We start from the raw sequence: 115,343 nt of genomic DNA on the forward strand, positions 1-115,343 counted from the left end.
CAACCGCCTGTTACTGGCACGTCTGTTCAGTAAACCTGCCAACCTGCTGGTGATGGACGAACCCACCAACGACCTGGATGTTGAAACACTGGAACTGCTGGAATCCCTGCTGGTGGAATTTACCGGCACGGTGTTGCTGGTTAGTCACGACCGGGCGTTTCTGGATAATGTGGTGTCCAGCAGTCTGGTGTTCCAGCCGGGTGGTAAAATACGGGAGTATGTCGGGGGCTTTGATGACTGGCTGCGTCAGGGAGGAGCCATTAACCAGCTGGTGGCAGAACCCATGGAGAAAAAAGCCGAAAAGCCCGTTGCCAAAGCTGAAGCGGTGAAAGCTGATAAGCCCCAGCAGAAAAAGCTGAGTTATAAGCTGCAACGTGAGTTGGACGCCCTTCCAGGTGAGATCGAAACTCTGGAACAGACGCTGGAAGCGCTTGAAGCTGAAATAGCAGAACCGGATTTCTATACCGGCGATTCCCAGAAGGTTCAGGAAACATTACTGAAGCTGGAACAAATCAACGCTGATATTGAAACGAAAATGGAGCGTTGGGAAGAGCTGGAAGCTATGTAAGGACGGTCCGGTAAGGGCTGCTGGTTCAGACAAAAAAATCCCCGGATGGCCGTTTGCCTCCGGGGATTTTTTTACCAATCGCGGGGTAGCCTGTCAGGAATCTTAATCAGCCATTTGTCAACGTTAGAGCCGCCATAGGCGTATTTTACAATTGGAAGAAGCTGGGCATTGATGTTTTTAAGGTCTTTTCGCAGTTTGTGGATGTGTTTTTTGTCTGAATCGGGTGACAGACCTTTCAACTGGTTCAGAAGCGAGCCTAGGTCATTGTTTCTGGTCTGTAGATTTTCCAGAGCCTTTCTGGCTCTGCGCTGGGATTTAAGCAATGCCCTGGTGTTCGGTTTGGTCTGAATGTCTTTTCCCAGAGCCTCCAGATCCTTTTCAATGAGAGTCTTCAGCCTCCGGGCGGCCCGCTCAAATTGCTGGCTTGTTTTTATCGGTAACAATCGTGTTCTTGCCGGCAAATCGGGGGCATTGGTTTCAGTGGCAGGCTCATACAGCGGGTTGGTTGTTTCTAATTCAGCTTCTCTGAGATCTTCAATGGAAGCGTATAACGGATTGTCAGTGATCTCACTGATGAGGTAAGGGGCTTCATGGTCAGAGTGCTCAATCTCAGAGTGGTCATTGTCAACAGGTGGTGGCACAGGCACTGGAGGTTTTGGTGTCGCATAATGCGGCGAGCCATCAGCCTCGGCTGGTGAGGATTTTGGAACTTGATAAACCGGGTGCGACTTCGGGGCTTGATAAACTGGATGCGGTTTCGGAACTTGATAAACCGGGTGCGACTTCGGGGCTTGATAAACTGGATGCGGTTTCGGAACTTGATAAACCGGGTGCGACTTCGGGGCTTGATAAACTGAATGCGGTTTTGGAACTTGATAAACCGGGTGCGACTTCGGGGTTGAATAAAATGGCTGCAGAGGATTTTTTTCTGGTGACATGGGGAGTGCAGTGTCGCCAGAAGCCTGATCAGACTGGGCAATCAGCGTTGCCTTTAGTCCACTGGCTCTCTCTTTCTGTATGGTGCCAGTGTCTGCTTTGAGCTCCAGCTCCACGTTCTCTAACTTTAATTGATGGTCAGCTGGAGGAATATAAGATACCTCAGGATTAAACCTTACACTGTGTTCGGAGTAAAAGGGTTTAATTCGGGCGACAAAGGGCAGGTGAGGACCATTGAATCCTCCGTGCTTCAGTATGGGTCGCCTGGCTGGGGGGACATTAGAAGGCTTTGGTGGGACAGGGGGCTTGATTTTAGGTTCTACATTTTTACGCTTAGTGACCTTTTTGTTGGCCAGAGATGTGCTTTCAGAAGTGGCTGGGTGCTTTTCTCTGCTGACAGAAGGGGCTTGTTGCTCAAACTTCCTGATCATTTTGCCAACATGGTTGCCTTCTTTACTTTCTTCTGGCTGTGGTGAGTGCTTGTCTTTTGAGAGTGGCTGATTGCCGCTTTTGTCTGTTCTACCAATACTGCTCATCGTTCCCTGCCCAGAATGATCTTCGATACAGTCAATTGTATGAAATGAGAAGAGTGGCAGGTGTTTGTCAGGTAGTCAGGAGCAAAACCGGGGAAGGCTGCCCGAAAACTGACGGCGGGCAACCTGTTGAGTCAGTGGTTTGTGTTAGTGATGGTTGTTCTTCTTTCCGACACGAACTGCCAGCACGTCACAGCAGGCTCCATGCAAAATGCTGGTGGAAGTTGAGCCCAGAATCAGTGCCAGGCCGTGACGGCCGTGGCTGCCAACGACAATCAGGTCAACATCGCTTTCCTCGGCGATGCGGTGAACTTCCCGTTCCGGACGACCATAAACCACGTGCTGTTCACCTTTATCCAGATGAATACTTTCAGCCAGGCTGGATATGCGGTCCCGTGCCTGCTGGGTGATTTCGTCCTGCAAGGTGGTCAGGTCAAGGGGAATATCACTGCCATAGGCAACACTGAGTGGTTCAACAACATGGACCAGGGTCAGGCGAGCACTGTTGGTTTCTGCAAGGAACCTGGCTTTCTCCAGAACGTCGTCTGCCTCGTCGGACAGATCAATGGCGACCAGGATGTGTTTGTAGAGGCTCATGGGCAGTTTTCCTCTTGAGAGTGAGCTTTTTGTCTTTGCAGTCATAATAGCCGTGGAGGTTTTAGTTTATTGTGCCTCAGATCATTGTCCAATGTTAAATGTCCAATGCTAAAACCAGCTTAAATACGCAGAATGGCGTTAAACATCCATCAAGCGGGCATCAAACGACGACTTGAACACGGCTTGCTGGACAAAGTGTAACAGGATGTTTCCATAAAAATTCAAACAACTGTATGATTCTGGTGATTGATGATGCTTCCTGTTGGGTTTCCCGTCAGGCAATAACAATAAACAATAACGATCTACTTTCACTGGAGAGCACTCAATGATCTATCAGGGAAAAGCATTTAAGGTGCTGGAATACAGCGATGGCATCGCTGAATTAAGGTTTGACCTGGAAGGAGAGTCGGTCAACAAGTTTAACCAGCTGGCCCTGGAGGATCTTGGTCTGGCGTTGACCGCCATAGAACAGGATTCAGCGATAAAGGGGCTGATTCTCAGCAGCGGCAAAGAGGTGTTTATCGTTGGCGCGGACATTACCGAATTTGTCGCCAACTTCCGGCTGGATGATGACACCCTGTTCGGGCTGGTTATGGAGGTAAACCGGCTGTTCAATCGCCTTGAAGACCTTGATATCCCAACGGTGGCTGCCATCAATGGCACAGCACTGGGTGGCGGTTTTGAGGTCAGTCTGACGACCGACTACCGGGTACTGTCGACGAAGGGGAGCGTTGGTTTGCCGGAAGTGAAGCTGGGCATCTTTCCAGGCTGGGGTGGAACCGTACGCCTGCCCAGGCTGACCGGAGCTGACAATGCGATCGAGTGGATTTGTACGGGCAAAACCTGGAAACCTGAAGATGCCCTTAAAATCGGTGCGGTTGATGCTGTTGTGGAGCCGGAAAAATTGATAGAAGCGGCTGCCACACTGTTGCAGCGCTGTATCGCCGGAGAACTGGACTATCGGGGGCGTAAGCAGGAGAAACACGAACCGCTGAAGCTGCCGCCGATGGAAGCCATGATGGTGTTTGAAACCGCCAAGCCGTTTATTGCCCAGAAAGCCGGCCCTCACATGCCAGCGCCGGTTACAGCGGTCAAGACCATTCAGAAACACGCTACCCTGCCAAGGGACAAGGCGCTGGAAGCCGAAGCGAAAAACTTTGTGAAGATGGCAAAAACGCCGGTTGCTGAAGCGCTGGTGGGACTGTTCCTGAGTGACCAGTTCCTTAAGAAACAGGCTAAAGAGTGGATACAGCAGTCTGGTTCCGTTGAAAAAACAGCGGTGCTGGGTGCGGGCATTATGGGCGGTGGTATCGCCTTTCAGTCTGCCCTGAAGAAAACCCCGATCCTGATGAAAGATATCAATCAACAGGGCATTGACCTGGGGCTGAAAGAAGCGGGCAAGCTGCTGTCCAAACGGGTGGCGAAAGGTAAGCTGGACAGCGCCGGAATGGGTGAAGTACTGAACCGTATTATGCCAACTCTGTCTTATGGTGATTTTGGTGGCGTTGATGTGGTGGTTGAAGCCGTTCTGGAAAAAGAGTCAGTTAAAAAGGCGGTGCTGTCTGAAGTGGAAGGGCAGGTCAGGGACGATGCGGTATTGTCCAGCAATACTTCAACTATTTCCATAACTGAGTTGGCTAAAGCCCTGAAAAGGCCGGAAAATTTCTGTGGTATGCACTTCTTCAATCCGGTACACATGATGCCGCTGGTGGAAGTGATACGTGGTGAAAAAACCAGCGATGAAACGGTTGCCACTGTCGTCAATTATGCCCACAAAATGGGCAAGACCCCCATTGTTGTGAATGACTGCCCGGGCTTTATGGTCAACAGGGTGCTGTTCCCGTACTTTGGTGGCTTCACTCAACTGGTTCAGGACGGCGCTGATTTTCGCAAAATTGACAAGGTGATGGAGCATTTCGGTATGCCGATGGGGCCGGCCTATCTGTTGGATGTTGTGGGTATTGATACGGCTCAGCACGCTCAGAAAGTGATGGCAGACGGTTACCCTGATCGCATGAAAACCGATGCAAAAACTGCACTGAACGTGATGTTCGAGCAGGAACGGTTCGGACAGAAAAACGGTAAAGGTTTCTATATCTACGAGCCGGACAAGAAAGGCAAACCGAAGAAACAGGTGGATGAGCGAACGTTTGAGCTGCTGAAATCGGTGGTGGCCGAACCGAAGGAGTTTTCAGAAGAAGAGATTATTGCCCGGATGATGATACCCCTGGGGCTGGAAACCGTCCGTACGCTCGAAGAAGGCATTGTGCAATCGGCGATTGAAGCGGATATGGCGCTGGTGATGGGTATTGGCTTCCCGGTCTTCCGGGGCGGCATTCTCAAGTATATCGACGCCATGGGTGTTGATCAGTTTGTTAAGCTGGCGGATCAGTACGCATACCTTGGCCCATTGTATCAGGCCACGGATGGTCTCAGGCAGATGGCGGCAGACGGCGGACGTTTTTACAACGTCTGAATCGATCGGACTGGTCAGGATTCGCAATAGTCAGATAAGGAGAATAATGTAATGAGTCTTAATCCGAGAGATGCCGTCATTGTCGATTTCGGCCGAACTCCCATGGGGCGTTCCAAGGGCGGTATGTATCGTAATGTACGGGCAGAAACCCTGTCGGCGGCGTTGATTGAAGGTGTTCTCAAACGCAATGAAAAAGTGAACCCGGCTGAGGTGGAAGATGTGCTGTGGGGCTGTGTTAACCAGACCCTTGAGCAGGGCTGGAATATTGGCAGAATGGCGTCACTGATGACCTCTATTCCCCATACCTCAGCGGCGCAGACTATCAACAGGCTGTGTGGTTCCTCTATGTCGGCACTACACAGTGCGGTTCAGGCAATACAGACGAATAATGGTGATGTGTTTGTTGTGGGCGGTGTCGAACACATGGGGCATATTGGCATGATGCACGGTGTTGACCCGAACCCAAAACTCTCCAAATACGGTGCCAAAGCCTCCGGCATGATGGGGCTGACCGCTGAAATGCTGGGCATGATGCACAGCATCAGTCGCAAGGCTCAGGATGAGTTTGGTGTTCGCTCCCATCAGCGCGCCTGGGCAGCGACTCAGGAAGGTCGTTTCAAGGATGAGGTCATCCCTATGGAAGGCCATGATGCCGATGGTAACCTGGGGCTGTTCACCATTGATGAAACCATCCGGCCGGACACCACCCTGGAAGGTCTGGCAGCTCTGAAACCCGCATTTAACCCGGCCAGCGGGACGGTAACCGCAGGCACTTCATCACAGATTACCGACGGGGCTTCATGCATGATTGTGATGTCGGCGGAGAGAGCGAAAGACCTCGGCATTGAGCCAATGGCAAAAGTCCGGGCGATGGGGGTTGCCGGTGTTGATCCGGCCATTATGGGGTACGGGCCAGTCCCCAGTACTCAGAAGGCGCTTAAGCGGGCAGGGCTGACCATAGACGATATTGACTATCTGGAGTTGAACGAGGCTTTTGCAGCCCAGGCGCTGCCTGTTCTGAAAGACCTTAAAGTGCTGGACAAGATGGACGAAATGGTCAATCTCCATGGTGGAGCAATAGCCCTGGGGCATCCATTTGGCTGCTCGGGTGCCAGGATATCAGGTACTCTGCTGAATGTGATGAAGCAGAATGACGGCACTCTGGGTGTCGCCACCATGTGTGTTGGGCTTGGTCAGGGCATTACAACCGTATTTGAGCGCGTTTAACCCTGCTGTTAAAGCCACAGAAACACTTAAATTAACCGTTGAAGAAGGCTGGGTAAAAAGCAGTTGCTTGATCCGGCCTTTCGTCATTATGAGGCGTGATGGATCGGAGTTACTTTTAAAATATCCAATCATATTAGAGGTTGTTAAGGTAAATCCAAATAGTGTCTTTACCTTAACAACCTGTTAATCAGGAGAGGAGGTTTAAGGGGGTGCAATTAAAAGTGTTCTATCCAGTGGCTTTCCAGTACTTATTCCAGTCACCATTAGCCCTTAAAGTTCTAAGGTTCAACATATCGTGAGCATGCTCTGGTTTCCACCATGCTCCGGGAAGTTTCAACCGGGTTTGAACAACAGAACGATTGGAGCTCTCTATTTCACCTGAACCGATAGGCAAATTGGCAGCTTCTGCCGCCTGATAATCAAATTGTCCGGGACGATTCCTGATATAGCGATGACACTCTTCCGATTTGTTGGCTTCCTTTCCAACCTTACCGTTACGATAAGGCTCAAGCTCTGCCAGAACTCTCTCTGACTCACCTGCTTTCATTCTTGTTTTTTGTTCATCAGTCCATTTTTTACGGGCTTTTTCATCTTTTCCAATGCACTCTTTAGCAGCATCTGCGATGTACTCACAAAGGTGATAGTAATCCACCAGAAAACTTCCCTGAGATGCGAATACGCGGTCTGCCTGGCTGGCAATCCACTTAGCCCCATCACTTACACAATGAATAGATGACTGCCGATTCAAACCTTGCTCAATAGCGCAACTCAACCACTGATCGCCTGCTTCACCGGGCTCTCCCATAACTACACGATGTCGCTTATCGCAACTTCCTTGTTCATAAACCAAGCAAAGCTTGGCCTCTTGCCAGTCAACTTTTCTGGCCTTGCGCTTGTCGCCTTCAGCTTCTTCATCAAAAAGAACCACTGGAATCATGCTGCCGTCCATTTCACCAATCAGCTGCTTGCCTTCTCCTACACATTCCTGACAATTTTTCAGGGAAGCTTTAGATTGCTCACTCATGCAGCGGGCGTGACCCAGGGTAATGGCTCGTACTGATGACTCAGGTACGATAACGCCATAATGCTCTTCCATTTTCTGTGAAGCTGTTGCAAAAGAACTGTCTGATGCAAAATCCACCAATCGCCGTTGTAACGGTAAAGAGTAGTCACGACAGTGGATATGGGCATTCTCGGAAAAAGGGCGTATACGATGCCCTGCAACGGTCAAGCATCGCTCACAGAGACGAACTTTGCCGTAAGTGGTCATCCAGTGGAGGTCTTTTTTTTAGTATTTGATTCAGAGTGAAGATCGTGGGCCTCTTCAAACTTTTGCTTCTCTTTATGGGCTCCCCAGTCCGTCAGAAGCTCATTCCCCAGTTCTTTAAGGTTTTCAATGACAGCTTCCTCTGCTTCATCAGCCCGGTCAAGATGACCGGACTTGGCTTCTACCAGACTGATCAATTCAGATACTCTTTTTTCAAGCTCTGGATGGGCAGCAAGTTTTTCCGCAAGGGTTTTGGAAGTAGACATGGAACGCATCGGGTGAAAAATGAACTCTTAGCATTATGGCCAAGTTCTGGGAAATTGCTGACCGGGGAACACTTTTAATTGCACCCGGTTTAAGGAGGAGGGTTGCAATTTTGCTGCGGATTGATACAGAGTAAAAAAGAGTGCCTGATCGAGCTTTTCTTAATGAGCTGTGCAGGTCGCCAGAATGCGCTTCTGGCAGTATGATGAGCCAGCTTAATTGGGATTACTGTATTGGAATTCACTGAATAACGGTTTTTTTTCAGAAAAAACAGTCAGGTACGTATGAGCTGGAACAGACAGGTCCGGAAAAAAAATTAGCACTCAAGGTATGGTTTCCCTTGACCGATTATTTCCTTGACCTTATATATTGAAGCAATTTTTAATTCCCGGCCTTTCTTGTTTCAGCATGAGTCTGCGTTAAAACGTGAGAAACATGAAGTGGACAGGTGGTTTGTGGGGTCATCAAATACGTTACCAGTGTACTTTGCAGGACTCACGCCGCTGTCAGACAGCTGAAACAATGGAGCAGATAACAGGATGTGTAAGGTAGCATGGGTAAGTCTCTAGTTATCGTCGAATCGCCAGCCAAGGCGAAGACCATCAACAAATACCTGGGCAAAGACTTTGTCGTGAAGTCGTCTGTTGGTCATATTCGTGACCTGCCTACGGCTGGTGGTGCCAAAAAGCCTGTTGACCCGAAAGCCCGTGCCAGGGCAGCAGCAGAAACCCGCAAGTTGTCTCCCGAGCAGAAGGTGCTTCACAAGAAGCGCAAAGCTAAAGAGCAGCTGATTGAACGTATGGGTATCGACCCGGAAAAAGGCTGGGAGGCTCGTTACGAGATCCTGCCCGGTAAAGAGAAAGTGGTCGATGAGTTACGTCGTCTGGCTGAAAATGCTGACACCATCTATCTCGCAACCGACTTGGACAGAGAAGGGGAAGCCATTGCCTGGCACCTGCAGGAAGCCATTGGTGGTGATACCAGCCGCTATCGCCGGGTCGTATTCAACGAGATTACCAAAAATGCCATCCAGGAGGCTTTTCAGGAGCCTGGAGCCCTGAACACAGATCGTGTGAATGCCCAGCAGGCACGTCGCTTTCTGGATCGTGTTGTAGGTTATATGGTGTCTCCGCTGCTGTGGGCGAAAATTGCCCGTGGACTGTCTGCAGGCAGGGTTCAGTCCGTAGCGGTGCGATTGATTGTTGAGCGTGAGCGTGAAGTCCGCAGCTTTGTCCCGGAAGAGTACTGGGAGGTTTTCTCTGACCTGAATGCAGGTAAAGACACTATCCGTTTTCAGGTAGTGAAAGACAATGGCAAGTCCTTTCGTCCTCAGAGCAAGGCAGAAACAGACAAGGTACTGGCACGACTGCAGAATGCCGGTTATCAGCTGACTGAACGGGAAGATAAACCCACTCGCAGCAAGCCTTCTGCCCCGTTCATTACCTCAACCCTGCAGCAGGCGGCGAGTACCCGTCTGGGATTCAGTGTCAAGAAAACCATGACACTGGCTCAGCGACTGTATGAAGCGGGTCACATTACCTATATGCGTACTGACTCCACCAACCTGAGTAAGGAAGCCGTGGAGAGTGCCAGAGACTTTATCCTGTCCAATCATGGTGACCGTTACCTGCCGGACTCACCCAATATTTATTCCAGTAAGGATGGCGCTCAGGAAGCCCACGAGGCGATCCGCCCGTCCAATGTGAAAGCTGAGCCTGGCTCATTGTCAGGGCTGGAAAAGGACGCTGAACGGTTGTATGACCTGATCTGGCGTCAGTTTCTGGCTTGTCAGATGGTACCGGCTGAATACCTGAGTACTACGTTAACCGTTCTGACTGAAGGGCTGGAGTTACGAGCTAAAGGCCGTACCCTGAAGTTTGATGGTTATACCAAAGTGATGAAGGCTATTTCCAAAAAAGGCGATGACCTTATTCTGCCCAAGCTGGATAAAGGCACTGCCCTGGCACTGGAAGCGCTTGATCCGAGACAGCTGTTTACCCGACCACCGGCACGTTTCAGCGAAGCGGCACTGGTTAAAGAGCTGGAAAAGCAGGGTATTGGCCGCCCATCGACCTACGCATCCATTATTTCCACGATTCAGGACCGGGGCTATGTATCCCTGAAGAATCGTCGTTTCTATGCGGAAAAAATGGGCGACATTGTGACCGATCGTCTGGTCGAGAGCTTCACCGAGCTGATGGATTACAACTTTACCGCACACATGGAGACCGATCTGGATGTGGTTGCAGAAGGGGGTAAAGACTGGAAAGGGCTGTTGAATGAGTTCTATGCAGGATTCAGTCAGAAGCTTGAGCATGCCGAAATGGAAGCAGGCGGTATGCGCAGCAACGATCCGTCGCCAACGGACATTGCCTGCCCTGAGTGTGGCCGGGATATGATGATCCGTACCGCAAGTACCGGCGTCTTCCTTGGCTGTTCCGGTTACTCCCTGCCTCCGAAAGAGCGCTGTAAAAGCACTATCAACCTGGTGCCGGGTGAAGAAGTTCAGGATGCTGATGATGAAAATGCAGAGGTTAACGCCCTGCGTGCCATGCACCGTTGTCCAAAATGCTCCACAGCGATGGAAAGCTACCTGATTGATGAGCAGCGTAAACTGCATGTTTGTGGTAATAACCCGGACTGCGATGGTTATGAGGTCGAGAAAGGTCAGTTCAAGATAAAAGGCTATGATGGCCCGATACTTGAGTGTGACAAGTGTGGCTCTGAGATGCAGCTCAAGAGCGGGCGCTTTGGTAAGTATTTTGGTTGCACCAACTCTGAGTGCAAAAACACCCGCAAGTTACTGAAAAGTGGTGAGGCGGCACCGCCCAAGATGGACCCGGTGCCTATGCCTGAGCTGAAGTGTGTCAAGGTCGAAGATCATTACATCCTGCGTGACGGGGCGTCCGGTCTGTTTCTGGCTGCCAGCCAGTTCCCCAAGAACCGTGAAACGCGTGCGCCGCTGGTGAGTGAACTGATACCACATCAGGCTGAGATTGATCCTAAATACCACTATCTGCTGGATGCGCCGCGTCAGGATTCGGAAGGAAATCCGGCTGTTATCCGCTATAGCCGTAAGACCAAACAACAGTACGTGATGTCAGAAACGGCTGGAAAGGCAACGGGCTGGAGCGCTACCTTCGAAGAAGGTAAGTGGATTGAGAAGCAAACTAAAAAGCGTGCCGCTAAAAAAACCTGAATGTCCTGACCTTACAAAGCCTCCGGCGCAAATGACGACGGAGGCTTTTTTCTTCAGATGCCATACATTAACGCATTGATTTGTGTAAACAGGGATTAATCATGTCGGACTGGTCTGCTAACACCAATAAAAGATTACACTTTGCCCGTATCCAACTCAATGCCTGGGAGTCAGCTGGGCATCAGGAAGCCCCCGCTTTCAGGGAAGGCTTTATACTGCAGCTGCAACTGGCCTGGCGATCATTGCTGGCTGAAATCCTGGAGTCCTATCGAGTTTCGTGTGAGGTGGCGCCATCGTTTACTGAAGCCCTGTCGCTGATCAGGGAGAAGGGCGAAGTCGCTTCTGAGTTTACACAGTTGGAAGCCCTCTTAGATAACAGCTGGTTAAAACAGCTGGAAGTATACTGGCAGGGTCTTTTTATTCCTTATCAGTATGAAGGGTTGCCACAGGGCGATGGCTTGATTCAGTTGGTCACTCAGGAAGAAGAGGGTGAAAACGCCAGCCTGACTGTAGACGGTGGAAAGGATTGTTTGAAGCGATTTAAAGAGCTGGTGGGGCATTTCCGGAATTTCAACCTTGAATGGTAGTAAACACTCTTTAGCAGATGTTTATTGATGTCAGTCAAAAAGGAAAACGTATTTAAAATACCTCGACATGAAACCGGTTACATTTCTGTTGCAACTCCGATATAGTGAAATCCGGGAATGAGAAACAACCAAGACGAGGCCATTCAGATGACAAAAATTATGCTGTGCTGTTCAGCTGGTATGTCTACCAGCATGTTGGTTAAAAAAATGCGAGAGGCTGCCGCTGAGCTGAACCAGGACATTGAAATTGATGCGTATGGAGCAGGTCAGTTTGATGAAATGGTTAAGGAGTTTGACGTGGTTCTACTAGGGCCACAGGTCAAGTATATGCTCAATGACCTTAAGAGCCGTGCTTCAGCTTACAATGTTCCTGTAGAAGCCATCACACCACTGGACTATGGAACAATGAATGGCTCTAAGGTTTTGCAGTATGCATTGTCGCTGACAGCCTGAGAGGATAAAGCCCGGACCCCTCTCCTGTCTTATGGTTCGGGCTTTATTTAGTAGAGTTTGATCTGTCTCTCATTATTAATTTATCTTCCTGTCACCAACTTGAATTTTTCGTTTTTATGATTCAGTCTGTTGCCTCGGTAAATACGGAGTGAATCTTTATGTCTGCACCGCCTTTGGAAATTGTTGAACTCAGGACGGGAGAAATCGTACTGCGTCGTAGTGACGATCCAGATGCCGAACCGCTGCTGACCCTGAAGTTTTCTGACGAAGCTCACAGTTGCCTGCTGGAAGACTATCTGCAGGTGGCTAAAGCGATGTTTGATGCCGGGATGCTGGAGCTGGCAGCGGTTACCAGTCCACACCGGAATGAAGATGACACCTGCGAACACCGGGTACTGCACTGACCCGCATTTTCCTCGCAAGCTTTCAGGCCGCATCCCTGCTTCTGATGGTCAGGCAGTTACACTGTCCGCTGCGGGCAGCATCTTCGAGTTTGGAAAGCTCTTCCTGATCCATCTGGTTTATCCAGCTGATCACGGTATGGCTGGTGCCACAGGCAAGAGCCTGGTAAGTGAGATCCAGTGGCTGCTTGCGGCTGGCGCGGTTGAGTACCCTGACATTGCAGCTGCTGATACCCTCTGACTTTAGCCACTTAATGGTTTGGGTAGGGTTGTTGTCAGACAGGATCAGGGTGAGCCAGCGCTGTTCTTCTTCGTTGGCCAGCTTGGACAGGACTGGGGATAGAAACAGCCCTGACTGCCAGGCAGGGCCGGACAGAATCAATTCATTCACTCTGGGTTTATCTGATCCCCTTGAACGGGATGTAACTGTGTGCGTTCGCATAACCTTCCTCCTCCACGAATGTCATCAGTGCCTGATTACACCGACACTCAAGCCTTCAATGGCAAACAGGTCCTGAGTCAAATCGACGACAATGGTTTCAAACTCTTCGTTTTCGGGGTGCAGCAGTACGGTGTTCTTTTTTTTCTCAAACCGTTTAACGGTGACTTCATCGTCAATGCGTGCCACAACTACCTGACCATTACGCACGTCAGTTGTCTTGTGAACCGCCAGCAGGTCGCCATCAAGAATGCCGATGTCTTTCATGCTCATGCCTTTAACACGCAGCAGAAAGTCAGCTCTGGGGGTAAAAAAGTCGCCTTTGAGTTGCAGGTGGTCTTCAATATGTTCCTGCGCCAGAATCGGACTACCAGCAGCCACCTGACCAACCACCGGAAGGCCGTCAGTATTGGCAGCATCAGGAATACGGATGCCACGGGACGCTCCGGGGGTCATCTCAATAGCGCCTTTGCGCGCCAGGGCTCTCAGGTGTTCTTCAGCAGCATTAGGGGAGCGGAAGCCGAACGTTTTGGCAATTTCAGCCCGTGTTGGTGGAAAACCGGTACTTTCGATATGGGATTTGATGAGTTCCAGTATTTCAGACTGTCGTTTGGTGAGCTTGATCATGATGGTTAATCTGTTTTTATATACAGTGACTGTAATTATATACAGTAATTCTGCTGTTTCAAGCTGTATATCACTGATCGTATCTGTTTCGGCCTATTTTCTTGACAGCGATTCTGTTTAAAACGAAAGTATTAAACAGCTGTTTGAAACTCGGAGAGTACAGGCATGGGACAGGGATATACGGTTACAAAAATTCTTGATGCGGCGGAAGCGCTCTTCGCTGAACATGGCTTTGCGGAAACTTCGCTAAGATCGATTACGGGCAAGGCCGGGGTTAACCTTGCGGCAGTCAATTATCACTTTGGGTCAAAGAAAGCCCTGATTCAGGCAGTGTTTGCCCGTTACCTGGACCCATTTGCAGCCAACCTGCAGAACAGTCTGGATGCCCTTAAGGATGAGCCACCTGAACTGGAGGCTGTGCTTAACCTGCTGGTTGACCAGATCATAGCGGTCCAGCCGCGACACGATGATGACCTGTCAACCTTTATGAAGCTGTTAGGGCTTGCCTACAGTCAGAACCAGGGACACCTTAAACACTATCTGACAGAAGCTTATGGCAAAGCTTTTCACCGTTATTATCTGTTACTGAAAAGCGCCTGCCCGACATTACCGCCTGCGGATATGTTCTGGCGCACCTACTTTATCCTGGGTTCTGCTGTTTTCACCATGTCCGGTGTGGAAACTCTTCAGGCTATTGCCAAACGCGATTTCGCGATAGAAGATTCTATGGTGACGATCCTGCGGCGCATGGTACCGTTTATGGCGGCAGGTCTGCGAGCGCACTCTTGATTTCGCGCACCGGATTTCGCTCACCTGATTGATAGTCTGGTTATGCCGATAACCGGATAGTGTTAATAAAAGGCTGAATGATTGTGCATATAACGGTTCATATTCCCAGTCAGGAACTGATTCTTAGTCAGGACGATGGTCAGCGTATTCATTACCCTGTGTCTACAGCCAGTAAAGGTACAGGCCAGCAGGAAGGCAGCTGGCAAACCCCCCTGGGCCGGCATGTGATTCGTGCCAAAATCGGGAGTGGCCTGCCAGAACACGCCGTATTTGAAAGTCGTCGTTTTACCGGGGAAGTGTATTCTGAGGCGTTAAAGGCAAAGTATCCGGGTCGTAAAGACTGGATACTGTCCCGTATTATGTGGTTAAGTGGACTGGAGCCGGGTTTTAATCGCCTGGGAAATGTCGATACCATGCGACGCTACATCTATATTCATGGTTCGCCGGATACTGCTGAAATGGGTAAGCCCGGCTCCAGAGGGTGTATAAGAATGCATGGAGCCGACATTATCGACCTGTATGACCGGATTCCTGCAGGTACGACGATTGATATTCTTGAGGATTAGTGTGGACTTTCCACAGAGCTATCTATGAGCTATCCAGGGGGCTATTAATGAGGCTATCAATGAAACAAGGTGTTCTGATCGTTGATCTGCCGGGAACTGAACTGACCAGTGCCGACCGGGATTTTCTGGCACATACCGGTATTGCCGGAGTGTTGCTGTTTGCACGAAACTATTCCAGCCGTGACCAGTTACAGGCCCTGGTTCAGGATATACGACAGGTACGTTCCGACCTGATTATCATGGTGGATCATGAAGGTGGTCGGGTGCAGCGATTTAAGGACGGGTTTGTGCGCTTGCCGGCAGCCGGGCAGCTGTCGCGTTACTATCAAAGAGATCCTCAGGGCGCTTTGAAGCTGGCCAGAGATACCGGCTGGCTGATGGCGTCGGAACTACTGGCCATGGATGTCGATCTGAGTCTGGCTCCTGTGCTGGATCTTGATCTGGGTAAAACCGATATTGTCGGGGATCGTGCATTTGGTTCGGAACCTGAACAGGTCATTCAGCTGACAACCGCCTGGATTGAAGGAGTCAGGGAAGCTGGAATGGCCTGCGTGATAAAACACTTTCCGGGGCATGGCAATGTTGACGGGGATTCTCATCTGATTCTGCCCGAAGATAATCGTTCTTTTGATGAGATTTCTGCCAGCGATATGCTACCTTTCAGGGAAATCATAGGGCAGGGTGCTGATGCGGTGATGCCTGCCCATATTGTGTTTTCTGAAGTCGACGATCAGCCTGCCGGATTTTCCCGTCGCTGGTTGCAGGACATTCTGAGAGATCAGCTGGGTTTTTCAGGTGTCGTTATCAGTGATTGTCTGACGATGGAAGGGGCAGCCTCTGCCGGGAGCTTCCTGAATCGTGTTGAACAGGCTCTGACGGCAGGTTGTGACCTGCTTATTCTCAGCAGCAGGATTGGAGCCATGGAAGTGTTGCCCGAACTGGCACGGTTAAGCCGCCAGCACTCGGATATTTCAACGCTTAAGGCTTCTGTCGCCGTGGACTATGAGGAATTGATTGCTTCTGAGCGGTACCTCTCCTGCAAGGATCGAATTGATTATCTGCGTCAGCGTTATGGCTGATTAAGAACGGACTGATACTGTTATCCGGAATGTGCGTAATCAGGACTATTTTCCGAGGGGGCGTTTGCACCGTTGATGGTGCGAAAGGCTGTGTCGCTATACCAGTGTGCCTTCAAAGCTTCCATAGGTAGCCTCAGTTACAGTGGTTAATGGGGGAGGGGAAGCCGGAGAAAAGCATTTTAAAACTTCTGACTGGTAAGAGGAGCCCATGACCGTTACGGTTACAGACTCAGGGAAAAATGACTGGTCACTTGTTACTCTTACCGGAAAAGGGTAAGTGTTCGAGTCGGTATCAATGACCCCAATACTAGCATTAACTCCCCAGGGCAGAGTCAGGTTTGCAGTTAGGTATTGATCAAAAGGGTTGCGGATAACATAGCCTACAGCTTCACTTTTAAATCGGATCTGGAATGGAATATTAGGAGGACGGCGTAACATTAGCTCTACCTGTATTTGTACCTTCAGAAAAGGAACATCATACTGCTGCATTTGACAAGTACCAATGATAAAAAACTGACTGAAACCGATAGTCGTTTGACCGTCAGGGTTGCGGGTAGCTTGTGAATGTCAGTCTGTCCTTATAATTAAGGTCATTCCGGTATTTAAGCCTGAACCGCTTATGCCGATAGCTCAGGCATGAATATTCTTATTGTTGAAGATGCCAAAGACCAGCGTCTGATGCTGTCAGTGGTGTTACGCAAGAAAGGTCACCAGGTACTCGAAGCGGCAGACGGCAAAGAGGCTCTGGCGATATTGCAGCAGGATAAAACGGTCAGGATTGTGATCAGTGACTGGATGATGCCGGAAATGGATGGCATTGACCTGTTGAAAGCTATCCGTGGCAGTGAGATTGAACATTACACCTACTTTATTCTGCTAACGGGCAAAACGGAACGGGAAGCCGTTGTCGAAGGTATGAACTGCGGTGCGGATGATTTCCTCACCAAGCCTGTGAATTTCGAGGAGCTGGATGCGCGGCTTAATGCCGGTCTGCGGATTATTCAGCTGGAAAGCACCCTGGAAGAGCGAAACCGGCAGATTTCCAGGGCGATTGAAATTATAGAAAAAGATCTTGAATCCGCTGCCGCCACTCAGGCCGGATTACTCTGTCAGCCAGCCACTATTCAGCACGTCAGCTTTAACTGGTTTTTCCAGCCCAGTCGTATTCTGGGTGGGGATATGTTTGGTTATCAGGCACTGGATGGCGAGCATGTCAGCTTTTATCAGCTTGATGTGGCAGGGCATGGTATACCGTCGGCACTGTTCAGCTTTACCCTGAATAATATTATGTCTGAAACCTCAGACAGAGGCGGCATTGTTAAAGACTTTATGGATAAGTCGCCGTTCTATAAGGTTCGCCCTGTAGAAAGAGTACTGGTCAGTCTGAACCGGCGATTTCAGGCTACTGCGGAGTCGATGCTCTATTTCACCATTGCCTATGGGCTGATTAACAGTCGTACCGGACAGGTGCAGATATCACAGGCAGGGCATCCGCCCCCGTTATGGTTACAGATTTCACAATCCAGGGTTGAACCCGTATCCGGAGGGGGGGTTCCGATTGGCATGATGCCGGATATGGAGTATGAATCGACCAGCATCCAGTTGCAGCCCGGTGACCGTCTGTTCCTTTATTCTGATGGTATAACGGAGTGTGAGAACGGCAGTGGCGAACAGTTTGGACAGGATCGTCTGCTGACGTGTCTGAAGGACAGTTTTTCTGATAATCTGGAACAAGCCGTTAAACGGGTCGAACAGCAGGTCAGAGACTGGAATCAAGGCGAAACATTTGAAGACGATGTCACTTTCCTGATTCTGGAATGGAAACCTTGAATAGCCTGGGAGGAAACCATGGCATTTGAAACACGTGAAGAGGGCGTTTTTACAGTGGTTCTGGTCGACGAGAGTCGGCTGGATGCTTCGATTGCTGAGTCATTCAAAGTGTTCCTGTTTGACCAGATTGATTCGGGGAAGGAGAAAATAGTAGTAGATCTGTCCCAGGTTCGATTCATGGATAGCAGCGGTCTTGGCTCTCTTGTCGCCGGGCTGAAGAAAACAGCCGGTTCCGGTTTATTTGCGCTGGCTTCTGCCCAGCCTGCGGTTAAAGACCTTTTCGACCTGACGTCTATGGATAAGCTGTTCTCATTGCATGATAGTGTTGCGGATGCTGTCCAGGGGGACTGAGTATGCCTGATTCCAACCAGCTGCTGAGATTACAGATCGACAGCCAGCTTTCTAATACGACCCTGGTGGCAATGGCAGTAAGAGGCGTATGTGCCATGACGACTTTGTCACCCGTAGAAATTAACCGCCTGGAGTTGTGTCTGGTAGAAATTGTCAATAATGCCATTGAACATGCCTATGGCAATGAGGCAGGGCATCCTGTGGAGATTTGTGTCGGGCTGGAGAAAACCAGCATGAGCATATCGGTCAGCGACTGGGGAACCTCTATTCCCAGTGATGTCATCGATAGCCAGGAGCCAGAAGAGATTAACCCCGATCATCCTGAAACCTGGTTGTGCAGCGGTCGGGGGCTGCATATTGTCAACAAGCTGATGGATGATGTCTCCTATGAGACAGAAGAGGGCAAGAACAGCTTTATTATGAGCAAAGCCCTCAGACACTAACCGCCCTCAGTTTTCAGGGGGTGGTTCTGTTTTTTCGCATCCTCTGTTCCTGTTTTTCCAGCTCAAGCTTCTGTTGTTCAATCTGTTGCTGGATCTGCTGTTGTTGCAGTTGTTGAATCTGTTGCTGCTGTAGTTGATTGAGTTGTTCCTGCTGCATTTTCAATTGTTCCTCCTGAAACGCAGCCGGATCCCTGAAGTCCGGTATTTGCTGACGAGGCTTATCGCAACGTTTGTCGACCGTTAATCCTGCCAGATAGTTGTAGCGCTGACGGAAGGCATCAATCTCAATCTGTTCTGCCTGGCTGAGATCCATAAAGAACCATGGTACTAAAAAGAAAGCACCTGCTACGCCAAGAGCAACATTTTTTCCGGTTTTGTCGGTTTTGGGTACCAGTCTTGATATTTCCAACTCGATAAACCTTAATTCGCTTTCCAGGGCTGCACAGGAACGATTTTCATCGCCATACTGGCGAATCGTCACAGGGTGTGCGGTTCGACCTGCGCAGCCAGACAGTGTGGCTGAAACAAATAGAATGCACAGGCCAAAGATAATGGTTTTGTTGTGGACTGACATAAAGCTCTTGAATTAATTGTTAGCTGAACAAGGATAGTACATATACTATTTATTGCTCACTACTTATCGCTCACTATGAGATTTGGCTTTCTGTCAAAGCTATTCTTTGTTCCGTAGTCAATCAAAACTGAAAAGCCTCGCAATTTCCTCAGCTTTCGCCATGCCTCCGTGGTAGTCAGGGTTTACAGCTAAACGAAGTCGGGATGGACCGAGCGCAACTCGCGGGAACCATATTGCCTGTTGCGGATTCGGAAACTGATCAGACCATACACATCCTACAACGTCTGAATCAAAAATTGGGTGGGTAAATCTTACGTTACATGAGCGCAGCTGGTGCGACTCCAGATACCTGTAAGATCTCGGCATATTTGGCTGCTCTTCTAATATGCCGCCGTAGTCCATGGCATCGATAAGGTAAACAAATATCCTTGGGCATTGACTTTGAACTATTGTATAACCAGCCGCTATTGCACTCAGGCTGGTCAAAACACCTCCTGATATCGAGCCCCGACCCTGACTTTGAGACTGTCCAACATTAAAAGGCGACTCTATTTGAAAGCCTTTTCGAAAAAGATCATAAGGGAGACCGATGTCCGCTTTAAAAACATAACCAGAAAAGTAGCTTTTTATCCCCATTGACTGACTGCTGCGAGCGGTTATGAACCTGAAAGTGAGCTTTCGGCACCTGACTTACGCATAGACGCGCTCTCATTTGAACTCCTCAAACAGGCTTAGCACAAATTGTAGTTAATAACGGGTCTGTTGAGCTGACTTTTTGAGCGATCAAATAATACCAGTTCCACCCGCAGAACATGAATTGCGTAGCCATTCTGGACCCTATACGGGGGCATATTTTCTGACTCGTTGTTCAGGTGCTTTCGTGCGAAAAATATGAATTTTTTTCTTCAGTGCTAATGAGGGAACAGTCTGGCCGATAAATACCAGACCTGCCCCCTGATCTACTTGCTGGAGATATTGATGAAAAAACTGTTGCTAGTTTCCCTGTTAGCCTTGCCCGTCAGTCTTGTTGCCAAACCATCAAAAGATGAAACCGTCCGGACAGGCTCAAAGCCATTAATCAACTCGTCGATTCAGTACGGCATGATGGCCAGTGCTTACCTGAGCAGCCCGGTGGGTATGGTGGTAGAAGGTTATCGCTATCAGTTGCGGAGTCTTTACCTTGCCTACCTGGAGAAAAAGATTCAGGAGCCGGGTAATACTGTGAGTACCATCAATGAACAGCTGCTGTCTGAGTGGATGATGCGGTTGGGGCGTGAAAACGTCGCCCCGGATGTTCTGGTCAAGGTGAAAGCGGATCTTGAAGATAAAATTCGGGACTGGTCAGCTAAACGCATGGCGGGTCGTCTGAGTGACTTTGGTTCCTCACAGGAAGCGTTGCAAACCATTAAAGAGCGTATTGTTGCCTGTGGTGCCAATATACGCCTTTCGTCCAGTAATGAAGACAAGCGGCAGGCGTGTCATGGTATAGAACAGGTAACCCGTAATATTAACGAGGTGCCGGAATCACCTGAAGACCTGTCAGTTAAAATGCAGAAGCTGATTTACCCTTATATAGACCATCTGGCGCAGTTGAAACAGCTTGAATACTATCAGGCGTTCAGGGAAGCCCGTCAGCAGTTCAGGGTCATGGTCAGCAACATGATTGAGCAGGGCTACTCTGCCCAACAACTGGCTGAGCTGCTGGATTTTGCCGGGGTTGATTACCCGATTGTTTACGACAACCTGTTTACCTTTGCATTGCGTAATCGAGATGAAAACGTGGACAGCCCTGCCGAAGTAGTGGTGCATTAAAATTTTGACTGGAGCAGGCGTTGTAAAAGGGTATTCCTAATCAGTAGAATACCCTTTTATTTTATTGAGCTGTAATTTATGGCATTGAAAGCCACTATCTTCAAAGCGGAAGTGCAGATTGCTGATCTTGACCGTCACTATTATCAGACACACAACCTGACCATTGCCCGCCACCCTTCCGAGACCGATGAGCGTATGATGATTCGTCTGCTGGCTTTTGCCCTGCATGCTGATGAGCATCTGTCGTTTACTAAAGGGCTCAGTACTGAGGATGAGCCGGATATCTGGTTAAAAAATTACAGCGAAGAGATTGAACTCTGGATTGATCTTGGACAGCCCGATGAAAAGCGTATTCGCAAAGCCTGTGGCCGGGCACAGAGCGTGGTGCTCTACAACTATGGCGGCAATACCAGCGATATGTGGTGGCAGGTTAACCGTGATAAATTCAGCCGGTTTGAAAATTTGCGGATTTTTAATCTGAACCAGGAGCAGACTCAGCTGCTGGCAGAATTTTCCCAGAGATCCATGCAGCTGAATATGACCATTCAGGAAGGACACGTACTGCTCAGTGACGGTGAGTGCAGCCTTGATCTGGTGCTTGAGCAGCGCATGTAGATACTTTTTACCCCGGATTACCCCGGATTACCCCGGATTACCCCGGATTAAAGATTATTACGCAATCCCATGGCTTCCGGATGAGGCGCCAGGTAGTACTGGTTCTGTATATACTCGCTGCCGTGGACTTCAACAAAATGTTTTAACACGGTTAGTGGCACAATAAGCGGAATGCTGCCGGTGCGATAATTCTCGATCTGTTTCAGCAGTTGCTGTTTGTCAGCACTGCTGATGGATTTCTTCAGATAACCGAGAATATGCAGAAGCACATTGGTATGGGACTTACGGTTCACCCTCTTTTTCATCAACGTCATAAACTGTTCAAAATAGTCCTCAGACATCTTCTCAAGAGGAATCGTTTTACCTTTCGCAACCAGCTGGCCCAGCACAACATACGCCTGCTGGTCATGAGCCATTAACTGGTATTTGTAGCGAGCGTGAAAATCTCCCACCTTCTTATAAGTCAGGTCTGTCAGAACATCCTGATGCCAGTGATGATACGCAATCACACGATTGATAAAGTTTTCCCGCAAGACGGGGTCGTGCAGACGGCCTTCTTCCTCAATGGGCAGTAAAGGTCTGGCTTCCATCAGGGCTCTGGCAAACATACCCGCTTCACTTCTGCCCAGGGGAGAGCCGTTCTCATGGTAGACCTTGACGCGTTCCATACCGCAGCTGGGTGATTTCTGCATAAGGATGTAGCCACTGATGCCATCAAGCTCAGCCGCTTTCTGCCTGCCATAGTCATAGAGCTGATCCGTGACGTCTAATGTGGGGTCGTCGGTGCCTTTGACGCGATAGTGGTCCATATCGCCTACCAGGCGGATGGGTTTTCGGGGGATGGGCAGGCCAATGCCGACTTCCGGGCAGACTGGCACAAAATCAAAATATTGAGATAAAAGGTTCGTGCAGTAGGATGATTTTTTATGGTCGCCGTTATAACGGACTTTTTGTCCCATCAGACAGGCACTGATGCCAAGGCTGATCTCTTTTTTATATTCCGGAAGTGAGACAATAGCCATAAACGGGTCCCCCTGTATTAATCATCAGATTCAGTGTAATCGACGCTGGAGGAATAGAGAAACAAATAATGTTGATTGTGCGCCTGCAGGCAGACGCACGTACTTTTAGAAACAATTGGTAGGGCGGGGCAGACCTGCGATCAGAGCCGCCAGTTTCGCAGGGCTTTCAGGAAACAGTTGCATCAGGTAAAGGCTGTTGCCTTTCTCCTTCCCAAGATGCGTGGCAATGTATTTAACAAAGGGACGCTGGCTGGGGGCGTGTTCAAATTCGGCATAGAACTGGCGCAACAGGTGGATAACCTGCCAGTGTTCATCCGTCAGGACGACGTTATGGTTGGCCGCCAGCTGATGGGCAACCGTTTCGTTCCAGTGGGTAAGGTCGGCCAGATAGCCGTCTTTATCAAGAATCAGGTCAGTCATTCGCTAAAAGGTTCAGGGTTAGTGCCAGCCCAGGACTTTATCGTGAGCTTCAGTCAGTTCAACAAATCCGTCGTAGTCTACCGCAGTAATATTCAGGTCGTCGCGGTTGCTGACTCCCCGGGCCAGGACATCGGCTTCCAGTACGTAGACAGGAATGTCCAGAATCACCTCCCTCAGAACATCACTGGCTTCGAACAGAGCGTATACTGCGTCTTCAATAAGCAGTATGGCGTCGCCCAATAATAAAGAGCGCAGGCATAATTCCAGCGCCTGACCGGTTTTGTTAACAGTATGCAGGGTAGACATCAGAAGTTTAACACCTTGTCATGTTGGGTGATAAAAGGAGCCAGCGCGCCTTCTTCCAGTAATGTAAAACCGTCAACCAGCTGGTCTTCCGTAATGCCGCGCTCCTGTAAAGACTCTGAATCAACAAAGATGGTTTCAATACCGTACATGGGCAAGGCTTTCAGCATCGCAGCCAGGCTCTTTCGGGATAGTTGCTCAGGTGACTGGTTGTCGAGCAGCTGGTAGACCGCATCACCCATAAGCAGCAGGGAGGTATCCAGGTCATAAGAGGCTGATACCAGTGCTGCATCCAGAGCCTCGCGGGCATTTTGTCCATGGTAAGGCGCGCGTGTGGAGATAATGCAAACAGATGGATTCATGGTTCACCTTAACTGCCAAAGGTTATAAAACGGTCGGCTTCCAGACCGGCATCAATTAACTGACCAAGACCGGATAGCTGGTGGACGTCTGACAGATTGTGTGCCGGGCGTTCATAACGCTCGGCTTCGCTGGCATCAATAATGCCTCTGCGCAGGGCTGCTGCTATACAGACAACACTGTCGAGCCGGTTTTCCTGAATAAACGATTCCCACTCTGCCGGCAAGTGTTGTTCATCCTGTGGGGGAGAGGCCAGTGTCGTTGCTGTGTGAACACCATCCTGATAAAAGAACAGTCGATGAATGGAATGCCCTTTGGCGATCACAGCTTTGGCAAACTGAAGGGCGGTTTGTCCAGCCTGGCTGGTGGCCGGGGCTCCGTAAATTGCCAGAGCGTATTTCATAATAGAGTTCCTGAAGAACTTTGTGCACATAAAAAAAGCCCTGTCATGGACAGGGCCAGCGGATTAACTCAGTTAACCGTTTAGTCGTCTGCAACACCCAGCAGATGCAGCAAGGCGGTGAACAGATTATAGATATTCAGGTACAGGGAAACCGTTGCCCGAATATAGTTGGTTTCGCCACCATGAATGATACGGCTGGTATCAAACAGAATAAGGCCTGACATCAGCACGACAATACCGGCAGACAGTGCCAGCTGACCGCCGGGAATGCTGAAGAACATCATGGCGATGCTGGCCACCAGGGCAACTACCAGGCCGACCATCAGGAAACCACCCATGAAAGAGAAATCTTTACGGGTTGTCAGTACATAGGCAGACAGTGCAAAGAAAACAATGGCTGTACCGCCCAGAGCCTGCATAACCAGGGAGGGACCATTACTCAGGGCCAGATAATAGTTGAGCAGTGGGCCAAGCGATGCGCCCATAACACCGGTGAAGGCAAAAATGGCGATGATGCCGTTGGCGGACTCTGCGGTTTTATGAACCACGAACAGCAGGCCAAAGCCAACCAGGGTTAAAATCAGCGAGGTCATGTGGCCAATATTCATGGCCATGGCGATACCGGCTGTGACGGCGCTGAACAGCAGCGTCATGCCCAGTAACATATAAGTATTACGAAGGACTTTATTAATTTCGATACCCGTACCCGACTGGGCAACGGCCGAAGCGAGGGTAACTGGCTTGCGTTCCATATCATTGTTCTCCACATTGGGGATATAAAGCAGTATACCAAAGCCTGAGACTGGGGCTATAGCTTTGAAACTGTGATAATTTGTAAAAATGTGACTGATCAATCATTGTTCATCGGCCTGTAATTATTCCTGCCCGGCCTTACCGTTAATATATTCTTTGATATCAAGGGTTTGACAGCAAAAGGATTTAAGGTAATATTGCTCTCGTTGCTGCGGAGGGATGGCTGAGCGGTTGAAAGCACCGGTCTTGAAAACCGGCGTAGGTTAATAGCCTACCCAGGGTTCGAATCCCTGTCCCTCCGCCATATTTTACAGGCAGCATGCAAAACAATATTGTTTTCTTTACAGTATTGTTCTCTGCGGAGGGATGGCTGAGCGGTTGAAAGCACTGGTCTTGAAAACCAGCGTGGGTTAATAGCCCACCCAGGGTTCGAATCCCTGTCCCTCCGCCACTTTATTTTAAAAGTCTCAGTAATATTGCTTTTTATAGCAGTGTTATTCCCTGCGGAGGGATGACTGAGTGGTTGAAAGTACCGGTCTTGAAAACCGGCGTAGGTTAATAGCCTACCCAGGGTTCGAATCCCTGTCCCTCCGCCATTTTCTCTATTACCAGTATCCACTTCTTCAGCTGCCTTCAGTGTCCGGGCTGCATTCCACCAACGTCTCCCCTGTTCTTTAGCCGCATTGCGTTGGAAAGTCATAACCACTGGTGAAGACGACATCGATATCCGGTGTATTTGCGGCTATATCTTCGTCAAGAATATGGGTTCCCTCATTGACCAGTGCCAGAACACAGCGTTTTACAAAAAAAGAAAATTTGATTCCCCTCCCTCGAATTCAAAATTGAGACTCTTAAGCTCAATGCGAAAAGCAGAGTGCATTCAACAGCAAAAGAACCTTGGTTACAAGAATCTGAACTTTACTCTTGGCGTACCGATGCTAACTGGAAAAAGTCTGTCAGAGAGGTTGAGTCTGCATTAGTCATTGATAATGTGGTGGGGCGCTGTTCAGTTAAGCAGTTGATAAACCCAGTGGCCTGCAATTTTTTCATTGAACTCAACAATGCCCGTTAACAGCTCCGCCTGATCATTTTCTATCAGTGCCATTAAGCAGGGGCGCTTTGCACAGGGTGAACTCACCAAAGCGATGATTAACAGCGTCCAGTGTCGCCAGCAGCTGGTCTTTGCGGGAATGGTCTTCACTGAACAGTTCGCTCTGGCTGTCTTTGAGTCGGGGGGCCAGGGCTCCGATATGAACCAGGTGTGCGCCACGACCATCCCAGTAAACATCCAGAAAAAAAACAGCCAGAGCCATAATCTGGTCACCATCCGCCGTTGGGTGGAGGCTTTGCAGCTTGCGATGAATCCAGCCCCGGTGGGTATTAATACCAATCGCACAAAATAACCATTCGATAACCGCCCAGCTCCGAAAGCAGAGGCTGGCTATTCGACCAGTCTCTGCAACCAGCTTATTCCAAGAGTCGCAACAGGCATCGACAATACTTTCATAGCTTTCAAAGCACCTGTTGGACAAATCGTGTTCGCGTAACCACTCCCACAGTTGCTCTGCGCTGTTCAGCTCCGGTGAATAGGGTGGTAGGTGAATCAATGTCAGGTTTGAGTATTCTGGTAGCTCTTTTGCCACATGATACCCAGCTCTATCAATGATCACGACCGCATGCCTTCCAGCAGGTGTCGCTCTTGAAATTTCTTTCAAATGTAGCCCTATGCACTGGCTATTAACATTGGGCAAAACCAGTGCAACGCCCCTATCTCTTGCTGGACAGACGGCACCGCCCAGTCGTAGCAATAGCCGCTGTTAATTTCTGCTAAAGGTATACGCCATATCTGGCATATCTGCCGGGTCACTCCATGAAAGACCATCCTGGCCACCGTTCTGAAAAGGTTGTTGATGTTTTTTTATCAATGTCATCAGGCCTGACTCTGGTGTGTTATGATCCACCTTTTCTGACCTTTTGGTCAACTCAATCGTAACAGTGCGGCTGGGTATGGACGTCCGGGCACGTGGTGGCAGAGCAGGCTGGGTGCCCGGATATTGATTGACTACCGTGGGCTGGTTAATCCTCTGACCCGGAGGGTGACGGATTCTGATGTCTGTCAGACAGTAAGAGCCCTACATTCTCTCTGTCTTGGTAATGGGTCATTCCCAGCCATTGATCGTCAGAATGGTAAACCTGCACCACCTTCTCTCTGGTATCAATCGCCTTTTGCACAATGTCAGGCAACAGAAGTTCTTCCTTGTTTGCACCGGCCAGATTTTGTTTCTGACGCGTTAAAAATGTCACAAATTCTTCTTCTATCAGTGCAAAAATATCCGGTTGTAACCCCCAGACGTTCATGGAAACCGGTTGCTCATCAGAAAAAGCGGCGGCGGGCTGACCGGCAGGATTCCCTTCTATTCCTCCGTGTTCCTGCTGTTTCAGGTTAAAATGCTCTTCCACCCTGACCAGCTGGTGGTCTTCATTAATGCGGCAGATACCACGATTAACACTGCCATTGTCGGAAAGGGTTTTATGAAGCGGGTAGGTGACCATTGCCCAGTTTTTACCGGCTGGCAAGGCCTTCATTATTTCAGTAAACACATTGGAACCATAATAATCATCAGCATTCAGCACCATAAATGAACCCTTTACAACCTTTCTGGCAGCCCATACCGCATGGGCGGTTCCCCAGGGACGGGTTCGCTCTGGCAACTCATCTAACTGGAAGCCGGGAGGAAGATCATCCAGTGTCTGATAGGCGATTTGAACGTCAATACCGTCTGGCAGTTTGGAAATGATGTTATCCTGTACATCCTGTTCCAGTTCTTCGCGGATAATCAGCACCACTTTTTTAATACCTGCCGCAGCGGCATCCCTTATAGTGACCTCCGGTAGAGTCTTGTTGATATAGGGCAGAATATCCAACTGTTTAGGGAACCCGTATCGGGACCCTTTCCCGGCCGCCATGATCACCAGTGTTGGAGGTGGCAGGGGGGTAACTTTCTGACCAGCAGCATTTGTCCTCTCATTTTGAGGGTCTTTCACCCCTTCGGTAGTCGCATCGTTGTTCTGTGAAGTGTCTGAGGTTGGTGTTGTATCACTGTTTAACTCAGAGCCATCCTGCGACGGTTGGTCAGAAGATGCAGTCGTCGAAACCTGTTTGTCACTGGCCTGATTGGGAACGCTGATAACACCCGGAATATGGCCTTTGTATGCCTGAAAAAACTGATTCACCAAAAGCTGTTCCATCAATACGGCAGGGGCAGGAATACCAACGAACTCCCCTTCAACATCGAGAAGCAGTCGATGCAGCCATAAATACACATGATTCAGCGCCAGGTAGTGGCTACTTCCGGCAATGTCCTGATCCGAGCGCCACAGCCACAGCGTATTACGGATTCGTTGCAGCAGCAGCTCGTGAAATTGTGGGTTTTGCAACCGGGCTTCCACCCACTGAATATCTTCAGGGCTCAGTACAATCTGTTCACCATTAACCCTGACAACAACAGCCACTTCAGAATCCTGACCGTGAGGTACTGCAAACATCATCAGGTTATCGCCAGACAACTTATCGCCAGACAAGACTGGATTCCCTCTCATACCCCCTTTTTTGGGTTTGCCAGGAAAATCGAACGGATCATGGTTGCCGCCATAATGATTAATCAGTTCAGTGTTACTGCCTGCGCCAGTCTCTGGCCACTCCAGCACCATGGGAATCAGCTCTGGCTTTTGCTCAGGCAAGAGGCCAGACAGCAGCTTTTTTGAGCCTGGTTTCAGGGGAGGTTGACGAACACCTTTATCTGAAAGCGCATACAGGCAGTTTTCTTTCATCGAACGGGGAACTTCGAATATGGCGCTCCCCCGACGAATGCCCAATGCCCGACGTTGCCCGTCAGGCAATGTTTGCCATTCCAGTTCGCTCGTGCTTTTTACCAGCCTCACTGTTGGGTTTGAACATTGATAGAATTGCTGTCCTTTGAACCAACTGACATAAACCAATGTATTATTCGGGTTATTGGTTAAATCATGAAGGTTAGAGAAGTTTTTTATCGGTTGAATAGAGGGCGGGAGACGTGTGTTATCTGCCCGGGCATGTGTCAGACAAGATAAGAGAACAATAAGGCAACCCACCAGAAGTCTGACTCCGAACTTACCTGAAGTAGCAAAGAGAACAACGGGGTTAGCACATAGATCACAGTATCGGTTATTCATTTTATGCAGTCGGTCTGAGTATTCGAACCATCAAGCATAGTTCAACCGTCAGGCCGCAGGCTCTGTCAGCAAGCGGCCATTGTGATGGGTAGTGTTAAAGATCCGTTTCCAAATGTCCCAGAAATCTGGAGTGCCAATCTTTCAGCAACTCGCCGAGGGTCAGACGATCTGCTTCGGACAGAGTAAGTTCTAACGCTAACGAAATGAGATCAGGAGCCCTTCTGTCTCCAATATGTGATAATTGCTGAGTCAGCTGATAAAGCATCCACAGCAGCTGCTTAGAAGGGGGAACATCAAGCCTGTCACTCGCCGTCGTAAAAGGAAATAACGTCCTGTTCTGAATAGTGCGATTGGATACCTCTATGATATGCCGGCCAAACAAGGCGACATCCGATGCAGTAGGAAGCAGAGTCGTCAGCATATTACTGAGCTCGACCCACCCCCCTGTTGATCTCAGCATTGAAGATATGATTGGGCTGAATTCGCTGTTGTTGGAAGAATCCTGAGATTCTGCGGCCCGGTTTTTTTTAGATGGCTTATTACCTGATTTAGTGGGTAAAAGCAGATGCTTAACACGAGACATTAACTTTTTCTTTTGCCGCTTGTCGATGTCATTTTTTTTCCCGGTTAATTCTCTGATTATTTCGTCAGCTTTCTTAGTGGTGTAATGGACAGGTCCGGTAGCCGATGATGCGCTGTCTTCTACATCACACAGAGTATTTAAATTTAAGCATCCGTAAGAGTGGGCCTGAGAAATGCCAGGCCTTGGAGTGACGACGGCTGCTCGTCTGGGTAACTTTGCCGAGCCTGGTGCTGTGGTACTGCCCTGTCTGACTTGATGACGCAGGTCAGGAATGGAGCGATACTTTGGCTCAAGACGAAACAGATGGCTGAAACGAGCCATCACTTCAGGTGCCACCCGACTGTGGTACAAAACTTCAAAATTTGTATCGGAAGCCACGCTGAAAGCATACAGAAAAGGTGAAGCAAAGAAGTGTGAGTCCAGGAGGAAACTGTCCACTTCATCACGGGTCATTGCTGTTACAGCCTGCCTTGCACTCTGTGCCGGGGCTGACAGAAAACCACGATCACTCAAGGCAAAGATAAAATATCCTGACAACGACTCAAAGGAAGAATCACTGACGGATAGCTGATCCAGAATTCTCGCGGCATCTTCAAGCATTCGCGGGTTTCTTCTGGTCAGTTGCCATAATCGAAACAACATCTCCTGAAATGTCATCGATGCTTGGAAAGTCTGATAATCACCATTCTTATTATTGCTATTTTTCTTATTATTTTTATCCTCGTCACCCTCATCGCCACCGCTACCGCTACCACTACCACTCGCGCTACTTGAGTACCCGGCGTTAGCACTGCCCTGGCTGGCTCGCCTCGAAGATCCGGCAGGTGCTTGCGAAGCACCTGCTTCTCTGGCAGATTTACGGGGTGAATGTCCAGTGCCATTGCCATTGCCTGGTACCGACTTGGGATGCAGTCCGGAACGGTTGCTGACGATGGATGTGCTGCAGGGCGCACCGTCGATCATCAAAATACCCGATAACCTCACGTCTGCAGACAAGGTATCCAAAGGCGTATGACAGCTTTGCCCTGCCTCAATACCCACTCCCCGCAGGTTTAGCGCAAGGTTTGACACCTCTGATTTTTCAGATAAACGTACCAGAATATTGGCTGCAAACGGGTCATTTATCTGAATAACAGGCATTGCCCCTGTGTCTGAACCAACAGCACCGAGTCGATTAGCGACCAGCTGGCTGACCTGGTTTTCGGACGGACCATCCTGTTTCTCCGGGGCTGCTGGAATTACACTGAATCCCAGAGCTTTTACCGAATTCCCCGCCAGAACCTCCTGCCCGGCTTCAGCAACAACACCGAAAAGTTTCTGGCCCTGCTTAAGCATCAGTGGTTCATTGATCAGATAAGTTCCGGGAAAAAGAGATATCTGACAGTATTCAGGTGTCGCCTGCAGAAGACTGACCAGATCCACATCACCGGAAGGGCTCACTTCAATCTGACACGCGTCACTGCTATCAGTACTCGTTTCGCTAAAACCTGTCCCGCCGGGTAATACCTGCGACCAGAGCCATGCGGGAATTTCAAACCAGGGAGAGAGCGTTACTTTTTTAACAGCAGATGTCTGTGGCAATTTTACAGACGGCGACATTGGCAGGTTTAAATCACCGGCAGGATTTGGAAGATGCATCCCGTGTTGGTGGGATAAAAAACGGGTCTCACCCGTTACGGCAGAACCGGAACAATAACCGGAGTATCCGGCAGTGAGGGCTCCCCAGGACACCACAGCTTTTATTAACCGAAGCAAAGGCATTAACCGAAGCAAAAACGTTCTTCTGCCGGGAAGGTAAGCATTAGTCATTCTTATACGTATCCAAACGATTTATTGATAGTCGAGTTATTGATAGTCGAGTTATTGATAGTCGAGTTATTGATTTGAGTAATCGACAGTCGAGTGTAGTCAACGTTTGGAATAAAGTTGGCTTTTTATTGAAACCGCACAACGGCATGGATGCAGAGGCCCGGGCGACAGAAAATATCAATCGGATGGAAAGGGTCAGGATTGGTTGACGTTGAGTATTCATAGGATGCCTTCTGAGCAGCAATACGTTGTGCTTTGAGGGTAATGATCCGCTCTGATTCAGCACGGCGTTCTCGTTTTACGCGGTACTCCACCTTAATTTTGGCGAAATCAAAATGATTACCGGTATGCGTCAGGTTCAGCCAGGAAGCAACCATTTCTAATGCCCGGACAAACCCGCAATCATGAATCTTCATGATCATGCTGTACCCATCCCCAGCTTCACAGCCCCGGCAGAAATAAAGCCCGTTAGCATGATCTTTATACTCATACCTGTCGTTGCCGCCACAGTGCGGACAGCTCATGCCTTTTTTAGTGGGAGTGGTTTCTTTCGGTGACAGGCCGTAAATTGATTGAAGTATCTCACCCCATTTGCCATAGGCCGCAGCGTCTACGATATCTTTTTCGATTCTCATAACGACCACCCATTCTCGGAGATTGAAGAGGCAATGAGTGGCGGTATCAGAAAATCAGGGATTGAAGAGCACGTGTTTGAGTACGTTGGGACTTTAAACGACGGTGGGTTTAACAAATAACGACGGGCAGGTGTGTGTTTTTTGCCAACAAATAACAGGCACAAAAAAAGCAGCTGTCTAAGCTGCTGATTTTTAATGTTTTTCTGGTCGGAGCGAGAGGATTTGAACCTCCGACCCCCACAACCCCATTGTGGTGCGCTACCAGGCTGCGCTACGCTCCGAACCTTTGCTATACAGCATGCAAAACTGCCGTCAGCGGGCTGTATATTACCTTTCCGGCTGTTAATTGCAAGCCTTATGACGGCCATTTGCCTTGGCGCAGTAATCACGTAGGATAAGCACAATCTCTGAACACTGTAACCAAGGATGCATTATGCGAACATTGCTGAACCAGAAATTGTTGAACCGTTTACTGCCGTATTCAATGGCCCTGACCATGGCTTTCATGGCCAATGGGGTGGCGGCCAGTTCATCTGAACCATCAGTGGACAAAAACAAAGATGAAGTTGTACGGGTTCAGATGGAAACCAGTAAAGGGAATATTGTTATCCAGCTGGATGAGAAACGTGCACCCGTAACGGTCAAAAATTTTCTGGGTTATGTTGAAGATGGCTTCTACGACAATCTGATTTTCCATCGTGTCATCAATGGCTTTATGATTCAGGGCGGTGGCATGGACAAAACTATGAGCCAGAAGCCAACCAAATCCCCCATATACAATGAATCATCCAATGGTCTTGGTAACAGGCGTGGTACCATTGCCATGGCCAGAACTTCTGCACCACACAGTGCGACTTCGCAGTTTTTCATCAACCTGGAAGACAATAATAGTTTGAACTATCGTACAGGCCAGCCTGGCTATACCGTTTTTGGTGAAGTGGTTGAAGGGATGGACGCAGTTGATGCTATTGCTAAAGTAAGAACCGGTCGTAAAGCCGGACATGCTGATGTGCCAGTAGAGCCCGTTGTAATTGTAAAAGCTCAACGGGTTCAAACCCCGGTACAATAAAACTCCGGTAAAAAAATGTCGGGAGCGGGAAATGTAGTTTTCTCGCTCTTTTGAATAAGAAAAAACTGTCTTGGAGTCTCGCCCCAAAATTTTTTATACTCCTGCCTGCTTAAAAATAAATGTCCTAATTATGAGAAATCCCATGTTTCGATGTGTGAAACATATCATCTATTTGTGCCTGTTTATTGCCCTTTCAGGCTGTGATCAGCAGAAAAATATTCAGATGTCTGCCTTTGATCTTGTTGATCAGCAGAAAATGATGACACTGGTGAATGATCATGACTGGGTGCTGGTCGATGTGCGCTCCAGTGACTGGTTCAATGGCTGGCCGTCAGATAATACCGGGGTAGGTGGCCATATTCCCGGAGCCCGTAACTTTGACCTTAACTGGTTGCTGAATGAGCGCGATGAGTTAAACAAGCTGACTGAAAGGCTGTTCCAGAGCAAGGGGATGCGCAAAGCGCCGGGTATTGTGATCTATGGCTCCGATCAGTATGAGGCACAGGTGCTGGCCGACTGGCTGGTGGCTGAACAGGGGTTTGAAAATTCAGACATCCGTATTTTCCCTTTCGGTTTTTCAGGCTGGCTCAAATTCGGTGGTGATGTTGAAACCATGCCATCCTATACCCGTCTGGTGCCGCCTGTCTGGCTTGATAAACAGCTACAGAAGCCTCAGCCGCCAGTGATTCTTGATGTCTCCTACGGTGCAGGCATTCGATATCGCCTGACCCATATTCCGCAGGCTGTTCATGTTGATACCTCATGGATTGAATCCAAACCTCTGTGGAATGTGATTCCTGACAATGAACTTCAGCAGACGTTAAAGCGTCTTGGCATCTCTCAGGATAAACAGGTTGTCGTTTATAGCGAAGATATGACCGCTGCTGCAAGAATGGTTAGCGTACTGGATGCTATGGGTGTCGGAGATGTACGACTTCTTAACGGTGGATTTAAAGCCTGGGTTGAACAGGGTTATATTGTCCAGTCCGGTTGGGTTACACCTGAGCCAGTCGAAATATTTGGAACTGCGGCTTTCAGTGATGTGTGGGTGGATACGGAAAGAGTCAAAGCAATTTTGAACGATGACTCTGAACACCTGATCAGCGTTCGTTCATGGCGCGAGTTTACGGGGAAAAACAGCGGATACAGCTATATCAACGCTAAAGGGCGTATTCCCGGTGCTGTATGGGGGCATTCCGGAACAGACCCCTACAGTATGCAGGATTATATTAATCCGGATGGTACCTTAAGAGAGATTCGGGATATTGCCACTTACTGGCAGCAGCTCTCTCCAACAGAAGACACCGTTATGGCATTTTACTGTGGCACTGGCTGGAGAGCCAGTTTGTCCTGGTTTGCAGCCCGTTTGCTGGGGTATGAAAACGCCAGAATATACGATGGTGGCTGGATGGAATGGAGCAGTGACTCCCGTCGCCCAAGGGAAGCAGGTTAAGCGGTGAAGGACTTATTGAAGCAGCGGTTAAACCGTCTGGCACAGCGCAATCATCGAGAGTTGATGGTGATCAGTGGCGAACAGGAATGGTGCCTGCGCACGGTTAACGCATTGCTGTCGTGCCTGCACGAAGAACATGGACTCTGGCTGGGCGAAGGTGCGCCAGACGCTGTTCCTGCTATTCAGGCTGGCAAAGCGTCCAGTTGGTTAGGTCGAGAGCGGCAGTTTGTAGTGTTTAATGCCTGGTCCGGGTTTGATGTTGATGCCTTTGGTGCCATCAGTGGCGTCGTTAAAGGTGGTGGCGTAATGTTTCTGCTGGCTCCTGTTCTGGATCAGTGGAGCCTGCTGGAAGACCCGGAGCATCGTCGTATAACTGTCTATCCGGAAAATGAGAACCGGGTAACGGGAAGATATATCCAGCGTTTGGCCAAACTGCTGGATAAATCCGAACACTGCAGCCTGATTCAGCAGAATAAAGAACCGGTCTGGCAGGCATTACCCAGCCTTAATATTGAAACAGAAACGCGGGATGATAGCGGTTATTGCCAGACACCGGAGCAGGCACTGGCAGTCGAAGCCATCAAAAAGGTGGTGACAGGTCATCGTCGTCGCCCATTGGTGCTGACGGCAGATCGTGGACGTGGCAAAAGCGCGGCTCTGGGTATTGCTGCCGCGCAGTTACTAATTCATGGATTAAGCCGGATTGTGGTTACAGGACCTTCGCTGGCATCGACCGAACAGGTGTTTCATCATGCTGCTGGATGCCTTGGAAGTGACAGCTTTTCCAGGGGTACGTTTTCAAGAGGAAAAGTGCAGTGGCAGGATAAGTCAGTTCAGTTTATGGCACCTGACGAGATAGTTGGCAACCCCGTTGACTGCGACCTGATGCTGGTGGATGAAGCGGCAGCCTTGCCAGTTCCATTGCTGGAGTCCTTGCTAAGACAACAGTCGCGTATTGTTTTTTCTTCGACAATCCACGGTTATGAAGGTACCGGGCGCGGTTTTGCCATACGCTTTCGTAAAAAACTGGATGCAATCACCCCACAATGGCGAGCTTTGCATATAAAGCAGGCGATTCGCTGGGCAGACCATGACCCGCTGGAGCAACTGATTTTTTCCAGCCTGTTACTGGATGCCAGGCCAGCCGAAGACCATCAGGTTGAAGGAGCCACGTCTGAACAGTGTGAGTGGGTTCGCTTTGACCGTGACCAGTTAATGCACGATGAGCCAATGGTGACTCAGGTGTTTGGGTTGCTGGTACTGGCTCATTATCGTACCCGGCCGTTTGACTTACGACATTTTTTAGATGGCCCGAATATAGAAGTATATGGCCTTCTGTATCAGGGTCATCTGGCAGGAACGGTTCTGGCAGCAAGAGAAGGAGCAATTGACGCGTCTTTGCAGGAACCGGTCTGGCTTGGGCAGCGGCGTGTACGTGGGCATTTGATTCCCCAGTCATTGAGCAATCATGCCGGGATTCCGGAAGCGATCAGACAGAAAGGATTACGAATCCTGAGGGTTGCTGTTCATCCGGCAGTCCATAGAAATGGACTGGGAGCCGATATGCTGAACCGTCTGGCGCAGTCTGCCCGTGACAAAGGGTTTGATTATCTGGGAACCAGTTTTGGTGCCACCTCTGGCTTGCTGAGTTTCTGGCAGAACAGCGGTTACCTGCCGGTACGAACCGGTTTGCAGAGAGAAGCTGCCAGTGGTTGTTATTCGCTGATGATGCTGCAGGCTCTTTCGAAGGCGGGCAGTGAACTGCTGGCGGAAGCACGTTCCCGCTTTTACGACAACCTTCTGCTGCAGCTGCCTGAAAGTCTTAAAGTAATGGACACTGAACTGGTCAGGCAATTATTCAATGGTGCCGGTGACTACAGTTCAGCCGAGCTGTCTGAGCGGGACTGGCAGGATATAGCCTCATTCAGTCACGGGCAGCGTCTGTTTGAAAGCTGCCTGCCTGCTATTCGGAAACTATTGTTAAAAGGGCTGGTTTGCTCTGATCGCTGCTCTAATAGTTACTCTAATAGCCATGAGCAAGCTTTGCAGGTGTTGACGATGAAAGTGTTGCAGCAGCAGAGTTGGAGTAGTCTGGCACAGTACGAGGGGCTTGCCGGTAAAAAGCAGGTTCTGGCCCGTTTACGAAGTTGTGTCGGACAGCTGGAAACCGCTTTGAAACACTGATTTCAGCTGCCGTTCTTTGTATCCGGAACTGATCGTTTACTGGCGACTGAAGAACTACTACTGTCGTATGTCTGATGGATGCGATAGGTAATGGCACAGACATCATTGGGCAGGGATTTAAGAATGGCGTTTACGCCGCCAGCGTTACGGGTCCAGGTAAAGTCTCCCTGTTCCCGGATGACATTCCATTCCGGGTTCTGTTCTTTAAAGGTCGTGCAGCTGTTTTTAAAGGTGGTATTTACGACACTGTACGCCAGACAGCTACGACCAAACTTTATAAAGGTGGTGTTTTTCCAGACGCTGTCCTTGTCATTGCCCCAGGTGGCCATGACATTAAAACTGCGGTCATTAAAATAGCCCGTAGAAGCCACACCATTGCCAATTCTTCTCATATCACTGAACTCGGTTTCAATGGCTGTATCACAGCGATTGAAACCAGCCTTATGGGCCAGGTTCAGTAAATCAGAAGCTGTGGCAGGTGGCGCTGTGATAAACAGGGGAAGGGTGGAAAACAGCAAGCCGATCAAACCTGTCCTTGGCATCGGTGTGTCCTCTGTCTTTTTCGTCAGCGTATCAAGTCAATAAAAAAGCTTCAATGAAGCGGATAGAAAATTCCTGTTGTGTAGCTGTTGTGGCAGAGGTATCAATTATCATATAGTTCGTTCAGACAATAAGATTCATGTATCAGGAGTTATTCAATGAATCGCTTTACCGTATTCGGTCGCCCTGGCTGTGGTTTCTGTGTTCGTGCCAAACAGTTGCTGGAAGATAAACAGCTGCCTTTCCGTTATATTGACATTCATGCTGAGGGGATTAGCAAGGCTGATCTGGAAAAAACCGTTGGAAAGCCGGTTGAAACCGTTCCGCAGATTTTTCATGGTCAGAAGTATATTGGCGGTTGTACCGACCTGGAAGCGTACCTGAGAGATGAGCTGGTTGATGCCTGAAGGGCGTTAAATCCCTTCAGTTTCAGGCGTAGCGATAAATACGCGACACAGGATTGTCACTGATCCGCACCAGTCGCGCATCGCTGCGTTGTAAACGCTCCTGTCGTGTCATCGAGTCAAACGGTTTGATAGGTTTGAAGTCCGGCAGGGGTTGACCTTTCTCCAGCTGTACAAAGACCGGGATGGGCGTATTAATCTGACCCGGAAACTGTTTTTTCGATTCCGGATTCATTTGGCGCTGTGCTTCAATCGTGTCTGACCATTTCAAATTTGCCCGCAGGTGAGGTGCCAGCAAGCGTTTAATCACCACAATTTCCGACCCGGGCAACTGCTCCAGCAATGTGATATCGCGTTCAATGGCAGCGGATGCCATATATTTCTTACGCAGGTGCTCGATGGCTTCTGCCGATGTTAAGCGAACCGTACCACTGTGATTAGCAGCCCAGCTGAAACTGATGCGTCTGGGTGGCTGTTGAAACAGCTTCAGTTGCCGGTAACTCTGCACAAAATGAATATGCTGAATTTGCAGCCCTCCCAGCACCCCGTCCCTTAGCTGGTCAGATGTCTCTTCAATGGCTGCAATATCATCGCCGTAGAGCTTGCGGTATTCCCCCATCGCTGCCTTGAACCGGTCTTTTGCCTGGTTCAGTTGCTGCCCCTGAGCAAGCGATCTGGCTGAGATGCCAATAACGCCGGGAAGACGTGCCGTTTCCTGTTTATTCTGTTCCGATCTGTAGGTCAGGCGTGTAGTGACGCTGGCAGCCAGCGTCCGGTCGTCGTTCAGAGCGTCAGTGTCGTCTTCCTGCATGACCCAGGCGGGCAGGTCGTGATCATTTAACACGGCTTCCCGGAACTGACGATTGATATCAACCAGTTCTATAAGGGTATCTCTGACCGCCATCCTGGCTGCTGTTTTTCTACTCATGGTGCCAGCCTTTCAATGCTCCACCGGGTGTCGTTTGTACGGGTATACTGAAAGCGGTCATGCAGGCGATTTGGTCGTCCCTGCCAGAACTCAACCGTTTGCGGCACCACCCGGTAACCGCCCCAGAAATCGGGCAGGGGTACTTTTCCTTCTTTGAACTTGCGCTTCATTTCATCCAGCTTCTGTTCCAGCAGTTTGCGACCGGTAATGACTGAACTCTGATGGGAAACCCAGGCACCCAGCTGGCTGCCGTGGGGGCGGCTGGTGAAATACTTCAGGGATTCAGCCTTGGATATTTTTTCTGCTGTTCCCTTAATAATGACCTGACGTTCGAGGGTGACCCAGGGAAACATCAGGGCAACGTGAGGGTTTTCGGCAATTTCCCGGGACTTGTTGCTGGAGTAATTGGTAAAAAAAACGAATCCGGACTGATCGAAGTATTTCAATAGGACGGTTCGCAGGCTGGGTACACCGTCTGCGGTGGCGGTGGCAATGCTCATGGCGTTGGGTTCCGGCAACTGTGCTTCCTGCGCCTGCTGAAACCACAGGGTGAACTGTTCCACCGGATCACTACTCAGGTCTTCTTTGATCAGGCCCGCCTGAGTGTAATTCTCGCGAAGGTTACTGATATCCATGTTCGTACTTCTGTGAGGATTTTGTGGGATTGTATGGATGGAATTGTATAACAGGTGTCGGATACAATAAATGTTCTGTCTGTGCCGCCCTTACTTACCTTTCCCAGTAAGTCTCTTCCAGAGAGTCTTCACGCTCAGGCAAAGCCCGTGAAAGGCGTGGAGAACTCTGTGCCAGCACTTCATAGCTGACCCGGTTAGCATATTTGCAGACCTGGGAGAACGACGAATAGGTCAGCCATGGTCGTTCATGCTTTCCAGAGGTCGGCAGCACCTCACGGTGGAAATGGTTGGCGGCAATATCATGAATCACTGCCGATAAGGCGCCATCTCCGGCACCGTTGGTGTTCCTGATTTTTTCCGGGCCACCCATATAAGGGCTGATATGGGAGTAAATTTTCATCGGTTTATCACAATCCATACGACGCAGAGGACGGCTGAATTCGAAGCGATTGAAATCACTGATTCCGGCAGAACGGATAGGGTTGTCGGTTTCCCGCGCCATAGCCGTTTCTGTATAGCCGCACAGATAAAGCCCTTCAGGGCCTGCAGTCAGTAACGTCATATCGGCAAGATCCAGAATGGCTTCGCAGGCCAGCAACGGGTCGGTTTGTCCCGTCAGTGCCTGAGCTTCTTCCTCATTCATAGCCACCAGGGTGACATGGTCACGAATAAACTGTTTCAAAGGTTCGCGGATATTCTCTACCAGCATGCTGGTACCCAGGGTCAGCACCACAGGTATGTCATGGTCGCTGGCAGCTTTGGCGGCTTTGTGAGTAGCATGATAAATCGGCAGACTGTCGTCGCCCAGGGTATAGGCACACAGTACCAGGGCTGAACTGCCGGCAATCACCTGTTCCGGAATGAACGCGTGACTCAGGTCGTTCATTGAACCGGGACTGATGCCAAAGGTACGCTCACCATCCGGCGTAATCAGCGTGTAACAACGCCCGATGGCACCTTCTACCGGTTGCAGAAAGGTCATATCCACTTTGCTGCTGGTATTGCACAGATACCCGTAGGCATAGTCGCCAACCCTGATATTCTGGCTCATGACCCCAAACTGAACAGAACGGTCGTCGGCAAGAATTGAGTAGTTATGCAGGGTATTGCCAATGGTGCCACCTGCATACTGGTTATCAATGGTGCCGGACTGTTGCAGGAAACTGTACAGGCGGTTGGCGGTGTCATTATCGATCAATTGCGAGGCTGCTTTGGTCAGGCCAAAGTCAGCCAGGATCGCGTCGTCTACATGGGCATAGATGTCGACCATGTTCTGGTCGATGCCACAGATGTAGGTATTAACATGTCCGAAAGTGGTACTTTCACGATCAAAGCGATTGTCGGCGTTGACAGGGAAATAGTGCTTGATTTTACGACGGCCGGGAAACTTCATAACGGCGGGATAAAACAACTGTAAAGAAGAGGGCGCGGATTATTCATTAAAAGTTGTACAAATTCCAGCCATTTTTGCCAAAGAGAGGCAATATTGGGAAATTTTTTATGCGCTTTTTTATGAGCAATGGTCGACAGTATAATAATAACAACCCAGCAACAGGGAATAGCCCAATGAAAGCATCAGACCTGTTTGTTCAGTGCCTGGAAGAAGAAGGTATCGAATACATCTTTGGTGTACCGGGTGAAGAGAATGCCGACTTTGTCATGTCGCTGAACCAGTCCGGCAAAATCCGGTTCATCCTGACCCGTCATGAGCAGGGCGCTGCTTTTATGGCGGAGGTTTATGGTCGCCTGACCGGACATACGGCAGGCTGCCTTGGAACCCTCGGTCCGGGCGCAACCAACCTGCTGACCGGCGTGGGTAACGGTAATATGGACCTTGCGCCTATGCTGGTTCTGGCAGGGCAGGGGTCATCGAAACGGTTACACAAAGAATCTCATCAGATTATGGATGCTGTCAGCATGTTTCGGCCAGTCACCAAATGGGCGGAGACCATACGACACCCAGATAATATTCCGGAAATGGTGCGCAAGGCGGTCAGACTGGCTCGTTCCGAAAAGCCCGGTGCGGTTTTTCTGGAACTGTGCGAAGACATTGCCACTCTGGAGTCCGATGCCCGGCCACTGTCAGTGCGGCGTTACCCCCGCCCAATGCCTGAGCCTGAAAGCCTTGAGCAGGCCTGCGCTATGATTCGCAAGGCGAAACGGCCAGTGATTATTGCCGGTAACGGTGTGATTCGCATGAATGCTTCAGACAGCCTGCGTCGTCTGGCGGAACTGACCGGCATTGGTGTGATCAGCACCTTTATGGCGAAGGGCTGTGTGGATGTCGATGCGGATTATTGCCTGTATACCATTGGGTTGGGGCGTAAGGACCTTGTGGCTTGTGCAGTGGATGCTGCTGATCTGGTGATTACCCTGGGGTATGATCTGGTGGAGTACCACCCACATCTCTGGAACCCTGCCGCAGACAAGTCCATTCTGCACCTCGACTCAACACCCGCTGAAATTGATGCCTGTTATCACCCGGAACTGGAATTGATTGGTGATATTGGTCATTCGCTGGATGCCATTGCCGGCCGCCTGTCGGAAGGTTCGCTGCCCCGGTTTGACCTGAAACAGCAACAGGCGGTACGCCGGGATATGACCGCCGACCTGGAGGCGCATAAAGCCGACGATACCGAAGGATTTATCCGTCCCCAGAAAGCGCTGTGGGATGTTCGACAGGTGTTGCCTGCCGATGGTCTTCTGCTGTCGGATGTCGGCGCCCACAAAATGTGGATTGCCCGTCATTATCACTGCCATGAACCCAACACCTGCCTGGTACCCAATGGGTTCTGCTCCATGGGTTTTGCCTTACCCGGTGCCATTGCTGCCAGCCTGATCCATCCAGGGCGGCAAGTACTGGCGATCTGTGGCGATGGTGGCTTTATGATGAATGTACAGGAAATGGAAACGGCGCGCCGTTATGACTGCAACCTGACGGTGATGGTCTGGGAAGACAAAGAGTATGGTTTGATTGCCTGGAAGCAGACCGATCATTTTGGTGACCATACGCCGTTGAGTTTTGGCAATCCGGACTGGATGAAACTGGCAGAGAGTTTTGGCTGGCAGGGACACTCGGTTGAAAACAGTCGTGACCTCCAACAGACATTGATAACTGCCCTGAATGAAGAAGGCCCAAGCCTGGTCGTAATCCCCATTGATTACCGGGAAAACCTGATTCTCAGTGCCAGGCTGGGCGAAATAGCCTGTCCGATTTAACGCCGTTTTAAGTAATGGAGAACAACAATAATAATGGATGCTTTACCTTTACTGATTCCCGGAGCCGAACCTCCGGCAGGCACGCTGAATGTCTATAACCCGTTTGACCTGTCGGAGGTTGGCAGACTGGAAACAGGCGACAGTCGCCATGTGGAGCAGGCTCTGACCACGGCCTATGGCCTGTTTCGCAACCGGGACAGATGGTTGACCCTGGACCAGCGTATAGACATTTTCAGTCGTCTGTTACATCGCATTTCCCGCCATCAGGAAGATCTCGCACGACAGGCGGCTGCAGAAGGTGGCAAGCCGCTGGTGGACTCACGAATTGAAATCAGCCGCGCCATGGATGGCATCAAACTGTGTATCGACTGTATGCGTGGCGAAAGTGGCTCAATGCCTGTGGTTAACAGCACTGCTGCAACCCGCCATCATCTGGCATTCACCACGGCAGAACCGGTCGGTGTGGTGGTGGCGGTCAGTGCCTTTAACCATCCTTTCAACTTGATTGTTCATCAGATTGGACCTGCCCTGGCAGCGGGCTGCCCGGTTATTGTTAAACCGGCAGATGATACGCCTCTCTCCTGCTGGCATCTGGCAAAACTGTTCCATGAATCGGGCTTACCACCGGAGTGGCTGCAGGTGATGATACCTGAGAGCCTGGCGGTGGCTGAGCATCTGGTAACCGCCAGGCGGGTAGGGTTCTTTTCCTTTATTGGCAGTGCCAGAGTGGGCTGGACATTGCGTTCAAAACTGGCGGCAGGTACCCGCTGTGCTCTGGAACATGGTGGGGCGGCCCCGGTGATTGTTGCGGAAGATGCGGATATGGATCGGGCGGTTCGCTCTCTTGCCAAAGGTGGGTTTTACCATGCAGGACAGGTCTGTGTTTCCAGTCAGCGGGTGTATGTGCATCAATCCATCAGTCAGGCTTTTCTGCGGGGGTTGAAAAAAGCGGCGGATGATCTGGCGGTTGGCGACCCTCTGTTGGAGTCCACGGATATCGGGCCACTGATCCGGCCGGCAGAAGTTGACCGGGTGGAAGCATGGGTTAACGAAGCCCGTGCAGGTGGTGGAACAGTTGTTTGTGGTGGCCAGCGGGTCGGGCAGACCGGTTATGCGCCCACGATTATTCATAACCCGCCTGAGGATGTCAGAGTGAGCGAGCAGGAGGTCTTTGGCCCTGTCGTCTGTATCTACGATTACGAGGAGCTGGATCATGCCATTGAACGGGCTAATCGTTTGCCGTTTGCCTTTCAGGCGGCGGTGTTCTCTGATCATCAGCCAACGATTCTGCGCGCCTATAAGCGTCTGGATGCTTCAGCGGTCATGGTGAACCAGCATACAGCCTTCCGCAGCGATGGCATGCCGTTTGCCGGTTTGAAGCAGTCAGGTCTGGGCGTGGGCGGTATCCACCATAGCTTCAGGGAGTTGCAGGTGGAAAAAATGATGGTGGTTCACAGCCCGGAACTTTAAGTGGGCTAATGCCCGTCAGGGGTTTCACATTATTCTGACAATGACTATTGAGTTCTGGTAAATCTCGTGTAAACCCCTGTTATCCATACCTGTTTTCAGACCGATGTGCTGGCAGAATATATTTTGAACGTTTCATTATTTCAAATAAGCAGCTAGCTTGATCTGGCAGCGAAGTCTGTGCTGGAAATTTCGTCATTACTTTCAGTATTGATACAGGCATAATCAGAACAGGCTTCATAACCTTTTGATCAGGTATGGAAAAAATTTATGACAAGAAAGTACGTGTCTCTGGTATCCGCGCTGGCAGCCGGAACGTTGGCAGCCGTGCTGACAGGTGGATGTACAGTGACCACTGAACGAGATACAACGGAAGTGACCAGATTACAAGCGGATACATTAAAAGCAGCAAGTGAACAATCAGCCGTAGTGGTTAAAAGCTTGGCAGATAACCGGGATTATCGCTACGTTGTTATGGAAAACGGGATCAGGGCATTGCTGATTTCGGACCCTGACACAGACAAATCTGCCGCTGCGGTCGATGTGAATGTCGGCAGCTATCAGGACCCGGATAACCGGCTGGGGCTGGCGCATTTTCTAGAACACATGCTGTTTATGGGGAATGAGAAATACCCGGAGGTGGATGGCTATTTTGAATTCATCCGCGCCAATGGTGGCAGTGCCAACGCCTACACCGCAGATGTTCGTACCAATTATTATTTTGATATAAACAATGACCAACTGAGATCGGCCCTGGATCAGCTGGCCCAGTTTTTTGTGTCTCCGACCCTTGATCCGGCTTATGTGGACCGGGAGCGAAACGCCGTAGATTCTGAGTATCGTCTGCATGCCCGGGAAGATGGCTGGCGTCTGTTTATGGCACAGAATGCCACTTCAAATCCGGAACACCCAAAGAGCCGCTTTACCATTGGTGACCTGGACACCCTGAATAACGACGATGGTAAGTCACTGTGGCAGGATTTGAAGACCTTTCATGATACCTACTATGTCGCTCCCAATATGGGGGTAGTGGTTTATGGTCGTGAACCCACCGAAAAGCTTGAAGCCTGGTTGAAAGAGTCCTTCGCCGATGTGCCAGACGGTGGTGGCGTCAAGCCGGACACCCATATCGGTGTGCCGCCTTATGACACTGACCAGCTCGGCGTTCGCATCAACCTTGTTCCGCTGAAAGAAACCAGGGTACTGTCCCTGAGTTTCCCGATGGAAACTCTGCACCCGTTTTATCATAAAAAGCCCATGGGTTACCTGGCCCGTGTTGTTGGCTATGAAGGTGAGGGCAGTCTGCACAGTCTGTTGAAAGAGCAGGGGCTGATTGACTCTCTTGCTGCTTACCCCAACGATGTACCGGGTGAGTTTGGTGGATTCAATGTTCGTATGGAGCTGACCCCGCAAGGGCTTAATCAGGTGGATGACATTACTGCGGTGGTGTTTGACTACCTGGACCTGATTCGCCGGGAAGGCATTAAGGAATGGTTGTACGACGAAACCCGTCAGATCGCGGACCTGGGCTTTCGTTATCAGGAAGGTCGAAGCCCTCAGCAGACGGCCACCAGTCTGGCGTCACGTATTCACTATCTGCCAGCGTCCGACCTGTTGAATTCAACGTACCTTTACGACGATTTTGACCCGGAACTGATCGAGCGTCTGATGGCCAACCTGACTCCGGAAAATGTTCGTCAGACGGTGATTGCTCAGGGGCTACCAACGGATCAGGTTGAACCTTATTTCGACACTCACTACAGCATCAGACCGCTGTCGGATAAGCTGCTTAAGCGCCTGAATAATCCAGAGGTTCATCAAGAGCTGACCATTCCGGCTCCGAACCAGTTTATCGCTACAGACCTGGAACTGCGCACCAGTGATAAAGCTGACGAACCCACACAAATTATCAGTGAGAAAGGTCTGGATGTCTGGAGCATGACCGACAGCAGTTTTCAGGTGCCAAGGGCTTCGGTACGCCTGAAAATTTCTACGGCTAAGGCGTCAGAAACCGCAAAGGATCAGGTGCTGTTGCAGCTGTATCGAACACTTCTGTCGCGCAGCCTGAATGAATACGGTTATCCTGCCAAGGAAGCGGGCCTGAACTATGGGATGAGTACCAGCCGTGAAGGCTTAACGATTGCCCTGTCCGGTTATCAGGACAAACAGGCGTACCTGCTGGAAACCATTCTGAAGGGGATGGATCAGTTCAGCCCGGTGCAGGCGGAATTTGAACAGGAACGCAACCGACTGATACGCAATCTCAGAAACAAGGCATTTGTCGCGCCTTACCGTCTGGGTATGGATCGGGTGAGCCAGCTGCTGTATCCAAAGTATCGCAGCGATGAAGAAATGCTCTCCGCTGCTGAAGCGGTGTCGTTTGCTGACCTGAAACGGTATGCCAGTGACTTTTACAACTCCGTACATATCAGCATGCTGATTTACGGCAACCACTCTCGCAGTGAAGCCGTGAAACTGGGGCATCTGGTGGAGTCTTATGTCCTGAACAACAGTAACCGTGGTGAGCGTTATGATCAGCCGTTTAATGTCCTGAAAGACGCGCGCCTGCGTGAAGCGGTGGACTTTGATCATAATGATGCCCTGTACATTAAATACGTACAGTTTGATACCACAGAAAATCGTGAGCGGGCGAAATTCTCATTGTTGGGTCGTTTGCTGGCAACACCGTTCTTTAATCAACTGCGGACAGAGCAACAGCTGGGGTACATTGTCACGGCGTCTGCCCGTCCGGTAGAGCGTCATCCTGGACTGGTATTTATTGTGCAGTCCCCCGTACTGGGACCAGAAGGTATTGAGCAGCGGGTGGATGAGTTTCTGGTGGGACAGGTTGAACGTCTGGGCAAACTGACCGACGCCGAGCTGGAAGATTATCGCCAGGGGCTGATTGTAGATTTGACCAAACGTGACACAAACCCTGACGAACGTGCTGGTCGTTTCTGGCAAAGCCTTGACGGTCGTGAAGCGGACTTCAACTATCAGCTGGATATTGCTGAGGCAGTGAAAACCATCAAGGTTGAGGATATCCGGCAGGCGATGGCTGAACTGTTGAAACAGCAGGGCCAGATTGTGATCACTTCACAGGGGCAGCAGAAAGACAGCTGATATTATTTTTTTAACTGATCACCGGGCTGGCGCTGATGCCAGTCTGGTTCCATAGTAAGTGGATGGTAATGAGATAGTTCGGTTTACCTCTGGAGGGGGAGTGTCAATGAGCGAAAAGGTTGAGTTTCAGGAGCTTGATACCGCTAGTGGTCACCGGATCGGGGTGGCCACCCTGAATGCACAGAAGAGCCTGAATGCGCTTGATCAGGGGATGATCAATGAACTGCTTCAGCAACTGCTGAGCTGGCACAATGACGAGGAGGTTGTCTGTGTCTTTTTGCAGGGAGCAGGTGACCGGGCTTTTTGTGCCGGTGGTGATGTCAGGGCGATTCGTGAGTCAGCCCTGAGCGATGACAAGGACTCTGTTCAGGCTTTCTTTGAACAGGAATACCGGCTTGACCACCTGATTCATGTCTATAACAAACCGGTTATCTGCTGGGGGCATGGCTTTGTAATGGGAGGCGGGGTTGGCCTGATGGCTGGAGCAGACTTCCGGGTGGTCACGGATACGACCGTGATCGCTATGCCGGAAATAACGGTTGGTCTGTATCCGGATGTCGGTGCTTCCTGGCTGCTGGGCCGTATGCCAGCAAAAACGGGCCTGTTTGCTGCCCTGACCGCCTGCCAGTTAAACCCGGCGGACGCCATGTATCTCGGCCTGGGCAACCGTTTTATTGATCACGCGTTTCGTCATAATGTGCTGGATTCTTTGCAACAGGCTGACTGGCAGAAGGATGCCTACCAGGTCACTTATAGCGTGATTCAGGACTACGCTGATCAGAGTGCTGGCTGGCTGCCATACTCCAAGATTCGGGAACACAGGGATCTGATCAAGAAAATGATGGGCAAGCCGTCGCTGGCTGACATAATGCATGCTCTTGAAACTCTGGAAACCAGTGATGAATGGCTGAATACAGCCCGTCAGACAGCTTTGAATGGCTCTCCTTTGTCCATTACCCTGTCTTATGAACAGCTTCGGCGTACACGCCATTTTTCCCTTAAAGAAGCCTTTCAGAGTGAATTAACCCTTTCTGTGAATACCGTTATCCAGGGCGATTTCTGTGAAGGTGTCCGGGCGTTGCTGGTGGATAAAGACAGACAACCGAACTGGCAGTACGGCACTTTGGGAGATATTTCTGCACAAACCATTGATGCCTTCTTTGCTCCCTGCTGGACGTCTCATCCTTTAGCTGATCTGTAGCCAAAGCAACAGGGCTTCAGGTACACAAAGCCTGAAGCCTGTTCTGCTGGACTGTCAGTGCTTCTGAACCACCTCCAGAATTTTTTCTGCCACCTGATGCTCACAACCAAAATCATTCCAGTCCATGGTGATAAGGGGCGTGTTCATGGACGCGCAGATCTGTGGCAGGATGGCTTCGTGATAGTTATGGATATCACGGATGTATTCAAAAGGTGTTCCATCTTCTGCCTCACGGGCGCGGTATTGAAGACGCTCATGGGCTTTTTCCGGCGTAGTATGCAGATAGACCACGGCACTGATACGTGGGTACTCTTTCAGACGCTTCTGAATTTCACAGTAATGCAGCATAAACTCAGTGTCTGGCTGGTCCATGCTGAGAAAGTTTGCCTGGGTAAAGATCAGGTCAGAGTACAGGGAACGCTCAATCAGATAATTGCGATGAGTGGGCAGGCTTTCAACAATTTCTGCCCGGCGCTGGGTAATGTACGACTGAAACCGAATACGATTTCCCGGGGCTTTTGGATTTTTAGTGAATTCACCCAGCAGGCGGGCAAATTCCGGGTCTTCAGCCGGTTCCTGAATGGGGTCCCAGTCCAGCGCTTCAGCCAGTTTCGGTAGCAGGGTTGATTTACCGGCTGCGATATTGGCTTCTACTGCAACAAAATGATTGGTCTGTGTCATCCGGGAACCTGGTTTGGTTGTCATATAATCAGGGCGCGAACGATAGAAAATTGTCGACAGTGGTTCAATAAGTATTCAGACCAGTCATTAAGCCTGTTTTGACTATTGTACGAACAGGTTCAGGTTATATTCCGGGAATGCCAATGGGTCCCGGCAGGTCAGGAACCATACAGCACCCTGTCAGAGTGAGTACGATGACGGACAGAATCAGGTATTTCATGGCAGGCCTAAATGGTCAGTGGTTTGATGTTATACCAATTCCGCCTTCTAAATATGATCATGAGCAAGTCATTTTGAGCCGCTGGGCAATACCCTGAAGGGCATAAAGGCGGAATGACGAGTAATAGCGAGCTATTGCGAGGAATTCCAACGAAGATCCAGCGACTCAAAATGGCTGCGCAATTCATGTTTAGAAGGTGGATTTGGTATTAACGTCGGCTGAAGAAAAATTTCCGCCAGCATGCATCCGGCACTGCCTCCACCATAGGTCTCTATGGTAGGGATATCAAAGACCAGAAGCTGATCACTGAAACTGTTCAGCACTCTCAGCTGTTCATCATTCAGGGACTGGAACGCGGTTCTGGATAACACGGTAATGGCTTTGCCCCGGTCATTTTCCAGTTGCAACAGATTACCGGCAAATTTTCTGGTCTGATCAGGCGTGATATCGATGACTGTTTTGTCAGACAGTGCCTGCCAGACCTGTTGTCGATGTTCCTTCTCACTGATGCACTCACTGCACAGGACGGCAAAATCGGCACCAATACTCAGCATCATGCTGGTGTGGTAAACAGGCTGATCGTAAAAAACCGTCCTGAAAGCAAGCAGTTTATAACCCTGCCGGTCTGCAAACTCCTGTAGCAATGTCTGGTTGGTACGAGGAGATAGCGCAGCAAAAATAATCTTTTTGTCACGATCCAGAACCATACTGCTGGCCCCGTCCAGCGACTGGCTGGCGGTCATATTTTTCAGAACCTCATCATTATACTGGCTGGAAATAGCTTGCTGGTTTAATGCCTTTTGCAAAGCTGTGATACGAGATTTCTTTTTCCGCTGATTGGCCAGCATCGGAAAGAGGGTAATGAGTGTATTACCTGCCGAACCACACTGGACGTTCTCAGGGCAGGGAGCTGGAAACGAGATAAACCAGTTGTTGGGAAACACCGAGTCGGGGGTGTCGGGGGCATGATAGGCCGGTAGCTCAATGACGTGTATATGATGGTTGTGTAATTGTTGTTTAACGGCTGTGTATTCCTGAAGGGTTTTTTTTGGCACATTGACTGATCTTTCTGGTTTTACTTTTCGTAAAACCGGGGACGTGAATGGTTTACTGTCAGCCGCAAAGTGGTTGGGAGGGACCATAACAACATAGGACGTCAGTTGATCAGCAGGGTAGCTAAGTGGTAGAAACATGGTGGAGAGGATAAATAAACCAAAAAGATAGATCTGTTTCATTTTTAATGGCTCTGATCATCACAACTATCAGGAGGTTACAAGGCAAGATAGACGTATTCATATTAATGGTCTCAGGTTTTTTATTCCTATTCTCAGTGAGTTATGAGTAACAGAGTAGCTATTTTTCTGTGTTTGTATTCGCTCTTTATCAGGTAAGAGGAAGAAATTTCGAAGGCTTTGAATATTCAGAACAGGCTTTATCCGCTCATAGTCTGCGGTTTCTGCTGTATCTGATAAGCTAACGTTTAATTGTAATTATTCTCATTTACGTATAACCTTAGCTCTCGTTTTTTCTTTTCTCTGGTCGCCAATAATTCCACTCATAACTGACCAGAATGTTCAGCTAATGGCACTTTGCCAGATGTTTTGCGGTTGCCTATTTCTTCTGTCGATGATCGCAGTAATGGAGATTTAAATGACATCGATCCTTGGTGAGCTTCAGGTCGGGGATTCCGGTCAGGTTACAGCTTTTCGGAATGCGGGAGCAGCTTATCGTCGCAAACTGTTAGCGATGGGCTTAACGCCGGGTGTCCAGTTTACGGTTTGTCGTGTCGCACCTCTGGGGGACCCTATTCAACTTCAGGTTCGGGGCTTCCAGCTCAGTGTTCGCCGTGATGAGGCGGCAGTGGTTGAGGTAAGCCGGATATGAGTGACCATGTTTTTGCCATCGTGGGCAACCCCAACTGCGGTAAAACCACGGTTTATAATGCCCTGACAGGTGCCAGACAGCGGGTTGGTAACTGGCCTGGTGTGACCGTAGAACGCCGAAGTGGTTATTACCAGCATCAGGGACTGGATATTGAAGTGGTTGACCTGCCCGGCACCTACTGTCTGGATGTGGTCGATGATCAGGTGTCCATGGATGAGCGGATAGCCCGGGACTTTGTTCTGGAGCGTAATGCAGAGCTGGTTCTTAATGTTATTGATGCCTCCAATATTGAACGCAATCTCTACCTGACGACTCAGCTGCTTGATATGGGGCTGCCGGTGGTGGTGGTCCTGAATATGATGGATGTCGCTGCAGACAAGGGTATGGTGATTGACCCGGAAGCATTGTCCAGCACTCTGGGCTGCCCTGTATTGACCATGGTGGCCAGCAGAAACGAAGGGGTTACTGACCTCAAAGACCGGTTGAATGAGTATTTCAGGACAACCCTGCCCGTTGCGCAGCCACTCTCTCTTGGCAGAGACATTGAAACGGCTGTTAACCAGCTGGAAATCGCTGCCACTGAGCATCTGAACGATAAAACGGTAGCACGCTGGTACGCCATCAAACTGCTGGAAGATGAAACCAGTGGATTACCCGGTTTGTCGGAATCAGCGAAACCCGGGTTGTTCGAAGAGTTGTTGAATCAGGGACGCAGCCTGCGCGACACCCTGGAACAGGAGCAGGGGGCAGAAGTTGACATTCTCGTGGCTAATGGGCGTTACGATACCATTGGCAACATGATGAAGAAGGTGATCAAACAGCGTGGAGTGTTGAATCATCAGCTGAGTGAACGCATAGACCGGGTGGTTCTGAACCGGTTCTTTGGGTTGCCGGTCTTCTTCGGCGTGATGTACCTTATGTTCATGTTCTCTGTGAACTTTGGCAGCGCATTCATTGATTTCTTTGATATTTTTGTGGGTACCATCATGGTCGATGGTGTTACTCATTTGCTGGAGGGCATGAGTGCGCCGGGCTGGGTGATCGCCCTGCTGGCCGAAGGGGTGGGTGGCGGTATACAGACCGTAGCAACCTTTATTCCGGTCATCGCCGCACTGTTCCTGTTTTTATCCGTGCTGGAAGACTCGGGTTACATGGCAAGGGCTGCCTTTGTCATGGATCGGATGATGCGTTTTCTGGGCTTACCCGGAAAAGCCTTTGTTCCCATGCTGGTTGGTTTTGGCTGTAATGTCCCGGCCATCATGGCAACACGAACTCTGGATAACCAGAAAGACCGTCTGCTGACCATTGCCATGGCACCGTTTATGTCCTGCGGCGCCCGGCTTCCAGTCTATGCGCTGTTTGCAGCGGCGTTTTTCCCGGCAACGGGTCAGAATGTGGTGTTTATCCTCTATCTGGTGGGAATTCTGGCGGCGGTGGTGACCGGACTGATTCTGAAGAACAGCCTGCTCGGTGGTGAAACAGCACCCTTTGTACTGGAATTGCCTAACTATCACCTGCCATCCCTGAAACAGGTGCTGCTGCGTACCTGGGATCGCCTGAAAACCTTTATCCTGAACGCGGGTAAAGCGATTGTGATGGTTGTGGTGGTTCTGAATACTCTGAATTCTCTGGGTACAGATGGCAGCTTTGGTCATCAGGATTCAGGCTCGTCGATGCTCAGTCATATTGGTCAGACAATTACACCTGCCTTTAAGCCCATGGGTGTCGAGGAAGAGAACTGGCCGGCAGCAGTAGGCATTTTCACGGGTATGCTGGCAAAAGAAGCACTGGTTGGTACCCTGAATGCGATGTATACCTCTATCGCTGCTGATATGAATGAGGATGAAGCCGGAGAAGAATCCTTTGACCTGATGGGCGGTATCACAGAAGCCTTTGCCTCAATTCCTGAAAATCTGGCCGGTTTGACCGGGGCATTCTCTGATCCTCTGGGTATAGAAGTTGGTGACCTGAACGATCTGGAAAGTGTTGCACAAGAGCAGGAAGTCCACATGAGTACATTTGCGGTCATGCGCACTCTGTTCCCCAGTGAGGCGGCGGTGATTGCCTATCTGCTGTTTATTCTGCTTTACACTCCTTGTGTCGCGGCGCTGGGCGCTATTTACCGGGAAGCCGGCACAGGCTGGACGCTGTTTGTTGCTGGCTGGACCTTCTTTGCCGGGTACACTGTTGCCACACTGTACTACCAGCTCTCATTACTGGCCGTTCAGCCAATGGTGACATTAGGCTGGGTGGCTGCCCTGTCAGCGATCATGGCTATCATTTTTGTTGTTATGCGTCGGGCAGGACGTAGAGGTCATGATCACCAGCTGGTGGCAGGGCAGAGTGTGGAAGCTACAAGGAATGCTCATGCTCATAGCCCTTCGTGATTATCTCAGTGACCAGGGAATCGTTTCCCTGGCTGACCTGAGCCAGCGGTTTAATGTCAGCCCTGATGCCATGCGTGGCATGCTGTCTCACTGGATACGCAAAGGTAAACTGATGCGAGAACAGTCGGGTTGCAGTAAAGGCTGTGTCAGCTGTTCACCTGAACAGCTGGAGATGTATCGCTGGCTGGAGACCGGGACCGACAGTATTCCTCTGTGTCAGCTGAATTGACCACTTTGTTCTGATAAATACCTTTCCTGTATACGAACACGGACGTTCGGTACAAATCATTCGCCTGAATTTCTCTTATGCTTTCCCAGCCCGGCAGTCTGAACGTGTGACTGATGACCGTACAGTGACCAGACAGTTGACGCTTTAAATAACCATCCATCTGCTTCATGGCACCTGGAAACAGATAGCAGGTCACCAGTCCGGCGTCTTTCAGTTCAGTGGTAAAAAAATTCTGCTTCAGTACCCTTACATTGGCTTTATGGACAGTTAATATTCTCGCTACCAGGTAGGGAATCGTTGATTGCTCATAACCTGTGATGGAGTGGTTCGGGTATCGTCTGCTCAGCATCAACAAAAGGCTTCCCCAGCCACAACCAAGCTCATAAATTCTGCCGTTTACGGATTCGGGTAACAGCGGTTCCATTGCCCGCCGGACTTTACGACTGGTTGGAGTGGGCGTAATGCCCAGCCTTAAAGACCAGAAAACAATCGAGGAGGTTATGGCAAACGCCAGTCCGGTCAGCAGCCAGATGATCCAGTCAGTCATTGAGTGTCCAGATAAAACAGTTTGCCCCGGACACTGCGGCGAAAGTCCGATGGGTTCAGTTGATAGTGTTGCTTAAATTGTCGGCTGAAGTAGTCCGGGTCATTAAAGCCGGATTGCAGGGCAATTTCAGTAATCGACAGATCGGTGGCCTTTAGCAACTCAGCACAATGGTTCAGGCGCAGCTGTTGCAGATAGTGAAAGGGAGACATGCCTGTCGCCTCACGAAAGCGACGGTTCAGGGTGCGCTGGGTCAGGCCGGTGACAGCCAGCAGTTGCTGACTATCAATGTCATCCTGGATATGCTGCCGCAGCCAGTCCTGCAGGTTAACAATGATTTCATCCCCGTGGCTGGTGGTGTGGTCGTCAGCGTAATGAGTCTGTTCAAAAGGACGGCGGATTTCGTGAGAAAACTGCTGGGCCACCCGGTTGGCAACATCACGTCCCATGGCGCGTTTGATAATATGCACCATCAGGTCTGCCACCGAATTAACACTGCCTGCACAGTAAATACGTCCAGCACGGGTAATCAGGTGGTGGGGTTTAAACAGAACTTCCGGGTAATGTTTTCGTAACCTGTTGAGATAATACCAGTGGGTCGTTGCAGGCTGGTGATCCAGCAGCCCGCTTTCTGCCATCAGCGCTACCCCGGTACCTGCAACACAGAAGGTAGCGCCATGGCTGTATTGTTCCCTGATCCAGTCAATGGTTTCCCGCGAGCGCCTGACTATCGGCATGGGGTTGCGCCACAGTGCTGGCAACAGTATCAGGTCAGCCTTTGAGGAGGATGACAGGTCCATCGAAGGTGTCAGCAGAATGTTGCCATGGGACAGCACCGGAGTACCGTTGTGACTGCATAACTGTACGTCGATAGACGTTTTTTTCTGTTCCATCCGGCTGTACATGGTGGCTGCTGCCAGCATCTCCATAGGGAGACTGATGCTGGTGGTGAGCATGTGCTCCAGCAGAGGAACCCTGACACGTTGTAACCTGAGTGAATCTGAAACCATTACGGATGAGCTTTACTGGAAGAATGGCTAAATTGTCGGATGATTTGGCTGATTTGTCCAGATGATATGCTGACAGTACCATTACACTAAAGCGACATAATCAAAGTACTGTTTCCAGCGTATCTTCCGTTCATCCAGGAGCCGGAAACAGGTGTCAGCATTCAAGGTGTCAGGAGTTTGTGAGTGTCCAGATTACCCGTTATCGTTGCCCAGGGTGGCGTCAGTCCGGCAGGACGAAGCTCCGGTTTTCATGGTTATCGACGTCTGGTGGTTGACCGGCTGGGAGCCGTTGAGCGTCAGCAGACCCTGAACGCCATCGCCCGTCTGCGTAGGCTGGATAATACTGCAACCGAGCAGGACATTCTTTCCGGTACCCTGATTCGTCAGCTCGAAGATAACCTGTTTGATGCCGACAACCTCTACCTGCACAATGCCCTGAATGTTCAGGAAGGTTCTGAACTGATCCTGCCAGTCCGTCGTCTGCCAGCTTTACCCGGGGGCTGGGTGGCAGAGCCTCTGGCTGATGGCAAACACGTTCGTGTCCGGGTCTCGGCGGCGCATAAAATGATGTTGCCGGGCAGCAGGGTTTCACCGGTCAAGGCAGCCGGACAACTGCCGTCTGGATTCCAGCCGGAGAAACTGTACCAGTCCCGCCATCATCCCCGTTCACTGGCTATGACCGTATTCGGTGCTTCTGATGCAGTGCTGTCCTCAGGACTCGACTGGGCAGGGCTGAAAGGCTTGCTGGCACCGGAAGAGATGGCGGTGTATTCCGGCAGCGCCATGAGTCAGCTGGATTATAACGGCAACGGTGGCATGATGCAGGCGCGCCTGCTGGGCAAGCGTGTGACGTCCAAACAGTGTCCGCTGGGCTTTTCAGAAATGTCAGCGGACTTTATCAACGCCTATATTCTTGGCTCCCTGGGAGCCACCGGTACCAGCATGGGCGCCTGTGCCACCATGCTGTATAACCTGCAGCTGGCAGTTAATGATATTCGCAGTGGACGCCGCCGTCTGGTGGTGGTTGGCAATAGTGAAGCGCCGGTTACGCCGGAAATTATGGACGGTTATACCACTATGGGCGCTCTGGCGACGGATGCAGACCTCAGGGGACTGGATCAACTGATGGACAGTGAAGACCCGGACTGGCGTCGTGCCTGTCGACCGTTTGCCGATAATGCGGGCTTTACCATTGCCGAGTCTTCCCAGTTTCTGATTTTGATGGATGATGAACTGGCTATGGAGGCCGGCGCAGAAGTTCTGGGCGCTGTGGCGGATGTTTTTGTGAATGCGGATGGCTACAAAAAATCCATCTCCGCTCCGGGAGCCGGTAACTATCTGACCGTTGCCAGGGCGGCTGCTCTGGGTCGATCCATTCTGGGCGAAGAGCCCCTCCGTCAGCGCAGTTATGTTCAGGCGCATGGCACCGGTACACCCCAGAACCGCGTGACCGAATCGCATATTCTCAATGAGACGGCAAAAGTCTTTGGCATTGACCAGTGGGCGGTGTCTGCTGTGAAAAGCTATGTTGGGCATTCCATCGGTGTGGCCGGTGGCGATCAGATGATGTCAACCCTTGGGGTATGGGATCAGGGTATGATTCCGGGTATTCGCACCATCAACCATCTGGCGGAAGATGTTCACGCTTCACACCTGAATATTCTTACCGACCATCTTGATACTGGTGTCAACGGCATGGATATGACACTGGTGAACGCTAAAGGGTTCGGTGGAAACAATGCCACTGCCCTGGTACTGAGCCCGAACGTGGCCCGGTCGATGTTGCAGAAAAAGCATGGTGAAAAAGCGGCGGCTGCATGGGAACAACGCCAGGAAAGTACCCGGGAACGTCAGCAGGAATACGAAGATCAACATCAGCAGGGAACCATGACGCCGATCTACCAGTTTGGTGAAGGCGTCCTGAATGGCAGCGAGCTGGACTATACGGATCAGAAACTGTCGGTACCCGGCTATGGTCGTGCGACAAACCTGAATCTGGAAAACCCATACTGGTAAACCAGAAAACCCCCGTTACCAGTCTGGTGACGGGGGTATCCCTCTTTTCTTTCCCGCCTTTCCTGTTTTTCTAAGTCCTTTGTAAAAGCAACCGCCTTCAGTTGATTTTATTGGTGACTCAAGCCATTCTCATCGAGTCATGTATCGTTGCATAGATGCTGCGACATTCAAGGTGTAGCAGGTGTTTTGGTGGACAGAAGGAGAATCACATGCTCATGAATCGTCTGGGGTTAGCCCTGGTTTTAGTGGGGGCAGTAGGTATACAGCCGCTGGCTGCCCGGGCCGATGCCGGGCGCGTGGATATCAACAACGCCGTTCAGTCCAGTCTGACGCTGTATTCTGACAAGGCATTTGTTCGTCACTCACTGTCTGCCCTGCCTTCTGAACAGGGCAGCCTGCAAGTGTCTGGGCTACCCCGGGAATGGGACCATGACAGCCTTGAACTGAGGTATCAGGAGAGTGCCGGCTCAGTGGCACCGGCTCAGCTGATCTGGCAGCCGGAAGGTTTAGACCGGGATGTGATTTACCGGGGAATGGTTGGAAAGTCGGTAGAATTGCTGGGCGGTGGCCTGAATGTTCCGGTACAGGGTACGATGCTGTCTTACCATTCGGGTCTGGCACTGGTTCAGGGAACCAATGGACGACAGTATCTTGTAGACTGGAGCGACCCGCAGGGCATACGGGTTGCTGGCCGTGATGCTATGGTCGCTGATAACCAGCTGGTTTCAGGTATTACCGCATCGTTTACACCCGAACAGGTTAAACAGCTTCAGGCTGATAATCTGCAACTGTCTTATGTGACACCATCAGTACGTTATAGCAGTCATTATCGTATGACGGTCAATGACTCTGATAATGCCCGGCTGGAACTGAGCGCACTGCTGAATAATTACAGCGACACCAGCTTCACCCGGGCGGATATACGACTGGTTTCCGGTGACACCGGAAGACGCGCTGCCTATGCCCGCAGCAGGCAGGTGATGATGGAGGCCGCACCGGCTGCCATGGATTCAGCCGGTGAAAGAGTGGGGGAAATGCTGGTGCAGAAACTGCCGGAAGGCACCCGGCTGCCGGCGCGCTCCAGTCAGCAGCTCAGCCTGTTGCGTAAGGATGCGCTGAAGGTAGAAAAACTGTATGCACTGGATGTTTACGGACGTTCTTTCAGTGGTCGCAATAAAGTGGCTGAAAGACCTCGGCTGACTTATCGTTTCAAGGCGGAAACCGACCTGCCTGCTGCACCGGTGAAACTGTTTGAGGAAACCACTGATGGTGCGGTCATCATAGCCGGTGAAAGCTGGTTGACGCAGACGACATCCGGCGACTATGCCCATTTGACCATGGGAGAAGCTCTGGCCGTCAGGGTTGAGCGTAACCTGAAAAGCTCCCAGCAGCAGGAAAAGGACCTGAAGAACCAGTGGCAGGCTGTGATTCGCAATGATCAGGATGTCGAAGTCACGCTCACGCTGATGGAGCGTGATTCGGGATTGCTGAAAATCAGTGATGTAAAAGGTGCCACCCTGGAAGGTGCGCGTACTCTTACCGTTAAAGTGCCTGCCAAAAGCTCTCATGAGATCAGTTATCAGGCGACTTACAGGCTTTGAAATGTTTGGTTGCTGAACAACTCTTACCCGTTAATGGCAGGCACCCGTCTGCCATTTGACAGACCGGTCCGGAATTATGATCTGGATCGTGTTTATTTTTGCCAGCCCTGCGTTATGATCCGATTTCCAGAAATAATTATTCCAATTGGATAAGCAGAATCATGAAAGCAGAAACTATTGCTTTGCACGCAGGTTACGACGGTGATCCAGCGACCAACGCGGCGACCACCCCCATCTATCAGACCATTTCCTATACCTTTGACGATACTCAACACGGTGCAGACCTGTTCGATCTGAAAGTGGCAGGCAATATTTATTCCCGCATAATGAATCCGACGAATGCGGTGCTGGAAGCTCGAATGGCGGCTCTGGAAGGTGGTATTGGTGCTTTAGCCGTTGGTTCAGGCATGGTGGCTATTACCTATGCGTTACAAACACTGACGGAAGTTGGGGCGAATATAGTTTCTACCAGCCAGCTGTATGGGGGGACCTATAATCTGTTTGCCCATACCCTGCCAAAACAGGGGGTCGAAGTGCGCTTTGCTTCACACGATGACTATACGGCGCTGGAAGCCCATATTGATAAAAATACCCGGGCGATGTTCTGTGAATCCATTGGTAACCCGGCAGGCAATATTGTTGATATTGCCAGACTGGCTGAGATCGCCCACAGACATGGTGTACCGCTGATTGTTGATAATACTGTTGCCACCCCGATCCTTTGTCGCCCCATAGAACATGGTGCTGACATTGTCGTGCATTCACTGACTAAATATGTGGGAGGGCATGGTACAACCCTGGGAGGAGTGATTGTTGACAGCGGTAAGTTTGACTGGAAAGGCAACAAAGAACGCTTCCCTGTTTTAAATGAGCCTGACCCCTCCTATCACGGTGTTGTGTATACCGAAGCCTTGGGAGACGCAGCTTATATTGGTCGCGCCCGGGTTGTACCACTGCGTAATACGGGCGGGGCGCTGTCTGCCCAGAGTGCTTTTCAGCTGATGCAAGGGTTGGAAACGCTGGCGCTAAGGATGGAACGTCATTGCCAGAATGCAGAAAAAGTTGCTGCCTACCTGAACGATCACCCATCGGTAAACTGGGTGAATTATGCGGCTCTGCCAGACAGTCCCTACCAGTTAAGGGCTGATAAAATCACAGGCGGCAAAGCTTCAGGTATTCTGAGTTTTGGTATCAAGGGCGGCAAGCAGGCCGGAGCGAAGTTTATTGATGCTCTGCAAATGATTTTACGTCTGGTGAATATTGGCGATGCCAAGTCGTTAGCCTGCCACCCTGCCACGACAACTCATCGGCAGTTGAATCCTCAGGAGCTTGAGGCTGCCGGGGTTTCCGAAGATATGATCAGATTATCCATTGGCATTGAACATATTGACGATATCCTTGCTGATATTGAGCAGGCACTGGTGGTAAGTCAGGGCTGATTGATTGGGTAGCTCAAAATAAACAGCCATAGCCCCTGAATATTTGTGGCACAATAGCTTCCTCTGACGCATGGGGGGCTTTTTGTGGCTGTTTATTTATCATCAGGTAGCAAGGTTTAAATGCCAAAGTTTAAGTCTATTGTCGTTTTAACAGGTGCAGGTATTTCGGCGGAATCAGGTATTCGTACTTTCCGTGCCAGTGATGGCCTGTGGGAAGATCATCCGGTTGAAGAAGTCGCCACGCCTGAGGGCTACTACCGCAATCCGGCACTGGTACAGACTTTTTATAACCAGCGCCGTCAGCAGCTGAGTGAAGTTGAAGCTAATCAGGCTCATCTGGCCCTGGCTGATTTTGAGAAAACGTTTGGTGGTGAATTTCTTCTGGTGACCCAGAATGTAGACGACCTCCATGAACGCGCGGGCAGTCGCCACCTGATTCATCTGCATGGAGAGCTGTATAAAGTTCGGTGTCAGGATACCGAACAGGTTTTTGAGTGGAAACAGGATGTAACGCTGGAAACGGAATGCCCCTGTTGTGGCAAGCCCGGCAACCTGCGCCCACATATTGTCTGGTTTGGCGAAATGCCTCTGGAGATGGAACGGATTTACGATGCGCTGTCACGGTGTGACCTGTTTATCTCAATTGGTACTTCCGGAAACGTCTATCCGGCTGCCGGTTTCTGTCAGGAGGCATTGGCGGCTGGCGCTCATACGGTAGAACTGAACCTTGAGCCCAGTGAAACCCGTGATGCGTTTCTGGAAGCTGTGCATGGGCCTGCCACCCGGGTTGTCCCGCAGTATTTGTCCGAGCTCTTCTGAAAAACAAGCTATTAAACTTCAGTTTTAAAGCGTAAACCGGTCTGCTGTTCTATCCTGATGACCTTTATGAATTCTGAAAATTATTCAGGAACTTGTTTAGGAACTCATTGTGGAGCTCGTTTTGGAACTCGTTTTGGATATAGCGGTTTGCGATCGCTGATTACCCGTTTCAGGTCTGAGATTGAAGTCTATGGTACTCAGCCTGTACCGGCCAGTCTGCGGCAAGCCGGCAGTTATGACCTGTTTGTGATAATGGCCAATTTTCTGGTCAATCCCGCCTCTATCTACTCTGCGGCTCTTGGTGTAGCCGGGGGCTTATCGTTTATTACTGTGGTTGTTACCCAGGTGGTTGCCCTGTTTGTTGCCATGGTCGTTTTGCTGGTGATGGCGCGAATGGGAGTGGATTATGGTTTGACGGGACAAATGGCCTGTCGCACAGCCCTGGGTGTCCGGGGAGGGCGCTGGCTGACTTCACCATTAAGGGCGGTGTGTTCGGTTTACTGGTTTGCTTTTCAGACTCTGGTAAGCAGTCTGGCGCTGACGGCCATCTCGTCAGAGTACTTTGGTATTATTATTCCACTGACAACGGTGGCTTTGCTTTTTGCTGTTTTGCAGGTATCGGTGGCGTTGGTGGGCTATCGCTGGTTGCAGGGGGTGTTTGGCAGGGCTTTACCGCTTAAGGTTCTGTGTCTGGTGGTCATTGTTGCTTTGCTCTGGAAACAGCCTGCCGCTGGTAATAACTGGTTTCACCTGCCGGCTGACAATGACTGGCTGCTGGTGATGCTCTGGTTTAATGCGGTTGTTGGCAGCATGCTCACAAATGTCACAGACTCAGCCGATCTGGTTCGTTATGTTAAGAACCGGCGCAGTTTATGGGCAGGAGCGATGTCCGGTGCGTTATGCGGCGTAGTATTAGGCGCAGGGCTGGGTGCCTGGCTGATGATGGTGGTAGGCGGAAGCGCTGACGATCTTTATCACAATGTTTTGCGTGCTGAGCCCGGTCTGTTGATGGTTGTTGCCATTGTTGTCCTGATCGTGATGGATAACTGGACGATTAATATCATCAATCTGTATACCGGTGGTTTATCGCTGAGTCATACACTGGAGCCCGTGAGTCGTTTTACCTGCACGCTGCTGGTCAGTCTTCCTGCTATCTGGCTGTCTGGCATGCCCGGGGTGATTCACAATTATCTGCAGACAATGGAGAAAGCCGGGGTCTTTTTTGCTGCGATTGCCGGGGTGCTGCTGGTGGATTATTTCATCAGGAAATGGCAGTTAAACGTTAATGCCCTGTATCAGGTTAATGGGGAATACTGGTATCAATACGGTTTTCGAATCAGCGCACTGACCATTATTGCTCTTGCGTCACTGGTCGGGTTTTCGGTGCCGGAGAGCTGGCCGCTGCCCATTATTGTCCTTCTGATATCGGCAGCTGGTTATCGTTTAATTCAGCATTGTGAAGCACGAAGTAGTTTAGTGATAAAGGAGTGATTTATATTCTAATTAGTTATTAACAAATAATAATATATTCCTTCAATTTATATGTAGCTGCGATATGATGACCTGGCTTTATAAAAGTCATTATCAACGACTATGGGCTAATAAAATGGCTAAGGTTTTCGCAGATAACTCCCTGTCTATTGGCAATACACCGCTGGTTCGGTTGAATCGTATTGCGGGTGATCATGAAGTTTATGTAAAAATTGAATCACGCAATCCCGCTAACAGCGTCAAGTGTCGTATTGGTGCCAGTATGATATGGGAAGCGGAATCCTCCGGTAAACTGCGTGAAGGCATGGAGCTGGTTGAACCCACCAGTGGTAATACCGGTATCGCCCTGGCCTTTGTTGCGTCTGCCAAAGGCATTCCTTTAACCCTGACCATGCCATCGTCCATGAGTCTGGAGCGTCGGAAAGTGATTAAGGCACTTGGTGCCAGAATTGTTCTGACTGAACCGGCTAAGGGGATGGCAGGTGCCGTGGCAAAGGCTAAGGAAATCGCAGACTCTGACCCTGAAAAATACCTGCTGCTGCAACAGTTTGAAAACCCGGCCAATCCAAAGATCCACGAAGAAACCACTGGTCCGGAAATCTGGAAAGATACCGATGGTGAGATTGATATCCTTGTTGCAGGTGTTGGCACTGGTGGCACGATTACCGGGGTATCGCGTTACCTCAAGGAAATCCGGGGTAAGAATATTACTTCGGTGGCCGTAGAACCAACGGCATCGCCAGTTATTACCCAGACGCTGACTGGTCAGGATGTTAAGCCTGCCCCTCATAAGATTCAGGGTATTGGTGCTGGATTTATTCCCGGTAATCTGGATTTGTCGCTGGTGGATCAGGTTGAGCAGGTCAGTAATGAAGATGCCATTGCCATGGCGCTCAGGCTGATGCGTGAAGAAGGTATTCTGGCCGGTATCTCCGGTGGTGCTGCGGTGGCGGCTGCCCTGAAGGTAGCTGAGGAACCGGTTCATAAAGGTAAGAAGGTGGTTGTGATACTGCCGGACTCCGGAGAACGTTATTTGTCGACCGCTCTTTTTGAAGGGGAGTTCGACGAACAGGATCTGGTTCAGTAGATAGTCAACCCTGCCCGGCCTTACTGATACTCACTCAGAAAACTCATAGGTTTTCCCACTTTACCGGAATCTGCAATGTAAAGTGGGAACCTTCTCCGACCTGACTCTTTACCGAAATACTACCGCCCATCAGTTCGACCAGTTGCCTGCAGATGGTAAGCCCAAGTCCACTGCTGTGTGCTTCTCTGTCGGCGTACTTTTCTTCCTGGCCAAAGGCATTGAACACGTCTTTAAGGTTGTCTTCAGCAATGCCTGCGCCAGTGTCTTTCACTTCCAGCAGCAGATTACCAGTACTATATTCCATTTGAGCTGAGAGTGTAATGGTTCCCTCGTCGGTAAACCGGAAAGCGTTACCCAGCAGGTTGATAATGATCTGGCGAAGCCTTTGAATGTCTGCGGTGAGTGTTTCCGGCGTTCCCATTTCGATTTCAACGATCAGCTCCAGATCTTTGTCGAGAGCTTCTGTCAGGAACACTTTTTTACACTGTTCTAACAGTTCCGGCAGTTGAAAGGTTGAGTTTTGCAGAGAGAGATTGCCTGACTCCAGTCTGGAGTAGTCTATGACATCGTTAACGATAGCCATAAGAGCATGGCCTGACTGGGTGATGACCTCGAGCCAATTTTTTTGATCATCGGGCAGGGGCTCCATATTCAAAATTTCAGAAGTTACAATGATGCCATTCAGGGGGGTTCGTATCTCTCGGCTAACTTTGGAGATTAACAGCGTTTTCTGCCGGTTAGCTGAGTCAACTTCGGCTTTTTGCAGCATTAAATCGTTGTGGGTTGTTTGCAGAGTCTCCAGACTGGATTGCAATTCCATCTGGTTTTTCAGGAAGGATGCAAGAATACGGTTATATTGCTGTGTAATGCCTGCAAGCTCTGAAAAGGGGTCACTCTCAAGTGGATGAAAGTTGCCACTATGAGACTGCTGCTCAAGGTCGTGGATAATCTCAGACAATTCCGTGATGGCACCATGCTCGCTGATATTCAGTCCAATTCTTTCACTTTCCGCACTGACCCTGAGTGGATACCAGCGGTTTATGAGTTTGAGAAGCATAAAACTGACGCCAAACGCCCAGGCAACAACAGTGGTAGCCCCCAGCAACTGGACGCCAAACTGTGTTATGAAATCATTTCCGGTATTCAGTATCTCAGGGTCGCCAAGCAGGGCAACCGAGAGGCTTCCCCAGACGCCGGCCCCGAGGTGCACTGGAATTGTGGCTATGACATCATCAATCTTGCGTTGTTCCAGATAAACCGTAAACCCACAGCAAATCAGGCCTGAAATGGTACCAATAAGGACAGCTTCAGCGGGTTGCATGGCATGGGCTCCGGCGGTGATTCCCACCAGCCCGGCCAGAATGCCATTGGATATCTGGGGGATATCCGCTTTATGATAAAACACCGAACACCAGATCAGGCTCGCCAGCCCGCCAGCACAGGCTGATACAAACGTATTGATCATGACCAGGCTCAGCAGGTCATCCATTTTCAGGAGACTGCCCATATTGAAACCAAACCAGCCCAGCCAGAGCAACATAACACCAAGCAGGCTCATAGCCTGGTTTTGCCCTCTGAATACCTTGTAACTCTGGTCGTGGAAACCATTTCTTGGGCCAATAATCAGTACTGCTGCCAGAGCGACAGCGCCACCCAGTGCATGAACCTGGACAGAGCCGGCAAAGTCAACAAACCCAAGTTCTGACAGCCACCCCCGGGGGGTTCCAAAAACGCCACCCCAGACCCATTGGCCGGAGATCGGATAGATGAATGTCACAATGACCAGACTAATGATCATGTAGCCAGTCAGGCCACAACGCTCCGCTACCGCCCCGGACACAATGGTAGCGGCGGTAGCGGCAAAGAGTGTCTGAAATAACAGAAACAGGTAAGGATAATGAGGGTCATTTGGGTGGGCATTGTGGCTGAAATCTGAAAACCAGCCGTACTGGATGGTAAAGCCGATAGCGAAATAGAACAGAGTCACCAGAATCAGATCAATCAGGTTTTTGGCTGCTACGTTGACCGTATTCTTACTGCGTACGGCACCTGCTTCAAGACATAAAAAACCGGCTTGCATCAGTAGTACCAGCAGAATGCAGAGCGTCATAAACAGGGTATTTTCGGTTCCGTAGGGCATGTACTGTGTTTCCGGTAATGAGTCTGGTAAAACAGTACAGTCATTTATCTGCTTTCTTTTTTGAATTTAGCAGTTGGCACCAGTAGTTTTCGGTCTGATACTGAATTTTTCGTCCATGGCTGTTTTATTCTGTTTCAGCATTCCTTCATTTATTCCTTTCCGCGCTGTTCAGCAGGGCATAGAATACGTTGATTGTTGCCAGTTACTCTTTTAATTAAACTGCCATGAGTGAAACATTGCACTGACATGGTAAAAGTCACAAGGAGTTGAGTTATGGGGTTTGAAATCACTGCTATTGCGTTTGTGCTGCTGATAGCGGTACTCATTGCAACCGGCGTCAGGATGGTTCCCCAGGGTTATAACTACACGGTGGAACGGTTTGGAAAATACACGAAAACGCTCCCGCCAGGTCTGCATGTTATTGTGCCGGTGATCGACAGTGTCGGTAAGAAGATAAATATGATGGAGCAGGTTCTCGATATTGCCCCGCAGGAAGTGATTTCATCGGACAACGCCCAGGTGACGACGGATGCGGTGTGCTTCTTTCAGGTGCAGGATGCGGTGAGAGCGTCTTATGAGGTTAATGACCTTCCGAGGGCCATGCAGAATCTGGTGATGACGAACATTCGTGCAGTGCTTGGATCGATGGAGCTGGACGAAATGCTGTCTAACCGGGATCGCATTAACGGGCAGTTGCTGGCTAAAGTCGATGAAGCCACTGACCCCTGGGGTTTGAAAGTAACCCGTATAGAATTACGTGATATTGCTCCCCCACACGATCTGGTAGAAGCCATGGCCCGGCAGATGAAGGCGGAACGAGACAAGCGCGCCCAGATTCTTGACGCTGAAGGTGCCAGAGAAGCGGCTATTAAAGTAGCAGAAGGCCAAAAGCAGGCTCAGATCCTGCAGGCGGAAGGTGAACTGGAAGCGGCCAAGCGGGAGGCTGAAGCCCGGGAGCGGCTGGCTGAAGCGGAAGCCAGGGCGACTGAGGCGGTGTCGCAGGCGATAGCCAGTGGTGACCAGCGGGCGATTAATTACTTTGTTGCCCAGAAGTATGTTGAGGCTCTGAAAGAAGTTGGGGCAGCTGATAATAGTAAACTGATCATGATGCCACTTGAGGCCAGTAGCGTGATTGGTTCTCTGGCAGGAATCAAGGAATTGCTCAGTGAAGTATCGGGTAATAAGCCGTCCTGAACGGCTGGTTTTCATTAACAGGTTAACGACATTATCATGATGGAATTTCTGTCGGCTATACAACCCTGGCACTGGTTGATTGTAGGTTTTTTGTTCCTGGGGCTGGAAGCCCTTGGAACCGGTGGTTTTTTGTTAGGTACAGCACTGGCCGGGGTGTTGCTGGCTGCGTTGTTGTGGCTTTTTCCTGGCCTGAGCTGGAGCTGGCAACTGGTGTGGTTTGGTCTGAGCAGTCTGGTATTTACGGTGGCGTACTGGAAGCTGTTTCGTCGCGTGAATGAGCGATCTGACAATCAACAGCTTAATAATCGTGCAGTTCAGCTGGTCGGAAGAGTGGTAGAAGTCTCTGAGCCCCTGACCCATGGTCAGGGCAGGGTGCAGATTGGTGACACTCTCTGGAAAGTGAAGGCCAGTGAAACGATTGAAGCCGGTACGCAAGTCGTTGTCGTTGGGGCGGATGGTATGACTTTGTTGGTAGAGCGTCACAGTCAATCCTGAAGTCCGGATTACTATGTACCGGTCAGATCTGCGGCTTGCCCGTTTATTAATGGCAGCAGGCTGCAGTCCGTTTTGAAAAGCAGAGTTGCAGCCCCCTGTTTAAGGGCTTTTTACTGGCTATAATCCTGTATTGGCACGTAGTTCTTCCAGATACTCTTTCCACCATTTCGGTATAAGCCGCCAGCGTATTTTCTGTGTTATCGTTTCAAAATCCAGTCTGGCAAAAATCAGTATTCTGGATTGCGATACGACCAGTAGCCACTGGTCATCTTCATTGAACTCCAGTTGACCTGGTTCGACGAGAGCCCCCAGTCCATCCTCTTTCCTGAGTGACTGATGAAGCTTCCAGTGTTGCGTATCAGGCCGGGGCCTTAGAAGCCTCAGACTGTGCATGCCCTTTTCTGTAACACCCAGTAATCCGGAGTGGTGAGCGAACTGCACATCAGAAGGTGCAAACTGATTACCACTCAGGACCGATTGATCAATGCTCTGTATTAAAGTGCACCAGGCGCTGTAGCACTGATGAATTTCCAATGGCTGGTTTGAATGATAAGGCGCAATCGCGATAAATTCGCCATTGGCTGTCATAGCCAGTTTTCCGGCAATAATGCCTGGTTGCAGCTGGTTAACGGGTACGAGCTGACCAGAGTATGAGTTGAAATAAAACCTGTCCAGCGGGTGTTGAGTAAGATGATGGCGGTTGATGATTACGTAACTGGCCGCAGGTGTTCTGGTAACGGCAATTCCGTGAGGTGCCTGAGCATAGTTATTTTGTGTTATACACCCTACACGGGTTTGGCTGGTAACGTTGTTCAATCTCCCGTTGTTTTTGTCAAATTTCCAGGCTGTCAGCCATGCTGGTTCGCTGGAATCTATTGATGCACAGCTTTCCTCATCGCCTGATTGTTCCCAATTCTCCGTGGTTCCCATTGTAAAAAGATGCGTAACTCCCTGACTGAAGGCTGTGATGCATAGTCTGTAGACGTTATCAGAATGATCGGCTTTAGTTTGTATGGAGCTGGGTGAAAGATGCCCCAGGTCTCCAGGGGGGAAAATCCGGGTGGAGTATAAATCCACTTTCTGTTTGGCGGCATCTATGCCTGCAATCCAGTGCTGGTCTGGAGACAGTGCAAATGCACAGTATCCAGTGGGCATACGCAGGTTGTGACTGCTGTACCATTCCCAGTTACCCTTCTTATCGGTCAAAAGAATTTTTGTAAGGTTGCCAGTTTTAAAGCTAACGATGATTTCAGAAGATACACTGAATGTCGCACTGGCAATCATTGGTGCTGGTTTGCCAGTAAAATCTGTCGCTTTGGAAAAATCCATGTGTGTCTGGTAATAGAACGTGTCAGGGTCTGGTGGGTATAAAGTTTTCCATTGAGCGGGACTGAGACCTGTGCCACTCAGAGTTGAGAGGGTTACCCGTTGGTGCTGTCGGTCAAATCCTTTTAGAGAAATGCCCTTATCCGATCCGTCAGAAGGATTACCATAATAAGTGAATTCAGTACCTGAACTTTTCGGAGAAAAAATCAGCTCCAGATAATGGCAGCGTGATTCAGAAAAACTCAGGATTGAGGGATCTTTCCGAAAACGAAAACCTTCAGGAGGAGTACTCAGAAGTAAAGTGTCTTCAGAGTTATCGCTGCAGAGCATTGTTGTTATCTCTTTTTCAGCCCCGACCGGAACATGGCCAAAATCGATATGCGGGTCAAATTCGAACGTTGCCTGAACAAATACATTAAAAAAAACGCCGTTTAGTACGATTAAAGCGCGTATAAGCCTTTGCATGGCTCCAGCCCCTGGGCAGTCAGAATGCTAAAAGTAGCAGAGTGTCAGTGGTTGCCTGTAAAAGTCTGTTCAATGGCACCAAACAGGGATTGCCCATCCGGAGTGGTAATTTCTATTCGAACCCTGTCTCCGGGTTTTAAATAGGGGGTTTGAGGTTGTCCGCTGGTGATGATTTCCAGCATTCGTTGTTCGACCAGGCAGCATGAACCGGTGCTTTTATCTTTGTTGGACACAGTGCCTGAACCAATAATGGTACCTCGTCCAAGTGGTCGGGTTTTTGCGGCGTGGGCAATCAGTTCATGAAAGTTGAAGGTCATATCCACTGCACAGTCAGGGTGCCCAAACGGCTGGTCATTCAGGTAGACCTGCATGGGCAGACTGAGTTTGCCTTCTTGCCAGTAATTCCCCAGTTCATCCGGGGTAACAGCAACCGGGCCAAAACTGCTGGGGGGTTTGCTCTGGACAAAACCGAAGCCTTTGCCAAGTTCTTCCGGAATCAGGTTGCGCAGTGATATGTCGTTACAGAGTGTCACCAGCATAATATGCTGGTGAGCGTTGTCCGCGCTGCAACCCATGGGGACATCGTTGGTAATGATGGCCAGCTCTGCTTCAAAATCAACGCCCCAGTCCGGGTTGGCAGTGATGGTATCACAGGGACCTAACAGACTGTCGGAAACACCCTGATACATCAGCGGATTGGTCCAGAAGCTATCAGGCATGGAGACCCCGCGGGCTTTTCTTGCCAGTTCCACATGGTTGACGTAGGCGCTGCCATCAAGCCACTGAGTCGCTCTTGGCAGGGGGGCGCTGCAACGAGTGGGATCAAAACGTGCAGCGTTGTCAGCCTGACCATCGGCATTGATACACTGGTAGCGGTTCTGCAGACCAGGCAGAAGTATTTCCCAGTTATCCAGACAGTTTCGCAGTGAACAGGCAATATCGGGTATGGGGACAGCCCGCTCCAGATCTCTGGATACCATGTACAATTCACCATCACGACCAGATTTATAGCTGGCAAATTTCATTTTTTCGTCCTGTCAGTCTTTATCGGTTGAGGCTGGGCTTTTCCATGAGTCGGCATAGGCCCTGATATCAACCTGTTCTGCCTGTCTGGACAGTGACAGCGGTCGACGCGTGTCTATCATGACCGCCACTTCGTTGGTGAAAGTGTGCGGATCTTCCATGCTTTTTTTCAGAGCTTTGGGATGTGGCCCGTGAGGAAAGCCACAGGGGTGAAAGGTCACCATACCGGCATCTATATGGTCACGGCTGAAGAAATTGCCCTGGTGGTAGAAGATGACTTCATCAAAGTCATCATTGTTATGGAAAAAGGGTACTTTAAGGGCGTTGGGGTCTGTTTCAATAGGACGCGGACAGAAAGTACAGACAACAAACCCCTGTCCGACAAATGTTGTATGTACCGAAGGTGGCAAATGATATCGATGGCTGGTGAGCGGCCTTATATCCCGCCAGTTCAGCCTGACCACGGTATTGGTACCGTGCCAGCCTACTGCGTCAAGAGGGTTGAATGGGTATGTGAGGGTTGAGATAGCATCAAGCCGTTTGATGCGAATCTGCCATTCGTTTTCATCCTGCTGAGCCTTGAACTGGTTGTTGATTTCAGGATGATCCAGTACGGCAGGGTCGTAAACAGCGTTGTATCCGGCTACGCCCTTGTCTGGCAGACGATAACAACCATCTTTGTTTTCCACCATCAGCATAACAATGGGTACTGACGTTTCAATACGCCATGCTGTCCCCCTGGGTATAACCAGATAGTCGCCTTCTGTAATAGACAGGTGTCCATAGTCGCAGAAAAACTCGCCCTGACCTTCGTGAATGAACAGCAGCTCATCACCATCGCTGTTGCGCACCAGATTTTGCATAGATAGTGACAGCCGCCAGAAGCGAATGGCCGTATCCTGGTTATAAAGGAAGGGTGAGACAGACCAGGGGCATTCCTGTGTACTGTCCAGCTGGGTCAGGTCCAGGGCATGGGGGCGCAGCGGGCCTTCAAAATGGCTCCAGGCTGTGGGTGGGTGACGGTGATGCATCTGGGTAACCGGACCGTAAAAGCCCTCGCGGCCAAGCTCTCGTTCATAAGTCCCTTCTGGAAGGTCGCAGTGCGCCTGCCGGGAACATTGACCTTCCCGCAGTGGCAGTTGTATCCATGGTTTATGGCTCATTGATGCGCTCCGGTTGCTGTCTGTAACGGTGAGAGGTGCATAAGTCTTGTTACTGTTCTTTTTTTATTCCGGGTTCTGGCTGTCTCTTGCCGGTGCTTTTGCAAGATTGTTGCTTATGAGATATAGACGATAGTGTTATGCTTGTCATGATTTAATAGCTTAAAACGATGGATGAATGTGGTAAAGCTACTTAAGACAACGCTGTTCTATTTGAACCAGCAATTGTTCAGGTTAACCTGGCTTTCCATTGTGGTGCTGCTGTGCGCACTGTATTTTGGCAGCTGGTTTTTAATGGAACTCTCTGGTGAGAAGGGACTGACACAACCCGGAGTCTGGTTTTATTATTTCGTGACGACAGCGACCACCATTGGCTACGGTGATTTAAGCCCTCAAACCACGGGTGGGCGAATGGTGGCTGCTTTTTTCATGATGCCGGGGGCAGTGGTTGTTTTTGCCGCATTTCTTGGCAAAATGTCGACTAAATTTGTCGATCTCTGGAGGAAAGGCATGCAGGGGAAAGGCGACTTTTCCATGTTCGATGACCATATTGTCATACTTGGCTGGCATCCCGAACATACACCACAGATGGTCAACCTGATTTATGGTGACACCCGAAGGATTGCTCGCAAGGTCGTGTTATGTGCAACCGATGAAATTGAAAACCCGTTTCCGGATTCCGTTCATTTTGTTCGCGGTGAAAATCTGCACAGTGAAGATCTGCTCAAACGTTCAGGTATCCGGGAAGCGTCCCGGATTATTATTTACCGGGGCAATGATGATAAAACGCTGGCATCCTGTCTGACTGTGGTGGCAACAGGAACAAAAGCCCATATTGTTGCCTGGTTTGACACTCTGGGTATGGCTGATCTCCTTAAATCGCACTGTCCCCAGGTTGAGTGCCACTCGGACATTTCTATGGAAATGCTGGTACGTTCCGCACAGGATCCGGGTTCTTCCCGTATTCAGGAGCAGTTATTGTCAACGCTTCAGGGGCCTACCCAGTTTTCTATTGTTGTGCCGGAAGGTTTTGGGGCTGTGAGCTTCTCCAGGCTGATGAACTTTTTTAAGACAGAATATGAAGCTATGATTCTGGGGGTTGCTGAGAAGATAACAGGCGATAATCTGCGATTGAATCCGGACAGTAATTATCAGGTGAGGGATAAGCACGTCATTTACTACATGGCTTCCGAGCGAATTCATACCCAGGATGTTAACTGGGAACAGTGTCAATAGGTCTCCGGGGTTCTGGTTATTGACTGGAACCTGTTTTTCTCCCGTCGTTCTGATGGAAAGCCTGAATATTGAAGCCAGCTCTTAAACGCTGTTAGTTTTCAGGGTTTTACATCTTTAATTTATCCAATCATATTCATGGCTTATTAAACTAATTAAAAACCTCCGAATTCGTTATTTGTTAGTCATTCCAACAAGCCTGTCAGTGTTTTAACCAGGGAGCATGGTAAAGTCCCTGATTAATTAGTGAACGCATTTAAGTTGATTAGGGGGGAATAAGCTATGTGTAATTCAGTAAATCGATCTGGTTTTAATGGTTTTACAGCACATACAAACAGGGAAGTTCCAGCCAGAAATATAAAAGAGGCTTTGGATTTGACAAGCAAATTAATGGGTGAGAGTCCATTAAATAAAAGCTCCAGATCTAACAGACCACAGGGAAAACCTCTCAGTGAACGAAAAGTTCAGGAAAGTATAGGGAAAAGGATTTTAAAAGGACTTGGTAAAGGACTAGCGAAGGTTGGCGGGCTGGCCTTCTGGGTGATCGTTAGATTGCCAGGTGCATTGGTTTGTTGCTTGTGTCATTAAAGCTGAAAACTTCAGGTATCATATTTCAGTTTTTTTGATCGGAGGTTTTTTGAACCACTATAGAATTTTGTTAAATGGATAGTTTTGATGAGTGTATCAGAAATGTAATATTGTCACGTTAGTATACGCACCTTCAGGCATATGCCAGTAAACATAGGTGCATTATGAAGCGTACAGTCCTGTCATTATGTATTCTCACTGCCTTGGCAGGTTGTGAGAGCGAAACGGTTTACATAGAAGCTCCTGCCGAAACGCCTCCCGCTGATGGTGATTTTGATTATGAATACGCCTCCGGGGAAGTCGCACATGCAACACTGATTGCAGCCCTGGACTTTGATAAAGAAGCCTACGGTGAAAAAATCAATCCCCAGAACGTTGGTAGAAAGTTTCCTGCTTCCATCGAATTTAATCAGGACCAGCTTGTTTGGGAAAGTAGCGGTGAAGTTTTAAACTTAAAAAATTATGAAAGACTAACGTTTAACAGTTTAAATCTTGCCGAAAAGAGAACGATATCCTTCCGGGTTTATTTTAACGAAGAACAATCTGGTCAATTAAGCAGCATCATGGATGGAGAGCACTGGGGGGTTCGTTCCCGGGAGCCGTTTGTTGTGTTAAACGCTGATGATCAAATTGAAGTCTGGCGAAAATATGAAGGCTCTGCATGGGAAGGTGATGACGAGCCAAGACATATCCTGACAACAGAGAAAATCGAACGAGGCAAATGGTTTACTTTCACCTTTGCCGGTGACGATCAGGAGACACGGATTTATTTCGATGGCAATCTGGTCGGACAGGGGCCGGCAATTGCTGCTGCAACGAATAAACTGGCGTTTGGCGCTGCACTGTTGTCCCGGTCTCACCAGGATTTAATACCTTCTGCCAGAATGAAGGTTGATGACATAAAAATTTTCAGAGGCCCGCTGCCAGTAGATTATATCCGTTCATTAACGAACCCTGATCCGGAAGAAAGGCCACTACTTCCGCCCGGTTCACCAGTCCCGACAGATACGATCAAGAATGTCGACTATGAACAGGTTGTGCTGACCTGGCAACATAACAATTTGTTCAAGACCCGGGATGTCGAATATACCGTGTTCCTGTCGACTGACAGCAAGATGAACAGCGTTGATATTGAGTGGCGGACACTGAATACCCACTTTACAGCCGGTGCATTAAAACCTGACACCGATTACTTCTGGCGCATTGACTCATACGATGGGTCAACCCGCGTCAGGGGACCGGTCTGGTCTTTCAGAACATCCAACCCGGTTGATAAAAGTCTGTTGCCGGAACAGCTCAATGTTATGGCTTATAACATCTGGCATGCCGGAGCGGATGCTGACCCATTGATGGGACAGGACTACCTGTTTGAACAAATTCAATCCAATAATATTGATATTCTGCTGATGGTTGAATCTTATGGTTATCAGCAGGCATTAGCGAATAAGCTGGGCTTCTATATGCATACTGGAGGCAGCAATGATAATTTATCCATTTTGAGTCGCTATCCGATTATTCAGCCTCTGGGAACGTGCAGTTTTGGATTTTGTGGTGCCAGAATAGAGCTGCCTGAAAACCGACAACTGGATGCGTATGCCATCTGGCTCAGCAGTATAAACGACGGAGCTATGATTCCGGCTATTCCATCCTACACAAATGATGACCTGGTTCAGTTGGATACTCCGCGCGCCAATACGATGGAAAGCTATCTTGAGACCATCGAAACATTAAGCGATAGCCAGAAGCGGCCCATTATTATGGGAGGCGACTTAAACACTTCGTCGCACCTGGACTACACCGATGAAACGAACTACTACAACCGGGGACAGGTTAACTGGCCGACCAGTCTGGTTATTGAACAGTTCGGGTATACCGATACACTGAGGCAGGTTTATCCGTTTGCGTTAGATATGGAGTGTATTACCTGGAGCCCGTTTTTCAAAAATAACTATGGGCGTTCCCGTATCGACATGGTTTTTAACAAGGGTGCGCAGCTAAACTCTGTAGACGCCGGTTGCCTGCTGGACAATTCCCACCCGGTGTTACATCCAGCGGATCATGGTGCGGCGTGGACTACTTTGAAAGTCGATAAAGCCCTGTGGGATGAATCCCTGTCGTTAATTGACGACTTTGACAGAGACCGGAAGGCCTCAGAAAGCTTCTCATTCATGCGTATTGAAGGCGATAAGCTCTGGTCTGATGAAGGGTTTAATGATGGTGGTGCCGATGGAATCACTGAAATTCTGGAGGGAGGTATTCTCAGAATGACCAATTCCTCTTCCGGCGACCAGAATGCACTGATGGCAGGCGGCCTTCCTTCGGAAGATAATGGCTGGACCATGGAGTTCAGGGTTCAGGTGACCGACCCGGGTAGCTCGACTGCGGTATGGCAGGCCATTACCCGCTCCAGCACCTATGATCAGAGAATATTTATTGGTGCTAATGGCATTGGTGAAAGTGCGAACAACGGCTCGTCGATCAAGTACCCGGTTAACTTTGCCAGTGATTTCAGGGTTGTCCGTATTGCTTATGACCCGTTAATAAAGGCAGCAAGGCTGTGGGTAGACGGAGATATTGTCGCTAAAAATATTGAATCAAATGACGGGTACTTCAATATGCTTGGTTTTGGCAATTCGTCATCCAATATTTCCAGTGGTCAAATCCTTATTGACTATGTACGTATTGAAGACGGCTATCATGCGCCCACAAACCAACTGATGCAGTCAGCTAAATAGTCTAATTTTGTCTTTTAACCAGCGGCCTGTATATCAGGCCGCAATGCTATATTATCTGGAACAGATCATGAGGTGGCGTGTATTATTGATCATTGGAAAATGATCAATGGATAATGACAGTTCAATGAAGTCCAACCTGATTACCCGCGCCGGTAAAGAAGCCCTGCAAAAAGAACTCGACTGGCTGTGGAAAGTAAAGAGACCACAGGTAACCCAGGCTGTTTCCGAAGCGGCGGCACTGGGGGATCGCTCAGAAAATGCAGAATACAAAGAAGGCAAACGCGAACTAAGAAGCATAGATCGTCGGCTTCGCTTCCTGACCAAAAGACTTGAAACGGTTAAAGTCGTGGATTATTCACCAGAGCAGGAAGGTAAGTGCTTTTTTGGTGCCTGGGTTGAGATAGAAAATGAAGACGGTGACGTTTTGCAGTGTCGTATTGTAGGTTCGGATGAAATTGATGTCAGTAAGGGACATATCACCATTGATTCGCCCATGGCAAAAGCACTGATTGGCAGACAGGTAGATGATGAAGTGGTGGTAAAAACACCGGGGGGAGATAAAGTCTGGATTATTCTTAATATCCAGTATCAGGCTTTTGATCAGGGGTGATTGTGTTGTAGAAGGACGTTTCTGGTATTTTGTCGTATAACTATAGCTATAACGATAACCTGTATTTTTACTTAAACTTGCTGATACAGGTATGCCGTGAGAGCATAATCGTGTATTGTTTTCCGCCTTTTCTGTCTGGCATTTATTCGGTACTTAGATAGTAGTACCTTGATATTGGTACTTAGAGCCCGTGAAGCGATACAAGCAAACCATACTGTCTAATTTTTTCGTGGCTATTGATTCAGAAAGCACTGACACCGGTGAAGGTGACTATCATCTGGTGGAAGCGAATCTGGATATTGAGTCCCGGGACGATCGCACTCTGTGTACTGAAGTGCTGCATGGAGAGTATCGCTATGAAGTGTTGACCAACCATCTGCTGGTCAGTGCCTGTCCGATCTGTTCTGCCATTCTCAAGCGTCGCATCAGTAATATGCCTCTCGAACGCAAGGCAGGAACCACCAGTGCGTTTGAAGACATCGAAGAGGAAGTCCCGGAAACCCAGATGGCATTACATCTTGAAAATAGTGCTGACGGCAAAGAAGAAACGGATACTGAATCCAGCAGTGTGAAGACCTCACCACAGTTTGAGTTGTTTGGTTAAGATCGGTAGGAAAACACCGGAAAGGAAATCAACCTTTCCGGCAGGTTTTATTACTGAACACGCTTACGGGCAGGCAGGATGTCTTTCAACTTGTTATGCATCGCACGCAGAGTGTTTTCTGTTGTTTCCCAGTCAATGCAGGCATCCGTTACAGAAACACCGTACTCCATGTTGTCACTGATTTTCTGAGCTCCCCAGCCAATATTACTTTCTACCATCAGGCCAACAATGGACTCATTGCCTTCTAAAATCTGGTTGGTGACATTTTCCAGAACCAGAGGCTGCAGACTGGGGTCTTTGTTGGAGTTGGCGTGGGAACAGTCCACCATTATATTCGGTTCAATACCGGCTTTATGCAGCTCCTGCTCACAGATGGTCACACTGACTGAGTCATAATTTGGCTTGTCACTTCCACCACGAAGAACAACGTGACCATAAGGGTTGCCCTTGGTTCGGGTTACTGCCACCTGACCATTGCCACTTATACCCAGAAAACGATGGGGTTTAGATACCGAGTTCAGCGCATTGATGGCGACTTCCAGGCCACCATCAGTACCGTTTTTAAAACCAACCGCCGAAGACAGACCGCTAGCCATTTCACGGTGGGTCTGTGATTCTGTTGTACGTGCGCCAATGGCTGACCATGCCACCAGATCCTGCAGGTACTGTGGGGAGATAGGGTCCAGGGCTTCCGTCGCGGTTGGCATACCCATCTCGGCAACATCCATCAGGAGCCGTCTGCCAATATGAAGGCCGTCAGAAATTTTGAATGAATCATTCAGATAGGGGTCGTTAATCAGACCTTTCCAGCCCACGGTGGTTCGTGGTTTTTCAAAATAGACCCGCATAACCAGATACAATGTATCACCCACCTCTTCACTAAGTGCTTTCAGGCGCTGCGCATAATCCAGTGCCGCATCAACGTCGTGAATAGAGCAGGGGCCAATGACAATAAACAACCGGTGATCTTTACCGTCGATAATATCCCGGATAACCTGACGACCTTCGGAGACTGTAAGGGCTGCTGCCTCGCTCACGGGTATTTCCTGCTTAAGCAGCTCAGGAGTGACCAGTACTTCCTGGGATTCAATATTTAGGTTTTCAATAGGTAATGCGGTCATGATGCTCTCAGTCCGGGGCTTTTATCATTGTTGCTCCCTCTCCTTATAGAGAGAGTGGTCCGGCCAGCCTGTTGATTTTCCTGATAACAGTACAAAACACAGGGCTGTGCCGTGGACAGTCACTCTAATTCATGTAGGACAACGGCTGCAACTGTTACCGGGAAAATGAACTGGATTTCACTTAAATACACCCGTGTCATCGTGTTTTAACCGTTAAACCAGGTAACGAATACCAAGAACGAGCAGGATGCTGGCGAGAATGATCCTCATTGCTTTATCCGGCAAGTGTCGCCCAACACGGGTTCCCAGATAAACAGCAGGTAGTGACCCGACGAGCAGGACGCCCAGCAGAGTAAAATCAACATTGCCCAGCCAGATATGCCCAATTCCGGCTACCAGTGTTAATGGGACCGCATGGGCAATGTCGGTGCCTACGACTTTTACAGAGGACAGTTTCGGGTAGAGCATAAGCAGTATGGCGGTACCCAGTGCTCCGGCACCCACGGATGACAGTGTCACAAGAATGCCCAGAAGGGCTCCCATTACAACGGTTACATTCAAACGCTGCTTATCAGACCACTGCACATTATCCACGGACGTTATTGAAAGCAGCCTGTTACGAAAGAAAAGCACTATAGCTGTCAAAGTAAGCATAAAACCGAGGCAGGTTGTTAGGATCAGGCTATAATGATCGCTCCCGGCAAACATGTATTTCAGGATGACAATGGTCGCGATGGTAGCAGGAATGCTGCCCGCACACATGGCTTTGACCAGTAACCAGTCCACGCTTCGCTGGCGGTGATGCGTCAGCACTCCACTGGCTTTGGTCAACGCGGCATACATAAGGTCGGTACCGATGGCGATATGCGCCGGGAAGCCAAAGAGGAGCAGTAGCGGAGTCATCAGTGACCCGCCTCCGATGCCGGTTAAACCGACTGCAAATCCCACGCTGGCACCTGCTGAAATGTAGAGTAATGCATCCATGAAATATGGTCTAAAGTTATAAGTAGCTCAGACGATGTTTGAAATCATGATATTAAATACATGATTTGCTGGTAACTGTAGCGACCGGCTTGTATTCTTGGAAGTAATTAAATGCTATTCGCTTATGCCGTATAGTACTAAGAATACAAAATAACTTTTTCACGCTATAGGTTTAGTAAGCTTGACCGGAGGCCATAAATGAAGCTGCAACAACTGCGCTATATCTGGGAGGTCGCTCATCATGACCTCAATGTTTCAGCCACAGCGCAGAGTCTTTACACTTCCCAGCCCGGTATCAGTAAACAGATTCGATTACTTGAAGATGAACTCGGTGTTGAAGTGTTTGCCCGAAGCGGCAAGCATTTAACGCGAGTCACCCCTGCAGGCGAAAAAATCATTGAAACCGCCGGTGAAATTTTAAGGAAAGTCGAGAGTATCAAACAGGTTGCCCAGGAGTTCAGTGATGAACGCAAGGGCAGCCTTTCAATAGCCACTACACACACACAGGCTCGTTACGCCCTGCCTGACATCATTAACCGGTTTATTGCCCAGTACCCCGATGTCTCCCTGCACATGCACCAGGGAACGCCGATTCAAATTGCTGAAATGGCTGCAGATGGTACTGTAGACTTTGCTATAGCGACAGAAGCACTGGAACTGTTCAACGATCTGGTAATGATGCCGTGCTATCGCTGGAACCGCTGTATTCTTGTTCCAAAGGATCACCCTTTGACACAGGTGTCGGAGCTGACCCTTCAGGATGTTGCCCGCTACCCTCTGGTGACTTACGTGTTTGGCTTTACCGGCCGTTCAAAACTCGATGAAGCCTTTATGAATGAGGGGCTGTCGCCAAGAGTGGTGTTCACTGCCACCGATGCGGATGTGATTAAAACCTATGTTCGCCTGAATTTGGGTGTTGGTATAATTGCCGGTATGGCTTATGATCCGGAACTGGATTCTGACCTGGTGCCTCTTAATGCCAGCCATCTGTTTGAACCCAGTGTCACCAAGATTGGCTTCCGCCGGGGAACCTTCCTGCGTGGGTTTATGTACGACTTTATCCAGCAGTTTGCTCCGCATCTGACGAAAGAAGTGGTACAGGATGCTATTTCCCGTCACAACAAGGCGGAAGTGGATGAATTGTTTTCCGGTGTACAATTACCGACCCATTAAGGCCAGCCCATCAGGTTCATTAACCAGATTCGCTAATAGTGTGGTGATATCAGATCCCGGCGGCTGTCAGGCCGCCGATTTTTCGAGAATATCCTTTACCAGCTTGAAATAAATGGTGTAGACCTTTGTTTCCCTGCCTTCCTCTTCAACGATAAAGAAAGGTGCTTTATCGATCTGGTAGTAATCTGCCAGCAGAGCCCCCTCGCTGCCAGCGTCGTTTTCTACATAATCTGCAAAATGATCGATCTGGCTGATGTAGCCGGACTGTTCCAATCGTTCCTGCACATCAATGCATTTCTGGCAGTGGAATCCATCTGCCATTAGCTTTTTTACCATTGTTATACGCATAGCGGTGTTTTCCAAAATAGTAACCCCTCATTCTTCCAAGTCTATTTTAATACCAATGATGCTTATCAGCATCCTGAAAATCTCCAGATATTAAAAAAACTGGCCGATTACACAACGGCTGACTGATGTCGCTGACTCCGCTCAGGAATCAGCGTCTTTTATCAGAAAGATAAAGCTGTTCAGGCAATCTCGTGAAACTTCTGTAACACTTCAGACATCAGCTGGATTTTATGCAGAACAGGTTGCAGCTTTGCAGGCAGCTCTTCATCTCTGGCATCGGCCAGCGCCTGAACGTCTTCAGAGACTTCAATCAGGTAGGGGAGAAAGTGGTCGGCCTGGACGTTAAAGCCGGAGTCCTTCTGGAAAATAGCTGAAAATTTGCCCTGGTCGTCCTTTTTGTATTGCTCGATCTGTTCATCAGCACGCAGTGACAGTGTATAGATCTCTTTCAGGGATTCGTTGAGTTTTTCCTGCAGAGCCAGTGCTTTGGTATTTGGGGTCATGGGATAACCTGATACTTCATCAAACCGGAGATTATACCGTTTTGCCTGCTGGATTAAAAAGCGGTCAGACGACTGGGGGTGCAATTAAAAGTGTTCTATCCAGTGGCTTTCCAGTACTTATTCCAGTCACCATTAGCCCTTAAAGTTCTAAGGTTCAACATATCGTGAGCATGCTCTGGTTTCCACCATGCTCCGGGAAGTTTCAACCGGGTTTGAACAACAGAACGATTGGAGCTCTCTATTTCACCTGAACCGATAGGCAAATTGGCAGCTTCTGCCGCCTGATAATCAAATTGTCCGGGACGATTCCTGATATAGCGATGACACTCTTCCGATTTGTTGGCTTCCTTTCCAACCTTACCGTTACGATAAGGCTCAAGCTCTGCCAGAACTCTCTCTGACTCACCTGCTTTCATTCTTGTTTTTTGTTCATCAGTCCATTTTTTACGGGCTTTTTCATCTTTTCCAATGCACTCTTTAGCAGCATCTGCGATGTACTCACAAAGGTGATAGTAATCCACCAGAAAACTTCCCTGAGATGCGAATACGCGGTCTGCCTGGCTGGCAATCCACTTAGCCCCATCACTTACACAATGAATAGATGACTGCCGATTCAAACCTTGCTCAATAGCGCAACTCAACCACTGATCGCCTGCTTCACCGGGCTCTCCCATAACTACACGATGTCGCTTATCGCAACTTCCTTGTTCATAAACCAAGCAAAGCTTGGCCTCTTGCCAGTCAACTTTTCTGGCCTTGCGCTTGTCGCCTTCAGCTTCTTCATCAAAAAGAACCACTGGAATCATGCTGCCGTCCATTTCACCAATCAGCTGCTTGCCTTCTCCTACACATTCCTGACAATTTTTCAGGGAAGCTTTAGATTGCTCACTCATGCAGCGGGCGTGACCCAGGGTAATGGCTCGTACTGATGACTCAGGTACGATAACGCCATAATGCTCTTCCATTTTCTGTGAAGCTGTTGCAAAAGAACTGTCTGATGCAAAATCCACCAATCGCCGTTGTAACGGTAAAGAGTAGTCACGACAGTGGATATGGGCATTCTCGGAAAAAGGGCGTATACGATGCCCTGCAACGGTCAAGCATCGCTCACAGAGACGAACTTTGCCGTAAGTGGTCATCCAGTGGAGGTCTTTTTTTTAGTATTTGATTCAGAGTGAAGATCGTGGGCCTCTTCAAACTTTTGCTTCTCTTTATGGGCTCCCCAGTCCGTCAGAAGCTCATTCCCCAGTTCTTTAAGGTTTTCAATGACAGCTTCCTCTGCTTCATCAGCCCGGTCAAGATGACCGGACTTGGCTTCTACCAGACTGATCAATTCAGATACTCTTTTTTCAAGCTCTGGATGGGCAGCAAGTTTTTCCGCAAGGGTTTTGGAAGTAGACATGGAACGCATCGGGTGAAAAATGAACTCTTAGCATTATGGCCAAGTTCTGGGAAATTGCTGACCGGGGAACACTTTTAATTGCACCCGACGACTGGTCAGCGTGGCTGAGCATGCGAAACCCTGAAACCTGAACTATAAGTACCCAGCCACATGAAACCATATTTTCTGACTCATTGTTCAGGCACTCTGACTGCGTTGCAACTCTGGTCACATAGCCTTGCTATGCTCCCGTCGTTGCGCCTTGCATAGCACCTGCCCAATAAGCCAGAAATATTCGATTTCATGTGGCCGGATACTTATAACCATGGGCTTTAATGGATGTGCTGAGGATGAAAACAACTTTCCTGTTTGAATGGGTGCTGTGTTTCTGGTTCTTTGTCCTCAGTTCTGCAAGTGGTTTTGCACAGACTCTGGTTCGGGGATTGCCAGACCAGCCGAAACAGCTGCACCCCCATTATTTTGGTGGCAGTCCCGGCGCCCAGGTGCTTAAAGACCTTTACGAAGGGCTAATGGTTCAGAATCCTTCTGGCGAACCGGTCCCCGGTATGGCAGCAGAAGTTGAAATCAGCCCTGACCGAAAGATCTACCGGTTTACCATGAGGGAAGGCATCCGTTGGTCCGATGGATCTGCAGTGACAGCCGGGGACTTTGTGCGCAGTTTTCGTACTCTGGCTGATCCGGAAACCAGAGCCACTTATAGCTGGTACCTGAGAACAGGACAGTTCAGCGGTGCCGATGAAGCCCTGGCAGGCAATGTCGAGGCTCTGGGTGTGAAAGCTGAGAATAACCAGTTAGTTCTGCAATTACAGCAACCGGTTCCTTATATTCTCGAGCTGCTAACCTTTCCCAGTTTTCTGCCTGTGGCAAAACAGCACAATCCTGATAACCCAGTCAGTAATGGCCCTTACATACTGTTCAGTGAAACGCCCGGTAAAACCATCAGATTGAAGAAAAACCCGCATTATTACGGCAAGGGACAGGTGGCTATCCATGAGGTGACTTATCAGATTCAGCCTGATGAAGTGAAGATGCTGGAAGCTTTCAGAGAAGGCAGTATGGACATTACCAGTCACCTGGCAGCAGCTGCCCAGCTCAGAGCAAGAACAGAACGCCTCATTCGTACCATGGAAAACCAGTCTCTGGTCACCACCATGCTGGTGCCGAACCAGAAGCACCCCCTGATGGCGAATGCAGATTTCAGAAAGGCACTCTCTCTGGCGCTTGATCGTACGGCACTGGTTAACAGTAATTACCCTGACAGTCATGTTCGTCCTGCTTGCAGCTTTACTGCGCCACTGACTCGCGGGTTCAGCCCGGACAAAAACCATTGTCATCTGCTTCTGAACAGTGCTGACAGGAATCATCAGGCTGGCATTCATTTGAAGAATTCAGGGGTAAACTCTGATCTGGTAGCGCTGACGGTCACAACCACAAATAAATATGGCTCAGACCGTCTGCTCAACCAGATGGTTGCCCAATGGCAAGCAGTTCTTGGCATTCAGGTAAACGTCCGGCTTCTGGACTGGAGGGGGTTTACGAGAGCGCTGGCTGACAGGGATTATGAGCTGGCATTGTTCAGCTGGCTGGCCGGATATAACGACGCAACCGCATTTCTGCTTCCACTTCAGAATGAAAAGGGATTCGGGCCTTTTGTAAACCCCGATTACCAGAAGCAACTTGAGCTGGCAGCCGGTCAGATGAAGCAAGTGGACAGGCTACCTTATTATCGACAGGCTGAAACCATACTGGCTCAACAGCTCCCCGTTATTCCTGTGATACACCCAACGTTTGTGCAGCTGGTGAAGCCAGCGGTAGGAGGTTACTACACCTCGAATCCGGAAGGCTGGGTACACACACGTTATCTGCGTCTGTTAAGATGATTTGAGCAGTCGCGCCCATAACAACTCTTATTAACAACAATAGGGGAGAACGCTTATGCCCTGGCAGGACTATTCCACTCTGACACTATTGCTATTGAAGTCTGCCACGGTCATGGGAATCAGTCTGGTGCTGGCCTGGTTATGCAGCAGGGGATTAAAGAAAGTGGTACAGCATTTTGACAGCACTTCCAGTCACTGGGACGACACCCTTGCCAGAGCTGCCAGACCCGTTTTGACTATTGCTGTGTTACTGCTGGGCGTCAGTCTGATGGCGGACTTTCTGCTGGATTATATTCAGCTGGAAGACACCGCACTGGTGGGACAGGTGCGTCGCATTGTTCTGATCGTGCTGATCTATTCACTGTTAATACGCTATCTGCGACTGGTGCGCAACAGTTTCTATCAGGCGAACCGTCGTGCTGTCAGAATGGACAAGGCGACGCTTGAATTTATGATCAAGCTGTTGCAGATAGCCCTGACTATGGCGATTGTCCTGACGCTGTTACAAAACCTTGGTGTCAGTATCAGCGGTCTTCTGGCTTTCGGTGGGGTTGGGGGGCTGGCTGTTGGTCTCGCAGCAAAGGATATGCTGGCTAACCTGTTTGGCGGACTGACCATTTATATGGACCGGCCTTTTGTGGTGGGTGACAAAATCAGCCTGCAGGATCAGAAAATTGAAGGTTTTGTTGAGCATATTGGCTGGCGTCAGACTCGTATCCGAGGTTATGACCGAACCCCGGTGTATGTTCCCAATGCACTGTTTACCAATCTTGCCGTTGTTAACCCGTCCCGAATGCAGAACCGGCGTATTAATGTCACCATCGGTCTTCGTTATCAGGACTTTGCCCGTCTGAACGATATTATTCATGATATTGATGCTTATCTTGCACAGCATAAGGATATCGACCAGGGACGCGATGCGCTGGCCAGGTTTACGGATTACGGTGCCAGCTCTCTGGATCTGCTGGTTCGATGTTTTACCGTTGATACGGACTGGACAAACTACATGCAGGTTCGACAGGATATTCTGATGGGAGTCGGGGAGATTGTTACCCGTCACGGAGCAGAGTTTGCATTTCCGACCCGCACTCTGGATATGCCTGAAGGTATTGTCAGTTCGAATAGTTAGCATGAACAGTTAGTCTGAAGCGTTTTCATTGTATGGAAAGTGTCTTCTATCTCTGTCATCTGCCTGAACGTTGCTGAAAATCACCTCGGAGACCGTCACAACTTCTGTTAATCCCTTCTTTCTGTTGTATTATCGCTGCCATTGCAGAGCCTCCTGGCCGGGCTGAATCTGGCAGAGTTAAGGCACTGTTTCATAATTGACCATGACCCATGTTGTTTGCCTGATCAGGTAGCGGCGTGGTTCGATGTTGGACTCTCAGGTGAACGTTCTTATTAAATTTGCAAAGCGCTTTCTGGCAGCCGTTGCTGTGCTGCTGCTTCTCTTACTCACACTGCTGACAATTGGGTTTCGTGTCGATTTAAGTCCGTGGCGGGACAGTATTGTTGACACGGCTAATGATGCCCTGCCTTACCATCTGGCTCTTGATGGCGATATGGAAGCCAGGATTTCCCTGCGCCCCTCAGTCCGGCTTACGGATGTTCGGCTTGCTCCGCAGGATGACCCTGAATCGGCAATGGTGAGCATTGGTCTGGTCAGTGCCAAAGTGGGTGTTCTGCCCCTGTTGTTCAATACGGTGGATATTGATCATATTCTGGCTGAAGACGTTGCCATTCGTCTGGAAAGAAACGGGCAGGGCGAAGCAAACTGGGAAATCGCCACTGACGAAGATGTCAACGCACAGGCGGGTAACGATAATTCCACGCAGAACCCCTCTGAAACCTCCGGTTTGCCATCAAACTTTGAGTTAAGGATCGACCAGCAGGTAGCCGTTCAGAAATTGTCCTTTGTTTATCACGACCAGCAGGATGATATAGAGTTTGATGGTCGTATGGATAACCTGACCCTGTTGTTGGACGATCAAAATGACCTGATCTTTAATGCAGTTGGGGTGATGCAGGGAGTTGATTGGTCAGTGAATGCAAAAACTGCATTCAGTCAGCATCTGAGCGGCAAACCCGGCAATATTGAACTGGAAGCAATGCTCGATGATGCCCGCTTTGGAGTTACTGGTCAGCTGAATCCGGTAAAAGGACAGGACTCTCATTTTGCACTGGAGATCAACGCTCCCACAGAAGGTGTACTGGAAACCTTTGCAGGCAGTGAAGTGGCAAGGCTGGCTCCGATATCCGTCGACAGTCGTGTGGCTGTAGGCGCTGCGTCTCTGATTCTGGAAGGCATTGATGTTCAGCTGGCAGACAGCGACCTGTTCGGTCGTCTGGAAATACGGCGCGGGCAGCCACCGGAGGTGAGCGGCACCCTGTTTATGAACCGGCTTGATTTTACACCCTGGTTAGAAGAAGCAGATGACTCTCTTAAAGAGAACTCTCTTGAAGAGAATTCTTTTGAAGAGGCTCCTTCTGAAGAGGCTCCTTCTGAAGAGGCATACGCTGAAAACACTGAAGTTGAAAATGCGGCTGATGCCCCGAAACAGCAAGGGGATGAGCCGGAAGAAGAGGTTCTGCCACTGAATCAACTGGTCAATAACTGGTTGAACAGTGCAATCGTTAACCTTGACATGGCAATAGGCGAAACAGTTGGTCTGCCGGTATCGGTGTCAAACACACAGTTCAGGGTAGAGATGGCAGATGGCCACCTGAAGGCACCGGTATCGGTGGCTATTGAAGGCATTGAGCTGTCCGGACACTGGGAAACGACAGCCAGTGAACGACGTATTCGTACACAGGCAGAACTATCGGCGACGAATGCGAATATCGGGCCTCTGATGGCTTTATTGCTGGATTCGTCGGCGCAGGGGCAGGTAGATGTATTTTCCCTGAATGTTAGTTCGAGAGGGCGGTCCGTCGCCCGTCTGGTCCGGAATGCCCGTTTGCAACTGCTGATGGAAAACGGACATTTGCTGGTCAACGGTAATGACGACTGGCGGGTAAGAACTGCCCGGGCCAGCGTGGGATTAACACAGAACACCGAAGTGTCTCTGGATGCTGACTTGCTGGCGGTGCCGGTTGAGGTCAGGATGCAGGCTGACCCGCTGATCGCCATGCGTCGGGGCAAAGACTGGAACCTTGACCTTAAGGTCGACAGTCCCGTCTTTACGGCCAGTGCCAATGGATTTGTCTCAGAATCCGGGTTTGGTGAAGACAGCCAGTTTGCCATTGAGATGAACACCCCGAAGCTGGGCGCTCTGTCCAACTGGTTAGGCGTGAAGCCGACTGTTGCCGAACCGATGCGTTTTCGTGGCAGTCTTCACAATCAGCGGGCCTCTCTGGGTGTCCGTTTATCAGAACTGGTGATTGGCGATTCGACGGGAAAGCTGGATATTGAATGGATCCGAAAAGAAGACGGTGGACTGGCAAAAATCGTTGCCAGGCTGCCAAGACTTGATATTGATCAGCTGTCATGCTTTTTTCCTGAACCGGAAACTGTAGAGCCTACTCAAGGTGAAGAAAATAGCAGCCAGTCCCAGGATGGGTTAAGACTGGATGTACCTTTGCTGGCTGATGAGATTTACATTGCCGATGCCGATATTGATTATCGTATGGACCGGTTACTGGTAGCCGGCCAGACTCTCAGTGACCTGAAGTTTTCCGGTTATATTCGTGACGGTCGGCTTAAACCCAGCCCGTTGTCGGTTATTTATGCAGGCTCCTACTTTTATGGTGATCTGGCTCTGGATTTGCGCAACCAGAGCATTGAGTCCGATTTTAACCTGATGGTTGATCGCCCGGACTTTGGAAGACTGCTGTCTGAACTGGGCGTTATTGATGATATTGATGTCACTCTGGATAAAGCCAGCTTTAACCTGAAGCTGCGTGGTAAAACCGTTGCTGAACTGATAAAGACAGTCGAGCTGGAAGCTGCACTGACAGGCGGTCGCTTGCGCTTGAATGATGCCAGTGGGAATGTGTCCGATGTGTTGTTGAATACAGGTACTGTCTCTGCCAGACCAAACCTGCGCACAACCCTGAAAATGGACGGCGAGCTGAAAGAGATGCCAGTGACGTTTGAAGTCAGCTTCAACCCACTGAGTCGTCTGTTAACCAGTCGCAAAAACGTTAATATGCAGCTGTCGACGCATATTAACGAGATGAACTTTATGTCCTATGCCATGGTTAATCTGCCAATTGAGAGAAGAAGCGCCAGGCTGGGACTGATTTTCAGGACGCCATCCCTGACCAAACTTAACCCTCTGCTGGATGTCGACATGCCTCCTTATGGACCGGTCACCGTCAATGGACGTTTTGGTATGACGCCAACCGGCTTTGAAATGGCGCAGTCAAAAATCACCGTAGGTGACAGCGAGCTGGAAGGGCAGATAGTGTTGAATACGCAAGGCAAACCGGAACTGGATATCCAGCTGACGGCACCTTCCATTCAACTGAACGATTTTAAAACCGGAGACTGGACAGCCTGGTCGTCCGAGACTGACGATAATAATGTAAACGCTTCAGAAGGAACTCCGAAGCAACCGATATCCGAAGGTGAAGAACCTCCATTACTCAGTGCAGGGACCCTGCAACGCTTGAATATGGATTTCCGGCTGGATGTTGATGAGGTGTTATCGGGAGAAGATCAACTCGGTGCCGGTAAGTTATATCTGCAGCTTCAGGACGGGGATTTATCTCTGAACCCTCTGTTTATTGCCCTGCCAGGTGGTGAGATCAATGCCAGTGGTCATCTCAGGGCTCAGCCTGAGGGTTTTGCTATCGGCTTGAAGGCCGATGTTGACCGTCTGGATTATGGTGTACTGGCAAGGCGTATTGACCCACATACTAAGATGCAGGGCGATGTCAGCTTCAGGATGGATATAGAAACCGTTGCTGAAACGCCAGAAGATCTGTTCAGTCATGCTCGTGGGGATTTTGGCTTTGCGGTATGGCCCAGAGATTTCGAAGCAGGGATTATTGACCTGTGGGCTGTCGGTCTGGCGACGGCTGTGTTGCCCAGACTGGGTCCCGGCGATCCGTCGCAGTTGAACTGCGCGGTTGGTACTTTCCTGCTTGAGGATGGTCAAATGAAAGACAATGTCCTGATGCTGGATACATCTAACATGCAGGTACTGGGACACTCTGATATTGATTTTACAGATGAGAAAATCAATCTGGTGCTGGTACCTAGAGCAAAAACAGCACAGATTTTTGGTTTGTCCCTGCCGATCATGGTCACTGGCAGCTTTAATGATTTTGGTTTTGGTGTACCGTCCGGAGAGCTAATTGTTACGACCATTCGTTTTATAACCAGCCCGGTAGTCGCCCCTTTACGCTGGTTGCTGGAACAGCCATTGGATGAGAACGGCAGCAACCTCTGTACCCGGATGTATAACCAGTCTGTGCAATCTTCGAATAAGTAATGCTTTAAGCACCCAAGCCTGAAGTTTGGGTGCATTGACCGGTTTGTAACAGGGTGACAGAATCTGATCCTGTTTCAGGTTCTGCCCATAACTCGTTTTCACTTTTACACGACCAGATAATATGTTTAATGTTTGAGCGTTTTTGACGGGAAATGTGTATTTACAAAAAATTTACCTAATATTGTTTAAGTTATTTTTCTTTCGAAGTGACAAATGATGAAAAAAAGTGTTTGATGAACAATTAATCAATTGTCCATCCTGGTCAATCATCTTTAAAGAAATGATGTTGAACAATTTGTAAAATGTAAAATACGGACAGTGTGTTCTTTAAGCTGGATTAAATATATACAATGATGAAAGTCAATTTGGCAACCTTGTTTGGCCGATTTCTAATGATCATCACAGTTAACAATTTTTTAACACAGCCTGATAAATGTTAGTGCCTTGTAGCCTTTTATCAGCTTTGATATTTTATGCCAGCGTTACGGCTAACAACTAATAAACTTAATAAATAGAGCATCAATAATTTCAGGTCAAAGGAGGGGATGTATATGCACTCATATACGACTGAGCCGGGTATAAGTTTTTTTATCAGCGACAGCGGAAAAATTATTTCCAGAGAAGGAAAAGGCAAGCTAGCCGAAGCGATACGCAACAATCGTGGTATGAGCATTATGGCAATCAGTGAAGATGATAACTGTGTTGTCTCTGTTAAGTTAGACCCCCGTCGCGGACTGGTTGCTGACTATATGCCTATGTCCCGAAAAACCATCTGGTCAATTATGAGTTCCAAAGATCAGGCACAGAAAGACGCTATGCGTGCAGTCAGTAATAATCCCAAAAAGTATGCAAAAGAGCAGGGTCTAATACCGGGCTCGGTGAAATATCATTCTTACCTGATTGAATTTGATCGGGTATTTAATAAAACCCGTAAGAGAAAAACTATTCAAATTATGTAATCCTGGCAATGTCTCAAAGGTGGCTTCTCATACAGAACTAGGTATTGAATCAGGAAAATATTAATAAGTTAATTAAACTATTAATGAATAATAATTCTACTTGATAAAATTAAATTCATCATTGTTTTAATTAAGTCATTTCAAAACTGATCGCACGATCGTTATTCAGTATCAGACATAGTGATCGATTGAAATAGAGTTTGGAATCACAGCCTGACACTTTCTGTTCCTCTACTCTGCTGAATCATTTCAGCATTCAGGGCAGTGATTCTAAAAACTATCAATTATAAGGCTTCTATAGGTCAAACACTTTTCTCATCAGTATCGAAATCGAGGTCATCCTTTTCCACTCAAAGCTCATTCTTGCTTTCCAGTTCAGACCTGTCAGATAAATTGACTACAACATGTAGCTGTCTCTGAGCAGAAGGCGGGAAGAGTAGAGCTGTGGCCTTGTTCATCGTTGGGTGAAAGCTGAGTGAAATACCCTGGTGAAAAATCAGGTTGATTTATCGTCGATTGAGAATGATAATAATTCTCATTATTGATGAGGAGGTTGTTATGGCACGTTGGCAAGACATCACCCTTCAGGGGAATGAACACTATCGGCTGAGAGACTGGACTTCTGCTGAAGGCACTTATCTCGAGGCTGTAAAAGCAATTGAAGCCGAGTGGTTTGTCAAACTGGAAGACATCTCACTATTGATGGGGTGGATTGCTAATATGCACAACCTTGGCTGTCTGTATGAGCAGACCGAAAAAATCCAGCAAGCCAGTCACTACTACCTGATGCCTTATCGCAGAGTTTTACTGCTTATGAAAGAGGACTGCTTTTCCATCGAATTTCAACACTCACTGCTCTATGCAATGCGCACTGTCGCAAAGGCTCTTCTGAGTTTTTCCCAGCGTTATCCGGTCTGTAAGTGCTGTGAAGGCAAAATGCTTGAGATCAGGAACTGGCTGGAACAATACCCTCAGCCACAGATGATGTCGGCCTACAATTTATCGATTGAAAAGAGTGACCTGTTATCAGGTAAAAACATAAGTTATCACCGCAAACAGTCACTTCACTGATTCGGTTCTGAAGCGTTCACAGCGAGTCGCTGTTGCGTAAATTCTTACGTCGTGTGTCGTTCTTATCACAAATCAGAAAAGCTTAAAGGGTCAATTGAAGAAACATCTGGACGGGATGCGGTGTTTCTTCAATACTGGTATGCGCATCAGAAAACATCTGTCGCATTTAAAATCTGATTTATTCCACAATAAAAAAATGAGCAGGTAAACGAAAATGATCTATGAGCGTCCCGGTCACCCTGACTCCCCTGTCACCTTTAAAACCCGTTATGAAAACTACATTGGTGGAGAGTGGGTGCCTTCTGCAAAGGGCAAGTACTTTGAAAACATCACCCCGGTAACGGGTGAGGTGATATGTGAAGTGGCCCGATCGACGGAAGACGATATCAATCTGGCTCTGGATGCCGCTCATGCCGCTAAAGCGGGCTGGGGTAAAACGTCAGCTGCTGAGCGATCCAATATTTTGTTAAAGATTGCCGATCGTATTGAACAGAATCTGGAAAAGCTGGCGGTGGCTGAAACCTGGGACAATGGTAAAGGCATCAGGGAAACCCTGGCCGCTGATATACCCCTTGCTGTGGATCATTTTCGCTATTTCGCTGGCTGTATTCGAGCGCAGGAAGGCAGTGCTGCTGATATCGACAGTTCGACCGTGTCCTATCATTTTTATGAACCTCTGGGTGTGGTCGGGCAAATTATTCCCTGGAACTTTCCGTTGCTGATGGCCACCTGGAAACTGGCTCCGGCTCTTGCCGCTGGTAACTGCGTGGTTATGAAACCGGCAGAACAGACACCGGCTTCGATCATGGTTCTGATGGAACTGATTGGTGACCTGCTACCGCCTGGTGTAGTGAATATTGTGAATGGATATGGAGAGGAAGCGGGTGAAGCCCTGGCCACCAGCCAGCGGATTGCAAAAATTGCCTTTACCGGTTCAACGCCAGTGGGATCTCATATTCTCAAGTGTGCTGCAGAAAATATTATCCCTTCTACGGTTGAGCTGGGTGGTAAGTCGCCTAACATCTATTTTGAAGACGTTCTCCGGCAGGAAGATGAGTACCTGAGCAAGTGTGTTGAAGGGGCAGTTCTTGCCTTTTTCAACCAGGGTGAAGTCTGTACCTGTCCTTCGAGAGTGCTGATTCAGGAATCCATCTACGACGAATTTATTACAAAAGTCATTGAGCGGACAGGACATATCAAACAGGGCAACCCCCTCGACACTGAAACCCAGCTGGGCGCCCAGGTTTCTCTGGAACAGTTCGACAAAATCATGAACTACCTGGAAATCGGCCGGAATGAAGGTGTGCAGTTCCTTATCGGTGGAGATAAAGAGGATATTGGTAAGGGGTATGAAAAAGGTTTCTATATTCAGCCTACCCTGGATGAAGGGCAGTAACGATATGCGGGTATTCCAGGAAGAAATTTTTGGCCCTGTTGTCGGGGTGACCACCTTTAAAGATGAAGCCGAAGCCCTGGCGCTGGCCAATGATACCCAGTACGGACTGGGAGCGGGTGTCTGGACCCGGGATGTCAACCGGGCTTTCAGAATGGGACGTGGTATTGAAGCCGGACGGGTCTGGACCAACTGTTACCACCAATATCCGGCACATGCCGCCTTTGGTGGATACAAGAAATCCGGTGTAGGGCGGGAGACGCATAAACAGGCCCTGGAGCATTACCAGCAAACTAAAAACCTGCTGGTGAGTTATGACATCAATCCGCTGGGCTTCTTTTAATCACTGTTTTTCTTCAGGGATGAAGACGTATGTCTTCTCTTACAGCATTCTGCCACCATACCATTGCCACACTAGCGTTAGTGTGGCTGTCCCTGTCTGGTTATGCACTGGCTGACCCGCTTGAGTATCGTCTGTCGGGTGTTGATGGACGTGAAGAAAAGAATATTGAACTGCACCTGCAAACCCTGCCAGAGATGACTGCGGAAGAGTTCCCAATTTATAAACACACCATTAAAGAAACCGTACAGCAGGCCCTGGAACCTTTTGGCTTTTACGGTTCAGTCGTTGACCTATCGAGCCCGTCAGATCGTTCAGACTTCGTTGATATCCAGATTGAACTGGGAAAACCTGTTCTGATAAAAAGCGTCAATGTGTTGCTTGAAGGCGACGCCAGCAGGGAAAAAAGCTTTAAAAGGCTGTTAAAAGCACACGAGTTAATGCCGGAACATGTGTTGGAGCATGAAGACTATGAAACGCTGAAGCGGGTGCTTATGACACAGGCACAACTGACGGGTTTCTTTGATGCCCACTGGGTGATCGCGACTGTCGATGTTAATCCGGCTGAATACAGTGCTGATGTTCATCTGACACTGGACTCAGGCAGACGTTACCGATTTGGTGAATTGCAGTATGCCGATGAAACCAGTGCGACACGCCGACTGGTGGAAGCCATGCTGAATTTCCGGGCAGGCGATGCCTATGATGCCACCAAACTGGTCAAGCTTTATAACGACCTCTCGGCTACCGGTTATTTTAAACACGTCGATGTGCAGCCATTGCGTGACAAGGCTGAAGACTACTCCATACCTGTAAGGATTGATGTGACCCCCAGGCGCAGCCATGAAATGGAAGCCGGCATCGGTTTTTCTACAGACGAAGGTCCAAGGGTTTCTCTGCGCTGGAACAAACCCTGGGTAAACGACCGTGGTCATAGTTTCAGTGCTGATACCTACCTGTCTACCAAGCGTACCGAACTGAGTACGAGTTATCAGATTCCCAGGGGCAATCCTTTGCTGGACTTTTATAGTCTGCAAACCGGTTATCAGCATAAGAATCTTGAGGACACTAACAGCAGACTTTACTCGGCGGCTTTACATAAATGGCATAAAGTGCCGGATGGCTGGAACCGGGACTGGTTTATACGACTCGAAGCTGAACATTATGATCAGGCCAGCGACAGGGATAACAGCCTGTTACTGGTTCCCGGACTGGCCCTGAGTCGCAAAAACACCACTGGCAGCCTCAATCCGGTAAGAGGGACTGCCCATGATCTGAAAATAGAGCTGTCTCCGGGCGTGTCCGGCCCCGGAAGCCGTTTTATAAAAGTCTGGGGACGGACAAAATGGCTGGATACCTTTGCCAGCCGTCATCAGTTACTGGTGCGATTGGAACAGGGTGCCACCTGGGTTCGCAGCGTATCGGACCTGCCACCTTCACTGCGCTTTTTTACTGGTGGTGACCAGACGGTGCGAGGGTATGACTATGATACGATTGCGCCAAAGGATAGACGTGGCAAATTAACCGGAGGTCGTTATCTTTCGGTCGTCAGTTTCGAATACGCTTACAAACTGGTGGATAAATGGTGGCTGGCACTGTTTACGGACTCCGGCACCTCGACCAATGATTACGACGATGCCTGGAAAGTCGGTTCCGGCCTGGGTGTAAGATGGATTACTCCTCTGGGTCCCCTGCGTCTGGACCTTGCTTTTGCGGTCAGAGAACCGGGGTCTCCCTGGCGGTTGCACTTTACGATCGGGCCGGTACTGTGAAGCGGATTATCAGCGGCTTATTTGCCATCATCGTTTTATGCTTTACAGCGGTTGCGTCGCTGTTACTGACCAGCACCGGCAACCGCTGGCTCTGGCAGTTTGCCTGTGAACAGCTGCCATCCCGGTTCGGAGAGCTGCAGGGTGATCTGGAGGGGTCTTTACTACAAGGCTGGCAGTTCAGGACACTGTCATGGCATCGTTCTGACCTGGAGGCTGACCTTAAGGTAGATATCCAGCAGCTGTCGTTCTCTTTGTCACCTGAACATTTATTGCGTGGTGAGCTGTTTATTGATCAACTTTCCATCGAGCGCATTGGAATAGAAAACCTTTCAACCCGCCAGAATAAAGAGCAGGAAACTGATTTTTCAGATATCGAAATACCGTCGTTTACCATGCCGCTTCCGGTTGAGATCAAAACACTGAACATTCGTGAGCTGGATTATTCTCAGCGAGGCTATTCTGAGCAAGAGAAAACCTGGCAGTTCCAGAATATCGGCCTGGCTGCAAGAGCTGAAAAGCAGACCTTCAGCATTCAGCAGTTTGAAGTAACCCACGATTCTGCCAGTTTACTGGCCAGTGCCAGCATCACACTGTCTGCTCCTTATCCTGTCAGCGCACAGCTAGCCTTTTCGCCAGGCATCTTTCCTGCTGACAGCTTTTTACTAGACATAGCACTCCATGACAAGCTGTTATTACCGGATACCAGTGTTTCGGTATCCGGGTACCTGACCGATTACCGGATTGAGTTAAGCAGCCAGCCGGGTAAAGAAAAAAACAGTACTTTATTACTTAACGGTGCGCTATCGGGAAGCTTTGAACAGCTTTTTATTCATTCTCTGGAAGCTCAATGGCAACAACAGGCAGCCAGTGCCAGCGGGCAATTAAGCTGGCAACACGGCATTGACTGGCAGGGAACATTCACCTTCAGGAACCTGAATCCGGGGCTGTGGCTTGCGGATTATCCCGGACAGCTGTCGGGTACTGTGAGAAGCTCTGCGTCAGCCGCAGATCAGGAATGGGAGGTTGAGGTTCCGCAATTACAGGTGTCAGGTGTGTTACGGGAGTTTCCGGTAACGCTTTCCGGTCAGCTCATGGTTAACAGTGAGGAAAGTGTCAGGACTGAACAGTTACAGCTGAATATAGGGAGTAACCAGCTGAATCTGAATGGCTATATCGACCAGAACTGGAATTTGAAGGGCGTGATTGATGCACCGGATCTCACGGAACTCTATCCACTACTAAGCGGTGATTTGTCGGGCGATTTCGAACTGACAGGCAGCAGGGATTTGCCCCATGTCGCTTACCGTTTAATGGCAGAACAACTGGCCATCAACAGGCTGGTAATAGATGGATTGCAGTCAGAAGGCTCTTTAAAAGACCTCAAGGCTTTGGATAATCAGGCTCATTTGCAGATTGATTCTCTGAAGATTGATCAACAGAGGTTACAGGCTATAGAAATAGCCATTACCGGCAATCCTGAGGCACACCAGCTATCGGCAAAGACAGAAGGCAAATCACTATCCAGCCATTTACAGCTTGAAGGATCGCTGCTGGATAAACAGTGGAACGGTAAAGTTAAGGTACTTAAAACCTTATCGTTGCTGGGGCAGTGGGATTTGCAGAAAGCCTTTACCCTCAGTGCGACACAGCAGAAGGTTGAATTCCAGTCGTTCTGCCTGACCTCTCTGCCTGCCAGCCTATGCCTGGGTAAAGGTAATGCAGGCAACAGGCAGGCAAATATCAGCTTTGAACTGAAACAGCTGGACGTTGCACGCTTTACGCCTTTATTGCCTGAAGGCCTGCAATGGCAGTCCGAACTGAACGCTTCGGGTAAGGTCGTGTTGAGGGAGGGTAAGCCTTCTATCAGCCTGAACCTTCACACACCCGGAGGTCAGCTGAATGTTGCTGAATTACAGGGCGAGTATGACAAACTGGTGCTTAATGCTGTTCTGGGTGGTAATCAGTTAAACAGTAAACTTCAATTTGAGTCCTCACAGCTGGGGAATGCTGATCTCAGCATAAAGGTAACGGATATTGAAAAATCCCGTTTACTGGACGGGCAGCTCACCATTGACCACCTGATGCTTGAGATCTTTCAACCCTTTATACCGGGTACCCGTCATCTAAGCGGTATTGCCAGGGCCGGTTTACAGATGCGAGGCTCTCTCCATAACCCATTATTGCAAGGAGAAGTGGTCATCAGTGATGTTGCCCTGAGCAGTGAGTTCTGTGACATAAGCCGTATAAACAGCAGGATGCAGATTCAGGGGAGTAGCGCAGTTGTCAGCAGTCAGTTGCAGGTGGGAGAGGGCCTTGGTGACATTAATGGAACTCTGTCGTGGAAAAGAGGTCAGTTCACCGGACTTCTGCATCTGACCCGGTAACGAATTGCACTGTTCCATCTCAGGGTTTGGTGATATCTGGACGTCTCCTGACTTACGTTTCAACCTGACGGATACGCCACTTTTAAGTGGTACTCTGGCGGTTCCAAAGGCGCGTATTGAAATCAGAAGTCTCCCGGAACAGGCAGTAACAAGATCGGACGACGTAAGGATTGTTGGTCTTACAGAAACCAGTGAAGAGCAGGAGACTTCGCCCATTGCTTTGAACACAACCATAGCGCTGGGTGACGATGTTCGTATTCTGGCTTATGGGCTGACCTCAAACCTTGCAGGCATGCTTACCCTGACACAGTCTGATGGACAGCCGTTATCTGGTCAGGGCAGTGTTCAGCTGGAAGGTGGGCGCTATCGCTATCTTGGACAGGATCTGATTATCAAACAAGGGCAGATTATTTTTCAGGGACCATTGAATACGCCCTTTTTAAACCTTGATGCCATACGTAACCCTGAGGCAACTCAGGATGATGTTATCGTAGGGGTTAGGGTTACTGGTCCAACCAGAGCGCCAAGCTGGTCTGTCTACTCAACCCCGACAATGCCCCAGCAGGAACAGTTTTCCTATCTGCTGCGTGGGCGTGGTATCCAGACCGAAGGTGAGGGCATGCAATCCATTCTTCTGGGGATGGGGCTTGGTGAATTAAGCCAGACGGCAACAAAACTGGGAGATCAGCTGGGTATTAAGGACTTCAGTGTTGATACCACAGGATCCGGGGAAAATACTCAGGTATCTGTCGGCGGTTATATTGCGCCGGCGCTACGGCTTCAGTATGGCACCGGTGTTTTCAACTCGGTGAGTGAGGTCAGGATCCGGTACGAAGTCATCCCCAGGGTATATCTTCAGGCTGTGAGTGGGCTGGCGCAGGCATTGGATGTGTTTTACCGATTTGAGTTTTGACTGGCAGGCGTGGTCAGTGTAGTTAGCTATCAAAAAAGTTAGCTATCAAAAAAACAGTCTGACAGGCCGATTAAGCAAATAAGGGACAACTATCTTGAAAAACTCCGGGATGGTGTTTTGGCAAATGTATGTTGCCTGATTGATAACGGTTTGGGAAAGTAGAAGATAAGATTAAAGGAATAATCTATGAGTGAAGAAAACCAGCAGAAGACCCTGTCCGCCATCATCAACCCGGTGGGTACCATGCAGGTGCTTTCGAACCGGGAAGTACAGAAACTTCAGGATACCAGCCAGAAAGGGTTACACCGTCTGTTCAGGCAATGTTGTCTGGCCGTTCTTAATGGCGAACACGAAGGTGACTGTGCCGAAGAAATGATGTCAATGTATCAGGATTTTGATATCCGCATCATTCAGGAACAGAGGGGGTTGAAGCTGGAGCTTATCAATGCGCCAGCAGAAGCTTTTGTAGCAGGCAAGCTGGTGCGCGGAGTACGGGAAAATCTGTTTTCCGTGTTGCGGGATATTCTCTACGTCTCATCCCATATCAGCGATGATCCTCGCTTTGACGATGGCAATGGCACCGATATTACCCACATGGTGTTTGAGATTCTGCGTAACGCCGGGGCGTTTATTACCAAACAGGTGCCGAATACAGTGGTCTGCTGGGGTGGACACTCGATTGGACGTGAAGAATATGAGTACACGAAGAAGGTTGGCTACCATCTGGGGCTGCGTTATCTGAATATCTGTACTGGCTGTGGACCGGGCGCAATGAAGGGACCAATGAAAGGAGCTTACATTGCTCATGCCAAACAGCGGGTAAAGCGCGGTCGCTTTATCGGTCTGACCGAGCCGGGCATTATTGCTGCCGAATCTCCTAACCCTATTGTTAATGAACTGATTATCCTGCCTGATATTGAAAAGCGGCTGGAGGCTTTTGTTCGCTTTGGGCATGGCGTTGTTGTATTTCCGGGAGGACCGGGTACCTGTGAGGAAATTCTCTACCTGCTGGGTATTCTTCTGAATCCCGCTAATAAAAATATGCCTTTCCCATTAGTCTTTACCGGCCCTGCATCGGCAAAAAGCTATTTTGAAGATATTGATGCCTTTATTGGTAAAACCCTTGGGGCAGAAGCCCAACAGCGCTACCAGATTATTGTCGATGATCCACTGGAAGTAGCCAGAACCATGCGTGACGGGCTGGAAGCTGTCACCCGCTACCGACGTCAGCATGGTGACGCCTACTACTTCAACTGGTTACTGACGGTTGACGAACACTTTCAGAAACCGTTTGAACCGACCCATGACAATATGGCTGCCCTTGAGTTGAAACTGTCCCTGCCAGCCCACGAGCTGGCAGCTAACCTGCGTCAAGCTATGTCAGGCATTGTTGCGGGCAATATCAAAGAAGAGGGTGTGATTGCCATCCGGGAAAACGGACCGTTCCAGCTCAGTGGTGATCCGGAACTGATGCGGGAAATGGACGCACTGCTGCAATCGTTTGTCGACAGCTATCGTATGAAATTGCCGGGCAGCCACTACCAGCCCTGTTATCAAATCGTTCAATAAGTCGATCAGGAATAAGCTCCGGTGCTTCTGAAGTGCCGGGCACTGGTTTCTTTGCTTAAAGCAGCTCCTCCGGACTTCATTCATCTTCCTCCTGAATCTTATCTAACTTAAGAAAGTCTGGCATTCCCATATCAGGTTGGTTTTTCGTCTCATCAATATTATGTCCTTTCAAGTTAGTCCCATAAATGAAAAAACCAGCTTCTTTAACTTTATCTTTTGAGCGCAATAGTTTGACACTGTTTCTTGCTATTTTTCCCAGATTTCGTCCCCTCACAGGATGTTTTTCATCGTAATGAGCTTTGCGCATGACAACCGGGCGATTAGAGGGTTTCTCGCCATCATCGTCACCACTTCCAGAAGAGCCACCCGCTTGACTTATTGTGTGTAGCCCCCGATTAACACTTCCTGATGTGCCATAGCCACTTTGACCAATTGTTCTTTTTTGGGACGTTCGTGTATTACTATTTTGGGAGCCAGTACATTTCCTGATGTGGGATACACCCATTTCAACAGGCTGTTTTAACGATCGAACTTCAACACCACAGCCAATAGTAAGATGACTCAAACTGCCTCCATTAAAGGTAATGACAACGATTTCTTTTTCATTGGCAATGTCCTGATCTACTTTAATTTCATGAAATTCTGGAAAGGTATGACTAGTTGCTTCGTTCACCTCTCCATTTGGCAAGACAGGGTGTTTAAGGCAATAAATGTTGTTTTTCTGATCACAGAGATGCCACATAGAGCGGTTTACAGGTACTACATCGGTAGGGAGTTCGCCCATAACAACATCAGCTTTTTGATGACTTAACCAGGAGAAAAGAGTAAACACCGGCTTTAACGACACGACCTGTAACGAAGCAACCCCCACGGCCAGATTTGAGAATTTATGGTTCCATTGTAATAAAGCTTGTAAATACTGCTTTGCCTGTAGAACATAAATTCCTGTCATGGAGCCATCGACTGAACCTCTCAGATGATGTCCATTAACAAAAATATCATCTGAAACCTCCTGTGAACCAGATATTAATAATTGGAACGAATTACCAAGATTAGAGTTTTCAACTGTATTAATAATGCCTTTCAGATTATTCCCGGCAGGCAACGAAATAAGTTCATCCGATGGTAGAGATAGCACCGAACCAGGCTGTGCATTGGCTTCACTGATAAAATTTGCCGAACATAAATAAAAAAAAGCAATCACAGGCTTGAGAAAAGAAAACCTCGTCATAAAACCCACCGACTATTGCCATATTTATTTACACACATTCCTGCGTTCGCCAGTCACTATAGTCACCAGTTCGACATTGCTCAATTTTAAAGAGCTGATTTGTAATGCTTTTTACCATTTGTGTTATAAAACAGGATAAGGTCTAAACAGGCATGAGCGAGGAAATGCAAATTTCGGTTATTATTCCCGGCATTAAGGTGTTTGACCGCTGCAAAGCGGCTTCGGCGAAAGGGTGATAGGATTACCTTAGACTACTGGAGACTCTCTTGAACGAATTTCCCGATATTACCGATGAACTGCTGATCAAGCTGGCAGGTAAAAAAGCATTTGCCCTGGGGCAGGTCTGTTTTGAACAAGGAGCTGTGACTGCATTGAAAACCCGTGGCAAAAAGACCACGGCAACCGTACCGCCCACTTCAACTAACCGGGGCGGACAGGTTAAGTTGCACTATACCCAGAAAGGTATTGAAGGCAGCTGTGATTGTCCTGAATCTGATGGTATAGACTTTTGCGAACACTGTGTCGCGGCGGCGCTGGCGCTGCGAGCCCGGCAGTCAAAGCCAACTCTCAAGAAGAGTGCAAAACCGGTCGAGGTTCTAACCCGCTATTTTGAACGGCAAAGCAAGGAGGATTTGCTGCAAACACTCGTCCAGGTGATTAACGGTGACAAGTCGCTTCGACAGAAATGGCTATTGCAGGCGGATAATGCTTTGGGTCGTCTGGATAAAGATGCCTTGCGTAAACGTATAACTTCCGCCATACCTTTCAAACGCAGTATCCAGCGATACCACCGTGTCAGAAAATATTTTGCCGATATGGAAAAGGCATTGGCTACTTTGCAGGAACCTGTTCAGTTACTGCCTGCGGAGGAACAACTGGAGCTGGTGGACTATGCCCTGGAACGTCTGGATAAGGCAACAGACATGATTGATGATTCCGGTGGTTACCGATTTACGGCTATTGAGCTGTTGCAGGCTATTTATCGATCTGCATTCGCAAAGGTATCATGGACAGAGCAGAAAAAAGCTAAGCATCTGGTACAGATATTAACCAGCAATGAGTACGGTTTTTACGGCACTGTCCCTGACGACTATGTTGAGTCGATAAGCCCTGAATGTGTTGACCTGTTCTATGCCGCCGTTCGTAAACAGTGGGATGCCCTGCCACAATGGCAAGGTGGTGACTGGCAGGAAAAACGACAGTATTCAGCCCTGCAGCGCGTCCTTGAGCAAGCGCTGAAACACAATGATGACATTGCTGGTCTTATTGAGCTGCGCCAGAAAGTCGTTGAAACCCCTTACGATAACATCAAACTGGCTAAACTGAACCTGCAATTGCAGGATTATGCCCAGGCTCAGGCATGGCTCGATAAAATTCAGGGAACTCCTCTGGCGAACAGCGCCGGGGCTCAGAAAATACAGCAGGAAATACTGATGGGTACTGGCCAGCCCGGGTTAGCGCTGGAACAACAGTGGCGTACTTTCAGAACTCACCGGGACCTGGAGGAGTACAAGGCTCTGAAAGTGATGGCTGTACGGTCTGGTGACCAGAGAAACTGGTATCAAAAGGCAGAAACTTTCCTTGAACAGGAAATATCAGCCCTGGATGACGGGTATTTTGAACGCTACCAGAAGCAGGATTTGATTAACCTGCTGGGCTGGATTTATCTGGAAGAAGAGGATTCTGAAAAGTTATGGAACCTGATTAATCAGACTGCCATTGATTTGAATATTGATCCCAATTTGCTGCGCATCGTTGGCAGACGTTCAGTACATTCTCCGCAGAAAGCCCTGTCGTGCTATCGTCGTATAGTGCATTTTCATGTCAGCTCGGGGAACAATGAAGGCTATCGAAACGCGATAACCCTGTTACAGGAATTGCATGAACTTCTACCGGGCGGTGAACATGCTCATTCCCTGAAAGCTCTTTTGCAGGAAGTCAGAGTTAAATATCGTATCAAACGCAATTTTATGGCATGGCTTGATGAAGCCTTTCCTCTGGAGCCGTCTGCTGTATAGCGAAGTCAACGGAATATGCAGCTAACCTCTAAATGACTTTGTTTTAACCGGACAGGTGACCCTCAAGCCATGTTTTGAGTTTGTCATAATGGCTACCTTTCCAATAAATTTGCTGACAGCTGTGGCACTGGAAAAATTCGGAATAATACAGTCGGGTCTCTTCCTGTAGCTGATGACGAACCTGCTCTGCTGCCACCGGTTTGATAATATCATTGCACAAACTGCAACGAGTAAAGGGCTTGAGTTGTGTTTCCAGCTGCAGGGCTAAAATCAACTCTTTCAATTGCAGGCGAGGCTGGGTGTTCCTGAACCAGTAACCATGGGTCACTCGCCTATATTTAAGAATGCCCAAATCTCTGGTCAGGATAATACGGCTTTCTTTCAGGGCTATTTCTACGATTTCTTCGTCCTCAAAGTCATTTCTGTACAATGTATCAAGCCCCAGAATCCGCAAATATCTGGTCAGTTTGCCAAGGTGAACGTCAGCAATAAAACGGGGATTTCGTAAAGGAGCCGGGCGTAGCTTCTGTAAACTGCCGAGATCAAGACGTTCAAAGACCGGATAGACTGATACTCGCTCCCCCCCTGAAATCTGCTGGTCAAAGCTGGATGACTGCCCATCAATCAAAATCAGGTCAACTTCTGTATGTGGAACCTGCTGGGCTTCGATGGCATCTTTGACGGACGGGGTACCTGTAAAGCGATAGACTTTACTTTGGTAGCGGCAAGATACGGGCAGGTGATCATTCAGTTCCGCGTAGAAGCGGAAACAGGCCTGCCTTTGAATGAAATTGTGAGTGAGTTCAGTTCTTTTTGCCATAGTGTTCCTGGCTTAGGGAGTTCTTCCCGGAACCGGAGTGGCAATTCTACAATATCAGGCCAGTCATTTAACCCTGATGACCAGACAGGCTTGTTCTAAAGGCTGTAACTCTAGAGTCTGATGACGATAATAACTAAACGCAAACAACACTCATACAACAGGCAGACAGTATTTGTAAGGAGCAATCATTTTGTACGACATCATCGGCGATATCCATGGCTACGGCACACCGCTGGCAGATCTCCTGAAAAAACTCAACTATACAGAGCAAAATGGTGTGTTCCGACACCCTGAGCGAAAAGTGATTTTTGTAGGTGATTTTATTGACCGTGGCCCGGAGCATAAAAAAGCATTAACCATCTGCCGCAGCATGGTGGAGCAGGGGAGTGCGCTGGCCGTGATGGGAAATCATGAGTTCAATGCGATTTGTTATGCAACACCTGATCCTGAGAATACAGGCGTCTTTTTGAGAAAGCATACCGAGTCAAACCGGAAGGCACATCAGGCCTTTCTGAATGAATACCCACTGGGTTCGGCGGAATATGAAGACATGATCGACTGGTTCCGCACTCTGCCGCTGTTTCTGGATTTAGAGGCAATACGTGTGGTGCATGCTGTCTGGCATCAGCCAAGTCTGGACGTTATACAACCATGGATTAACGTTGATCACTGCCTGTTGACCGATGCTTATGTTCAGGCATCAAGGCGTGGAAGTGATGTTTATAGTGCGATTGAAAATCTTCTCAAAGGCATCGAGTTCAAACTGCCGGAAGGATGTAGCATTAAAGATCAAAACGGAAAGGCTCGCACCGAAGTACGCCTGAAATGGTGGGACAAGCTGGCAACCCGACTACCTGAAGCGGCAACCAATACGGGCAATGTTGATTTACCTGAGATGGATTTACCCGGAAATATCTACCGTTACAGCGATTCTGTGCCGTTATTCTTTGGACATTACTGGATGCAGGGAATCCCTGAAACACTTAGCCCTAACATAGCCTGCGTGGACAGTGAAAACGGTAGGCTGGTGGCTTATCGCTGGCAGGGAGAGAAAATACTCAACGATGATCACTTTGTGTGGGTTGACTGGGAGGTGTGATGTCTTCAGAAAATAAGGCACTCGTAATGTCACTCCACTCCACGCCTAAAATATCCCAGAGGTTGGCGACAGTACTCAGAAGCATAAACACACAAAAAGCCATAGCGTTGGCAAGCACAAAGACCAGTGTTAAGCGTTTTGAAAACAGGCGGATAAGGCTACCAACAGTCAGCTGACCCAGGAAAAACAGCCCGAGTAAGAAGAAAACAAGTACTAAGACCTGAGCTATCGTCATTACTGTAGTCCTTCGCGGTCCCTGAACATTACTGCATTCAGGATAGATTCTACACGGTTGACAGCCAGCCCCGGGGTTCTAAAGTAAAGAGGTAGCGCCGATTTATTCCCACTTGCAGGCGCTTAACAAATTTCGCTAAACAGGAGATGTGTTATGTCATCACAGCCCATTGCCACCACAGTTGTTATCACAGTCAACGGAACCCCTGTTCACGGGGTAATCACCCACTACAACCCTTACGATATCACCATAGAAATTACCCGGCCGTTTACTGGTTTCACGACAGGGTGTCATATTCCCTGCTTTGCACGGAATCACCGAAATTACAGGGGGGAGTCGGGCAGGGAGAAAGTGATTGAACTGTTGACCGGGCTATATCTCGATCTGGTCACAGTGAGTTCAAAAAAGGGACATTTGCTGTCAGAGATGAAAAAAAACGGGGGATTGCTGGATACCATCAGTAAAATGCAGGAAGAGCAAACTACGCTCCGGCAGCAAAAAGCCTCACTTAAAAAATACTTTAAACACAAAGTCATTTCCCAGAAGAGTTATCAGTCGCAAGTCAAAACACTCAAAGACAGGGATTTTGCACTGCATATGGCAATGGATACGGCTAAAACTGACTTTATTGAGAAGCACCTTTCCAGGCTCTGTGGCTTTGTCGGCATGAAGCAGCTGTTTGATTTTCTGGCAAAGTGAGATGCCAGTTCTACAACTTAACCCTTCACATTGTTGACCTGCCCACAAACTGAGTTATTTCATGGGTTCAATCTGAAACAGATTATTTGCCTGTGTCGTTAGCGGGTGACGCCTTGCGGATAAATGCACGTATCACCGGGTAGAACCTCGGAGACTCATCCAGATCGTTATGTCCATGGTTTTTAAACATTTCTGTTTCAGAGGGACCGCGCCAGGCTTGAACTAGCTTCTGGCCATGAGAAGGTGAAATGATCTGATCTCGTGCGGCAATGAGAAATAACGCCGGGGTAGAGAGGTGATTTGCGGCACTCACACTGTCAAAGGAGTGTCTTAGAAGCCAGGGTGCCGGCAACCACACCACTACCCAGGCTTCGCCCCATCAGAATTATTTTTTCAGAGGCAATGCCTTTCTGCTGTGTCAGATATTCATACTGAGCCCAGGCATCATTTGTCAGTGCCTTCTCAGATGGTGTGCCAGTACTGCTACTATAGCCCTGATAGACGCTTACGGCGTGCCGTTTATTTTGAATTTTTTTCTGTTAAGTGCGTCCCTTCTGTTTAAAAAAAATAAAAGACGTCTACCTTGATAGGGTGATCATCTGTAATAAAAATTAAAGGAACAATGATGCTGATAAGATCCGGGTTGATCTCAGGTATTTTTTTATGTTTTCTTTCTTACTCTTCGGTTGCGTTGGCTAAAAATGATGATGTTTCTCGTGAGGTGGATCCAACCAGTACAGAGGAGTCAATCAGACAAATACTTAATGAAGATCCCGATTGTCCTGACAGAAGTCCCGATCCCCTTGTAGCGCTCTTTGAACCAGAAGCGGAGCCTTCTCAAACTCGCTATGGCTCGACGGAAGATACTGCAGTGAATCGGAGGTTACCAGGTAACTACCTATTATCACTTAACACTGACTCAGGAGATACGGTTGACACGAGAATTACCGTAATAGCTCCGGTTCCGGCTCTGGAAATCAGAGCCAGAGAATGTATCGCGCACCCCAATGAACCCTGTAACTGTATGTCGCGTCTGAATTCCATTCTGGCTACTGCCAGGCAACCCTCCCCTAATTCTCAAGGTAGCTTTCCAGCTTCATTTGCAGATAATTCGAATTATGATGGCCCTCATCAGTCTGTGAGGATAAGAGATGAAGACATTCCGTATTTAAGGGGACTTTTCCGGACATTCGATAGCATACACCCGTTGCTCCCCAGAGTATCATATACGTGCAATCCTGATTGCAGCACCAGGACTGTAAGAAGAACTATACTGGGAGCCTATGGAGCCGGGTGTGGCGGTCTTTGTGTTTTTGGCGTACTTACAGGAACCTCGTTGATGAAAAAGGTATTGGCAGTAAAGGTGGTGTCAATATTAGGGCTTACTCTATCTATACCATTAGCATTGGGTGGTTTGCCGATTCTGGCCATCTACGACAATAGAAGACCGTTACCGTGGATTGCAACCATTCGAATGCCCAGATTTGTCCTCCTGTCAACCAAAGATAAAATTCAGCGGCGATTCAATAGAGTAATGGAGCAACTCGCTAGAGAAAGAGACGCTCGCCTGATTTCAGTACATTCTATTAATCCGGAATGGTTCGAAGATGGAGCGGTTGAAGCATCTGGACAACAATTCGAAGATGATATGGATGATGAATCTGAACCGGACATAGTGCTGCGTGTTCAGGTGCTACTTCCAGCCTCTATCGAAAGCCAGGAAGGTGCATTTGAGTATCTTGGGCTACTCCGTGAAACCATCGATAGTGTGACGGTTACTCTTGAAAGAAAACGGCAGCGGCGATAAAGAAAAAATATATATGGGACACTCATAAAACACTCGCACAAAACATTTACTTTTTTACATAAGACAGCCATAAAATGTCGCCTTGCAACCCACCTCCGACCTCTGCTGATTTTCCAATACAGCATGAGAAAGGCATGCTTGAGAGCGGCTATTCAGGCTTACTCGATAAGATTGAAGTGGTCCCCAGTAATCAAACAACCTGAGTGGTAAGTAAAGCTCTAATCCATTGTTATTCAGGCCTCAGGCTGCCTGTTTAAAGTACATCTGATCCGGAGTATTATCATCCAAACTCTGATGGGGACGTTCCGAGTTATACAGCTGGAAATAGCTCTTTAGTTCTTGTTTCAGTTGAGCCCCATTATCGAATGCCTTCAGGTAGACACATTCATACTTTACACTGCGCCAGAGTCGCTCCACAAATATATTATCCCGGTAGCACCCTTTGCCATCCATGCTGATCCTGACATTGTGCTTCTTGAGAACACCCGTGAAAGCATCACTGGTAAATTGACTGCCCTGATCACTGTTGAAAATCTCCGGGGCTCCATAGCGATTCAGAGCCTCTTCAAGAGCATCCACACAGAAATCAGCGTCCATAGTATTGGATACCCGCCAGGCCAGAACCCGGCGACTGTACCAGTCCATAATGGCTATCAGATACATAAAACCACGCTCCATCGGAATGTATGTCAAGTCAGTTGCCCAGATCTGATTCGGACGATCTATGACCAGCTCCTTCAGCAGATAGGGATAAATCTTGTACCCCATCCCTGGCTGACTGGTTCTTGGTTTTGGATAGATTGCCTCCAGACCCATTTGCCGCATCAGGCGACGGACTCGTTTCCTGTTAATGCAATAGCCTAAGTTGCGCAGGAATGTGCACATCTTTCGTGACCCGTAAAACGGTGTTTTTAGATGCTGCTCATCTATCAGACGCATCATTTCAAGATCCTTTGTCAGATCCTTGCGCGACTGGTAATACGGCGATGATCGTGAAATACCCAGCAAACGACACTGCCTGACGACTGAGACTTCTGGATGATGGTGCTCGACCATAGAAACGCGTACGCATTTTTTCAATGATCGAATGGGGTTAATGTAACGGTTTTGGCGGGGTATTGCTTACTAAAGTATAAACTCATGGTTGTCTTTAGGGTTTCCATAAAGTTCTGCTTTCAACTGACCAAGCAGCTTGAAGAGAGAGCTGTTGAGATAGCCTGAAAATTTTTCTTTCCCCAAAGTACGTTCGTATACAGCAGTCGGAATAAATCGCTTCATCTCAGTCTGAAGTTTTCCTTCTGCCAGAATACCGGATAATGAACTTAACCTTTGCTCCAGGGCCTGCTCAAAATCGTTCATTCGATAATCTGCGACTTTTTTTGCAACCAGGGTTGAATCCAGCCCAGCTCCCTGCTGTTGCAACCAGACTAAATCCCAGATATCACGGTAGCGTATATATCGTCGTGTCGCGGGTAGTGAAACCAGTTTATCTGCCATGATTTCATTGAGCGTTTCAACATAGACGAGCGTGTCCTCATACCCATCTGGCAAAAAATCATAGTTTTTTAAAAGGGGCAGGGCGCTTCGGGTATAGGCAGGAATATTGGCCACTTCGATCTTGATTCGTTGTTTAGGAATATCTTTTCGATCAGGTGCTGTGATAATGAAAATCTGCCATTTATCAATTTTGAGTTCTGCGTACTCAGGCTCCTGTTTTAGACGATTTGGCTCCTTTACGGAAACTTCCAGCCCATATCGTTTGCCGATATAGTCTTCAATACATTGTTTAATGGTTTTCAGCTTTGCTGAAGAAAAGTCAGTGCCTCCAGCAAAATCCAGGTCTTCACTGAACCGATTGCCACCATAACAGAGCCTCAGGGAAGTCCCCCCCTGAAACACTAATTCATCCAGTAGTCCAGCCTGATCCAGGCAAAACAGAATGTCGTAGTGCAGTAATTCTTTTTCAATGACGGGCCGCATGCTGGCCACATGGCTACTGGTTAATGCTTGCTCAACCAGATAATTAAAATCTGCCGGGTTAATCTTCATAAACCGCCTGCTCGTCAACCAGGTGAGTGTTTCTGCCAACACGCTTTAAGTCTCGCCAGGCAGCCTCTTTTGTTGCCATCCGTAAGGGGCGCCCGATGGAATGAAAGCTGTTAATAATCTGAGGCGCCGGACGTTTGGTGTGGGTGAACTCGATTGTTCCAAAGGGGGTTGTGTATTCGCCTTTACGCCCGGTGGTCATCACCGTTAACCGGTCAATAGGAATCTGAGAGATAACCCCGTACTCTGAAAGGGCTGATTCAAGGCTCAGATAATTGTACTCACCCCGGCGCATAGTTCTGGCGACGAGCTCCAGAGTGTCTTTGCCTTTTTTCTGCGAAAGGGCGAAAACGTAGATGCCTTTGATCGCCCTGATCAGAAAGCCTTGTTTGACCAGCCGGTTTAATCCGGCTTTCAAGGTTCTTGCGCTGTCTTCAGGAAAGACTTTGGCAATATCCTGATAGGCGAAGACATAGCGCCCCTCCTTATCGAGAGCAGACAGACGCTCGATGGCTAATGATTGGTTCATACGTAATTAGTATACACAAAAGACAAGTATTAGTGTTTTATATGTATACATAATAGCAGTTGTTCAAGTGTACATAAAGAACATTTATAGATGTTTTATCTGTTCGCTTTTGGGGCGGGTGATATGTTTGAATGTGAAACTCCTGCCTTACCGTTTAGCGCGTTGTGAAAACCCTCACCTTATGGGATTAAATATCTGAATCTGGAGCCCTTAATCATTGGCTTACCAGAGACAATCCTTCCTGACTGATCAGGTAACTCTGTTTGGGACTGTTAGGGCTTTCGGGGTTAGTCATAATGATTAATCCCAGATCAAGAGCGGGTTTGAGATAATTTTTACGAAATGTAGGACGATGTTTTAATCCCAGATTTTGCATCATATCCGGAACCTTCAGTGCAACCTCGGGAGCTGCCAGAAAATGGGTAAGCAGACTCTTTACTTGGTCGCTTACTTGTCTGTTTACTTGGTCGCTGTATTGCTTAGGTTCACTTTCAAGGGCTTCGTGAAGTGCCTGCTCTATGGCTTTGAGGGTGAATTTAATGAATGGTGTCGAATCACTGGTCTTATCAGACTCCCGTAATGCTTGATAGTACGCCTCCTGCTGATCTCGAATGATTGTTTCTACGGGCAGAAAGGCCATTGGTTCTCGCCACTTTGACAGCATCAGGGTTTGCCAGAAGCGACCCATACGACCATTACCGTCTGTAAAGGGGTGTATGAATTCAAATTCGTAGTGAAATATACAGCTGGCAATTAAAGGGTGTAGATCGGTGTCCGCAACCCAGACAAGAAGTTCAGACATAAGTCTGGATACCTGTGAGGGTGGTGGGGGCATATGGATCAACTGCTCATCTCTGTAGATACCAACACCAGAATTCCGCCAGCAGCCAACCTGGTCGGTCAATCCTCTCATGAGCGATGTGTACACTTGCAATAAATCGTTAGGGCAGGCTGGATCAAGAGCTGGCAATAAGTCATAAGCGGCAAAAGCATTCTGTACTTCAAGAACTTCTTTCGGCTGTCCCAGTACTCGTTTTCCTTCAAGAATGGCAGTAACCTGCTCAACGCTGAGAGTATTATGCTCAATAGCCAGAGATGCTTGAATAGTTCGAATCCTGTTGCCACGACGAAGAATTGGAGTTGATGAAGAATACTGGCCAGCACTGTATCTACCTAACAGTTCACTGATAATGGCAACGCAGTCAAGAATGGTTGGGGTAATAGTAAAAGGAGGTTGATATTTTGCCATAAAGATCAGTTTGAAGCCTTTGGGTCTTTAACGGCAAATTATTGCATATTGAAAAGCAGACAAACAGAAACAGAGATATCAATGTTCATTGATGGCAAAATTTGGTGGCGTACTAAATGCGTTGATAGTGATTTTTTGAGATAAATTAGACCTAGGCGTGACCTAAACTGTCCGATGGATCATAAACTGGTAACCCTGATAATGGACAGTTTGCACCCTAAATGCTTTCAGGATGCCTGTGGTCGGAGCAAGACCGAAACACTTGTTTCAGACGTTCATCCCTCCTAACTGCCTTGAGTCCATCTGAATATTAATAGTCATATTAGCCATGAATTTAAAATCACGCCTGTGTACTTGGTAAGGAAAAAACATTTTCATGCGCGTAGCGTCGCCTGTTGACCAATCGGACAGCACAGCTATGGTGAAGCAACCTTGTCAAAACCAATTTGCCAGATCGTCCAGAGAAAAGCCCCTGTACTCAATATCATATCCCTTTAGTTGCTGTACCAGCCTGGTGGCTTTCTCCTGTAAATGCGTTTTGTGGATATTTTTTGGGTTGCGCTTAATTTCAGCAATCAGGACTTTTTTATCCAGATCATTAACCGCCACAAGATCGATCTCATTCTTATTCCCTCTTTCCCAGTAACTACCCACAATGTTGTATTCACCGGTTTGTGCAATAATTTCCCGAACGATTTCTTCCAGCCAGTGACCGCTCCAGGTTGGGTAGTCACGCTCAATGACTTTATGGATAAACGGAAAGTTGCCAATCTCTACTGCGCTGCTTATAAATAAAGCGAAACCAGAAAGCCAGGAAAACATCGGCAATGCGGTATTTAACCAACCGGGTTCCCGGTTTAGACAACACTGGTCGGTTGCGACTGATAATATCAAATTGATTTTCCAGGCGATCAAGCTGTGGCCCCACGGAAATACCCAGCAAAGATTCTATTTCAGGTCGGCTCGTACTCCCGGAAGCAATAGCAACCAGTATGGAAAAATAGGTACCATGTTCAAGCCCAAATTCTTCTGCCAGACGATAATGTCCTTCCTCAATGACCAGACTGTGTTCGTTAATCAGCTGTGGCCAAAGGTCGGTTTCAGGGTCAATGTTAAGCAGCCACTCCAGCTATTTTGGAACACCGCCACTGAGCATGTACCATTGCAATAGTTTTTCAGGCTTAAACTCCTGCCGGTCATTCAGCATCTGGGCGATATAGCGGCAACGCAACGGCTGAAGGTTGATGCGATGATCGGCTCGACCAAACAATGGCTCACGTCCATCCTGAAACAATCGGGTCATAAGGCTGTATAAAGAGCCACAGCAGACCAGGTGCATACGACTTTGTTGTCTGTATCGATCCCACAAATCCTGAAGTTCGGAAAAAAACGCTCGATTAACTCGCTGGATATCCTGAAACTCGTCCAGTATGACGGTAATCGGTGTCGTGATGCTGAACTGCAACAGAACTTCCATGACTTCCCGAAGACGGGCAGGCTGACCAAATATGGGAATATTTAAAACCGTTCTGATTTGCTCGACAAACTCCTCACACAGCAATGACTCCTGTTTTCTGGACACAAACAGGTAGATAGAGGCTGCAGAAGTATTACTCTGAGGAAAGGTTTTATTTAACAGCGCTGTTTTACCTACCCGACGCCTTCCTACGACAGTCGTCAGGTGAGCAGTTCCTTTAGAGAGAACGGATTATTTCAAGGTCATATCGTTTATATTTTTTGGATGATTTAGTCAGGGTTAGTGAAACGGGTCGTAGGACCGATTTCTGAATACAATCAACGGCTTTGTTTATCTTTTCCAGAATTTCCTGAGAATCATCAAAGCTTTCACAAGGGACTAATTTTTCACACTGATAGCACCAGGCCACTTGCCTGTCCAGATTGCACTCACCTTCCTCATAAACATATTTGAACCGTCCCCATAAAAGTGTCGTGCAACTGCGGAAGTCACAATGGCTGCAATGCAGATTGATGGAAGGCATTGACATGGTATTTATCCCATTATTTTCATTATTCTAAGCGAAAGCAGCGATCAGGACCGCATTGGTTTCAATGCTACTGGAACGGGATAGGTGTTACCTTGGCAGAGATCATGATATGAGTTGCGCTGTCTGTACTATCACTTTCTCCTAAGAAAACAGGCAGCGCTGCTTGCATGAAATACTGGTAAACAGAGGGATTGGTCGTTTCATTCACGCAGCGACGCAATAAGACTCTGTACCTGTCACATTTTTATTTCTTATTGGCACCCTGAGTCGTCTGGTTCTGTCTTATAGTGTCTGCACAGTTAGCCATCCATTGCTAACTGTATATAAACACAGTGGAGTAGATATAGAGTAACACAGTCCGGTATCACTATGGATTTTCCTTGATATCGAGGTGAGTTATGTGTGCTGAAAAAGTCAAAATTCGTGCAGCTGTATGGATTGATGGGCGACAGAGGCAGAAAGTGAAATATCTTCCCAGCCAGGAAGCCGCTGAACAATGGAAGCTGGATACCGAACGCTTTATGCAACAGGTGAAGGTGATAAAGGAAATGGAGACTAAGGTCGGGCAGGACAGCCCACAGGCTCAGGCGCTCAGGCAGGTTCTGAAAAAGGAAGGACGTCGGGCTTTGTCTGTTAATGATTGCTTGGATTTACTGGACCAGGCGGAGAATTTTCTGAGGGTTCACTTGGGGCCTGAGTATCCATCTGTGATGGATGCTTCTGACTTACAGGCGTATTACGACAAGAGACTGGTGGAAAACGCAAGTCAGGAGGAACTTGCTGCAGAAACCTTGCTGTTGAAGCTGTTTTTTCAATGGAGTGCTGAGGAGGGAACGAACAGCAGCAATAAAGTACAGGTTGCTTTTGACAAAATGATCTATGAAAACTCGGACTGTTTGAAGGTGGGGCCGCTTCCATATATTGATGTGATAGAAGCAGAGGAACTTGAAAGCCCAATAAATAATAATAACCAGCTTCGGGATGAAAAAATCCGCCAGTTACATGCGGATGACCTAA

At 49.0% G+C, this 115,343-nt stretch carries 97 protein-coding genes, 4 tRNA genes and 3 pseudogenes (2 of these 104 cut by a window edge); 57 read left to right on the top strand and 47 right to left on the bottom strand.

Annotated features, from left to right (window positions below):
* Positions 1-568 carry the end of an ATP-binding cassette ATPase Uup gene (gene uup, locus V5J35_RS22080; protein ID WP_354009201.1) on the top strand. It extends 1,328 nt beyond the left edge of the window, so only the last 568 of its 1,896 coding nucleotides appear in the window; the start codon falls outside the window, past its left edge; its stop codon occupies positions 566-568.
* A gap of 71 nt (positions 569-639) precedes the next feature.
* On the opposite strand, the gene V5J35_RS22085 is transcribed toward uup, so the two are convergent.
* The gene (locus V5J35_RS22085; RefSeq protein WP_354009202.1) at positions 640-2,040 is read right to left on the bottom strand and encodes a hypothetical protein; all 1,401 of its coding nucleotides are present in this window, start codon (positions 2,038-2,040) and stop codon (positions 640-642) included.
* Positions 2,041-2,184: 144 nt separating this feature from the next.
* A complete protein-coding gene (locus V5J35_RS22090) occupies positions 2,185-2,634 on the bottom strand; it encodes a universal stress protein (RefSeq protein WP_354009203.1) in 450 nt (149 codons plus the stop codon).
* A 325-nt stretch (positions 2,635-2,959) separates the two neighbouring features.
* Here V5J35_RS22090 and fadB point away from each other — a divergent pair, with 325 nt between their 5' ends.
* Entirely contained in the window at positions 2,960-5,110 is a 2,151-nt protein-coding gene (fadB, locus tag V5J35_RS22095; RefSeq protein WP_354009204.1) for a fatty acid oxidation complex subunit alpha FadB, read from the top strand.
* A gap of 51 nt (positions 5,111-5,161) precedes the next feature.
* On the top strand, positions 5,162-6,337 hold the full coding sequence (gene fadA / locus V5J35_RS22100) for an acetyl-CoA C-acyltransferase FadA (protein ID WP_354009205.1): 1,176 nt from the start codon (positions 5,162-5,164) through the stop codon (positions 6,335-6,337).
* Positions 6,338-6,563: 226 nt separating this feature from the next.
* On the opposite strand, the gene V5J35_RS22105 is transcribed toward fadA, so the two are convergent.
* Both V5J35_RS22105 and V5J35_RS22110 read right to left on the bottom strand, forming a co-directional pair.
* Positions 6,564-7,607, bottom strand: coding sequence for a UPF0236 family transposase-like protein (locus V5J35_RS22105; RefSeq protein ID WP_354007956.1), 1,044 nt, complete (start codon positions 7,605-7,607; stop codon positions 6,564-6,566).
* Positions 7,604-7,870 carry a hypothetical protein gene (locus V5J35_RS22110; protein ID WP_354007673.1) on the bottom strand — a complete coding sequence of 89 codons (267 nt, stop codon included), beginning with the start codon at positions 7,868-7,870 and terminating at the stop codon, positions 7,604-7,606. The genes V5J35_RS22105 and V5J35_RS22110 overlap by 4 nt, the downstream gene beginning before the upstream one ends.
* A 551-nt stretch (positions 7,871-8,421) precedes the next feature.
* Here V5J35_RS22110 and topA point away from each other — a divergent pair.
* The 4 genes from topA to V5J35_RS22130 all read left to right on the top strand — a co-directional run bounded on the left by topA (position 8,422) and on the right by V5J35_RS22130 (position 12,511).
* Entirely contained in the window at positions 8,422-11,067 is a 2,646-nt protein-coding gene (gene topA / locus V5J35_RS22115; RefSeq protein ID WP_354009206.1) for a type I DNA topoisomerase, read from the top strand.
* 101 nt (positions 11,068-11,168) lie between these two features.
* On the top strand, positions 11,169-11,654 hold the full coding sequence (locus V5J35_RS22120; RefSeq protein WP_354009207.1) for a DUF6586 family protein: 486 nt from the start codon (positions 11,169-11,171) through the stop codon (positions 11,652-11,654).
* A 159-nt stretch (positions 11,655-11,813) separates the two neighbouring features.
* Complete coding sequence (locus V5J35_RS22125) at positions 11,814-12,107, top strand: PTS sugar transporter subunit IIB (protein ID WP_354011337.1); 294 nt, start codon at positions 11,814-11,816, stop codon at positions 12,105-12,107.
* Between the two features lie 158 nt (positions 12,108-12,265).
* Entirely contained in the window at positions 12,266-12,511 is a 246-nt protein-coding gene (locus V5J35_RS22130; RefSeq protein ID WP_354009208.1) for a hypothetical protein, read from the top strand.
* A 22-nt stretch (positions 12,512-12,533) separates the two neighbouring features.
* Here the strand turns inward: V5J35_RS22130 and V5J35_RS22135 are convergent, their stop codons facing one another.
* Both V5J35_RS22135 and lexA read right to left on the bottom strand, forming a co-directional pair.
* The gene (locus V5J35_RS22135; RefSeq protein ID WP_354009209.1) at positions 12,534-12,950 is read right to left on the bottom strand and encodes a hypothetical protein; all 417 of its coding nucleotides are present in this window, start codon (positions 12,948-12,950) and stop codon (positions 12,534-12,536) included.
* Between the two features lie 24 nt (positions 12,951-12,974).
* A complete protein-coding gene (lexA, locus tag V5J35_RS22140) occupies positions 12,975-13,574 on the bottom strand; it encodes a transcriptional repressor LexA (RefSeq protein ID WP_354009210.1) in 600 nt (199 codons plus the stop codon).
* 165 nt (positions 13,575-13,739) lie between these two features.
* Here lexA and V5J35_RS22145 point away from each other — a divergent pair, with 165 nt between their 5' ends.
* The 3 genes from V5J35_RS22145 (at position 13,740) to nagZ (ending at position 16,008) form a co-directional block, all read left to right on the top strand.
* On the top strand, positions 13,740-14,363 hold the full coding sequence (locus tag V5J35_RS22145) for a TetR/AcrR family transcriptional regulator (protein ID WP_354009211.1): 624 nt from the start codon (positions 13,740-13,742) through the stop codon (positions 14,361-14,363).
* A gap of 77 nt (positions 14,364-14,440) precedes the next feature.
* On the top strand, positions 14,441-14,929 hold the full coding sequence (locus V5J35_RS22150; protein WP_354009212.1) for a L,D-transpeptidase: 489 nt from the start codon (positions 14,441-14,443) through the stop codon (positions 14,927-14,929).
* A 59-nt stretch (positions 14,930-14,988) separates the two neighbouring features.
* Positions 14,989-16,008, top strand: coding sequence for a beta-N-acetylhexosaminidase (gene nagZ / locus V5J35_RS22155; RefSeq protein WP_354009213.1), 1,020 nt, complete (start codon positions 14,989-14,991; stop codon positions 16,006-16,008).
* 96 nt (positions 16,009-16,104) lie between these two features.
* Here nagZ and V5J35_RS22160 read toward each other — a convergent pair whose 3' ends face one another.
* Positions 16,105-16,446 (bottom strand): hypothetical protein, encoded by a 342-nt coding sequence (locus V5J35_RS22160; protein WP_354009214.1) that lies wholly within the window; start codon positions 16,444-16,446, stop codon positions 16,105-16,107.
* 198 nt (positions 16,447-16,644) lie between these two features.
* On the opposite strand from V5J35_RS22160, the gene V5J35_RS22165 reads away from it, so the two are divergent.
* Genes V5J35_RS22165 through V5J35_RS22175 form a run of 3 tightly spaced genes read left to right on the top strand, consistent with a single transcriptional unit; the run spans position 16,645 to position 18,632 of the window.
* Positions 16,645-17,838 carry a PP2C family protein-serine/threonine phosphatase gene (locus V5J35_RS22165; RefSeq protein WP_354009215.1) on the top strand — a complete coding sequence of 398 codons (1,194 nt, stop codon included), beginning with the start codon at positions 16,645-16,647 and terminating at the stop codon, positions 17,836-17,838.
* Between the two features lie 18 nt (positions 17,839-17,856).
* Complete coding sequence (locus tag V5J35_RS22170; RefSeq protein ID WP_354009216.1) at positions 17,857-18,189, top strand: STAS domain-containing protein; 333 nt, start codon at positions 17,857-17,859, stop codon at positions 18,187-18,189.
* Positions 18,190-18,191: 2 nt separating this feature from the next.
* Positions 18,192-18,632 carry an ATP-binding protein gene (locus V5J35_RS22175; protein WP_354009217.1) on the top strand — a complete coding sequence of 147 codons (441 nt, stop codon included), beginning with the start codon at positions 18,192-18,194 and terminating at the stop codon, positions 18,630-18,632.
* 13 nt (positions 18,633-18,645) lie between these two features.
* Here V5J35_RS22175 and V5J35_RS22180 read toward each other — a convergent pair whose 3' ends face one another.
* The gene (locus V5J35_RS22180; protein ID WP_354009218.1) at positions 18,646-19,206 is read right to left on the bottom strand and encodes a hypothetical protein; all 561 of its coding nucleotides are present in this window, start codon (positions 19,204-19,206) and stop codon (positions 18,646-18,648) included.
* 117 nt (positions 19,207-19,323) lie between these two features.
* Positions 19,324-19,842: a hypothetical protein gene (locus V5J35_RS22185; protein ID WP_354009219.1), complete on the bottom strand. Its 519-nt coding sequence runs from the start codon at positions 19,840-19,842 to the stop codon at positions 19,324-19,326.
* A 342-nt stretch (positions 19,843-20,184) separates the two neighbouring features.
* On the opposite strand from V5J35_RS22185, the gene V5J35_RS22190 reads away from it, so the two are divergent.
* Both V5J35_RS22190 and V5J35_RS22195 read left to right on the top strand, forming a co-directional pair.
* Positions 20,185-21,018: a hypothetical protein gene (locus V5J35_RS22190; protein ID WP_354009220.1), complete on the top strand. Its 834-nt coding sequence runs from the start codon at positions 20,185-20,187 to the stop codon at positions 21,016-21,018.
* A gap of 78 nt (positions 21,019-21,096) precedes the next feature.
* Positions 21,097-21,633, top strand: a complete 537-nt coding sequence (locus V5J35_RS22195; protein ID WP_354009221.1) for a YaeQ family protein — start codon at positions 21,097-21,099, stop codon at positions 21,631-21,633.
* A 47-nt stretch (positions 21,634-21,680) separates the two neighbouring features.
* Here V5J35_RS22195 and V5J35_RS22200 read toward each other — a convergent pair whose 3' ends face one another.
* The 6 genes from V5J35_RS22200 to V5J35_RS22225 form a co-directional block, all read right to left on the bottom strand.
* Entirely contained in the window at positions 21,681-22,655 is a 975-nt protein-coding gene (locus tag V5J35_RS22200) for a DUF523 and DUF1722 domain-containing protein (protein ID WP_354009222.1), read from the bottom strand.
* 105 nt (positions 22,656-22,760) lie between these two features.
* The gene (locus V5J35_RS22205; RefSeq protein WP_354009223.1) at positions 22,761-23,075 is read right to left on the bottom strand and encodes a TusE/DsrC/DsvC family sulfur relay protein; all 315 of its coding nucleotides are present in this window, start codon (positions 23,073-23,075) and stop codon (positions 22,761-22,763) included.
* Between the two features lie 18 nt (positions 23,076-23,093).
* Entirely contained in the window at positions 23,094-23,381 is a 288-nt protein-coding gene (gene tusB, locus V5J35_RS22210) for a sulfurtransferase complex subunit TusB (protein ID WP_354009224.1), read from the bottom strand.
* The gene (gene tusC, locus V5J35_RS22215; protein WP_354009225.1) at positions 23,381-23,740 is read right to left on the bottom strand and encodes a sulfurtransferase complex subunit TusC; all 360 of its coding nucleotides are present in this window, start codon (positions 23,738-23,740) and stop codon (positions 23,381-23,383) included. Before tusC ends, tusB begins: the two co-directional genes overlap by 1 nt.
* Before the next feature lie 8 nt (positions 23,741-23,748).
* On the bottom strand, positions 23,749-24,141 hold the full coding sequence (tusD, locus tag V5J35_RS22220; protein ID WP_354009226.1) for a sulfurtransferase complex subunit TusD: 393 nt from the start codon (positions 24,139-24,141) through the stop codon (positions 23,749-23,751).
* Between the two features lie 80 nt (positions 24,142-24,221).
* Positions 24,222-24,893 carry a Bax inhibitor-1/YccA family protein gene (locus V5J35_RS22225; RefSeq protein ID WP_354009227.1) on the bottom strand — a complete coding sequence of 224 codons (672 nt, stop codon included), beginning with the start codon at positions 24,891-24,893 and terminating at the stop codon, positions 24,222-24,224.
* Positions 24,894-25,107: 214 nt separating this feature from the next.
* Between V5J35_RS22225 and V5J35_RS22230 the strand changes: the two genes are divergently transcribed.
* The 3 genes from V5J35_RS22230 to V5J35_RS22240 all read left to right on the top strand — a co-directional run bounded on the left by V5J35_RS22230 (position 25,108) and on the right by V5J35_RS22240 (position 25,490).
* A tRNA-Ser gene (locus V5J35_RS22230) sits at positions 25,108-25,198 on the top strand.
* A gap of 56 nt (positions 25,199-25,254) precedes the next feature.
* A tRNA-Ser gene (locus tag V5J35_RS22235) sits at positions 25,255-25,345 on the top strand.
* A gap of 54 nt (positions 25,346-25,399) precedes the next feature.
* Positions 25,400-25,490, top strand: a tRNA-Ser gene (locus tag V5J35_RS22240).
* 489 nt (positions 25,491-25,979) lie between these two features.
* On the opposite strand, the gene V5J35_RS22245 is transcribed toward V5J35_RS22240, so the two are convergent.
* The 5 genes from V5J35_RS22245 to V5J35_RS22265 all read right to left on the bottom strand — a co-directional run bounded on the left by V5J35_RS22245 (position 25,980) and on the right by V5J35_RS22265 (position 32,414).
* On the bottom strand, positions 25,980-26,702 hold the full coding sequence (locus V5J35_RS22245) for a transposase (protein WP_354009228.1): 723 nt from the start codon (positions 26,700-26,702) through the stop codon (positions 25,980-25,982).
* 268 nt (positions 26,703-26,970) lie between these two features.
* The gene (locus V5J35_RS22250; RefSeq protein ID WP_354009229.1) at positions 26,971-28,794 is read right to left on the bottom strand and encodes a nucleotidyltransferase family protein; all 1,824 of its coding nucleotides are present in this window, start codon (positions 28,792-28,794) and stop codon (positions 26,971-26,973) included.
* A 406-nt stretch (positions 28,795-29,200) separates the two neighbouring features.
* Positions 29,201-31,498, bottom strand: a complete 2,298-nt coding sequence (locus V5J35_RS22255; protein WP_354009230.1) for a hypothetical protein — start codon at positions 31,496-31,498, stop codon at positions 29,201-29,203.
* Positions 31,499-31,623: 125 nt separating this feature from the next.
* A complete protein-coding gene (locus V5J35_RS22260) occupies positions 31,624-32,133 on the bottom strand; it encodes a primase-helicase zinc-binding domain-containing protein (RefSeq protein WP_354009231.1) in 510 nt (169 codons plus the stop codon).
* Between the two features lie 204 nt (positions 32,134-32,337).
* Positions 32,338-32,414 (bottom strand) — tRNA-Pro (locus V5J35_RS22265).
* Between the two features lie 152 nt (positions 32,415-32,566).
* Here V5J35_RS22265 and V5J35_RS22270 point away from each other — a divergent pair.
* The 3 genes from V5J35_RS22270 (at position 32,567) to V5J35_RS22280 (ending at position 36,839) form a co-directional block, all read left to right on the top strand.
* Positions 32,567-33,202 carry a peptidylprolyl isomerase gene (locus V5J35_RS22270; RefSeq protein WP_472924768.1) on the top strand — a complete coding sequence of 212 codons (636 nt, stop codon included), beginning with the start codon at positions 32,567-32,569 and terminating at the stop codon, positions 33,200-33,202.
* Positions 33,203-33,356: 154 nt separating this feature from the next.
* Positions 33,357-34,655, top strand: a complete 1,299-nt coding sequence (locus tag V5J35_RS22275) for a sulfurtransferase (protein ID WP_354009232.1) — start codon at positions 33,357-33,359, stop codon at positions 34,653-34,655.
* Between the two features lie 3 nt (positions 34,656-34,658).
* Positions 34,659-36,839, top strand: a complete 2,181-nt coding sequence (locus tag V5J35_RS22280) for a tRNA(Met) cytidine acetyltransferase TmcA (RefSeq protein ID WP_354009233.1) — start codon at positions 34,659-34,661, stop codon at positions 36,837-36,839.
* 2 nt (positions 36,840-36,841) lie between these two features.
* On the opposite strand, the gene V5J35_RS22285 is transcribed toward V5J35_RS22280, so the two are convergent.
* On the bottom strand, positions 36,842-37,381 hold the full coding sequence (locus V5J35_RS22285) for a hypothetical protein (RefSeq protein WP_354009234.1): 540 nt from the start codon (positions 37,379-37,381) through the stop codon (positions 36,842-36,844).
* A 156-nt stretch (positions 37,382-37,537) separates the two neighbouring features.
* On the opposite strand from V5J35_RS22285, the gene V5J35_RS22290 reads away from it, so the two are divergent.
* Entirely contained in the window at positions 37,538-37,786 is a 249-nt protein-coding gene (locus V5J35_RS22290; protein ID WP_262567320.1) for a GrxA family glutaredoxin, read from the top strand.
* A 22-nt stretch (positions 37,787-37,808) separates the two neighbouring features.
* On the opposite strand, the gene V5J35_RS22295 is transcribed toward V5J35_RS22290, so the two are convergent.
* The 3 genes from V5J35_RS22295 to V5J35_RS22305 all read right to left on the bottom strand — a co-directional run bounded on the left by V5J35_RS22295 (position 37,809) and on the right by V5J35_RS22305 (position 40,739).
* Positions 37,809-38,711, bottom strand: coding sequence for a DNA replication terminus site-binding protein (locus V5J35_RS22295; RefSeq protein ID WP_354009235.1), 903 nt, complete (start codon positions 38,709-38,711; stop codon positions 37,809-37,811).
* Positions 38,708-39,346, bottom strand: a complete 639-nt coding sequence (gene pdxH / locus V5J35_RS22300; RefSeq protein WP_354009236.1) for a pyridoxamine 5'-phosphate oxidase — start codon at positions 39,344-39,346, stop codon at positions 38,708-38,710. Before pdxH ends, V5J35_RS22295 begins: the two co-directional genes overlap by 4 nt.
* 94 nt (positions 39,347-39,440) lie before the next feature.
* A complete protein-coding gene (locus tag V5J35_RS22305; RefSeq protein ID WP_354009237.1) occupies positions 39,441-40,739 on the bottom strand; it encodes an inosine/guanosine kinase in 1,299 nt (432 codons plus the stop codon).
* 173 nt (positions 40,740-40,912) lie between these two features.
* Between V5J35_RS22305 and V5J35_RS22310 the strand changes: the two genes are divergently transcribed.
* From V5J35_RS22310 to V5J35_RS22325, 4 genes are all read left to right on the top strand, one after another.
* Positions 40,913-42,565, top strand: a complete 1,653-nt coding sequence (locus V5J35_RS22310; RefSeq protein WP_354009238.1) for an acetolactate synthase large subunit — start codon at positions 40,913-40,915, stop codon at positions 42,563-42,565.
* A 33-nt stretch (positions 42,566-42,598) separates the two neighbouring features.
* Complete coding sequence (locus V5J35_RS22315; RefSeq protein ID WP_354009239.1) at positions 42,599-44,035, top strand: aldehyde dehydrogenase family protein; 1,437 nt, start codon at positions 42,599-42,601, stop codon at positions 44,033-44,035.
* 267 nt (positions 44,036-44,302) lie between these two features.
* Positions 44,303-47,155, top strand: coding sequence for an insulinase family protein (locus tag V5J35_RS22320; protein ID WP_354009240.1), 2,853 nt, complete (start codon positions 44,303-44,305; stop codon positions 47,153-47,155).
* Between the two features lie 106 nt (positions 47,156-47,261).
* A complete protein-coding gene (locus tag V5J35_RS22325) occupies positions 47,262-48,356 on the top strand; it encodes an enoyl-CoA hydratase/isomerase family protein (protein ID WP_354009241.1) in 1,095 nt (364 codons plus the stop codon).
* A gap of 54 nt (positions 48,357-48,410) precedes the next feature.
* Here the strand turns inward: V5J35_RS22325 and V5J35_RS22330 are convergent, their stop codons facing one another.
* Both V5J35_RS22330 and V5J35_RS22335 read right to left on the bottom strand, forming a co-directional pair.
* Positions 48,411-49,037: a deoxynucleoside kinase gene (locus tag V5J35_RS22330; protein ID WP_354009242.1), complete on the bottom strand. Its 627-nt coding sequence runs from the start codon at positions 49,035-49,037 to the stop codon at positions 48,411-48,413.
* Positions 49,038-49,388: 351 nt separating this feature from the next.
* Entirely contained in the window at positions 49,389-50,312 is a 924-nt protein-coding gene (locus tag V5J35_RS22335) for an arginine deiminase-related protein (protein WP_354009243.1), read from the bottom strand.
* A 595-nt stretch (positions 50,313-50,907) separates the two neighbouring features.
* Between V5J35_RS22335 and V5J35_RS22340 the strand changes: the two genes are divergently transcribed.
* The 3 genes from V5J35_RS22340 to V5J35_RS22350 are packed head-to-tail and all read left to right on the top strand — an operon-like array spanning position 50,908 to position 53,757.
* Positions 50,908-51,141 carry a FeoA family protein gene (locus tag V5J35_RS22340; protein ID WP_354009244.1) on the top strand — a complete coding sequence of 78 codons (234 nt, stop codon included), beginning with the start codon at positions 50,908-50,910 and terminating at the stop codon, positions 51,139-51,141.
* On the top strand, positions 51,138-53,528 hold the full coding sequence (feoB, locus tag V5J35_RS22345; protein WP_354009245.1) for a Fe(2+) transporter permease subunit FeoB: 2,391 nt from the start codon (positions 51,138-51,140) through the stop codon (positions 53,526-53,528). The genes V5J35_RS22340 and feoB overlap by 4 nt, the downstream gene beginning before the upstream one ends.
* Positions 53,509-53,757, top strand: coding sequence for a FeoC-like transcriptional regulator (locus tag V5J35_RS22350; protein ID WP_354009246.1), 249 nt, complete (start codon positions 53,509-53,511; stop codon positions 53,755-53,757). Before feoB ends, V5J35_RS22350 begins: the two co-directional genes overlap by 20 nt.
* On the opposite strand, the gene V5J35_RS22355 is transcribed toward V5J35_RS22350, so the two are convergent.
* Both V5J35_RS22355 and V5J35_RS22360 read right to left on the bottom strand, forming a co-directional pair.
* The gene (locus tag V5J35_RS22355; RefSeq protein ID WP_354009247.1) at positions 53,675-54,304 is read right to left on the bottom strand and encodes a class I SAM-dependent methyltransferase; all 630 of its coding nucleotides are present in this window, start codon (positions 54,302-54,304) and stop codon (positions 53,675-53,677) included. The two genes, V5J35_RS22350 and V5J35_RS22355, sit on opposite strands and share 83 nt — an antisense overlap.
* Complete coding sequence (locus V5J35_RS22360) at positions 54,301-55,311, bottom strand: GlxA family transcriptional regulator (RefSeq protein WP_354009248.1); 1,011 nt, start codon at positions 55,309-55,311, stop codon at positions 54,301-54,303. Before V5J35_RS22360 ends, V5J35_RS22355 begins: the two co-directional genes overlap by 4 nt.
* Before the next feature lie 183 nt (positions 55,312-55,494).
* On the opposite strand from V5J35_RS22360, the gene V5J35_RS22365 reads away from it, so the two are divergent.
* From V5J35_RS22365 to cysK, 6 genes are all read left to right on the top strand, one after another.
* Positions 55,495-57,327, top strand: a complete 1,833-nt coding sequence (locus V5J35_RS22365) for a beta-ketoacyl synthase (protein WP_354009249.1) — start codon at positions 55,495-55,497, stop codon at positions 57,325-57,327.
* A 209-nt stretch (positions 57,328-57,536) separates the two neighbouring features.
* Complete coding sequence (locus V5J35_RS22370; RefSeq protein ID WP_354009250.1) at positions 57,537-58,928, top strand: hypothetical protein; 1,392 nt, start codon at positions 57,537-57,539, stop codon at positions 58,926-58,928.
* A gap of 161 nt (positions 58,929-59,089) precedes the next feature.
* The gene (locus tag V5J35_RS22375) at positions 59,090-60,367 is read left to right on the top strand and encodes an O-acetylhomoserine aminocarboxypropyltransferase/cysteine synthase family protein (RefSeq protein ID WP_354009251.1); all 1,278 of its coding nucleotides are present in this window, start codon (positions 59,090-59,092) and stop codon (positions 60,365-60,367) included.
* Between the two features lie 120 nt (positions 60,368-60,487).
* A complete protein-coding gene (gene cobB / locus V5J35_RS22380) occupies positions 60,488-61,186 on the top strand; it encodes a Sir2 family NAD+-dependent deacetylase (protein WP_354009252.1) in 699 nt (232 codons plus the stop codon).
* A gap of 147 nt (positions 61,187-61,333) precedes the next feature.
* Positions 61,334-62,677: a purine-cytosine permease family protein gene (locus V5J35_RS22385; protein ID WP_354009253.1), complete on the top strand. Its 1,344-nt coding sequence runs from the start codon at positions 61,334-61,336 to the stop codon at positions 62,675-62,677.
* 115 nt (positions 62,678-62,792) lie between these two features.
* Positions 62,793-63,764, top strand: a complete 972-nt coding sequence (gene cysK / locus V5J35_RS22390; RefSeq protein WP_354009254.1) for a cysteine synthase A — start codon at positions 62,793-62,795, stop codon at positions 63,762-63,764.
* 43 nt (positions 63,765-63,807) lie between these two features.
* Here the strand turns inward: cysK and amt are convergent, their stop codons facing one another.
* Entirely contained in the window at positions 63,808-65,904 is a 2,097-nt protein-coding gene (amt, locus tag V5J35_RS22395) for an ammonium transporter (RefSeq protein ID WP_354009255.1), read from the bottom strand.
* 273 nt (positions 65,905-66,177) lie between these two features.
* Here amt and V5J35_RS22400 point away from each other — a divergent pair, with 273 nt between their 5' ends.
* On the top strand, positions 66,178-67,098 hold the full coding sequence (locus V5J35_RS22400) for an SPFH domain-containing protein (RefSeq protein ID WP_354009256.1): 921 nt from the start codon (positions 66,178-66,180) through the stop codon (positions 67,096-67,098).
* A gap of 36 nt (positions 67,099-67,134) precedes the next feature.
* Positions 67,135-67,593: an NfeD family protein gene (locus tag V5J35_RS22405; protein WP_354009257.1), complete on the top strand. Its 459-nt coding sequence runs from the start codon at positions 67,135-67,137 to the stop codon at positions 67,591-67,593.
* A 117-nt stretch (positions 67,594-67,710) separates the two neighbouring features.
* On the opposite strand, the gene V5J35_RS22410 is transcribed toward V5J35_RS22405, so the two are convergent.
* The 3 genes from V5J35_RS22410 to V5J35_RS22420 are packed head-to-tail and all read right to left on the bottom strand — an operon-like array spanning position 67,711 to position 71,570.
* Entirely contained in the window at positions 67,711-69,384 is a 1,674-nt protein-coding gene (locus tag V5J35_RS22410; RefSeq protein WP_354009258.1) for a hypothetical protein, read from the bottom strand.
* Between the two features lie 44 nt (positions 69,385-69,428).
* A complete protein-coding gene (locus tag V5J35_RS22415) occupies positions 69,429-70,409 on the bottom strand; it encodes a fumarylacetoacetate hydrolase family protein (protein ID WP_354009259.1) in 981 nt (326 codons plus the stop codon).
* A 12-nt stretch (positions 70,410-70,421) separates the two neighbouring features.
* On the bottom strand, positions 70,422-71,570 hold the full coding sequence (locus V5J35_RS22420; RefSeq protein ID WP_354009260.1) for a homogentisate 1,2-dioxygenase: 1,149 nt from the start codon (positions 71,568-71,570) through the stop codon (positions 70,422-70,424).
* Positions 71,571-71,747: 177 nt separating this feature from the next.
* Here V5J35_RS22420 and V5J35_RS22425 point away from each other — a divergent pair, with 177 nt between their 5' ends.
* The 4 genes from V5J35_RS22425 (at position 71,748) to V5J35_RS22440 (ending at position 77,337) form a co-directional block, all read left to right on the top strand.
* The gene (locus V5J35_RS22425; protein WP_354009261.1) at positions 71,748-72,803 is read left to right on the top strand and encodes a potassium channel family protein; all 1,056 of its coding nucleotides are present in this window, start codon (positions 71,748-71,750) and stop codon (positions 72,801-72,803) included.
* Positions 72,804-73,552: 749 nt separating this feature from the next.
* A complete protein-coding gene (locus V5J35_RS22430) occupies positions 73,553-76,123 on the top strand; it encodes an endonuclease/exonuclease/phosphatase family protein (protein WP_354016500.1) in 2,571 nt (856 codons plus the stop codon).
* 106 nt (positions 76,124-76,229) lie between these two features.
* Positions 76,230-76,733: a transcription elongation factor GreB gene (gene greB / locus V5J35_RS22435; RefSeq protein WP_354009263.1), complete on the top strand. Its 504-nt coding sequence runs from the start codon at positions 76,230-76,232 to the stop codon at positions 76,731-76,733.
* A gap of 229 nt (positions 76,734-76,962) precedes the next feature.
* Positions 76,963-77,337, top strand: coding sequence for a hypothetical protein (locus tag V5J35_RS22440; RefSeq protein WP_354009264.1), 375 nt, complete (start codon positions 76,963-76,965; stop codon positions 77,335-77,337).
* A 50-nt stretch (positions 77,338-77,387) separates the two neighbouring features.
* Here V5J35_RS22440 and V5J35_RS22445 read toward each other — a convergent pair whose 3' ends face one another.
* Positions 77,388-78,458 (bottom strand): 3-deoxy-7-phosphoheptulonate synthase, encoded by a 1,071-nt coding sequence (locus V5J35_RS22445; RefSeq protein WP_354009265.1) that lies wholly within the window; start codon positions 78,456-78,458, stop codon positions 77,388-77,390.
* A gap of 213 nt (positions 78,459-78,671) precedes the next feature.
* Positions 78,672-79,442, bottom strand: coding sequence for a sulfite exporter TauE/SafE family protein (locus tag V5J35_RS22450; protein ID WP_354009266.1), 771 nt, complete (start codon positions 79,440-79,442; stop codon positions 78,672-78,674).
* A 198-nt stretch (positions 79,443-79,640) separates the two neighbouring features.
* On the opposite strand from V5J35_RS22450, the gene cysB reads away from it, so the two are divergent.
* Positions 79,641-80,615 carry an HTH-type transcriptional regulator CysB gene (gene cysB, locus V5J35_RS22455; RefSeq protein WP_354009267.1) on the top strand — a complete coding sequence of 325 codons (975 nt, stop codon included), beginning with the start codon at positions 79,641-79,643 and terminating at the stop codon, positions 80,613-80,615.
* Between the two features lie 66 nt (positions 80,616-80,681).
* On the opposite strand, the gene V5J35_RS22460 is transcribed toward cysB, so the two are convergent.
* From V5J35_RS22460 to V5J35_RS22475, 4 genes are all read right to left on the bottom strand, one after another.
* On the bottom strand, positions 80,682-80,936 hold the full coding sequence (locus tag V5J35_RS22460) for a hypothetical protein (RefSeq protein WP_354009268.1): 255 nt from the start codon (positions 80,934-80,936) through the stop codon (positions 80,682-80,684).
* Between the two features lie 206 nt (positions 80,937-81,142).
* A complete protein-coding gene (locus V5J35_RS22465) occupies positions 81,143-81,466 on the bottom strand; it encodes a hypothetical protein (protein ID WP_354009269.1) in 324 nt (107 codons plus the stop codon).
* A 95-nt stretch (positions 81,467-81,561) separates the two neighbouring features.
* Positions 81,562-82,605: a UPF0236 family transposase-like protein gene (locus V5J35_RS22470; protein ID WP_354007956.1), complete on the bottom strand. Its 1,044-nt coding sequence runs from the start codon at positions 82,603-82,605 to the stop codon at positions 81,562-81,564.
* Complete coding sequence (locus V5J35_RS22475) at positions 82,602-82,868, bottom strand: hypothetical protein (protein ID WP_354007673.1); 267 nt, start codon at positions 82,866-82,868, stop codon at positions 82,602-82,604. Before V5J35_RS22475 ends, V5J35_RS22470 begins: the two co-directional genes overlap by 4 nt.
* A gap of 329 nt (positions 82,869-83,197) precedes the next feature.
* Between V5J35_RS22475 and V5J35_RS22480 the strand changes: the two genes are divergently transcribed.
* The 10 genes and pseudogenes from V5J35_RS22480 (at position 83,198) to ppnN (ending at position 100,587) form a co-directional block, all read left to right on the top strand.
* A complete protein-coding gene (locus V5J35_RS22480) occupies positions 83,198-84,748 on the top strand; it encodes a peptide ABC transporter substrate-binding protein (RefSeq protein ID WP_354009270.1) in 1,551 nt (516 codons plus the stop codon).
* 55 nt (positions 84,749-84,803) lie between these two features.
* Positions 84,804-85,877: a mechanosensitive ion channel family protein gene (locus tag V5J35_RS22485; RefSeq protein WP_354009271.1), complete on the top strand. Its 1,074-nt coding sequence runs from the start codon at positions 84,804-84,806 to the stop codon at positions 85,875-85,877.
* A gap of 244 nt (positions 85,878-86,121) precedes the next feature.
* The gene (locus V5J35_RS22490) at positions 86,122-90,186 is read left to right on the top strand and encodes an AsmA family protein (RefSeq protein WP_354009272.1); all 4,065 of its coding nucleotides are present in this window, start codon (positions 86,122-86,124) and stop codon (positions 90,184-90,186) included.
* A gap of 551 nt (positions 90,187-90,737) precedes the next feature.
* Positions 90,738-91,145, top strand: a complete 408-nt coding sequence (locus tag V5J35_RS22495) for a hypothetical protein (RefSeq protein ID WP_354009273.1) — start codon at positions 90,738-90,740, stop codon at positions 91,143-91,145.
* 558 nt (positions 91,146-91,703) lie between these two features.
* A complete protein-coding gene (locus V5J35_RS22500) occupies positions 91,704-92,216 on the top strand; it encodes a hypothetical protein (protein WP_354009274.1) in 513 nt (170 codons plus the stop codon).
* Positions 92,217-92,430: 214 nt separating this feature from the next.
* Positions 92,431-93,952, top strand: a pseudogene (exaC, locus tag V5J35_RS22505) (acetaldehyde dehydrogenase ExaC).
* Positions 93,953-93,981: 29 nt separating this feature from the next.
* Entirely contained in the window at positions 93,982-95,721 is a 1,740-nt protein-coding gene (locus V5J35_RS22510) for an autotransporter assembly complex protein TamA (RefSeq protein WP_354009276.1), read from the top strand.
* On the top strand, positions 95,718-98,105 hold the full coding sequence (locus V5J35_RS22515; protein WP_354016501.1) for a translocation/assembly module TamB domain-containing protein: 2,388 nt from the start codon (positions 95,718-95,720) through the stop codon (positions 98,103-98,105). The genes V5J35_RS22510 and V5J35_RS22515 overlap by 4 nt, the downstream gene beginning before the upstream one ends.
* Before the next feature lie 4 nt (positions 98,106-98,109).
* Complete coding sequence (locus V5J35_RS22520) at positions 98,110-99,018, top strand: translocation/assembly module TamB domain-containing protein (RefSeq protein WP_354016502.1); 909 nt, start codon at positions 98,110-98,112, stop codon at positions 99,016-99,018.
* A gap of 186 nt (positions 99,019-99,204) precedes the next feature.
* Positions 99,205-100,587, top strand: a complete 1,383-nt coding sequence (ppnN, locus tag V5J35_RS22525) for a nucleotide 5'-monophosphate nucleosidase PpnN (RefSeq protein WP_354009278.1) — start codon at positions 99,205-99,207, stop codon at positions 100,585-100,587.
* A gap of 76 nt (positions 100,588-100,663) precedes the next feature.
* On the opposite strand, the gene V5J35_RS22530 is transcribed toward ppnN, so the two are convergent.
* The gene (locus tag V5J35_RS22530) at positions 100,664-101,818 is read right to left on the bottom strand and encodes a hypothetical protein (RefSeq protein ID WP_354009279.1); all 1,155 of its coding nucleotides are present in this window, start codon (positions 101,816-101,818) and stop codon (positions 100,664-100,666) included.
* A gap of 266 nt (positions 101,819-102,084) precedes the next feature.
* Between V5J35_RS22530 and V5J35_RS22535 the strand changes: the two genes are divergently transcribed.
* Complete coding sequence (locus tag V5J35_RS22535; protein WP_354009280.1) at positions 102,085-103,836, top strand: SWIM zinc finger family protein; 1,752 nt, start codon at positions 102,085-102,087, stop codon at positions 103,834-103,836.
* 43 nt (positions 103,837-103,879) lie between these two features.
* Here the strand turns inward: V5J35_RS22535 and V5J35_RS22540 are convergent, their stop codons facing one another.
* Positions 103,880-104,656: a Mut7-C RNAse domain-containing protein gene (locus V5J35_RS22540; RefSeq protein ID WP_354009281.1), complete on the bottom strand. Its 777-nt coding sequence runs from the start codon at positions 104,654-104,656 to the stop codon at positions 103,880-103,882.
* A gap of 190 nt (positions 104,657-104,846) precedes the next feature.
* On the opposite strand from V5J35_RS22540, the gene V5J35_RS22545 reads away from it, so the two are divergent.
* Positions 104,847-105,755, top strand: a complete 909-nt coding sequence (locus tag V5J35_RS22545; RefSeq protein ID WP_354009282.1) for a metallophosphoesterase — start codon at positions 104,847-104,849, stop codon at positions 105,753-105,755.
* On the opposite strand, the gene V5J35_RS22550 is transcribed toward V5J35_RS22545, so the two are convergent.
* Entirely contained in the window at positions 105,715-105,990 is a 276-nt protein-coding gene (locus tag V5J35_RS22550) for a hypothetical protein (RefSeq protein ID WP_354009283.1), read from the bottom strand. The genes V5J35_RS22545 and V5J35_RS22550 overlap by 41 nt on opposite strands.
* A 153-nt stretch (positions 105,991-106,143) precedes the next feature.
* Here V5J35_RS22550 and V5J35_RS22555 point away from each other — a divergent pair, with 153 nt between their 5' ends.
* A complete protein-coding gene (locus tag V5J35_RS22555; RefSeq protein ID WP_354009284.1) occupies positions 106,144-106,689 on the top strand; it encodes a hypothetical protein in 546 nt (181 codons plus the stop codon).
* 1,339 nt (positions 106,690-108,028) lie between these two features.
* Positions 108,029-108,496 carry a hypothetical protein gene (locus V5J35_RS22560; protein ID WP_354009285.1) on the top strand — a complete coding sequence of 156 codons (468 nt, stop codon included), beginning with the start codon at positions 108,029-108,031 and terminating at the stop codon, positions 108,494-108,496.
* Between the two features lie 258 nt (positions 108,497-108,754).
* On the opposite strand, the pseudogene V5J35_RS22565 reads toward V5J35_RS22560, so the two are convergent.
* The 6 genes and pseudogenes from V5J35_RS22565 to V5J35_RS22590 form a co-directional block, all read right to left on the bottom strand.
* Positions 108,755-109,615 (bottom strand): annotated as a pseudogene (locus V5J35_RS22565) (IS3 family transposase); the annotation flags it as partial.
* Positions 109,616-109,621: 6 nt separating this feature from the next.
* On the bottom strand, positions 109,622-110,545 hold the full coding sequence (locus tag V5J35_RS22570) for a nucleotidyl transferase AbiEii/AbiGii toxin family protein (RefSeq protein ID WP_354009286.1): 924 nt from the start codon (positions 110,543-110,545) through the stop codon (positions 109,622-109,624).
* On the bottom strand, positions 110,535-111,071 hold the full coding sequence (gene abiEi / locus V5J35_RS22575; protein WP_354009287.1) for a type IV toxin-antitoxin system AbiEi family antitoxin: 537 nt from the start codon (positions 111,069-111,071) through the stop codon (positions 110,535-110,537). Before abiEi ends, V5J35_RS22570 begins: the two co-directional genes overlap by 11 nt.
* A 214-nt stretch (positions 111,072-111,285) precedes the next feature.
* Positions 111,286-112,320 carry a Fic family protein gene (locus V5J35_RS22580; RefSeq protein WP_354009288.1) on the bottom strand — a complete coding sequence of 345 codons (1,035 nt, stop codon included), beginning with the start codon at positions 112,318-112,320 and terminating at the stop codon, positions 111,286-111,288.
* 435 nt (positions 112,321-112,755) lie between these two features.
* Entirely contained in the window at positions 112,756-113,142 is a 387-nt protein-coding gene (locus V5J35_RS22585; RefSeq protein WP_354009289.1) for a DUF234 domain-containing protein, read from the bottom strand.
* 307 nt (positions 113,143-113,449) lie between these two features.
* Positions 113,450-114,013 (bottom strand): annotated as a pseudogene (locus tag V5J35_RS22590) (AAA family ATPase); the annotation flags it as partial.
* A gap of 711 nt (positions 114,014-114,724) precedes the next feature.
* On the opposite strand from V5J35_RS22590, the gene V5J35_RS22595 reads away from it, so the two are divergent.
* Positions 114,725-115,343 carry the 5' portion of a helix-turn-helix domain-containing protein gene (locus tag V5J35_RS22595; protein ID WP_354009290.1) on the top strand. It continues 80 nt past the right edge of the window, so the window shows 619 of its 699 coding nt (coding positions 1-619); the start codon lies at positions 114,725-114,727; the stop codon falls past the right edge of the window.

This window comes from Endozoicomonas sp. NE40, assembly GCF_040549045.1.
GTDB lineage: Bacteria > Pseudomonadota > Gammaproteobacteria > Pseudomonadales > Endozoicomonadaceae > Endozoicomonas_A > Endozoicomonas_A lisbonensis.

Bases quoted from the DNA above. Each gene is read 5' to 3' on its own strand.
- V5J35_RS22085 (WP_354009202.1), bottom strand. From the start codon at position 2,040: ATGAGCAGTATTGGTAGAACAGACAAAAGCGGCAATCAGCCACTCTCA.
- V5J35_RS22090 (WP_354009203.1), bottom strand. From the start codon at position 2,634: ATGAGCCTCTACAAACACATCCTGGTCGCCATTGATCTGTCCGACGAG.
- fadB (WP_354009204.1), top strand. From the start codon at position 2,960: ATGATCTATCAGGGAAAAGCATTTAAGGTGCTGGAATACAGCGATGGC.
- fadA (WP_354009205.1), top strand. From the start codon at position 5,162: ATGAGTCTTAATCCGAGAGATGCCGTCATTGTCGATTTCGGCCGAACT.
- V5J35_RS22105 (WP_354007956.1), bottom strand. From the start codon at position 7,607: ATGACCACTTACGGCAAAGTTCGTCTCTGTGAGCGATGCTTGACCGTT.
- V5J35_RS22110 (WP_354007673.1), bottom strand. From the start codon at position 7,870: ATGTCTACTTCCAAAACCCTTGCGGAAAAACTTGCTGCCCATCCAGAG.
- topA (WP_354009206.1), top strand. From the start codon at position 8,422: ATGGGTAAGTCTCTAGTTATCGTCGAATCGCCAGCCAAGGCGAAGACC.
- V5J35_RS22120 (WP_354009207.1), top strand. From the start codon at position 11,169: ATGTCGGACTGGTCTGCTAACACCAATAAAAGATTACACTTTGCCCGT.
- V5J35_RS22125 (WP_354011337.1), top strand. From the start codon at position 11,814: ATGCTGTGCTGTTCAGCTGGTATGTCTACCAGCATGTTGGTTAAAAAA.
- V5J35_RS22130 (WP_354009208.1), top strand. From the start codon at position 12,266: ATGTCTGCACCGCCTTTGGAAATTGTTGAACTCAGGACGGGAGAAATC.
- V5J35_RS22135 (WP_354009209.1), bottom strand. From the start codon at position 12,950: ATGCGAACGCACACAGTTACATCCCGTTCAAGGGGATCAGATAAACCC.
- lexA (WP_354009210.1), bottom strand. From the start codon at position 13,574: ATGATCAAGCTCACCAAACGACAGTCTGAAATACTGGAACTCATCAAA.
- V5J35_RS22145 (WP_354009211.1), top strand. From the start codon at position 13,740: ATGGGACAGGGATATACGGTTACAAAAATTCTTGATGCGGCGGAAGCG.
- V5J35_RS22150 (WP_354009212.1), top strand. From the start codon at position 14,441: ATGATTGTGCATATAACGGTTCATATTCCCAGTCAGGAACTGATTCTT.
- nagZ (WP_354009213.1), top strand. From the start codon at position 14,989: ATGAAACAAGGTGTTCTGATCGTTGATCTGCCGGGAACTGAACTGACC.
- V5J35_RS22160 (WP_354009214.1), bottom strand. From the start codon at position 16,446: ATGTTACGCCGTCCTCCTAATATTCCATTCCAGATCCGATTTAAAAGT.
- V5J35_RS22165 (WP_354009215.1), top strand. From the start codon at position 16,645: ATGAATATTCTTATTGTTGAAGATGCCAAAGACCAGCGTCTGATGCTG.
- V5J35_RS22170 (WP_354009216.1), top strand. From the start codon at position 17,857: ATGGCATTTGAAACACGTGAAGAGGGCGTTTTTACAGTGGTTCTGGTC.
- V5J35_RS22175 (WP_354009217.1), top strand. From the start codon at position 18,192: ATGCCTGATTCCAACCAGCTGCTGAGATTACAGATCGACAGCCAGCTT.
- V5J35_RS22180 (WP_354009218.1), bottom strand. From the start codon at position 19,206: ATGTCAGTCCACAACAAAACCATTATCTTTGGCCTGTGCATTCTATTT.
- V5J35_RS22185 (WP_354009219.1), bottom strand. From the start codon at position 19,842: ATGGGGATAAAAAGCTACTTTTCTGGTTATGTTTTTAAAGCGGACATC.
- V5J35_RS22190 (WP_354009220.1), top strand. From the start codon at position 20,185: ATGAAAAAACTGTTGCTAGTTTCCCTGTTAGCCTTGCCCGTCAGTCTT.
- V5J35_RS22195 (WP_354009221.1), top strand. From the start codon at position 21,097: ATGGCATTGAAAGCCACTATCTTCAAAGCGGAAGTGCAGATTGCTGAT.
- V5J35_RS22200 (WP_354009222.1), bottom strand. From the start codon at position 22,655: ATGGCTATTGTCTCACTTCCGGAATATAAAAAAGAGATCAGCCTTGGC.
- V5J35_RS22205 (WP_354009223.1), bottom strand. From the start codon at position 23,075: ATGACTGACCTGATTCTTGATAAAGACGGCTATCTGGCCGACCTTACC.
- tusB (WP_354009224.1), bottom strand. From the start codon at position 23,381: ATGTCTACCCTGCATACTGTTAACAAAACCGGTCAGGCGCTGGAATTA.
- tusC (WP_354009225.1), bottom strand. From the start codon at position 23,740: ATGAATCCATCTGTTTGCATTATCTCCACACGCGCGCCTTACCATGGA.
- tusD (WP_354009226.1), bottom strand. From the start codon at position 24,141: ATGAAATACGCTCTGGCAATTTACGGAGCCCCGGCCACCAGCCAGGCT.
- V5J35_RS22225 (WP_354009227.1), bottom strand. From the start codon at position 24,893: ATGGAACGCAAGCCAGTTACCCTCGCTTCGGCCGTTGCCCAGTCGGGT.
- V5J35_RS22255 (WP_354009230.1), bottom strand. From the start codon at position 31,498: ATGACTAATGCTTACCTTCCCGGCAGAAGAACGTTTTTGCTTCGGTTA.
- V5J35_RS22260 (WP_354009231.1), bottom strand. From the start codon at position 32,133: ATGAGAATCGAAAAAGATATCGTAGACGCTGCGGCCTATGGCAAATGG.
- V5J35_RS22270 (WP_472924768.1), top strand. From the start codon at position 32,567: ATGCGAACATTGCTGAACCAGAAATTGTTGAACCGTTTACTGCCGTAT.
- V5J35_RS22285 (WP_354009234.1), bottom strand. From the start codon at position 37,381: ATGCCAAGGACAGGTTTGATCGGCTTGCTGTTTTCCACCCTTCCCCTG.
- V5J35_RS22290 (WP_262567320.1), top strand. From the start codon at position 37,538: ATGAATCGCTTTACCGTATTCGGTCGCCCTGGCTGTGGTTTCTGTGTT.
- V5J35_RS22295 (WP_354009235.1), bottom strand. From the start codon at position 38,711: ATGAGTAGAAAAACAGCAGCCAGGATGGCGGTCAGAGATACCCTTATA.
- pdxH (WP_354009236.1), bottom strand. From the start codon at position 39,346: ATGGATATCAGTAACCTTCGCGAGAATTACACTCAGGCGGGCCTGATC.
- V5J35_RS22305 (WP_354009237.1), bottom strand. From the start codon at position 40,739: ATGAAGTTTCCCGGCCGTCGTAAAATCAAGCACTATTTCCCTGTCAAC.
- V5J35_RS22310 (WP_354009238.1), top strand. From the start codon at position 40,913: ATGAAAGCATCAGACCTGTTTGTTCAGTGCCTGGAAGAAGAAGGTATC.
- V5J35_RS22315 (WP_354009239.1), top strand. From the start codon at position 42,599: ATGGATGCTTTACCTTTACTGATTCCCGGAGCCGAACCTCCGGCAGGC.
- V5J35_RS22320 (WP_354009240.1), top strand. From the start codon at position 44,303: ATGACAAGAAAGTACGTGTCTCTGGTATCCGCGCTGGCAGCCGGAACG.
- V5J35_RS22325 (WP_354009241.1), top strand. From the start codon at position 47,262: ATGAGCGAAAAGGTTGAGTTTCAGGAGCTTGATACCGCTAGTGGTCAC.
- V5J35_RS22330 (WP_354009242.1), bottom strand. From the start codon at position 49,037: ATGACACAGACCAATCATTTTGTTGCAGTAGAAGCCAATATCGCAGCC.
- V5J35_RS22340 (WP_354009244.1), top strand. From the start codon at position 50,908: ATGACATCGATCCTTGGTGAGCTTCAGGTCGGGGATTCCGGTCAGGTT.
- feoB (WP_354009245.1), top strand. From the start codon at position 51,138: ATGAGTGACCATGTTTTTGCCATCGTGGGCAACCCCAACTGCGGTAAA.
- V5J35_RS22350 (WP_354009246.1), top strand. From the start codon at position 53,509: ATGCTCATAGCCCTTCGTGATTATCTCAGTGACCAGGGAATCGTTTCC.
- V5J35_RS22355 (WP_354009247.1), bottom strand. From the start codon at position 54,304: ATGACTGACTGGATCATCTGGCTGCTGACCGGACTGGCGTTTGCCATA.
- V5J35_RS22360 (WP_354009248.1), bottom strand. From the start codon at position 55,311: ATGGTTTCAGATTCACTCAGGTTACAACGTGTCAGGGTTCCTCTGCTG.
- V5J35_RS22370 (WP_354009250.1), top strand. From the start codon at position 57,537: ATGCTCATGAATCGTCTGGGGTTAGCCCTGGTTTTAGTGGGGGCAGTA.
- V5J35_RS22375 (WP_354009251.1), top strand. From the start codon at position 59,090: ATGAAAGCAGAAACTATTGCTTTGCACGCAGGTTACGACGGTGATCCA.
- cobB (WP_354009252.1), top strand. From the start codon at position 60,488: ATGCCAAAGTTTAAGTCTATTGTCGTTTTAACAGGTGCAGGTATTTCG.
- cysK (WP_354009254.1), top strand. From the start codon at position 62,793: ATGGCTAAGGTTTTCGCAGATAACTCCCTGTCTATTGGCAATACACCG.
- amt (WP_354009255.1), bottom strand. From the start codon at position 65,904: ATGCCCTACGGAACCGAAAATACCCTGTTTATGACGCTCTGCATTCTG.
- V5J35_RS22400 (WP_354009256.1), top strand. From the start codon at position 66,178: ATGGGGTTTGAAATCACTGCTATTGCGTTTGTGCTGCTGATAGCGGTA.
- V5J35_RS22405 (WP_354009257.1), top strand. From the start codon at position 67,135: ATGATGGAATTTCTGTCGGCTATACAACCCTGGCACTGGTTGATTGTA.
- V5J35_RS22410 (WP_354009258.1), bottom strand. From the start codon at position 69,384: ATGCAAAGGCTTATACGCGCTTTAATCGTACTAAACGGCGTTTTTTTT.
- V5J35_RS22415 (WP_354009259.1), bottom strand. From the start codon at position 70,409: ATGAAATTTGCCAGCTATAAATCTGGTCGTGATGGTGAATTGTACATG.
- V5J35_RS22420 (WP_354009260.1), bottom strand. From the start codon at position 71,570: ATGAGCCATAAACCATGGATACAACTGCCACTGCGGGAAGGTCAATGT.
- V5J35_RS22430 (WP_354016500.1), top strand. From the start codon at position 73,553: ATGAAGCGTACAGTCCTGTCATTATGTATTCTCACTGCCTTGGCAGGT.
- greB (WP_354009263.1), top strand. From the start codon at position 76,230: ATGGATAATGACAGTTCAATGAAGTCCAACCTGATTACCCGCGCCGGT.
- V5J35_RS22445 (WP_354009265.1), bottom strand. From the start codon at position 78,458: ATGACCGCATTACCTATTGAAAACCTAAATATTGAATCCCAGGAAGTA.
- V5J35_RS22450 (WP_354009266.1), bottom strand. From the start codon at position 79,442: ATGGATGCATTACTCTACATTTCAGCAGGTGCCAGCGTGGGATTTGCA.
- cysB (WP_354009267.1), top strand. From the start codon at position 79,641: ATGAAGCTGCAACAACTGCGCTATATCTGGGAGGTCGCTCATCATGAC.
- V5J35_RS22460 (WP_354009268.1), bottom strand. From the start codon at position 80,936: ATGGCAGATGGATTCCACTGCCAGAAATGCATTGATGTGCAGGAACGA.
- V5J35_RS22465 (WP_354009269.1), bottom strand. From the start codon at position 81,466: ATGACCCCAAATACCAAAGCACTGGCTCTGCAGGAAAAACTCAACGAA.
- V5J35_RS22470 (WP_354007956.1), bottom strand. From the start codon at position 82,605: ATGACCACTTACGGCAAAGTTCGTCTCTGTGAGCGATGCTTGACCGTT.
- V5J35_RS22475 (WP_354007673.1), bottom strand. From the start codon at position 82,868: ATGTCTACTTCCAAAACCCTTGCGGAAAAACTTGCTGCCCATCCAGAG.
- V5J35_RS22480 (WP_354009270.1), top strand. From the start codon at position 83,198: ATGAAAACAACTTTCCTGTTTGAATGGGTGCTGTGTTTCTGGTTCTTT.
- V5J35_RS22485 (WP_354009271.1), top strand. From the start codon at position 84,804: ATGCCCTGGCAGGACTATTCCACTCTGACACTATTGCTATTGAAGTCT.
- V5J35_RS22490 (WP_354009272.1), top strand. From the start codon at position 86,122: ATGTTGGACTCTCAGGTGAACGTTCTTATTAAATTTGCAAAGCGCTTT.
- V5J35_RS22495 (WP_354009273.1), top strand. From the start codon at position 90,738: ATGCACTCATATACGACTGAGCCGGGTATAAGTTTTTTTATCAGCGAC.
- V5J35_RS22500 (WP_354009274.1), top strand. From the start codon at position 91,704: ATGGCACGTTGGCAAGACATCACCCTTCAGGGGAATGAACACTATCGG.
- V5J35_RS22510 (WP_354009276.1), top strand. From the start codon at position 93,982: ATGTCTTCTCTTACAGCATTCTGCCACCATACCATTGCCACACTAGCG.
- ppnN (WP_354009278.1), top strand. From the start codon at position 99,205: ATGAGTGAAGAAAACCAGCAGAAGACCCTGTCCGCCATCATCAACCCG.
- V5J35_RS22530 (WP_354009279.1), bottom strand. From the start codon at position 101,818: ATGACGAGGTTTTCTTTTCTCAAGCCTGTGATTGCTTTTTTTTATTTA.
- V5J35_RS22540 (WP_354009281.1), bottom strand. From the start codon at position 104,656: ATGGCAAAAAGAACTGAACTCACTCACAATTTCATTCAAAGGCAGGCC.
- V5J35_RS22550 (WP_354009283.1), bottom strand. From the start codon at position 105,990: ATGACGATAGCTCAGGTCTTAGTACTTGTTTTCTTCTTACTCGGGCTG.
- V5J35_RS22555 (WP_354009284.1), top strand. From the start codon at position 106,144: ATGTCATCACAGCCCATTGCCACCACAGTTGTTATCACAGTCAACGGA.
- V5J35_RS22560 (WP_354009285.1), top strand. From the start codon at position 108,029: ATGAAAAAGGTATTGGCAGTAAAGGTGGTGTCAATATTAGGGCTTACT.
- V5J35_RS22570 (WP_354009286.1), bottom strand. From the start codon at position 110,545: ATGAAGATTAACCCGGCAGATTTTAATTATCTGGTTGAGCAAGCATTA.
- abiEi (WP_354009287.1), bottom strand. From the start codon at position 111,071: ATGAACCAATCATTAGCCATCGAGCGTCTGTCTGCTCTCGATAAGGAG.
- V5J35_RS22580 (WP_354009288.1), bottom strand. From the start codon at position 112,320: ATGGCAAAATATCAACCTCCTTTTACTATTACCCCAACCATTCTTGAC.
- V5J35_RS22585 (WP_354009289.1), bottom strand. From the start codon at position 113,142: ATGTTTTCCTGGCTTTCTGGTTTCGCTTTATTTATAAGCAGCGCAGTA.